This window comes from Azospirillum picis (assembly GCF_017876115.1).
GTDB classification, from domain to species: Bacteria; Pseudomonadota; Alphaproteobacteria; order Azospirillales; family Azospirillaceae; genus Azospirillum; species Azospirillum picis.
Window position 1 is genome coordinate 1 of the sequence record NZ_JAGINO010000012.1, and the last position, 112946, is coordinate 112946.

Consider the following 112946-nt stretch of genomic DNA (forward strand, 5'->3'; position numbering starts at 1 on the left):
ACCGGTGCATCGGCAACCGCTGCTTCCGGAGCGACGGTGACGGTCAGCGCTTCGGTGTGGCTGGCCTGGGTGCCGTTCACCGAGGAGGTGGCGGTCACCGACAGGTTCAGCGTACCGGAGAAGTCGGCCGGCGGCGTGATGGTCAGGCCGGAGAGCTGGGCGGCGGAGAGCGTCCAGGTACCGTCACCGTTGTCGGTACCAGCAGACAGCGTCGCACCGGCAGGCACGCCGCTGATCACCACGCTGAGCGTCTCGCCAGCGGCCGGATTGCTCAGGCTGCTGGAGAGGGTCAGAGCGATGGCTTGGTCTTCAAGACCGGCAGCATCAACCACGGTCAGCGCCGGAGCGTCGGCTTCCGGAGCGACGGTGACAGTCAGCGCCTCGGTGTGGCTGGCCTGAGTGCCGTTCACCGAGGAGGTGGCGGTCACCGACAGGTTCAGCGTGCCGGAGAAGTCAGCCGGCGGCGTGATGGTCAGGCCGGAGAGCTGGGCGGCGGAGAGCGTCCAGGTGCCGTCGCCGTTGTCCGTGCCGGCCGAGAGGACTGCACCGGCAGGCACGCCGCTGATCACCACGCTGAGCGTCTCGCCGGCCGCAGGGCTGGTTATCTGGGCGTTGATGGCCAAGGCGATGGCGTGGCCTTCGCTGCCGGTTGCGCTGCCGAGGCTCAATGTCGGGGCGTCAGCCGTTGCGGCGATCGAAACGGCCAGAGAGCCCGATGACGTTGCCTGATGGCCGGTGGTGTCCGTGGTGACGGCCGTGACGGCCAGGTTGATAGTGCCGTTGTAGTCCTGCGGCGGCAAAAGCGTCAGACCCGGCAGATCGGACGGGGAGAGGGTCCAGCGTCCGTTGCCAAGATCGACACCGGCCGACAACGAGGCTCCGGCCGGGAGGCCTTCGACCGTCAGGATGGTTGTCGATCCGTTGGTTGCCGCCGGTAGCGTGATCGTCAGAGCCAAGGGCGTATCCTCGGCACCGACGCCGGCACTGACGTCCAGAACCGATGGCGTCGATGACGGGGTCGTGCCGCTGGAGCCGCCGTTCGAACCTCCAGTGGAACCGGTGTTCGAGGATCCGCTTCCCGTCGATCCGCTGCCGGTGGAGGAGCCCCCGCTGGACGGATCACTCCCGGAAGAGCCGCTGCTCGACCCGTTCCCCGTCGATCCACTACCCGCCGAACCGGTGGCTGAACCGCTGCCTGTTGATCCTCCGTCCGTCGGAGTGGTGCTGGTCGGGGCGGGCGTCGGTGCTCCTGTCGTGCCGCCGACCGTGTTTCCCGGTGCCGTGCCGTCGTTGGTCGAAGACGGAACCGAGGGCGTGGAGGTCGGCGTGGAAGGCGAGGTGGAGGTCGGCGGCGCTCCGATGACCGTACTCGTATCCTGGCCCGTGCCCGTCGAGATGGAGGTGGAGGGCGTGCCCTGGCTCGTCGGGTCGCCGGTTGTCGGTGTACCGGTGGAGGGCGTGGAAACCCCTCCTTCGGTAGCCGTGGTGGTTCCGGTTCCAGTTCCGGTGCCCCCACCGGTGGCGCTGTTGCCCTGGTTGGCCGCTTCCGCCATGAGCGTCGACATAACGTCAGGCTCGGCCTCGGTCCGCGCGGTGACGGTCGAAGCGCGTGCATCCGCGTTGCCCGCGGCGACGGCAGATTGCGTGGCCGGTGGGGTGGCCGGCTCCGGCACGGCAGGAACCGCTCCGGCTCCAGGCAGGGCCGCAGCAGTGGGAATCGCCGCCAGCGGCTCCTGTGCGAAGGTCGCACCAGGCGCTCCATCCGCCAACACGATGCCGCTGGACCCGTCCGAAATCGGCTGGCCCACCTCCCCGGCGGCTTCCGATCCACCGCCCGGTGCCGCCGCGGCCGCAAATGCCCAGGGCCGTGCCCCGCCTGCGATGGAGCCCCCCGACTCCGCCATCCCGCCGCCCGCCGCAGTGCCCGTCATCCGCTCGACCTCGCTGGCTGCAGTCGGCATGCCTGTGGCCGAGGGATCGGTCGTCACCACCGTCGGATCGCTCCGGCTGCCGCTGTGCAGGTTGGTCAGGGCATCGGGAATGTCGCGGCGAGGCTCGGTTGGAAGGATGTTGGGGCGCTCCAGCGCTCCCAGGCGTTGGGGGGCGAGTGCCTCGGCCGCGGTGCTTTCGGCCGCCGCGCGCGCACCGTCCGTCCGGGGCGTGCCCGCGGTCTGTGTGGCGGAGGAGGAGGCCTTGTCGGTGTTGGTCTCAGCCATGGCGGTTCCTGTAGGGCGGAAGGGCGGAAGGGCAGGGCGGTGCGATGGGAGGGGTAGGCCGGTGGCGGATCGGAGCTGGGCCGAAGCCAGGCCGTATCCGGGGGCCGGCGGGCAGGGCGCCGTCGGATCAGCGCTCGCGCAGGGCGCCGTCCAGCGTGGTGTAGATGGGCTTCAGCAGGTATTGCAGGACGGTCTTCTCACCGGTGCTGATGTCGGCCTCGACCGTCATGCCCGGCAGGATCAGGTGGTTGCGCGCGCCATCACCCACATGGTTGGCCGCAAGCGTGACCCGCCCCTGATAATAGGGGTTCTTGTCCTTGTCGAAGAAGGTGGTCGGCGAAACCGACTTCAGCGTCCCGTCCAGCCGCCCGTACCGGGCATAGTCGAAAGCGGCGACCTTCACCTTGACCGGCAGGCCGGGGCTGACGAAGCCGATGTCGCGGGGGGAAATCCGCACGTCGGCGACCAGCTCGTCGTCGATCGGCACGATCTTGGCGACCATGCCGCCGGGCACGATCACGCCACCTTCGTTCTTGACCGGCAGTTCCTGGACGATGCCACGGACCGGTGCGGTCGAAACCAGCCGGTCGACCCGGTCGCTCTGCGCGACCAGTTGCTTGTCCAGTTCCGCCAGTTCGGCGGTCACGGAGCCCTGCTTGTCCAGGGCTTCCTGCCGCAGGCGGCCATCCAGCTCACGGATGCGGGCCTCGGTTTCGGCGATCCCGTCCTTGGTGCTGGCGATGACGCCGTCCAACCGGTGCAGCTCGGCACGGGCCGCCGCCAGTTCGCGCTGGGCCTCGACCACCATCAGCTTGGAGTTGAAGCCCTTGCTGGTCAGGTCGTTGCGCATGTCGACCTTCCATTCCAGCAGGGGCACGTTGCCGGCAACCTGGGTCCGCTGGCTCTTGGCTGCGGCGAGTTGGGAGCGCTGTTCGGCGATCTGCCCGTTCAGCACGCGGCGCTGGTTTTCGCGGGCGTCGAACTGCGCCGACAGCACGCTGGCCTGATCGGCGATCAGTGCCGGATAGTTGCCGAAGGGCTTGAAGTCGGCGGAGCGGTTGCCGGCGAAGGCGGCGAGGCGCTCGGCCTGGATCGACAGGGCGGCGCGGCGGGCGAGGAGCTGGTCGTGGCCCGACTGGGTGCTGACGCTGTTGAAGCGGATCAGCGGCTGCCCGGCCTCGACGACCTGCCCCTCGCGTATCAGGATCTCCTGGACGATGCCGCCCTCCAGGTGCTGCACCGTCTGCACGGCGCTGACCGGCACGATCTCGCCGAAGGTGACCGCCATCTCCTGCACCGGTGTCACCGCGCTCCAGGCGACGGCACCGACGACGAGGCAGCCGACGATCAGGGCCGTCGCCTGCATCAGCGGGCTGACACCGGGATCGCCGGCCAGTTCCTCGGTCGCGAAGTCCGCTGCGGAGATGCCGCCGCCGAACAGGGTGCGCAGGCTGCGGCGGCCGACGGACGCGCCGGTGATCATGTCGGTCATCAGATCATCCCCTTCGGAATGCGGTCGCGGACCTTTTCCGCCGGACCGAAATAGCGGGAGGTGCCGTTCTCGATGATGAGCACCTTGTCGGCCATGGCCAGATGGCTGCGGCGGTGGGTGACGAAGAACACGGTGGAGTGGCCGCGAAAGGCATGCACCGTCGAGGTGAAGGCGAACTCGCCCTCGAAGTCGACGCTGGCCGCCGGTTCGTCGAGCAGGACGATCGGGGCGTCGCGCAGGTAGGTACGGGCCAGCGACAGCCGGGCCAGCAGACCGGCCGGAAGGGCGGCATCGCGCGTGTCGAACCGGGTTTCGAGGCCCTCTGGCAGGTCGTCGACCGCGTCGAGGACGCCGGCACGATCCAGGGCGGCCCGCAAATCGGCATCGCTGGCGCCCGGGGCGACCAGGCGCAGGTTTTCCGCCAGCGTGCCGTCGAAGAACTGCGGCACCTGCGGCACGAAGGCGATCGACCGGCGCAGCGCCATCGGATCGAACTGGCGGATATCGCGTCCGTCGATGCGCACCGAACCGCCCTGCGGGCTGTAGAGGCCGGAAACGAGCTTCAGCAGCGTGGATTTGCCGCCGCCGTTGCGGCCGACGATGGCGACCACCTCGCCCGGAGCCACGTCGAAGCCGAGGTTCGCGAGCACGGGCTCGGCCTCTCTGCCGTAGCGGAAGGTGACGTGGGAGAAGGTGACTTGACCACGGATGTCGGCGGCCCGCTCGGCACGCACCGACTCGCTGCGTTCGGGCGGCGTCGCCATGAGCGTCTCGACCTGCCTCAGCGAGGCGCGGAGCTGGCCGAGCCGGGTGCTGGCCATGAAGGCGCTCTGCACCGGCGACAAAGTGCGCCACACCAGCATCATCGTGCCGATCAGCCCGCCGGTGCTCAGCGAACCGGCCAGAACCTGGTCGATGCCGAACCCGAGCGTCGCAAGGCCGGTGAGGGTGGTCAGCGTCTGACTGAAGGTGGCGATCAGGGTCGTGGTCTGGGCGCTGCGGAAATTGGCTTCCGCCATCCGGCCGGCGACCGCGTCGTAGCGGTTGCTCCATATCTTCGCGGCGCCGAGCGCCCGGATCGCCGGCATCCGCTCGACGATCTCCAGCAGCAGCTCCTGGCGACGGGCACCCGCACCGGCGGCAGCGGCGACGTGCGTGCGCGTCATCGCGTTCCCGAGCCATGCCGCGGCGACATAGAGCCCGATGGCGCACAGCGGCACCAGCACAAGCCAGCCGGACAGGATGCCGATGGCGACCAGGAAGATGACGGCGAAGGGCAGGTCGAGGCAGGCCTGCGCCAGCGGTCCGGTCAGCAGGTCGCGGACACGGTCCAGGTCCTTGACGCGGGCGACCTGGGCGGCAACGGCCACACGCTCCGTCAGCGGGCTCGGCAGGTGCAGCAGGCGGGCCAGCACGGCGTTGCCGACGACATAGCCGAGGCGGGCGCCGCCATGGGCCATGATTCGGCTGCGCAGGCGGCGCATGGCCAACTCGATCAGCAGGGCGCCCGCGGCACCGATGCCCAGCGCCACCAGCAGGTGGATCGACCCGGCGGCGACGACCTTGTCGTAGATCGTCATGACGAAGAGAGGGCTGGACAGCGACAGCAGGTTGGCGGCCAGGGTCAGCGCCAGGGCGGCGCCGATCAACGGGCCGGCGGCGGCAAGGCGGCTGCGGATCCAGGATCGGCGTTCGCCGGCAGGCGCCGGGACCACGCCATCCGGCTCCGCGGCGGCGGCGACGACGAGGGTGCCTGCCGCCAGCGCATCGCCTACCGGCTCCGCCGGCCCCTCGGGCCGCTGCAGGCGCAACCCGTCCTCCGATGACTCCAGGAGGCCGGCTTCGCCGGTGCCGGCATGGCTCGGGACATAAAGGACCGCGCCACCGCGGTAGCCGGCTTCCGCCAGGATGCGGCGCAGTTCGCCGCCCGGGAAGCGTCGGCCCTGGTGGATGGTGCTGCCGAAGCCGAGGCGCGCGGCGACGTCGCGCAGATCGGTCACCGCATCGCTGCCGGACCCCCAGGGCAGTGCCCCGGTGATGTCCTGGGGGCTGCCGACCCAGCCCAACCGGCGCAGCAGGAGGAGCAGCGCAGCGGTGAGATCGGGACCATGTCGGAAGGGCGTGTCGAGCGCGGTCGGGAGGGAGAGCGCCGGGACAGGCGGCATGATCCGCCCGGTCACGTCTGGGTCGAGGATTTGGGTCATGCGGCAAGCTCCGGCGTGCGGTCGAGATGGCCGTCCGACAGGCGGAAGATCGAGGTGGCGTGCTTCAGCATCAGGGGGCGGTGGCTGACGAACAGCGTGGCGCAACTGGTGCGCAGGTCGGCAAGCAGCGCCAGCAGGACGCGGTCACCCTCGTCGTCGGCGGCGGCGTTGGCATCGTCGAACAGGATCAGCCTGGGCTTCTGCACCAGGGCACGGGCTATGGCGATGCGCTGGGCGAGGCCGCGCGGCATCGGCTCGGTCGCTCCGTCGCCCACGATGGTGGCGAAGCCGTGCGGCATGGCGTTGATCGCGGTGACGATGCCGACCTGTTCCGCCGCAGCCATCGCCGCCGGCAGCACGTCGGGCTGGAACATCGTGATGTTGTCGATCACCGTGCCGCGGAACAGGGTTTCCCGGTGCGACAGCAGGGCGATGCTGCGTCGCAGGGTGGCGGGGTCGTAGACATCCAGCGGGAGGCCGTCGAGCAGCACCCTGCCGGTCGCGGGACGGTAGAGGCCGGCGGCCAGCGCCAGCAGCGTCGACTTGCCGCCTCCGGTCGGCCCGACGAGGGCGACGGCTTCGCCCTGGCTCACCCTCAGGTCGACGTCGCGCAGCACCGGGCGCCCGGAGAAGGCGAAGCCAACCGAGTCGAAATGCAGGTCCGGCCGGGCGGTGGCGGCGTCGAGAATGCCGGTGGCGGGTGGCTCCTTGGGCAGGGCGAAGAGGTCGTCCAGCTTCTTCGAAGCGACCTTCATCGGCTGGCGGCGCGACCACAGGGCCATCAGCCCCTGCGCCGGTGCCAGGGTGCGGCCGACCAGGAGCGTGCAGGCCGATAGGCCGCCGACGGTCAACACGCCGTCCAGGACCAGCAGGCTGCCGAAAGCCACCGTGGCGAGGCTGCTGAGCTGCGCGACGAACTGTCCGGCCTCGGTCAGGTGCTGCGCATGCAGCTCCGCGGTAGCGTGGGCCGCCAGTCGGCGCGCCTGCAGGGCCTCGTAGCGGCGCAGCAACGGCAGCTCCAGCGCCATCGCCTTGACCGACTGGATGCCGGAAAAGATGCTGATGATGAAGCCCGACCGTTCGTCTTCCGCGCGTGCGACCTCCGCCTGTGCCGACTGCGCCGACCGACCGACCGCGACCGCCAACAGCGCCATCGTCAGCAGGCCGCAGCAGGCCACCGCGACCAGCACCCCGCCGAAGAAGGCGATCAGGGCCAGCGAGGCGACAGCGAACGGGATGTCGTAGAGCGCCAGCAGGGTCTGGCCGGAGGCGTGATCCCGCAAGGTCGCGATGGCGCCCAGGCGCTCCAGATGGGTGCCGGTCGATTGCGACTGGAAGGTCTTGAGGTCGGTGGCGAACAGGTGGGCCACCGCCCGGCGGTTCATCACACGCTCGAACCGGGTGGCGACCCGGCCCATGATGTGGGAGCGGGCGATGCGGAGTATAGCCTCCGCAAGGACGGCGAGCGTCACCCCCACCACCATCACCACCGCCGTCTGCTCCGAGTGGTTCGGGATGATGCGGTCGTAGACCTGCAGCACCGCCACCGGCATGCCGAGCGCGGCCAGGTTCACGACGGCGGACATGACGATCACTTGGGCATGGAGCGAGGCCTCATGGCCTCGGGCGGCCGGCGCGGTGTCCTTTGCGGTCATCGGGAGGACTATCCTCTTCAAGCGGAGGGAAGTGACGGAGCCATGGCCTTCACGGCAAGCCTCGGGCGGTCGAGCCGGGGGGACGGGCCCCGGCACGGTGTGGGAACGCAGGATGATGTGGCGGTCAGGTCGAAATTACCGGGCTTGCGCCGGCAGGAGTGGGAGCGACGATCGATTGGAAGCCAATGTGATTTGGTGTCCAATCAATACCTCTTTCGGGAGGTCCGCGTCGTTGCTGGCAGGGGATAGTGGCGCGGGTAAAACGGATAGGGGGTGGATAGTCATACGTTACCCCGCACCCCGCTCCACACCCTGGTCAGGCGGGTCAGGACCGCTGGAGTTCGCGCCGGATGACCTTGCGCAGTTCGTGCAGCGACACCGGCTTCCCGAGCAGCGTGGCTCCCACCTCGCGTGCCGCTGCCATGGCGGAGGGGGAGAGGTCGGCGCTGATGATCACCGCCGGAAGATCGAGGCCGTATTGAGCCCGTACCGCGGAGATGGCGGCGTTGCCGCTCTCGCCGTCGCTCAGCCGCTGGTCGACGATGACCAGGGTTGGTCTCCTGCCGCCGAGCGAGCGAACCGCCTCCTGGTGGGAGGCGGCCTCGACCACTTCGAAGCCCCATTCCACCAGCACGGTGCACATGGCCGTCCGGACATAGAGCTCGTCCACGATCACCAGCAGAGGGTTGAGCGGTCCGGCCGGATCGGGGAGGGGACCCGGGGAGAATTCTATGCCTTGCTTCCTGGCGGCCGGGGATTGCGGTGCGACCTCCATGACTCCCACCGAGAAACGGGAGCCGCGACCCGGGCGGGAAGAAACCTCGATCGGATGCTCGAGCGCGACGGCGAGGCGGCGGACGATGGCCAGCCCCAGCCCGGTGCCGCGTTTGCGGTCGCGGTTGGGATTCTCGATCTGGAAAAACTCCTCGAAGATCGACTCGAGATGTTCTTCCGCAATGCCGTGCCCGGTATCGACGACATCGATCCTGATCAGTTGGCCGCGGCGGCGGCACCCGACGAGCACCCCGCCCTTGTCGGTGAATTTCAGCGCATTCTCGACGAGATGCCGCAGGATGCGAGTCATCAGCAGGACGTCGGTGCGGATGGTGACGTCGCAGTCCAGGACGCGCAGCGAGAGGCCACGGGCTGCCGCCTGTTCCTCGAACTCCGTCTTGATGTCTTGGAGGATCGAGGCCAGCTCGACCGACGTCAGGTCCGTGCGGACGAAGCTCGCATCGATCTTCGAGATGTCGAGGATGCCGCTCAGGAGAACGTTCAGGGAATCGGCCGTCTGCTGCAGGGACTCGACAATCGGAGCAGCCGGGTGCCCCCGCAGCTTCATCTTCAGGAGCTCGACGAACAGGAGCATCGACTGCGCCGGCTGCCGCAGGTCGTGGCTGGCTGCGGCAAGGAAAGCGGTCTTCGTGCGTCCTGCCCGCGCCGCCTCGCGCCGGGCGGATTCCGCCTCGCTCCAGGCCTTGCGGAGCTGCTGTTCGGTGCCGCGCTGCTGCTCCGCCAGCTCCCGCAGGAGGCGTTCGGAATCGAGCAGGGCCGAACGCGCCGTTGCCAGCTCGTCGACGGCGAAGAGCTCATGCCGGGCCGTGGCGCTCCTGTCGGGTGAGCCGGCGAAGGCCGCGAGCGCCCGCGCTTCGATGACCAGCCGCCGCATCGGCGGCAGCGCCAATCCCAGTGACGCCGCGAGTGCCGCCAGCATCCAGGCGAAGGCGATGAGGTAAGAATTGCGCAGTATCGGATCGAGTCCCGCGGCCGGCGCCATGCAATAGATCCGCCATTCCGGCATCGACAAGATCTTGGATGCCGCGACGCCCTGGCCGATGCCGGGGAAATCGCCGATCCTGATATCGTCCTCGCCGCCGGCGGCGGCGTCTATCCGCTGGTTGGCTGCGGCGGCGTCGTCGGACCGCGCAATGACGGCGCCGCGACGGTCGGTGACCGCGATGACCCATCCCTCCGGCAGATCCTGCGCTCGCAGCAGGGCCGATAACTTCCAGACTGGAATGGTGGCGGACAGCGAGCCGGCCAGTTGGCCGTTCGCCAGGAGCGGCATCGCCACCGCGAGGATGCGCTCATCCTGAACCAAGCCGACGAAGGGCTCGGAAACCAGGGGGCGGGGATTGTTGCGAAGGTCTTCGTACAGGGAAAGCGAGCGGTTGAAGGGCAAGGCGCGTTGGTCGGAAACCAACGTGTGCATCAGCACCTTCCCGAACGGGTCCGCCATCACGATCGCCGACGCCAGCCTCTGCCCTTTGATCAGAAGTCCGGCGACATGGCGGAACGCGTCCTGATTGTCGAGTGAAAATGTTTGGTCCACCCGCAAATAATCCAGTAGCGACAGAGTATCGTCGACCTCCTGCGCAATTGTGGTCGTGGCCGCGCTCGCGGCGCCGCGCAACTGCTCTTCGAAATTTCTTCTCTTTTCTACAATCAATGAGTTGCAAAGATATATGGCAAGAGCGAGAAACGGCAGGACCGATCCAAGGAATGCCAGAGTTAGTCTGGACCGTATTCTCATTTCTACGTAACATCCTTGCAGAATATCGGATTGTTTCTCGGCTCACGCCGTTCGCAGTCAGGCAGGCATCACTGGAGAAGACCCTGGACCGTTAAAATTTCCTTCATATATGCCTCCTTGATACTCCTAGGCAGACGCATGCTGATGTAATGCTCAGCAATCATTAAACGCTTGCAAAGCTTTTATCCACCGTCAGAATCTCATATCACTGAGGAAGATAAGTTACGAACTTGAAACATGGAACCGTCGGCAGCAGTGGTGAAGATTGGGGCGATCGCAGCGAGTATGCAGCCCCGCTGCTGCTTGCGTGTACAGGGAGGGAGCATCATCGTCGCATGCCATAGTATGCAAGCATGGCTGCTCCCCATCCGGGCTCTTCTTCGGGGTGCTGCATTTGGCTGGAGTGTCCTATGTTTGTTCTTGTATGATGGTGTGGCGTTATCCTGCATGAGGACGAAAGGTTGGCTGGTGGATGAGAGCGGCCGATGATTGATCGCGATCCATATGTTGCCTACAACATCCGCATCTATGGGTCAGGACCAGAAACCATAATCTTCGCGCATGGATTGGGACTTGACCAAAGATGCTGGGATGAAATTAAAAGAAATTTCGTGGATCGCTACCGAGTTGTCGTCTATGACTTGGTCGGATTCACCAAGGAATCCGTCGAACATTTTGACCATCACAAATATCGGTCGATGACGCGGTATGTTGAAGACCTTCTTCTGGTCATAAAGCACACAAATTCAAAGAGCTGTTATTATGTCGGTCATTCCGTCAGCGGCATGATCGGCCTCCTGGCATCCATGGGTCATCCGGGATTGTTCAAGAAGATCGTGACCATCGGTCTGTCACCCAGTTACGTGAACAGCGACGATTACAATGGTGGATTCGACAAGGAAGACATCGACCAACTGATCGACAACATTTCTTCCAACTATGTGGAATGGGCCAAGGAATTTTCCAAGGTGGTGGTGGCGAAGCCGGCAGGCCACCCCGCGGTGCTGAAGTTTGCCGACGGGCTGATCGGGATGCGGCCCGATATCGCCTTATCGCTGGCGTTGATGATCTTTTCGTCCGATTTCCGCGACGTGCTCGGAAAGGTGACCGTACCGTGCCACTTGATCCAGACGGTGGGCGATCCCGCCGTTCCCGTCAGCGTCGGCCGGTACGTCCAGTCCCGGATACCGGGGAGTTCGTTGGAGATCATCGATGCGGAGGGGCATATTCCGCAGTTCACCCACGCAGAGGTTCTTTCCGACGCCATCCTGCGGGCGCTGGAAGAGTAGGAGAGGGCGCCGCGCACAAGCGCGGCACCAGAGCCGGCAGTTCGAATGGGCTCTCGCGATCATGCGCCGCCGCCGGGCTCCTGGCGCAGGGAATCCGATGCCGGGCCAAGCCGCTGCGGCGGTCAGGGGCGTTCAGATGACCATGCCGGCGAGGGTCGGCGACTGGTCGAGCGCGGTGGCCACCGTGTCCAGCACGCGCCGGCAGTCCGCGCGCGTGACCGGCGCACCCAGGCACAGCCGCAGGGCTTCCGGAGGGGTCCCTGCCGTGGCGAAGGTGTCGCTGACCACCGCGGCGATGCCATGGGCCCGCAGATGAGTGGCGAACTCGCCCCTGGTCCAATCCGGCGGCAGTTTGAGCCACAGATGGAAACTGTTGGGATGGGTGGCCATCGCCGAGGCCGGCAACACCTCTCCCGCCATGCGCTGGCGGGCAATCGCCTCGGATCGGATCGCCGTCACCAGGGCGTCGGCGGTGCCGTCCTCGATCCAGCGCGCAGCCACCTTGGCAGCCACCGGCGACGTGCCGAGCACCGTCGCACGTTGCGCGGCCGCGACCCGCATGGCCTGCCGTCCATCGGGGGCGGCGACATAGGCGACGCGCAGGCCAGGGGCGACGCATTTCGCCAAGCCCGAGACATAGAAGGTGAGATCGGGCGCAAACGCGGCAATGGGGGGAGGGGCGTCGGGCGGCAGGACGCCATAGATGTCGTCCTCGATGATCGCTATTCCGCGGTCGCGTGCAATATCGGCGATGGCGCGCCGCCGCTCCGCCGGAAGCGTGGCGGTCGTAGGGTTATGCAGGGTCGGCGTGCAGTACAGCACCTTCGGGGCATGGGCGTCGATGGCGGCGCGCAGCGCGTCCGGGTCCAGTCCCTGCGCGTCCATGGCCACGCCCGCCACCCGAAGCCCGAGTTGCCGGGCGATCGCCCTGAAACCCGGGTAGGTCAGCGCCTCCGTGCAGACGGCATCGCCAGGCTCGGTGAGCATGCAGAGCAAGGCCAGCAAAGCGCTCTGGGTGCCCGGACAGGTGATCACGCGCCCGCTGCCGTCCCCCGCCTCGGCCTCCAGGCCGGGAAGCCGCCTCGCCAGCCAAAGGGCGCCGGCGGTCAGGTCCTCGTCTCCGGAGCCGATTTCGGGATAGCGCAGGACCGTCAGCGGGTCGACCCGCATCATCGCGTCCACCAGCCCCTGCCGCGCCCGCGACATCAGGTCGGGATCATTCGGCAGCGGGGGCTGGTTCATGGTCATGTCGACCAGCGTGGCCGGCCTCCCCGCCCGTGCCGGTACGTCGTCGCCCGGTCTGCCGCCTGCGTTCCCGGCCCTGTCGCGGGAGCGGACGAAGGTGCCCTGGCCGACGCGGGCATCCAGCAACCCCCGCTGGCGCGCTTCCGTGTAGGCGCGGCTGACCGTCGTCAGATCCAGCCCAAGCCGATCGGCCAGCGTGCGCTGCGGCGGCAGCCGTTGTCCGTCGGTTAGCCGGCCGCTGTGGATGTCGTCGGCGATGGCATCGGCGATCGCAAGGTAAACCGGCTTGTTCCGGTTCGACAGATCGGGCTGCCAGACAGCGTCGTCGGATTGCATGGAAGAGTCGACCATTCCTTTACCGATGCCGCCGGCGCGGTTCCGGTATCATATGCACACGGCACAGTGTTCGTCGCAAGTCGCCAGCGGCAGGCCGGAAGCGGCTTGCGACGAGTCACGCTGCGAGGAGCCGATCGTCCTGCCGGTCCCCGCCTGCGCCGTCATGCAAAAGCTAGGCGACGCGGACAGGGCTGGGATCGTCTGGCTGGACGGCAGCAGACCAGGGGTCAGTGGTCAGCGGGCGAGGGCGCCAGGAAGACGGTGGCCTGGTTGACCGGCGAACCGGAGGTGTCCGGTGCCATGGTCAGGGTGAGTGGTGTCGAGGGCTCGGACAGCGCGTCCCGCGGAATGCGGACCTGGATGCGATAGGTTTCCACAGCGTCGGCACGGGCCGACAGCAAGACCTCCGTCGCCTCCCCGTCCTGACCGGCCACGGCGATGCGGGCTCCGGCAGGCCCGGCAAGCGTCAGGCGGTAGGTCCGTTCGGCCAGCGTCATGTTGGAGATCTTGATGGTGTAGGCGTTCTGGACCCGCCCATCGCTGAGCGTCACGAACAACGGCGCGCGGTCGCGCAGGATGGAGATGTCCGAGTTCGGCCTCAGGGCGAGCCCAATCGCCATGGCCCCGCCCACCACAACCAGCATCAGGCCGTAGACGATGGTCCGCGGCCGGAGCAGGCGGTAGCGCGGCGCCGGAGTGCCCGTCGCCTTCGCCGCCTGCGCGGTCAGGGTATCGAAGCGGATCAGGTCGCCGGGACGGCCGATCCGCGCCATCACGTCGTTGCAGGCATCCACGCACAGGCCGCAGCTAATGCATTCCATCTGGATGCCGTTGCGGATGTCGATGCCGGTCGGGCAGACCTGGACGCATTGGCCGCAGTCGATGCAGTCGCCCAACCCCTGGTCGCGGCGGGTGTCCCAGCTCTCGCTCTTGCGCAGCGGTGCACGGCCTTCGCCGCGCCATTCCTGATAGGTGACCACCACGCTGTCCTCGTCGAGCATCGCAGCCTGGATGCGCGGCCAGGGGCAGACGTAGAAGCACATCTGCTCCCGCATGAAGCCGGCCATCAGGTAGGTGGAGACGGCGACGAACAGCACGGAACCGGTGGCGAGGGCGGATGCCCGGAAGCCCAGCAGGTCGGCGGCGAGCGTGGGCGCATCGGTCAGGTAGGTGATGCCGACGAAGCCGGTGAGCAGGGAAATCCCCAGCCAGAAGGCATGCTTGACGGCCTTCTTCGCCACCCATCCCGCCGTCCATGGCCGCTGGTCGAGCCGGATGCGGGCGCCCCGGTCGCCCTCGACCTTCCGTTCGACCCACACGAACAGATCGGTCCACACCGTCTGTGGGCAACTGAAGCCGCACCAGACCCGCCCGCCCAGGGCGGTCGCCAGGAAGAGGCCGATGGCGGCAAGGATCATGACGCCGGTCATGTAATAAATCTGCTGCGGCCACAGCTCCACCGCGAAGATGTAGAAGCGCTGGCTGCCGAGATCGAACAGCACGGCCTGATCCGGCACGCCCTGGCCCCGATCCCACCTCAACCAGGGCAGCAGCGCGAACAGCGCCAGCAGGGCCCAGCCCAGCCCGGTTTTCAGGTGACGGTAACGGCCGCGGACCGATTTCGGATGGATCTTGCGATGGCTCGCATAGGCCGCCGCCGGTTCAGGGGCCGCTTGCGGGGATGGTGGGCGGGCGAGCTGATCCGGACGGCGGGTAATATGGGGCACATCGCTTTGCATCGGGGCACCTGCTGCATTGATCGACTGTCCACCGGTCGAGGACCGGCGGCATGGCATGATCGGGGACGGTTGGGCACATTGCCGCGGCGGCGTCACTCGCCAGCACCGGACAGCCGGCCCCGCCGCTTTTACCGGCCGGAGGATGCCTACAATAAGCCCGACCACGCAAGCGCATTGTATGGATATAGCGCGAGCAATCCCCGTCTGCGACCGCGTGCCGCACTTGGTTCCAGCTAAATCTGTTCGTGGACGAGGACCGTGTCAGCCTGCAAGCAGGCCGATTCTTTATCCAAGCCGATTGATCGAAATGTTGGTCCGGGAAAGCGCTTCAATACCTACAATAATTTCATAGACAATATGATTGAATGGATTCCGCCTCCGGTTGCCGACCCGTTGCATCGACCGCCGGTTCCCGCTGCGGACATGGAAGCGGGAACCCGCGGCCGGTCCATCGGGTTGGCATTCCGTCGAAACGCATTGCTGGAGTCGGTTCCATGGAGTTGGCCGGGAAGGTTGCACTGATCACCGGAGCGGGGTCGGGCATTGGCAAGGCGACCGCCATCCTTATGGCCCAGGCCGGGGCGAGTGTCGGCGTCCTGAGCCATACGGAAGAGGAAATCCGCAAGACCGCGGACGAGATCGCCGCCGCGGGTGGCGAAGCATTGCCGCTGACCGCGGATGTCGGGGACGATGCGGCGATGCGAGCTGCGGTCGAGCAGGTGGTGAAGCGGTACGGCCGCCTCGACATCGTCTTCGCCAATGCCGGCATCAACGGGGTGTGGGCTCCCATCGACGACCTGAAGCCGGACGAGTGGGACCGCACCATCAACACCAACCTGCGCGGGACCTACCTGACCCTGCACCATGCCGTGCCCCATCTCAAGGCGGCGGGCGGCGGGGCGGTGATCGTGACGGCATCGATCAACGGGACCAGGGTGTTCAGCAACACCGGCGCGACCGCCTACTCCTGCACGAAAGCCGCACAGGTGGCGATGGTGAAGATGCTGGCCCTCGAGTTGGCGGCGCATCGGATCCGGGTCAATGCCATCTGCCCCGGCATCATCGATACGGACATCCCCGACAACACGCAGTCCCGGAATCTTGACGGGCTCAGGGTTCCGATCGAGTATCCCGAAGGCAAGGTGCCACTGACCGACGGGAAATCGGGCACCAGTGCCGACGTTGCCGAACTTGCCCTGTTCCTGGCCTCCAACCGGTCGAAGCACATCACCGGAACGCCGGTGTGGATCGACGGGGCGGAATCCCTGATGGTCGGCTGACGGCACGAACCAGGTCTGCAGGCACGATGGCGGAAAGGAAGACCATGGACGCCAAGGTACGAAACAACACCGCGCACAGCCGCTACGAGTTGACCGTCGACGATGCGACGGCGGTGGCCGTCTATGAGATCCGGGACGGGGCGATCGCCTTCACGCATACGGAGGTGCCCCGCAGCCTGTCAGGACAGGGAGTCGGATCGGCATTGGCCCGCGGCGCGCTCGACGATGCGCGTGCCGCGGGCAAGAAGGTCGTTCCGCTCTGCTCCTTCATTGCCGCCTACATCGAGCGTCATCCCGAGTATAAGGACCTTACCTGACGGACGGCGGCGAACCGGTGGACTGCAGATGGGTATGCCCTTCGACCTCCAGCGGTTCGTGACCGCACAGGAGCCGGTGTACGAGACGGCCCTCGCCGAGCTGCGGGCGGGACGGAAGCGAAGCCACTGGATGTGGTTCGTCTTTCCGCAGTTGCGCGGCCTGGGGCGTTCGGCCACCGCCACCCTCTACGGCATCGGCTCGATCGCGGAGGCGGAGGCCTACCTGCGGCATCCGGTGCTTGGAAGCAGGCTTGAACAGGCCACCTGCGCCGTGCTCGGCCTCCGGCAGGGCTCCCCCCACGCGATCTTCGGCTCCCCCGACGACATGAAGTTCCACTCGTCGATGACCCTGTTCGCGCTGGCTGCCGGCGACGGGGCTTCTCCTTACCGTGACGCGCTTGCCCGTTGGTGGGGCGGACGCATGGACGACGCGACGCTGGCGCTGCTCCGCCAAGGTGCTCGGAGCTGAACCTCAGAACCGGGATGCCTCGGCGGCGGGACAGGCAAGGAGATCGGGGCGGAACGCTCCCGCCGTCACCCACCCCTCGAAAGCCTGGGGAGCCAGCGGGCGCGAGAACAGGTAGCCCTGGCCGAAGTCGCAGCCGTGCTGGCGCAGCCAGTCGAAGACTTCCCGGGTTTCCACGCCTTCGGCAACGACCTGGTAGCCGAGCTCGTGGGCCATCTCGATCGTCGAACGCACCATGATCTGGTCGCTGCGCTCGCTGGCGAGCGAGCGGATGAAGCGCTGGTCGATCTTCACCGCAGTCGCGGGAATGTCCTTCAGGTAGGACAGCGCGCTCTGCCCGGTGCCGAAGTCATCGATCTCGACTTCGATGCCCAGGCTGCCAAGCTTGCCCAACTGACGATCGACCTCGGCGCGATCGGTCATCAGCGCACTCTCCGTGACCTCGAAATCGATCCAGTCAGCCTGTACGCCATGGCGCCGCAGCATGGCCTCGACCCGCTCGGCGAAGTCGCTGGCGGCAAGGTCCAGCATCGAGATGTTGATGGACACCGGCAGGTCGATGCCGCGATGGCGCCACTGCGCCACCTGGACCAGCACCGTGTCGATCACCCATTCCGTCAAGGACCGCACCAGAGCGGTGCGCTCCGCCAGGGGAACGAACTCCCCCGGCGAGATCGGCCCGAGTTCAGGATGGGTCCAGCGCAGAAGCGCCTCCGCACCGACGCAGGCATGCGTCCGCAGGTCCACCTTGGGCTGGAACACGACGTGGAGTTGCCCGCCGCTGTTGGCGCCGATGGCGTCGGTCAGGCTGCGGAGCAGGCTGAAGGCCCGAAGAGAGGCCCGGTCGCGGGCTGCGTCATAGGCGCACCAGGGCTTCTGCTCTTCCAGGGACTGGTACGCCGCGCTGGTGGCGGCCCGCAGCAATTCGACGCTCCCGGTTCCATCCCCGGGGTTGTCGACGATGCCGATGCCGCCCGATGTTCCGATCGGAACGCCGTCATAGTGAAACGGATGCCTGATCCCGACACCCAGCCGGTCGAGCATCCCGGCAGGCTCCGCCGCCCTGGTCAGGATGCAGGCGAAGCGGGCGGGTGACAGGTGATAGAGCTTGGTGTTGGCAGGCAGGCAATCGGCTATCCGGCGTGCTGCATCGATCTCGAACGCATCGGCACACACCTGACCCAGCACCCGCGTCAGTTCGGCGTATTGATGGGAAGCGGCGGCATCGACCACCACGATGGTCACGGGAGGTGCCGAATCCGCGGTCCGCTCCCTGCCGGCGCGATCACCGAGCAGGGCATCGAGATCGGCAAGGAACCGGAAGCGGTTGGACAGCGACGTGACGGGATGCAGGTAACCGACCGCACGGCGGGCCTCGATATGCGCCATGACCATGGCCGACAGGTCGCGTAGCGCCTCCTCCTCCTCGGGAGACAGTGGCGGACGCGGCTCGTTGTCGATCACGCAGATGGTGCCAAGCGCCATTCCATCGGCCGTGCGCAGCGGCGCGCCAGCGTAGAAGCGGATGTGAGGATCGCCGGTTACCAGAGGATTGGTGGCGAAGCGCGGATCGACCCGCGCGTCTCCGACCACGAACAGCGCGTCGGACTCCAGGGCGTGATGGCAGAAGGCATGCTCACGCGGCGTCTCCTGCACAGCCAACCCGATCCGCGACTTGAACCACTGGCGGTCATGGTCGATCAGCGAAATCAGCGCGATCGGCACCTTCAGCAGCTTGGCGGCGAGCCGGGTGATCCGATCGAACGCCGCCTCCGCCGGAGTGTCGAGCAATTCGTACCGCTGCAGGGCGGCAAGGCGGTCTCGTTCGCCAGGCGGAATCGGCGGGAACGGCTGCAAAGGCGTGGTCACGGACATTGATCCTTGCACGGACAGGGGCAGGTTCGGCAGCGACGTGCTGCGCGGCGCATGGGGTCCCGCCCGTGGCCGGCCGGGTCGGAGATCAGCGCTGCCGGCTTTCGATTGCCGCGAGTGCCGTGACGGTAAGCTGAGCCAGCACCATGCGATCGACCATGCTGAAGCTGCGGGGCGTGCTGTCGATCACGCAAACCGATCCAAGCGCCCGCCGGTCGCGGTTGATGATCGGCGCACCCGCATAGAAGCGGATGTAGGGAGGCCCCGACACCAGCGGGTTCTCCTTGAACCGGGCGTCGCTCACGGCATCCTCGACCACCATGGGCAGGCTGTGCTGGATGGTGAAATGGCAGAAGGCGATATCGCGCGGCGTCTCCTGAACCGCCAGCCCGCGCCGGGCCTTGAACCATTGCCGGTCGGCGTCCAGCAACGACACGAGTGCGATCGGCACACGGAAATGGTCGCAGGCCCAGGACACGAGATTCTCGAAGGCCGGCTCCTGCGCCGTATCGAGCAACCCCAGGCCTCGCAGGGCATCGAGACGGGCGGCTTCATCATTGATCGGGTCCCGCCCCCAGGCCGGGGGAGCGGATGGATCGCCTCCGTCCAAGCTCGCGCCGATTTCGGTGATCTCCTTCAATATGGGCACAGGCACAACTCCGCGAACTCATGCGAAAAGGGCAGGGTGGGTGCCGCCTCAAACCTGACATGCCGGGACCGGAAGGTTTGGGAACGACGTATCGGACCGCAGCGGCCTCGACAATATACCCTCCAAACATGAAAAATAGGTTGCGTGAGCAAGAGTGCCGTTCCCCGGTATTGGATGGCTCCGTCGCACTTTCTACGCAATGGATACGGATTGGATCTATCGGATCGGCGAGATTTTGCTCTTGTGAGCAGGATATGTCAGGAGCAGGTGAATTCTACAGCAAAAGATGCGTGAGATATACTGGTCTATCCATCGCCTTTTCAAGTAATGCGGATGGTTCGGTGAACGAACCGGCTTGCCGGCAGAGCGCCCCCGGCATTTGCCTTGACACCTGCGATCGATGGATTTCTTGGCGAGGTTGCGGGCGCCAGGAGCAGGCCGCAATTGCACGTCGTGGATAGGATGACGGTTGTGCTGACGAACACATCGCGCGCTACCCGCACGCCACATATGCGACGTCGCATTAAAAATGACTCTAATTTCCATAACGGCACTTACGCGCTTTTCTGATGTAAGCGCAAAGCTAAAATGTCAGTCCAGTGCAACATAGAACTGTCAGTCTCCGGTCAGGTTCGCGACGGCTGGGAGGCTGGCGATGGGCCGGATCACGATAGTGAACGGGACTTGCAGCGTGTTGAGGTTCTCGGCGAGGTGCTGAGCGGTCGCCGCGGGATCGGATCGGCGGCTTGGTGATGACGGGCGGGAGCGGGCGCTGGAACTTGTCCGCAGCCGCTGTGGCGATTTCGGCCCGCCCCTGTCGGCGGAACTGCTGCGGGACAAGCATGAGCTGGCGGTTTCGCGCGAGACGTTGCGCCAGTGGATGGCGGCGGCGGGCCTTTGGCTGTCGCGCCGGCAGTTCCACCCTCCCCCGCTGCGGCGCGAACGGTTCGGCGAGTTGATCCAGATCGACGGCAGCGAGCACCGCTGGCTCAAGGATCGCGCCAAACCTCTTAAAACTGCCAGAATCATATCGATACCAACGGATATCTACTCCGCGGATCACGCCCGTAGCTGAGTGAGGAAGAAGGCCACGCGATCCTGCAGCCCGTCGGACTGGGCCAACAACGCTTCGGTGGCGCAGCCCACCTCTGCCGTCGCCCTGCCTGCTGCATCCGCCGCTATCGTCACCTGCCCAATCGTCTGCGACACTGCTCGCGTTCCATCGGCTGCCTGTAGCACGTGCCGCGTGATGCTGGCCGTCGCTGTCGACTGCTCCTCCACCGCCGCTGCGATTGATGCCGAGATCACATTCACCTCCTTTATGATCTCGGCGATCGTCTGAATTGCCTCGGCCGCCCGCACTGTCTCGCCTTGGATCGCCTTGATCTGGCTGGCGATCTCCTCCGTCGCCCGCGCCGTCTGGCTGGCCAGGCTCTTTACCTCGCTCGCCACCACTGCGAAGCCTTTGCCAGCTTCGCCGGCCCGGCTCGCCTCGATCGTCGCGTTCAACGCAAGCAGGTTGGTCTGACGGGCGATCGCCTGGATCATGTCGACCACCGTACCGACCTTGCCCGCCGCCTCGCGCAGGCCCGCCACTCCCTCGTTGGTCTGCTGCGCCATCGCGGCCGCACGGCCGGTTACGCCGGATGATTGCAGCACCTGCAGGCTAATCTCCCGGATCGACATCGACAGCTCCTCTGCCGCGGCCGCTACCGCCTGTACGTTGGCGCTGGCTTGGCCTGCCGCCCGGTCAGCGGAGCCAGACTGCTCGCTGACCTGACCGGCCGCACCGGCGAGCTTCAGGGCGGCGCCGCTCATCCGTCCGACCTCGCCGGCCACCAGTTCGACCACGCTGCCGACATCGGCGGCGAAGCGGTCGGCCATCTCCGACAACGCGCCGCGCTTGTCGGCCTCGGCCCTGCGGCCAGCCTCCTGCTTCTCCTCCTCTAAGCGGCGCACCGCCAGGGCGTGCTCGCGGAACAGGCGGACCGCCTGGGTTATCCGACCGATCTCGTCGCGCCGGGGTGCAGTATCGATCGCGACCTCTAGCCGCCCGGCCTCCAGCGCCTGCATAGCTTTGATCAGGCGCCCCAAGGGTCCGGTGATCTGCATGCGGACCAGCAGCAGAGCGGCTGCGGTGGCCAGGATCAGGCCGGCAACCGATACCAGCAGCAACGTCAGCAGGGTGGCGTCGTAGTCGGATTGGGAGGCGGCGGCCTTAGCTGTCAGGTTCTCCTGCCGGCCGATCACCACGCCACGCAACGCCTCGTCAACCCGGGCGAAAGCGGTGGAGGCGTCCGTCAGCAGCTTATAGGCGTCGCGGCTTTGGTAGGTCATCAGGGCGTCGCGCACCTTGTCGATCAGGGCAATGTAGCCGCCGAGCTCGGCCTCGATCACCTGATAGCTTGCGGCGTCCACGGCGGCGAAGAAGCTACTGTTGTCCTGGAGCTGCTGTGCGAGCACGTGCAGGCTGGCTTCCGCCTCCCGGTTCAGGCGCTTGATCTCTTCAGGCTCCTCGGAGGCGTAGTAGGCCAGGATGGTGCGGTGGGTGCGGCTCATCGCCTCTGCCATCTGCATGGTGAGGAACAGACCGCGGGCGTCGGTGCCGACGATCGACTGGGTGCGCTGGTTCAAGGTCTCCAGCGCGTTGATTGCGCGTACTGTGATGCCCACGCTGAACAACGCCAGAAGGCCCAGCGACAGCAGAATCTTCGCCGATAGGCTGATGTTCGTGAGCCAGCGCATCGCACGCTCCATTGTTGCGGATTGATATCTCAAAGTACAGACGGCGGCGCCAGGAGGCATTATCAAGACAAACAAACGGGGGAAATGCGAAGCTTCCACCCAAATAAAATAACAATTTAAGGATACTCGAAAACCAATGCTATTTTAAAAATGGCATGCCCCATCGAGTTTTTTTCACTTTTCGATTGTACCTTGCGGAGATCATTGATCAGGCATTATTTGATCACAATTACCGGCTCCATTGTCGATGTCAAATCATATCGCGAAGGGTTTTTATGTGAAAATGTTATGAGCCAGCGCCCACCGGACACAGGCTACAGAAGGAGCGAAACGGATGATCAATCTACGGCAGATCGAGGCTTTCCGGGCTATCATGCTAACTGGCGGCATCACCTCAGCGGCGGAGTTGATGAACGTCTCTCAGCCGGCAGTGAGCCGTCTGATTAGCGACCTGCAGCATGCCTTGAAGCTAAAACTGTTCGAACGGCGCGGTCCGCGGGTCACCCCGACCAGCGAGGCGATGTCCCTGTTCCGGGTCGTCGACCGGTCCTTCGTCGGGCTCGACCTGATCGAACAGACCGCCCGCGATCTCACCGCCCGGCGCACCGGCACGCTGCGCATTGCCTCCATGCCGGCATTGGGTGCCGGCTTCCTTCCCCGCTATCTGGCCAGCTTCCTGGCGGAAAGGCCGCTGGTCGACATCAATTTGCGCGGTAGTACCTCGCCCACCATCTTGGAATGGGTGGCGACGGGGCAATGCGAACTCGGCTTCGCCAACGCCACCACCAATCACATCGCCGTGACCGTCAAGAGGATCCCGGGCGGCCTGCCGTCCGTCGCGATCCTTCCGCCCGACCACCCGCTAACCGCCAAGCAGGTGCTGGTTCCCGGCGATTTCGCTGGGGAGCGTTTCATTTCCAACACGACGGGGACGCTGTTCCGCCACCGCGTCGATGCTGTCTTCGCGGCTCATGAGGTGTCCCGGATCATGTATGCGGAGGTGCAACTGACCATGACCAACTGTGCCATGGTCGCCGCTGGCTATGGGGTCTCGATCGTCGATCCCTTTTCCGCTTACGAGTATGCCCATCACGGTCTGGTCGTTCGACCCTTTGCGCCGCGCGTTGATTTCGACGTCACCATCTTACATTCCGCCCAGAACCCGTTATCGATGATCGCGGAAGAGTTTCTGGCTGGATTCCTGGAGCAAACCAAGCGCTTCCGCGCCGAGATCGGCGACCCGGACGAGACGGCGAAGCGGTTGGGAATCTTCGATTATAATATCGGTGGATAATGATGTGCCGGAATTCGATTTGACCCTTATGTGATGGTGCTGCCAACCTTTGCCGGCGTCAGACAAGACGAGGGACGTTGTCCACAAGAAGGCGCATCGACCAACGGACAGGGATGATCAGGAGATTCGGCAATGAAATCAGTGGCTCACAGCCTCTTGGTGACAACAGCCCTGTGGTGCAGCGCGGCGGCGGCCCAGGATAGAACGATCTATGTCGCGGCCTATGGCGCGTCCTTTGAGCATACAATGCGCAAGGAGGTTATCCCGCCGTTCGAGAAGGCAACCGGCGTCAAGGTCGAGTATGTCGCCGGCAACTCTGCCGATACGCTGGCTAAACTCCAGGCACAAAAGGGCAACCAGCAGATCGACGTCGCTTTCCTTGACGACGGGCCGATGTATCAGGCGGTGGCACTGGGATTCTGCGCCGACCTGCAAAAGGCGCCAGTCTACGATCAACTCTACGATCTGGCGCAGATACCGTCGGGCAAAGCGGTGAATTTCGGCCTGACTGGCACCGGCCTTACCTACAACAAGGCGTGGTTCGCGGAGAACAACATTCCGGCCCCAAGCTCTTGGAAGGACATCGAAAATCCGGTATTCCGCAAGAAGCTGGTGATGACGCCGATCAAGGGCACCTACGGCATGCATGCTCTCGTCATGACAGCGCGGTTGAACGGCGGTGGGGAAAAGAACATCGACCCTGGATTCAGGGTCTTCAAGGAAAAGATCAACCCGAACGTATTGGCTTACGAACCCTCTCACGGCAAGATCAGCGAGATGTTCCAGAGCAATCAGGCGGTGATCGCTGTCTGGGGCTCGGGACGCGCCAAGGCGCTGACCGACACCGGCTTCCCGGCTGGCTTCGTATATCCCAAGGAGGGCGGAGTGGCGCTCGGATCCGCCGCCTGCCCGATCGCAGGCAGCCGGCACGCCAAGGAGGCGCAAGCCTTCATCCAATACGTGCTAAGTCCGGATGCGCAGAAAGCGCTGGCGATCGGTGCCGGCTTCGGTCCGGTTAACAAAACGGTCAAGCTGGATGAGAAAGAGCGGGTGGGCCTGCCCTACGGCTCCGACGAGATCGACAAGCTGGTGGTGATGGATTGGGCCACCATCAACGAAAACCGCGAAGCCTGGAACAAGCGCTGGTCTCGCGAGATCGAGCGCTGATGGTTGGAATCCCCCCTTTCCCACGCCAGGAAGGGATCCCGGCCGTCGACTCATAAACCTGTGCACCAGATCCAAGTGACGACGCCTTGGAACTGTTTGACTTGGCCAAAGAAACATTCGATAAAGCTCCGCTGCCGGTAGACCAAAATCGAAAAGGCGAAGGTTATTTCGCGTTTTGACTTGGGTCGGATGTTGGCGAAAGCTTTCCAGGCAGTGGCTTTCGTCTGTAGCGCGTTGCTATCGTAGCCCGTCTCCGCCAATAGGATATCTCCTTTGCCACCCCCTCGGCCGAGGCGTTCACTTCGGTGCAGCCTGCGACCTGACCGCCTGTCAAACGGAGGGCGATGGGACCCTTGGGCGTCGACGAGCGGGTAGATCTTGCTGGTCAGCCCGTCGCGCGAGCGTCTCAAGCGGCCATTGTCCAGATCCCCATTGTTGCCGTGGTGGCGGGTTGATGCACGCGCGCATCGGTGGGTCGATTATGACAATGTCCCCTGAGCCAGGGGAACCGCGTCGAGAAGCCGATCCCATACCCGGCTCGGCCGGCGAAAAAAGCAGTTGTAGCAGGTCGTTGAAGGAACATGACGCTCCGGGATTTCCGCCCATGGTGCGCCTGTTCGGAAACGCCAGACAATGCCGTTGAGCACCCGACGGTCATCCACACGCGGCACCTCATGGGGCTTTTTGGGCAAGAGCGGCGACGGGATCGACCATTCGCAGCCGGCCAATTCGTAGCGACTGAGCGTCGTGTCAGTCTCCCTCTTTTGAAAGCCTTGAATCATGCCGCCGCTCAAACCCCAAGCCTTGAATGAGTTTACAGCCTAGGTCCGGAGAAGTGAGTATGCCGTATCTGATTCTCGACCAGTTAACGAAACGGTTCGCTAGCTGGACCGCCGTGGACGCCCTGTCTCTGACGGTGGAAAAGGGGGAGTTGATCTCACTGCTGGGGCCGTCCGGCTGCGGCAAGACGACGACCCTGCAGATGATCGCCGGGTTCCTCGACCCGACTGTCGGTCGCATCGTCCTCGACGGCCAGGATCTGCTGGCGAGGAAGCCGAACAAGCGCGGCCTGGGCGTCGTGTTCCAGAGCTATGCCCTGTTCCCGCACATGACCGTCGCCGAGAACGTCGCCTTCGGGCTTGAGATGCGCGGCACCAACCGGGCTGATCGCGACCGCATGGTCGCCGACGCGTTGCGTCTGGTCGGGCTGGAACAGCATGGCGACCGCCATCCCCGCCGCATGTCCGGTGGCCAGCAGCAGCGCGTGGCGTTGGCCCGCGCCCTGGTGATCCGGCCGAACCTGTTGCTGCTCGACGAGCCGCTGTCGAACCTCGACGCCAAGATGCGCGAGGAGATGCAGATCGAGCTGCGCCGCATCCAGCGTGTGATCGGCACCACCATGATCCTGGTCACCCACGACCAGTCGGAGGCGATGGCGCTGTCCGACCGCGTGGTGGTGATGAACAAGGGCCGCATCCAGCAGGTCGCCTCCCCGCAGGACGCCTACGACCGCCCGGCCAACGCCTTCGTCGCCAACTTCCTCGGCCGCACCAACCTGCTGCCGGGAACCGTGTACGGCGCCAGCATTGCCGTTGCCGACACCCATTGGCCGGTCAGCGGGGAGGTTCCGCCGGGACCGGGGGCGCTGGCCGTCCGCCCGGAGAAGATCGGTTTCGTCGATGTTGGCGGCCTAAGCGGTACCGTGATGGCTCGCGTCTTCCAGGGCACCCAGTGGCTGTTCGAGGTGGAAACCGCTGCGGGCCGCCTGATGGTGATCCGTCAGCATGACGGCAGCATACTGCCGAAAGAGTCCGAACGGGTAATGGTCGGCTGGCGGCCGGAGGACATGGCGGTGATGCCCGCGCGGGAGGCGGCATGAAGGGCAAGATGACCGTGACTTCCCCGGCCCACGTCGCCTCGAACAAAACCACCGTCGTCGGCGCGGAACAGGCCAAAGGCGGGACCAGGGGGGCGAAGCCGTCCCCGGCATCCCCGCCGATCCGTCCCAGCCGGCAATGGTCGTGGATCCCCTACCTCCTCAGCCTCCCCGGCATCGCGGTCTGCGCGGCGTTCCTGCTGGTGCCGCTGGCGGCAACGGCACTTCTGTCGCTCAACAGCTTCAGCTTCTACGGCGGCATCGCCGACGTATGGAAGCTGGACAACTACATAGACACGCTGACCGACAGCTATTTCCATGAGATTTTCCTGCGCACTTTCCGCATCGCGGCCCTGGTCACTCTGTCCTGCGCCGCGCTGGGCACCCCGCAGGCTTACATCCTGCGCCGCATGGGAGCGCCCTGGCGCAGCCTGTGCCTGCTGATCGTGCTGGGGCCGCTGCTGATCTCGGTGGTGTCGCGCACGCTGGGTTGGGCGCTGCTGCTGGGGCCGACCGGGCTGGTGAATCAGGGGTTGCTGGCGCTGGGTTTGGTGTCGCAGCCGGTGGAATTCATGTACACGGAAACCGGCGTCGTCATCGCGCTGGTCCATGTCCTGGTGCCTTTCATGGTGCTATCGGTCTGGGCCTCGCTCCAACGCCTCGACCCGCAGGTCGAGAATGCCGCGCTGTCGCTCGGCGCCAGTCCAACCACCGTCCTGCGCCGCATCGTGTTCCCCCAAATCATGCCAGGCATCCTGTCGGGTTCGATCATCGTTTTCGCGCTGGCGGCCAGCGCTTTCGCCACCCCGGCCATCATCGGGGGGCGGCGGCTGAAGGTAGCGGCGACGCTGACTTACGACGAATTCCTCAACACACTGAACTGGCCGCTGGGAGCTGCGGTGGCGATGCTTCTGTTGGTCGCCAACATCGTGATTATCGTCGGCTGCAACCGTTTGGTCGAACGGCGCTACAAGCAGGTGTTTGAATGAACCGCAACGGTCCCCTGGCGCTGATCTTCACCGCGCTGTTCCTCATGTTCCTGCTTGCGCCGCTGCTGGTAGTCTGCGCAGTCGCTTTCACGTCGCAGGGCTATCTGTCGCTGCCGACCGAAGGACTGTCGCTGCGCTGGTTCCGCGCCATCGGCGACAACCCGGAATTCGTCCGCGCCTTCAAGGACAGCTTGCTGCTGGGCACGGTGTCGTCGACCTTCGCGGTCCTGGTGGCGGTACCAGCGGCCCTTGCCATCGCACGCCACCGGTTCTTCGGGCGCGAGGCGATGCAGGCGCTGTTCCTGTCGCCGCTGATGGTGCCGCACATCGTGCTCGGCATCGCCTTCCTGCGCTTCTTCACCATGATCGGCTTGGGCGGCACCTTCGCCGGGCTGGTGCTGAGCCATGTCATCATCATCCTGCCCTTCGCGCTGCGGCTGATCCTGGCGGCATCGACCGGCATGGACCGGGCGGTGGAGAATGCCGCCGCCTCTCTCGGCGCCTCGTCCTGGACCTGCTTCCGCCGGGTGACGCTGCCGCTGATCCTGCCCGGCGTCGCCAGCGGCTGGGTGCTTGCCTTCATCAACAGCTTCGACGAGGTGACGATGACCGTCTTCATCGCATCACCGGAGACCACCACCCTGCCCGTCCGCCTGTTCCTCTACATCCAGGACAACATCGATCCGCTGGTCGCCGCGGTGTCGACGGTACTGATCTTCCTGACGGTGGCCGCCATGCTGGTGCTCGACCGCCTCTATGGCCTGGAACGGCTTCTGGTCGGGCGCGGAAGAGAGTAGGCCGCGCTGGCGGTTCGGCCAGGGCGCGCATCGATAAGGATTGATTGCCAGGCAGGCAGGTTTTCCGGCGCCACCCCACGGGCGAATGCGACCAACCGAGCCTTGCCTTCCGACAGACGTGGACTGGAGTAGTAGATGGACAACCAAGGTATGACCGTGATCGGAGGCGGCCTCGTCGGAGCGGCCATCGCCTACGGAGCGGTGCGGGCAGGCGTGAAGGTCCGCGTCCTCGATCAAGGGGACAACGCCTTCCGCGCCTCGCGGGGGAATTTCGGACTGGTCTGGCTGTCCAGCAAGGGCGGCAAGCTACCCCGCTATGCTCGCTGGACCCGCGACGCCATCAAGCTGTGGCCCGCTCTGCATAAGGAACTACTGGAACTCACCGGCGTCGATAGCGGCCTGCAGCAACCGGGTGGTTTCTGGCTGGGCTTCAGCGAGGCCGAGATCACCGCGCGCGCCTCGCTGCTGGAGAAGATCGACCGCGAGGCGGGAGATATTCCCTATAAGATGATGGAGCCCCGCGAGTTGCGGGAATACCTGCCCGGCATCGGACCGGCGGTGGTTGGTGGCAGCTTCGGTCCGCTCGACGGCCATGCCAACCCGCTGATGTTGCTCCATGCGCTGCATGCCGGGCTGAGGGAGAGGGGGGCGGACGTCATCTCCGGGGTTAGCGTCGGGGAAATCCGCCACGATTCTGACAAAGGCCGGTTTGAGATCGTCGCCACCGACGGGCAGAGCTGGAAGAGCGGACGGCTGGTGCTGGCCGCCGGGCTGGGGAACGCCAAGCTGGCACCGCAGGTCGGACTGCAGACCCCGATCACCACCACGCGGGGGCAGGTGCTGATTACCGAACGGTTGAAGCCGTTCCTGAAATATCCGACCAACAAAGCGCGACAGACGGCCGAGGGCAGCGTCCAGATCGGCTCCACCACCGAGGATGTCGGGCTGGACGACGGCACCACCACCGAGAAGATCGAGTGGCTGGCCCGCCGTGCGGTAGCCACCTTTCCAGCGCTGGCGCAGGCGCGGCTGGTGCGGGCCTGGGGAGCGCTGCGGCCGCTGACGCCAGACGGCTACCCTGTCTATCAGGCCTCGACCTCCTGCCCTGGCGCCTTCATCGCGATCTGCCACAGCGGCGTTACCCTGGCCTCCGCCCACAGCATGGTGATCGGACCTTGGATGGGCGGACTGACCGCCGCCCCGCCCGACTTCGATGTATTCCTGAGCGATCGCTTCGCCGACCCGAACAAGAGCTTCTCTCATGACCACTGAGGCACTGTTTTCAATTCCCCATACGGCGGTCGTGAAGACCGTCACGATCATAATCGACGGGAAATCCCTGACGGTGCCGGACGGCATCAGCGTGGCGGCGGCCCTGCTGGCAGGCGGGGTGCGCGATTTCCGCTCTACCGTGGTGGGTAAGGCGCCGCGGGCGCCCTACTGCATGATGGGCGTCTGCTTCGAGTGCCTGATCGAGATCGACGGCGTGCCGGCCCGGCAGAGCTGCCTCGTCCCGGTGCGCGACGGTATGCGGATCCGCCGACAGGACGGCGCGGCCGATCTCGTGACTGCCAACCTCGGAGACGTGGCATGAGTGAAGTCGTAGCGGATTTCGTGGTAATCGGCGCCGGCCCCGCCGGCATGGCGGCAGCGTGCGAGGCCAGATCGCACGGGCTGTCCGTCGTGCTACTGGACGAGCAGGCAGCCATCGGCGGACAGATCTACCGCGGCGTGGAGACCGCCCCCTCCGACCGGCTGGAGGTGCTGGGAAAGGATTATGCGGTTGGCCGCGACTTGACATCGGCGTTTTGCAGCAGCGGGGCTCGGCACGTCGGCGGCGCCACCGTCTGGAACGTGTCGACCGACGGCACCGTCGATTACGTGACCAATGGGTCGTCGGGCAAAGCGGTGGGCAAATATGTCCTGATCGCCAGCGGCGCCATGGAGCGGCCTTTCCCGATCCGCGGCTGGACGCTGCCTGGCGTCATGGGAGCGGGGGCGGCGCAAATCCTGCTTAAGGGGGCGGGAGCGCTGCCGAGCGGTCCGGTTGTCCTGGCCGGCTGCGGCCCGCTGCTCTATTTGCTCGCTTGGCAATATCTGCGGGCCGGGGCGTCGATCCGTGCGCTGGTCGATACGACCGACCGGTCTGCGCATCTGCACGCCGCCCGCTATGTCACAGGCGCCCTGCTAGGATGGCGCGACCTCGCCAAGGGGATCAAGCTGCTGGCAGCCCTGCGGCGTCACCGCGTGCCGGTCTATTCCGGCTGCACCGACTTGGCGGTCGAGGGCGAGTCGCGGGTCGAGGGGCTGTCGTTCCGCCATGGCGGCAAGCTGGTCCAGGTTCCGGCGTCACTGCTGCTGCTGCACCAAGGTGTCGTTCCCAATACGCAAATCAGTTGGTCGACCGGTTCCGCCCACCGTTGGAATGCGGAGCAGCTTTGCTGGCAGCCGGTTACCGACGTCTGGGGCCGGTTGGGCGAGACGTCCCTTTATGTCGCTGGCGACAGCCGCGCCATTGTCGGCGCACAGGCTTCAGCCGTGCAGGGCCGGCTGGCAGCGCTGGCCATCGCTGCCCGATTGGGTGCGGTGACCGACCTCGACCGCCGGGCCGCCCCCTTGCAGCGGGACTTCCGGCGCCACACCTCCATCCGCCCCTTCCTCGATTCCCTTTACCGGCCGCGGGACGAGAACCGCATCCCGCAGGATGGCGGCGTGCTGGTCTGCCGCTGCGAGGAGGTGACCGCCGCCCAAATCCGCCGCTACGTCGAGTTGGGCTGTCAGGGTCCCAACCAGACCAAGGCGTTTGGCCGCTGCGGGATGGGTCCGTGCCAAGGCCGGTTCTGCGGCCTGACGGTCACCGAACTGATCGCCGGGACCCGCGGCGTGCCGCCCGACGAGGTCGGCTATTACCGCATCCGGCCACCGATCAAGCCGGTCACGCTGGGCGAACTGACCCGGTAGATCGGTCCAGCTCCTGCCATTCTTCACTTAGCCGGACAGAACCCCATGCGCAACATCGTCTACATTCAGCCGAAGGAAAGAACCGTGAGCGATATCGTCCGTATTGAGACTGACAAGCGCCGCAGCCGTGCCGTCATTTACAACGGGATGGTCTTCATCGGCGGCCAGACCGCCGACGACCGCAGTCAGGACATCCGCGGCCAGACGCAACAGACCCTGGCCAAGATTGAGAAATTCCTCGCCCAAGCCGACACCGACAAGAGCCGCCTGTTGACCGCGCAAATCTGGATCAAGAACCTTGCCCGCGATTTCGATGCGATGAACGAGGTGTGGAACGCGTGGACCGCACCGAACGCGGCCCCGACCCGAGCCACCGCGCAGTGCGAGATGGGAGCTCCCGACGTGCTGGTGGAAATCATCGTCACGGCGGCAATAGCGCCTCCGACAGCCTGACCGGAGACAGGGCGTTTCAAAACCACTCCTCTCTCAGTGAGAAGAGCGCGATAGGTGTTAGGTATTCAAACCCGTTGAAAGCGGATGTTTCAGGACAATCGCCGAAGCGACCATTGAAATCTGTCTGGTGCTTATTGAAGCGCCAGACAGATTTTAGGTGTTTGGTCCCGGCGTTTAATGGTGCATCCCAACTGCAGGAATGGAAGGATGCACTATGGGCTAGGTCGAGCCCATGAACCGAACCCTCAAGGACACCACGGTCAAGCGCTTCTACCATGAAAGCCACGACCAGCTCCGGCAACATCTCACCGGCTTCGTGGCTGCTTACAACTTCGCACGCAGGCTCAAGACCCTGAAGGGGCTGACACCATACGAGTTCGTCTGCAGAGCTTGGCAGAAAGAACCCTCCAGCTTTACCCAAAACCCGCACCATCAAATACCGGGACTGAACACCTAGGGTCTGTCTGCTTGTGTCTGAATCGGGGTAGGGGCTCCCCAGGCAACGGGTTGGCTGAGTAGGAGGTCAACCATCATGGCACGTTCGTTCGAAGCCTATGGCGACGCATCGGAACCCTGCTGGAGCACTTCCACCCATGCAAGTGCGCCCGCATACATTGGACATGCGGGGTGCGCTTCTCCTTAAAATCAGACAGACTCTGAGCCTCCATGCCCGGTGCTGCGCGCCTCAAATCTGTGTTCGAGCAGCCCATATCGGGAATCGCCGCTTGACTCCTTACCGACCGGTCGGTAAGGTTGTGGTCACGGAGGTGGAAGGATGGTTCGCAAGAACGTTGCCATCAAATCGGTACCGCGCAGCGGCGATCCCGGCCGTGCGGACAACGTCCGCCAGATCATCTTCGAACGCGCCATAGAGCTGTTCGATGCCAAGGGTTTCCGCGGCACGTCCATGAACGACATCGCAGAAGCCTGCGGCGTCAGCAAGCCGGCGATCTATCACTACTTCCGCAGCAAGTCGCATCTGCTCGAGATGCTTTACGACAGCATAACCGCGGACTTCTTCCTGTCGATGGAGAAGCTCGCCCACTCGACCGAAGGCGCACGGGCAAGGCTGCGCCGTCTCGTCAGGCTCCAGACGCTTCACAACATCGAGAACCAGCGGTTCCTGACGATCTTCTGGCGCGAACGCCATGAGTTCGACGAACTGTCGCGCAAGGCCCTGGCCGCGCGCGAACGCGAGTTCGAAGCCTGGGTCACGCGCATCATCGAAGAAGGCAAGGCGTCGGGCGAGTTCCGCGACGTCGACGCCAGGACCGCCATGTTCGGCGTCCTCGGCCTTCTTTCCACGGTCCATCGCTGGGCCGCCTACGCGGGTCGCAACGCGGAAGACGTTGCGACCGACGTCGCCGACCTGCTGCTGGTCGGCATCATAAAAGAAAATGCGCCGAACGTGCGCTTCGAGGGAGAAGAGACGTGCAACTTCCAGAACTGCTCAAGGGGAAACGGATCCTAGTCACTGGCGCGGCCAGCGGGATAGGCGCCGGCGTCGCAAGAATCTGCGCCGGTGCCGGCGCCCGGGTGGCGATCTGCGACATCAACGGCGACGCCGCCAACGCACTGGCCGACGCGCTGTCTTCCGATGGCCCGTCCCACACCGCCCGGGTCTGCGACGTCTCGTCTGCGGCCTCGGTCGACGGCGCCTTCGCATCGACGGCCGAGGAATTCGGCGGGCTGGATGCGGTCGTCAACTGCGCCGGCATCTGGCACCCGACCAAGGACGGCCCCATCGCCCGCGTCGAGGATGAGCTCTGGGACCGGATGATCGCGGTCAATCTCACCGGTACCTTCTATGTCTGCCGCGCCGCCGTCCGGCTGATGGAAAGCCAGGGCGCCGGCAGCATCGTCACCATCGCCTCCGTGGCCGCCATCACCGGCTGGGAGAAGCTGAACGCCTATTCCGCCTCCAAGGGCGGCGTGCTGTCCTTCAGCCGGGCGCTGGCCGTGGAATGCGGCCCCAAGAACATCCGGGTCAACTGCATCTGCCCCGGCGTCATCGAAACGCCGATGACCGAGAAGGTGCTGGCCTATTCGAAACCCACGGTGCTGCCGATCGGCCGCATCGGCAGGCCGGACGACATCGCCAACACCGCCGCCTTCCTCTGCTCCGATTTCGCCAGCTTCACGACCGCCTCCACGGTCGTCGTCGACGGAGGGTTCAGTGCAGCATGACGGCGCGCAACCCGAAACCACCGGACTTCCCTACCTGCTGTCCGACATCGTCGCCGACAATGCCCGATGGGCCCCGGACCGCCCGGCACTGATCTTCAACGACCGGACCCTGACCTGGGCGGCCTTCGCCGATGCCGTCGCCACCCTTCAGCACGGGCTGGCGGAACAGGGGGTAACGCGCGGAAGCCGCGTCGCCGTGCTGGACCGGAACTCCGGCGACTATGTCCTGCTCGGCTACGCCCTGGCAGGAATGGGAGCGGTGCTGGTGCCGGTCAACATGTGGCTGCGCCCGGCGGAAATCTCCTACATCCTCAACAACTGCCAGCCGCTGCTGCTGGTCGTCGGCAGCGAATTCCTCGCCGCCGCCGCGCAGGCGATCGATCCCCTGCCGGAAAAACCGCGGCTGGTCCTGCGCGGCACCGCCACGGACGGCCAGCCGGGGAGCGCGCCCGGTGGCATCTCCTGGCATGACCTGCTCGACGGGCCGTGGCGCAAGCAGGTGTCGCGGGCGAAGAGCTGGGACGATCCTCACCTGGTGCTCTACACCTCCGGCACCACCGGGCGGCCGAAGGGCGCCATCATTTCGCACCGCAGATCCGTCCTCGATGCGCTGAACGCGTTGCCGGTCTTCGGTATCAGGCGGTTCGAACGCTTCTTCTGCTACATGCCGCTGTTCCATACCGGCGCCTGGGATTACCTGAAGCTCTATTTCATGCAGCGCGGTGCCGCCGTGATCGCCGAACGGTTCGAGGCGGAGAGCGCAGTCGCACAGATCGAGCGGCACCGCTGCAACGGCATGTTCGGGGTTCCCCTGGTGCTGCGTCAGATGGTCGAGAGCCGGGCATGGGAGCGCGCCGACCTCTCGTCGATGCGGCTGATCGCCTACGCCAACTACGATCCCTCCACGCTGATCCTGCGGATCGTCGAGGCCTTCCGCGAGCGGGGGGCCGTCGATCTCGGCATCGCCAACGCCTACGGGCTGACGGAAGGCGGCCCCTACATCTGCATCAACCGGCCCGAAGACGCGCTGAAACGGCCGTTGTCGATCGGCGTCCCGGTTCCCGGCCTGCAGGTGGCGCTGCTCGACGAGCGGATGGCGGAGGTGCCTCAGGGTGAACTGGGCGAGATCTGCGTGCGCGGCCCGGCGCTGATGAGCGGCTACCTGAACCGGCCGGAAGCGACGGCCGACGCCTTCGCCGGCGGCTGGCTCCACACCGGCGACCTGGGGCGCGTCGACGAGGACGGTTTCGTCTATCTGGTGGACCGCAAGAAGGACATGATCCGCTCCGCCGGCGAGAACGTCTTCGCCAAGGAGGTCGAACTGGTGCTGATCGGCCATCCCGACGTGCGGGAATGCGCGGTCTTCGGCATGCCCGACGACGATTACGGCGAACGCGTCGTCGCCGCGGTGGTCAGGAACGACGCCAGCGACGTTTCCGCCGAAACGCTCATCGCCCATGTCCGCCAGACCATCGCCGGGTTCAAGGCGCCCCGGCAGGTGATCTTCCTGGACGATCTGCCGAAGACGCCGGCGGGGAAGATCAAGAAGCACGAGATCAAGAAGAGCCTGGCCCAGCCGGCCACCTGAGGAAAATCAGGATAGCGCCTCGAGCACTCGCCTCAAGCAATGTCATGGGGAGGAACCGCAATGGAAAAATTGCGTTCAGGTCGCGCGACATGCCTGATCCTGGGCCTGATCCTGGGTTTGGGCACCCTGCCTGCAGGTGCCGGCCGCGCGTCGGCGGCCGACGAAATCGTCATCGGCGAAATCCATCCGATCACCGGCCCCGCCACCTTCTACGGGCTGCCGGAAAGCCGCGGCATCCAGCTTGCCGCGGACCGGATCAACAAGGCCGGCGGCGTCACGCTCGGCGGCAAGTCCTACCAGATCCGCATCGCGACCGAGGACGACCAGGCCAGCCCGACCACGGGGGTCGCCGCATTGCGCAAGCTGGTATCGGCCGATGTCCGCTTCATCATCGGTCCGCTGGCCAGCGGCGTCGCCCCGGCCCTGAAGCCGATCATCGAGCGCAACGACAAGCTGACCCAACTGATCGACGGCACGATTGCCGACGACATGACGAACGGCAAGAACATCTTCCGCAACCAGGCCACGGCGAGCGGGTACAACGTCGCGGTCGTGAAGCTGTTCTCCGCCAGGAAATACAAGTCGGTCGCCATGATGACCGACAGGTTCCATGCCGGTTTCATGAACTCGCAGAAGACCCTGGCGGCAGACCTGAAGGGCCTCGGCGTGACCACCGCCAGCGAGGATTTCTACAAGCTCGGCGATACCGACTTCTCGGCGACCCTGACCAACCTGCGCGGCCGGAACGTCGACGTGCTGCTGATCCGCGGCTACCCGGCGGAGGGTGCGCTCATCACCAAGCAGGCCCGGCAGCTCGGCTTTTCCGGGCAGGTGGTCTGGGAAATGGTCTCGCCGCCCTCGACCGTCCTGAAGAACATCCCGGCAGCGGAGATGGAGGGCGTGTTCAACTGCATCCCGCTGACCACCGAGGACTACGTCAAGCTCGGAGACGAGAAGGCGAAGGCGCTCGACCAAGCCTATCGCGGGCGCTTCAACGAGGGGCCGGGGGAATTGACGGCGTTGAGCTATGACGCCGTGTACATCTTCAAGGCCGCCTTCGAGAAGGCCGGTTCGCTGGACAATGCCGCCGTCAACAAGGCGATGGCGGCCCTCAAGGTTGCCGACATCCCCGAACTCGTGACCCGCTATACGCCGCAACCCGACGGGCGGCTGTTCGCATCGGACGGCCAAGTCGACCTGCGCGGCGAGGTCAGCGTCTGGCGCGGCGAAGGCTGGGAGCCAGCCTCGCTCAAGGATTGAGGATCGGCGGTCGTTGCCGGCGCCCTTCCCCGGGCACCTCCCGGGGATCGCCGTCGCGACGCGACCGCCCGCGTTCCGCGACCTTCAAAAATTCAAACCGTTCGGAGGCGAGCCAAGATGCTTGAGCTCCTGCCACAGCAACTGGCCAACGGGCTGGCCCTCGGCAGCACCTACGCCCTCGTGGCGATGGGGCTGACGCTGATCTTCGGGGTGCTTCTCATCCCCAACTTCGCGCACGGCGAATTCTACATGCTGGGCGCCTTCATCACCTACGCGCTGGTGGCGTCGGGACTGAACTTCTGGCTTGCCATGGCGGCCGCCGTGGTCCTGGTGACGGGGATCGGCTGGATCGTCGATCGGGTCGTCTTCCAGCCGATCGGCTCGGCCCCCGGACACAGTGCGGCCCAGGGTTCGGGCCTGAGCATGATGATCTCCGCGCTGGCCGGATCGATCATCCTGCAGCAGGTCGCCACGATCATTTGGGGGACCGAGGCGCGGACGATCCCCGCGCCCATGACCGGCGTGATCCAGACCCCGTATTTCACCATCACCGCCCTTCAGCTCACCGTCATCGGGACGCTGACCGCCGCCTGGATCGCGGTGTGGCTGGTGCTGCACCGGTCTCGCCTGGGTCTGGCGATCCGGGCGACGTCGCAGAACCGGGATGCCGCCCTGCTGATGGGCATCAGCATGACGCAGGTCCGGCTCGCCACCTTCGGCATCGGCGCCGCCCTGGGGGCCGTCGCCGGCGCCCTGCTCGGGGCCACCTTCCCCATCTACCCGTCGATGGGAGTGACGCCGGTCCTGAAGGCGTTCGTCGTCCTGGTCATCGGCGGCATCGGCAGCCTGCCGGGGGCGATCGCCGGAGGGCTCGTGCTCGGGATGGTCGAAGTGATGGTCGCCGGCTACGGCGCCAGCCAGTTCCAGGACATCGGCACCTTCGTGATCCTGGTCGCGGTCCTGCTGATCAGGCCGCAGGGGCTCTTCGGACGCGCGCAGGTGGAACGATGATGGACCCCCTCGCCTCCTCCCGCCATGGCTTCATCCGCACGGTCGCCGCCGCCTCCGCCATGCTCGTCGCGGCCTGCGCCGTATCGCTCCAACTCAACGACTATTATCTCTACGTCGTCACCATCGGCGCCATCTTCGCCGTGCTCGCCGTTTCCTTCGACGTGCTGCTCGGCTACACGGGCTACCTGTCGCTGGCGCATGGGGCGCTCTACGGGCTCGGGGCCTACATCTGTGCCGTGCTGACGGCGCGGCATGGACTGCCCTTCTGGGCGGCCCTGCCCGTGGCAGGCCTGGCCACCGGAGCGGCCGGCGCCTTGGTCGCCCTGCTCTCGTTCCGGACGCGGGGCCTCTACTTCGCGGTACTGACCCTCGGCATCGGGCTCGTCGGGCACCAGCTCTTCCTGGTCTTCGACCAGGTCACCGGCGGTGTCGGCGGCTTCGTCGGCATCCCGGGGCCGGAACAGCCGGCATGGCTGCCGGTGTCGCCGGTGGCCTATGCCGCGCTGCTGGCGCTCGCGCTGTTGTGGGTGACCTTCGTCGCCGCCTCGCTGTTCGTCCGCTCCAAGCTCGGCGCGGCCTGCCTGGCGGTCCGCGAGGACATCACGCTGGCGCGGGCGCTCGGCATCCGCGTCGCGGCGGCGCGCCTGTCGGCCTTCGCCTTCAGCGCGACCTTCGCAGGTCTGGCGGGGGCGCTGTTCGCCGCCATCTCCAGCTTCATCGCCCCGGAGAGCTTCACCGTGCTCGGCACCGGCTTCCAACTGGTGGCGCTGGTGGTGGTCGGCGGCATGGGGACGCTGTGGGGACCCGTCGTCGGCGCCATTCTGCTGACGGCCCTGCCCGAGGCGCTGCGCGTCGCGTCGACCTACAGCCTGCTGGCCTATGGTGTGCTGCTGCTGGTCTGCGTGATCTTCGCACCGAAGGGCATCGCCAGCCTGATCTCGGCGGCGGTCCGGCGGTTCCGCGGAAAGTCCAAGCCGGCGCCCGACCCCGCGCGCCTCCGCCGGGAGGCCACGCCATGAGCCTGCTTCGCATCAACGGCGTGGAAGCACGCTTCGGCGGCGTCGTCGCCCTGGCGGGCGTCACCCTCGACATCCCGGAAGGCGTCATCTTCGGCCTGATCGGCCCGAACGGCGCCGGGAAGACGACGCTGATCAACGTCGTCTCGGGCTTGGTCAAGCCGACCGCCGGCTCGATCACCTTCGGGGCGGAAGCCGGCGGCCCCTGGCCGATCGCAAGCGCGGTGTCGCGCGGCATCGTCCGCACCTTCCAGCAGACGAGGGCGTTCCTCGGCCTGACGGTACGGGAGAACCTGCGCATCGCCGCCGTTTCCTCCCCGGATCCGGCCTGCATCGAGGAGCTGGTCGACGCCTGCGGGCTGGCTCCGGTCCTCGACCGCGTCGCCGGGGACTTGCCCTATGCGACGCTCCGCCATCTGGGCATCGCGCTGGCCCTGGCCCTGAAGCCCAGGCTGCTGCTGCTGGACGAACCGGCGGTCGGCTTGGCCGAGGAGGAGGTCGAGCGGCTCGGCGCCCTGGTGCGGCGCTGGCACGCCGGGGGCATCACCGTCCTGCTGGTCGAGCACAACGTCCGCTTCCTGATGGAGATGTCGGACCGTGTCGCCGTTCTCGACCGCGGCGCCGTGCTCTTCGTCGGAACGCCGGCCGAATGCCAGGACCGGCAGGAAGTCATCGACGTCTATCTGGGCAGGAGGCAGGCCGATGCTGCGGATTGACGGACTGAGCGCCGGATATGGCCGCCTGGAGGTTCTCCACGCCGTCAGCTTCACGGTTGAGCGCGACCTGCCGACGGTCATGCTCGGGGCGAACGGCGCGGGCAAGACGACGCTCTGCCGCGTGATCTCCGGCCTGATCCCGGCACGGGCCGGCGGCATCGTCCTCGACGGCGCCGACATAACGAGGCTCAGCCCGGCGGAACGGGTCCGGGCCGGCATCGCCCTGGTGCCGGAAGGCCGGCAGGTCTTTCCCGACATGACGGTGCGGGAGAATCTCAGGCTCGGCGCCTATGTTCACGGGGAACCCGGCCGCACCGGCTTCGACGCGGTGTTCGCCATGTTCCCCATCCTGGCCCAACGCCAGAACCAGCGCGCCGGGCTGCTGTCCGGCGGCGAGCAGCAGATGCTGGCGCTGGCGCGGGCGCTGATGTCGCGCCCCCGCCTGCTGCTCCTGGACGAGCCGAGCCAGGGCCTCGCCCCCAAGGCGGTCGCGCTGATCGCCGAAACCGTCAACCGGATCGCGGCCACGGGCGTCGGCGTCCTGCTGGTCGAACAAAATCTCATCCTCGCCCAGGCCATAGCCCGCCACGCGGTGGTGCTGGAGACAGGGACCTGCGTCGCCGACGGCCCCGCCGGCGACCTTTTGGCCGGCGGGGCCGTCGCGGACAGCTATCTCGGAAAAACACGGAGGCACCGACATGTCGTTTGAGAACCGTTTCGTCAAAGTGGAAGTCGATCGCGGGCTTGCCGTCGTCACGCTCGACCGGCCGTCGGCAAACGCCGTCAGCCTGGAGGTCTATGACGAGCTCCGCCGCACCTTCCATCGCCTGCACGAGGATTCGTCGATGCGCGTGGCGGTCTTCACCGGTGCCGGCAAGGTCTTTTGCGGCGGCAACGACGTCAACGACTTCGTCGACCTCGATTTCGACCAGGCGACCGAATATCTGGCCCATGTCCGCCTGACCTTCAACGCCATGTACGACTGCGGCATCCCGATCATCGGCTCGATCAACGGCGCCGCGGTCGGCACCGGCATCGTGCTGTCGACGCTGTGCGACGTCAGGATCGCATCGGAGCGCGCGGTGTTCGCCTTGCCGGAGATCGACGTCGGCGTGCTCGGCGGCTCGCGCCACGTCATGCGGCTGGCCGGACAGGGCATGACGCGGCTGATGATGTACACCGGACGCCGCATCAAGGCCCAGGAGGCGCTGCGCGCCAATCTCGTCGACCAGGTGGTCAGCCCCGACGAGCTCATGCCGACCGCGATGCGGCTGGCCGAGGAAATCGCCGAGAAGAGCCCGCCGGCAATCCGGCTCGCCAAGCAGGGGCTGAACAGGACCGAGATGATGAACCTCAAGGAAGGGTACGAATTCGAATGCACCCTGACCGCCGCCGTCCGCCGCACGCCGGAGGCCAAGGAGGGCGCGCTGGCGTTCCTTGAGAAGCGGCGCCCAGCCTATGCCGACCGGGGGTGACGCGATGTTCAGGGTCGAACGCGACGCGGACATCGCCATTGTCCGGCTCGACAATCCACCGGTGAACGCCGTCCGCTTCGATCGCTGGCGGGACCTGCCGCCGCTGATCGAGGGGCTGGAACGCGACGGCATCGCGGCCATGGTGTTCACCGGGCTTCCGCACCGGCATTTCTGCGGCGGCAACGACTTCCGGGAGTTCGCCTCCCTGACGCCGGACCAGACCCTGGCGGGGACGGCCGCCGTGCGCGATGCGTTGCGGGCCGTCCACGACAGCCCGGTGCTCGCCATCGCCGCCCTTCACGGGGCGGCGGTCGGCAGCGGGTTCATGCTGGCCTGCGCCTGCGACCTGCGCCTGGCCACGGCGGATGCCAAGCTTGGACTGCCCGAGGTCAAGGTCGACGCCTTCGGCGGCTACCGCATCGTGCGCGAGGTGCTTGCCAAGGGCGAGGCCCGCATGCTTGCGCTCACCGGCAATTCGATGAGCGGGACGCGCGCCCACCAGATCGGCCTCGTCCAGGAACTGGGACCCGGTCCGGAGGGCGTGTTGGATCGGGCGGTCGAGGTCGCCCATGAACTGGCGGGCACGCTGAAAGGAAAGATGCGCGCCGGGATCAAGGCCACCCTCAACCGCGAGGACGAGCTGGATCTCTGGACCGCCTACGACCTGGAGCGCGACTTCGCCTCGGCCGTCATGGGACAGGCAATGAGCGAGGCGGCGGCTCCGGGCGGCTGACGGAACCTGGCGAAGGGTCCGGCGCCGAATGCCGAACCCTCCGCCGCCCGCCTGCGAACGCACCGGGCCGATGCAAGCCTGCGGCGGCCGCGGTCAAGCCCCCTGCCGGTTCTCGGGTTTGCGCGGATGACCGCTCACCAGGGCGTGGGCGGCTCGACCGGCGTCCTCGAACCAACTTGCATCGCGATGCACCAGCGACGCGGAAAAGGCGCCGTCGAGCAGGAGCAGGATCTGACGCGCGAGGGCTTGCGGGGTCTCGAAGCCGGCCTGGTCCATTTCGCCCGCAAGCCATGAGGCGAAGGCGCTCTTGTGACGCGCGCCGATCCTCACCGCCGGGTGGCCCGGCATGGCGGCGAGTTCTGCGGTCGTCCGCAGGAAACCGCAGCCCTTCCATTTCGGATGGCGCGCGCTCCGGGCAAGACCGGCAAAGATGGCCGAGACCTTCTCCGCCGCCCCGCCCTCCGCGGCGGCGAACCAGCCTGCCATCAGCTTCAGGTTGGGCTGGTCGCGCGCCTCCAGGTAGGCCGCGACGAGTTCGTCCTTACTCTCGAAGTGATAGTAGAGCGTGCGCTTGGTGATGCCGGCCTTCTCGGCGACCGCATCGACGCTGACGCGCCCGATCCCCTCCGAATAGAAGAGCTTGGAGGCGGCCATGTCGGAGTGTGTCCTGAAGGAGATCGACGGAGCGGTCGCGACGCTGACCCTCAACCGCCCGGAGAAGCTGAACGCCCTCAATTACGAAACCATCGACGCCCTGCTCCTCCGCCTCGACGAGATCGAGAGCGATCACCGGGTGCGCGGGGTGATCCTCACCGGAGCCGGGCGCGCCTTCTCCGCCGGCGGCGACATTCCCGAATTCTCGCAGTCCGTGGCGGAAAGCCCGGAAACGGCGCTCCGCGACTTCGTGGCGCGCGGCCAGCGGCTCACCGCCCGCATCGAGGCATTCCGCAAGCCCATCGTGGCCGCGGTCAACGGCCTCGCCTACGGCGGCGGCTGCGAGGTGACGGAAGCCGCTCCACTCGCCATCGCCAGCGACCGTGCGGTCTTCGCCAAGCCCGAGATCCGCCTCGGAATGCCCCCTACGTTCGGCGGCACCCAGCGCCTGCCGCGGTTGGCCGGACGCAAGCGGGCCATGCAGTTGCTGCTCACCGGCGAGGCCTTCCCGGCCGTCCGGGCACTGGAACTGGGCCTCGTCAATGCGATCGCTCCCCACGAGGATCTGCTGCCGGCGGCGCGGACCTTGCTGGACCGCATTTTCGTCCATTCGCCGCTCGCGATCGCCACCATCCTCACGGCGGTGACGCGCGGCATCAATTTGCCCATCGCCGAAGGACTGCTGGTGGAAGCGGAGCAATTTGCCCGCATAGCGCCGACCGCCGACCTGCGCGAAGGTCTCGACGCGTGGGTGTCCAGGCGCGATCCCCACTACCCCGGCCTCTGGTCCGCCACGCCGGAACGCCGAGCCTGACCGTCTATGCCGTGTGGTCCGATCGTCCATTCCCATGCTTGTAGGTTGCACCTCGTGCCGTGTCGTATGGTTGAGGTCGCCACGAAGCCGGGAGCGGTGTCATGACCGAGAGCAACCTTTCAGCCATCTACCATGGATACATTTCCTGCCTGAACGCCCGGGATTGGCCAAACCTGGGCAAATTTGTCGATGAGGGCGTTCACTACAACGGCAGCCGCATAGGGTTGGCCGGATATTGTGAGATGCTCGAAGCGGATTGCCGCGCCATCCCCGACCTTGCATTCAACATCGATCTGCTGGTTTGCGAACCGCCCCGCATCGCGAGCCGCCTGGCGTTCGACTGCACGCCGACGGGCATGCTGTTCGGCATGCCCGTCAACGGCAGGAGGGTCCGGTTTGCCGAGAATGTCTTCTACGAGTTCTTCGGCGATCGCATCAAGACCGTCTGGTCGATCATCGACAAGTCCGCCGTGGCATCTCAGATCTGAGGTCCCGGCGAACGTCCCCACACGGCCCCGGACGCCGTTCGGGCCGCGGTGGTAACGGATGTCCTCGGGATGGCGCAGCCGGCATCGCCGCCGGCTGCCATTCAGGTGGCATCGGGAAGGCGGGCGATGACCTTGATTTCGAAATCGAAGCCCGCCAGCCAATTCACCCCGACGGCGGTCCAGTTCGGATAGGGCGGACCGCCGATGACCTTGTCGCGCACGGCCATGATGGTCTCGAACTGGTTGGCCGGATCGGTGTGGAAGGTGGTGACGTCGATCACGTCGTCGAGGGTGCAGCCGGCGGCCTTGAGCACGGTCACCAGGTTTTCAAACGCCAACTGAACCTGCCGCTCGAAGACGGGCTCCGGGGATCCGTCGGCACGGCTGCCGACCTGACCCGAGACGAACAGCAGGTCGCCAGAGCGAATTGCCGCCGAATAACGGTGCTTTTCATAAAGTGCATGCCGGCTTTCCGGCACGATGGCCTCGCGTTTCGCCATTACCCTCTCCTTCGTTGCGAAATTGCGGCTGGTCGGTGACGGAGCCATCCGACGCCGTCGATTGCTGTCGTCGGCGCCATGGCGCGCCGCCCGCTTTCAGCTTCACAGTTCGGGCGCGTATTGATATACGCCTCGTATGTGGAGTGAAGCACGCATACGCATCGTATGTCAACTCACATGCGATGCGTATGTTCGAAGGAAGGAGTGGCGATGATGGCTGGCAAGCGGCGCTCGGAGATGATGGAGGAAACCCGCGCCAAGCTGATCGCGTCCGCGCGCAGGGCCTTTGCCGAAAAGGGCTATGCGGCCGCCTCGATGGACGAATTGACGGCCGAGGCCGGGCTGACGCGTGGAGCGCTCTATCACAATTTCGGTGACAAGCGAGGGCTGCTGCAGGCGGTGGTCGAGCAGATCGACGCGGAGATGGCGTCCCGGGCGCGCATGATCGGCAATCAGGCCGAGAATGATTGGGAAGGGCTGCTGGCGGAGGGCATCGCCTACATCGAGATGGCGTTGGAGCCCGAGGTTCAACGCATCGTTCTTCTCGACGGGCCGGCGTTCCTGGGCGATCCGTCGCGGTGGCCCAGCCAGAACAGTTGCCTGCAGACGACCCAGCAAAAGGTGGGGGACTTGATCGCACAAGGCGTCGTCAGGCCCGTCGATGGCGAGGCGGCCGCCCGGCTTCTCAACGGGGCGGCGCTGAACGCCGCGCTATGGGTGGCGGCCAGCGACCATCCGCAGGACGTCCTTGCCAAGGCGGTCGAGGCGTTTCGTGCCTTGGCCGGAGGGCTGCTGGCGCCGCCGGCTTGATGCCCGCATCCGCCATGGAATGGAGGCGCCTCTCGGCCTGGGAGGCCGGAAGCCTACGATAAAGTAAACAGGCCCGGAAGCCGGACCGAAGCCCTCTGGAGGCTCCTCTTCGCCTCAGGCGACCCTGTAGATTACTGTTCCCTCATGATCGACGGCCTTCGGCCGGAACCCTAATACCTAGGGATAGCTTTGGTTGGCCGGCAAATGCGGTAGGTTTTCGCTGCCTGCGCGAACCGACCGGGCATGCCCGCCCTGTGCGTCCGCAGCCGGCCATCCGGTGTCCAAGACCATCGGGTCCGAGGTGCGACCATCGGATCCGGAGGCCTCTTCCGATGCCAGACTTGAAGAGGATCATGACGATGCCCTCCCCTGCCTCCACTCCCGCGATCCGGCCGACCCTGGGCGTATCCCGCCGCACCATGCTTGCCGGGACGGCGGGCGCCATGGTGGCGGTTGCGGCATCCGGTGCAGCCGCCGCGGAACGCACGGCCAACGGCGCTGGATCACCGGCCCACAAACGCGAAGGGAAAAGAGACATGACGACCAAGACCGACGATGGATTCGTGAAGACCAAGGACGGCGTGTCGATCTACTACAAGGACTGGGGACCGAAGGATGCCCGGACCATCATGTTCCATCACGGCTGGCCGCTCTCGGCCGACGACTGGGATGCACAGATGCTGTTCTTCCTCGACCACGGTTTCCGGGTCGTCGCCCATGACCGCCGGGGACACGGCCGTTCCACCTCCACCGCCACCGGCAACGAGATGGACACCTATGCCGACGACGTCCTTGCCGTGGTCACCACGCTCGGCCTGAAGGACGTTATGCATGTCGGCCATTCCACCGGCGGCGGCGAGGTCGCCCGCTATCTCGGCCGCCACGGGACGTCGAGGGCCTCCAAGGCGGCGCTGCTTGGTGCCGTTCCGCCGATCATGGTCAAGACGGCCGCCAATCCCGGCGGGCTGCCGATCGAGGTGTTCGACGGCTTCCGCACGCAGGTCGCCACGAACCGCGCCCAGTTCTACAAGGACGTCCCGGCCGGCCCCTTCTACGGCTTCAACCATGACGGCGCCAAGGTATCCCAGGGCATCATCGACAATTGGTGGCGCCAGGGCATGATGGGCGGCTCGAAGGCGCAGTACGACTGCATCAAGGCGTTCTCGGAAACCGACTTCACCGACGACCTGAAGAAGATCGCCGTTCCGGTGCTGGTCATGCACGGCGACGACGACCAGATCGTGCCGATCGCCGATTCCGCGCTGCTCTCCTCCAAGCTGCTGCCCAACGCGACGCTGAAAGTCTACAAGGGCTTCCCGCACGGCATGGCGACCACCCATTCCGACGTCATCAACGCCGACCTGCTTGCGTTCTTCAATAGCTGACGCTGCGTTCCGAGGGGCTCCGGCCGGCGGCCGGAGCCCCTCGGGCTTCAACTCGCCGCTATTCCGCATGGCCTTCAGGAAGCCGCCGGACCGGCGGCAGCATGAAGGACGTGGCGCTTCCTCTGCGTGATCAGCCGTGACCAGCCACGGCGGTGAGGGAAGCGGCGAGGGAGTCGAGAAGGATATAGCCGTCGACGGGCTTGCCGAGGACCGCGCGCGCGCCGGCCGCCAGCGCCCGCGACCGGGTCGCTTCGTCGGCGTAGGACGTCATGAAGACGATGGGCGGGTGGCCGCCCGCCAGATTCAGGCAGTCCAGCAGGTCGAGGCCGGACAGGCCGGGCATCTGGACGTCCAGGACGATGCAGGCGATCCCGCCCAGATCGGCATGGGCGAGGAAATCCTCGGCCGAAGCGAAAGGCAGGCAACGGAAACCGGCGGACTGCAGCAGGTCGTCGAGCGCTTCGCGGATCGCCTGGTCGTCGTCGACGATAGCGATGAGCGGCGCCGGAGGCGCCCTTGTGACGGGGATGTGGGACACGGTGGCGTTGCCTCGACCGGATGATGGCGCCCGACCATGGCGCCGGACTGATCCTATCGGGAACCGCGCGAAAGGAACTACCACACCAACGTCTAGCCGGACATCCAGCCTGGACGCCGCCCTATTCCGGTCCCTCCGCCAGAAGTTCGGCCTTGCGCACGAGGTCGGCGAGCGTCCTCACCTGCATCTTCCGCATCACCTTGCCGCGATGAAGCTTGACCGTGACCTCGCTGATCCCGAGGTCCCCGGCGATCTGCTTGTTCATCCGTCCCCTCACCACCTCGACCATCACCTCGCGTTCGCGCGGCGTGAGCGTGGCGGCAAGGGTCTCGGCGCCGGCAGCCGTGGCGCGGTCGCGCCGATGCGCACGGTCGCGGTCGAGCGCGGTCGCCACGGCATCGAGCATATCCTGCTCGCGGAAGGGTTTGACCAGGAAATCCATGGCACCCGCCTTCATGGCGCGGACCGTCATCGGGACGTCGGCATAGCCCGTCATGAAGACCACGGGCAGCGTGATGCCAAGGGCGGCAAGGCGATCCTGGAACTCCAGCCCGCCCAGTCCGGGTAGGCGGACGTCGAGCACCAGGCAGCCCGGGCGGTCGGGCAGGTCGGCGACCGTCAATTCGGCGGCGGAACCGAAACCGCGGCTTTCGATTCCCACGCTCCGCAGGAGGTCGATCAACGCTTCGCGCATGCCCTCGTCATCATCGACGACGAGCACCAGCGGGTCGTCGGCCTTCCCGGCCATGGCGGATGCCGGTGTCGGGCATTCGGCTGTCGCGGCGGATATCGGCATGACGGTCAGTCCCCCTTTGCTGCGGCTGGCAATGTGAATTCGAAAATCGCCCCACCACCTGCGGCACCGCCGGCCTCGTCCAGGTTCCTTGCGGTCAACGCTCCCCCGAAGGATTCGATGGTCGACCGGCAGATGGCAAGCCCCATTCCCATGCCGTCGGGCTTGGTGGTGAAGAAGGGATCGAAGAGCCGGCCACGATCCTGGTCGTCGATGCCCGTCCCGCGATCGCCGACAGCCACCCGCACCTTGCCCGGTCCGGGCCTGTCGATGGTGACGGTCAGCTCGCGCGCCGCGGGCGCCGTGGCGGCCATGGCGTGCATCCCGTTGGTGAACAGGTTGATCAGCACCTGCTGCAGCCCGACGCGGTACGCCTTCACCGGGGGCAGGTCGGCAGCGAAGTCGGTGATCAGGGTGGCCGACGAGGCCGACAGCTCGCGCTCCAGCAACAGGATCACCTCCTCCACGAGCTGCGGCAGCTCTATCAGTTCGTCCCGCGCGGCCTCCTTCACCAGCACGCTCCGTGTCCGCTGCACGATCTCGCCGGCGCGCTTGCCGTCGCGGACCATGCGCTCGACAGTCTTCTCGGCGGCTTCGAGATCGGGCGGGTCGCGGCGCAGCCAGCGCAGGCACGTCTGGGCATTGAGGACGATGGCGCCCAGCGGCTGGTTCAGCTCGTGGGCGATGGAGGCCGACAGGGCGCCCATGGTGGCGGCCCGAGCGGCCCGGGCCAGTTCGGCCTGCGCCGCCAGCAGCGCCTCCTGCGTGCGCTCCCGCTGGGTGATGTCGACGACGCCGACCACCACCTGATCGAAGCCGAGGCCGTCGTCGGGGAAACTGATGCCCAGCAGCACGGCCAGCGGACGGCCGTCGAGGCCCGTCAGCTCAGCCCGACCCTCGAAGCGGTCCCGACCCTCGAACAGGGCATGCAGCACCTGGAGCAGGGCCGTGTCGCCGACCGGCAGGAAACGGTCGACCGGCCCCAGCACCTCGGTCCGGTCGGAGGCGCCCAGCAGTTCCACCGTCGCCTCGTTCACGTTGGTGGTGACGATATGCGCCGCCATCGCGCGGGCGAGGCCGGGGTTTGCCTGGGCATGGGCAAGGAAATCCGTCACGCCCCCCGCCCGCAACTCGTCCAGCGCCTGCTTGACGCCGGTGTAATCCTGCTCCCACAGGGAAACGCGCGCCTGCTCGAACATCGTGCGGTAGCGCTTCTCGCTGCGGGAAAGGGCGCCATAGGCGCTCACCAGCAACGCGCGGGCCTCGTGGTCGCGGCGCAGCAGCACGCTGGTGATGGCGATCGCCGCCAGCGAAACACCGCACCGCAGGATCGAGGACAGATCCATGCCGGTCCAGTGCGACGCAAGGAAGGACAGCACGGCCAGGAGGGCGCACCCCCCACCCGCCAGAAGGATCCCGGCCCGCGGCAGCGCGTTGGCCGCGAGCAGCAGGACCAGCACGTAGAGGACGGCGATGGCGCTTTCGATGTCGGTGAAGGTGTCGACGACGAAGACCAGCAGGGCGAGCGGCAGCGCCAGCAGCCCGAGCCGACGCTCGCTCTTCCGCCGGGCCGCCTGCGCCTGGCCAAAGCCTGCCACCATTCCCACGCTCCGAACTCTGCAAGATGCTCCACTTTACGGACATGCTATGCGTCGGCCCGGAGCGGTTCTTGAACAATCCGACGCCCGATTGAAAGATCGGATGCTCCGCTAAGCCAGACATACCTTGGTTTGATTGAGGAACGCACGGCCTCCTTGCTACCCTCGGCGCTGTTGATCCCGGCGGCGTCAAGCCCGCCCCCAAATCCGCCCGATTCCGCCCGCGACCAGCCAATCCATCCGGCATCAGGAGCCCAGCCCATGGCCGCCTCGACCGACGCCATCATCATAGGAGCCGGTCAAGCCGGTCCCGCCCTCGCGCAGCGCCTGACCGCCGCCGGCATGACCGTCACGATCGTGGAGCGCAAGCTGTTCGGCGGCACCTGCGTCAACACCGGCTGCACGCCGACCAAGACGCTGGTCGCCAGTGCCCGCGTCGCCCACATGGCCCGGCGCGCCGCCGAATACGGCGTGGTGCTGGACGGTCCCGTCGGCATCGACATGGCGCGTGTGAAGGAGCGCAAGGACGCCGTGTCCGGCCGGTCGCGCGGCAACATCGAACGCTGGCTGCGCGGCATGCCCGGCTGCCGCGTGATCCAGGGACACGCCCGCTTCGAATCCCCCGACAGCGTACGGGTCGGCGACGAATTGCTGACCGCCAAGCGGATTTTCCTCAATGTCGGCGGCCGCGCCGCCGTCCCCGACCTGCCGGGCCTCGCCGATGTGGAGGTGATGACCAGCGGTGGCATCCTGGAGTTGGACCATGTCCCGCGCCACCTCGTGGTGGTGGGCGGCAGCTACATCGGGCTGGAGTTCGCCCAGATGTACCGCCGCTTCGGCGCCGAAGTCACCATCGTCGAGAAAGGCGCGCGCCTGATCCCCCGGGAAGACCCCGACGTCTCGGACGGCGTGCGGGAGATCCTGGAGAAGGAGGGGATCGCCCTTCGCCTGTCGGCCGAATGCATCCGCTTTGCCCGCCATCCCGACGGCATCGCCGTGGGTGTCGACTGCACCTCGGGCGCGCCGCAACTGGTCGGCAGCCATGTGCTGCTGGCGGTCGGGCGCCGGCCCAACACCGACGACCTCGGGCTGGAGCGGGCCGGCGTCTCCACCGATGCCCGCGGCTACATCGCAGTCGACGATCGCCTGCGCACGAGCACGCCCGGCATCTGGGCGATGGGCGATTGCAACGGCCGCGGCGCCTTCACCCATACCGCCTACAACGATTTCGAGATCATCGCCGCCAATCTGCTCGACGATGAACCGCGCAGCGTCGACGACCGCATCCCGGCCTATGCGCTCTACACCGACCCGCCGCTCGCCCGCGTCGGCATGACCGACGACGCGGTGCGCCGCTCCGGCAGACGGTCTCTCGTCGGCATGCGCCCGATGACCCGCGTCGGCCGGGCGGTGGAAAAGGGCGAGGCCCAGGGCTTCATGAAGATCGTCGTCGATGCCGACAGCCAGGAGATCCTGGGTGCCGCGATCCTCGGCCCGGACGGCGACGAGGCGATCCACAGCGTGCTGGACATGATGTACGCCAAGGCGCCCTACACCACGCTGCAGCGCGCCGTCCACATCCACCCGACGGTGGCCGAGCTGATCCCGACCCTGCTGTGGGAACTGAAGCCGCTGGCGTGAGGCGGGGGAGGAGTGCTGGCAATCCCCTCCCCCGACCGCGTGGCGACACCGCGCCGCCGACTGCCCGCGGGGCGTCAGCGCAGAAGGTTGGTGCGGGCGAGGTCGATCAGTTCGTCGCCCCGGCCGTTCATCACGGCCTGCAGGGCCCACAGGCCGAAGCCCTTGACCTGGGATGCCTCGATGGTCGGCGGCAGCGCCAGTTCCTGGGCCGCCGTGACCACGTCCAGCAGGGCCGGCCCGGGATGGTCGAGAACCTCGCGGATCGCGGCGTCGAGTTCGCCCGGATCCTCGACGCGGACCGCATGGACGCCGGCGGCCCGCGCCATGGCGGCGAAGTCGGGGTTCTGAAGATCTGTGCCGGTTTCCAGGAACCCCGCCCCCTTCATCTCCAGCGCGACGAACCCGAGACTGCCGTTGTTGTAGATCACCACCTTGACCGGGAGCTTCTGCTGGTTGAGGGTCAGGAAGTCCCCCATCAGCATCGAGAAGCCGCCGTCGCCGGACAGGCTGATGATCTGCCGACCGGGAAACGCCGCCTGGGCGCCGATCGCCTGCGGCATCGCGTTGGCCATCGACCCGTGCGACAGCGAGCCGATCATCCGGCGCCGGCCGTTCATCTTGAGATAGCGTGCCGCCCATACCGTCGGCGTGCCGACGTCGAAGGTGAACACGGCGTCGTCCGTTGCGTGCTCGCTGAGCAGCCGGGTGAGGTATTGCGGATGGATCGGCTTGTGCCCCGGCTTGCCGGTGGCGAGATCGTCGAGCCCCTCGCGCGCCGCGCGGTAGTTGACGAGGCTGCCGGCGAGATGGCTGTCGTCGGTTTTCGCGGTCAGCCGAGGCAACAGCGCCTGGATGGTCGCGTTCACGTCGCCGACCAGCGCAAGGTCGAGCGGCGTGCGATGCCCGAGATTCTCGGCGCGCAGGTCGACCTGCGCGATCTTGGCGCCGGTCGGATAGAACTGCCGATACGGGAAGTCCGTGCCGAGCATCAGCAGCGTGTCGCACTCCTTCATCGCCCGGTAGCCCGAGGAGAAGCCCAGCATGCCGGTGAGCCCGACGTCGAAGGGGTTGTCCCACTCGACATGCTCCTTGCCGCCGAGCGCATGGACGATGGGCGCCTTCAGCGTCTCCGCAAGCTTGATCAGCGGGTCATGCGCGCCCTGGCAGCCGCGGCCGCAGAACAGCGTGATGCGGCTCCCGCCGTTGAGGAGGTCGGCGAGCGCATCGAGTTCGTCGGGGGCGGGAGCCGTGACCGGCTGGCGGATCGCCAGCGCGGCCGGGGCGGAGAAGGGCGCCTCGAAATCCTCCAGCGCGATGTCTCCCGGAATGACGATGACGGAAACGCTCCGCCGTCCGATGGCGCTGCGGATCGCCGCCTCCAGGACCCCCGGAAGCTGCGAGGGATGCGAGACCAGTTCGCAGAAGTCGCTGCAGCCGCGGAAGAGTTCCTCCGGCTTCGTCTCCTGGAAATAGTTGCGGCCGATCTCGGCCGACGGGATCTGCGCGGCGATGGCCAGCACCGGCACGCGAGTCCGGTGGCAATCATAGAGACCGTTGATGAGATGGAGGTTGCCCGGTCCGCAGGAACCGGCGCAGACGGCCAGCCCGCCGGTCAGGGCGGCCTCCGCGCCCGCGGCGAAGGCAGCGACCTCCTCGTGGCGGACGTGCACCCAGTCGATGCTGCGCTTGCGGCGGAGCGAGTCCGTCAGCCCGTTCAGACTGTCGCCGACGACGCCGTAGATGCGGCGCACGCCGGTCGCTTGGAGAATGTCCGTGATCAGGTCGGCGACCTTCTGCGTCATGATCGGATGCTCCCGGAATTGGCCTGCTGGCGTGGCAAGGCCCAAGGTCAGACGAAGTCGAGCTTGAGGGTTCCGGCGGTGCTAGCGCGGATGGCGCGGCAGGCGGCTGCGTCCTGCTTGAGATCGATTCCGTAGGTTGGAATCATCGTTTTCAATCCTTCCAGCCATCCGTCCGGCGTCAGCCGGTCGGCGAAACACCTCTCCAGCACCTCGATGGCGATGAAGGCGGCCGTCGAGGCACCCGGCGAGGCACCCAACAGCGCAACGAAGGATTTGTCGGCACTCGCCACCAGCTCGGTGCCGAATTCGAGGACGCCGGCGTGCTGCTGGTCCGGCTTGATGATCTGGACGCGCTGGCCGGCGACGGCCTGCTGCCAATCCTCGCGCTGTGCACGGGGGAAGAATGCCTGGAGTGCGGCGAACTGGTGCTCGGCCGTCTGAAGCACCTGGCCGATCAGGTATTCGCTGAGCTGCCAGTTGTCGCGGGCGACCGCCAGCATGGGAAGGATGTTCCCCGGCTCGATCGAGCGGAAGAGGTCGGAATAGGAGCCGTGTTTCAGAAACTTGCTGGAGAACCCGGCGTAGGGGCCGAACAGCAGCGAACGCTTGCCCCCGACGATGCGGGTGTCGAGATGGGGGACCGACATCGGCGGCGAGCCGTGCGCGGCCTTGCCGTAGACCTTGGCGTGATGCCGTGCGCTGACCGTATCCACGTCGCAGCGCAGCCAGATGCCGCTGACCGGGAACCCGCCGTAGCCGTGCCCTTCCGGGATGCCGGACTTTTGCAGGATGGCGAGCGCGCCACCGCCGGCCCCGGCGAAGACGAAGCGTGCGGAGATGGCCTTGCGTTCGCCGGTCGCGACCTCCTCGACGGTCACGAGCCAGCGGCCGCCCCCGTCGCGCGCCAGATCGACCACACGGTGCTTGTAGTGGACCGCGAAGCCGGCCTGCGCGCGGAGCTGCGCCACCAGCAGATGGGTGAGCGCACCGTAGTCGACATCCGCCCCGCTCACGATCCGCGTCGCCGCGACCGTCTGGCCGGCGTCGCGCCCCTCCATGACCAGAGGCGCCCAGTCGGCGATCCGCCGATGGTCGTCACTGAACTCCATGCCATGGTAGCAGTGATGAGCGGCCATCTCACGGTAGCGCCGCCGCAGGAAGTCGACATTCTCGTCGCCCCAGACGAAGCTCATGTGCGGGCAGGGATGAAGGAAGGCCCGCGGATCCGGAATCGCCCCCTTGGCGACGAGATGTGACCAGAGCTGGCGCGAGAGGTCGAACTCCGTGTTGACTTCCAGTGCCTTCGCGATGTCGATCGTGCCGTCGGCACGCTGCGGCGTGTAGTTCAGCTCGCAGTTGGCCGCATGGCCGGTGCCGGCGTTGTTCCATGCCTGCGAGCTTTCCTGGCCGCAGTCGTGCAGCGTCTCGAGCATCACGACGTCCAGCGACGGTTCGAGCTCCTTGAGGATCGTGCCGAGCGTCGCGCTCATGATGCCGGCGCCGATCAGCACTACGTCGGCGGATTTCGAGACATCCGCGGTCATGCGCGCAGCTCCTTTGCCGGCACGAAGGGCAGCGCAGCGCCGTCGCGGTAGACGACATAGGCGCGGCGCCAGGGCTCGTTGCCGATCAGGCGCCATGTGTGCCCGGTGCCGCTGTTGTCCTGTGCGAGCAGAATGTCGCCGGGCCTGATCGTGAAGGTCGCGCCGGACTTCATCTCGAACTCGAGCGTGCCCGACAGGGTGATCACGAAGCGCGGCACCGGGTCCTGGTGCCAGCCATAGGAGCCACCGGACCGCGTCTCCTGGAAAGAGATCTCGGCGGCCGGAACGGCCTTGCCGACGGCGTCGCCGCGCATGCCCTCCGCAAGGTCGATCCAGCCCTCCTCGAACAGCGAGTTTCCGTCCTCGCCGGTCCACATGCGAACGCAGCGTATCATCGTGAGGCTCCCTTGGAAGCGGTGGATGGAGCGACGCCGCCGGGACGCGGCGCGGCAAGCGCAAGGCAGAGGCCGATGGCGATGGACGCCGTCACCACCACGGCCGTCACGGCGAGACCGATCGTTTCCCCGACCAGTGCCGACGGCGCCGCACCGCCGCTGGCCATGATCGACAGGCCGCCGATCCCGGCGCGGAACGCGTAGGAACCGGGGATCATCGCCACGACGCCTGGAAAGGCGAAGGTGACGGCGGGGGCATGCAGCCTGCCCGCCAGCTTGCGGGCAACCAGGGCAGCAGCGAAAGCCCCAAGAAGGCTGGCGGCACCGAGCGCGAGGCCGAGATGCTCGGCCACCGTCCTCAAGCCGTGGCCGGCCATGCCGCAGATCACGCAGATCCAGGCGGCGCGGGCCGGCACATTGAACAGCAGCGCATAGCCGCCTCCCGCCAGACCGGCGAACAGGACGTCCTCGGCCGAAGGAAGCAGGGGTAAGGTGCCGCCGACCGGCAGCGTGTCGCCCGCGAGGCCGGCGGCGCGGAACAGGCCGACCGTGATCGCCAATACGGTGACGGCGCCCAGCATGAGACGCCCGATGCCGGTCCCGACATGTTTTCCCAACAGGTCGCGCACGCCGTTGAGGAGCGGGACGCCGGGCACCAGGATCATGCCGGCCACGACGAGGCACAATGTCGGTGGAATGTCCGGAAATGCCTTCATGGCGAGCGCGCCCACGAGGCCGCCCGCGAATGCGGCAAGGCCCGCCGCCGCGACCGGGTTCACGGTGGCCGCCGCCAGAAGCTGTCGCACGAGCTGCGTGGCGACGCCGACGAGGCAGGACACGCCGACGACCGCCCAGAGAGCCCCGAAGAGGCGCGCCAGCGAGGCGGCGGTGACGCCCATGGCGACGGCCACCAGCCAGGGCGGAAAGCGGTTGCCGCCGTGCTCCACGCGATCGAGGGACCGGTCGATCCCGGAGAGGTCGGAGGATAGCGGAATGTCACCGTTCCGGATCCCGTCCAGTGCCGCCAGCGCACCCATGTTCACGGTGATGGCGGTGATGGCCGGGCCGAGGCGCGTGTGGAACCCCTCGCCATCCTCGATCGTCAGGAGCAGCCCTTCCAGCCCGACGAGCAGATGCACCCGATGGCCGAGCCGCGCCGCGAACGCTGTAACGGCGTCCTGCACATGGGCCGTGTCGGCCCCGTTGACCAGCATGAGCCGGCCGAGCCGCAGGGTGACATGCGCCACGTCATGCGCCGGGGCGGCCTGGGGGACCATCAGGCACCCGCGAGGCCATGGCCGACCATCTCGATCGGCTTGACGATCCTGTCGAACGTCGCCTCATCGACCTTCCCGGAGGCCAGCGCCGCCTGCCTGAGGGTCAGATTGCCGGCGATCGCCGTCTCGGCGATGTGCGCCGCGTTCTGGTAGCCGATGACCGGCGACAGCGCGGTGACCAGCATGACGCTGCCTTCGACATACTGCTCGATCCGGTCGCGGTTGAGAGCGGTGCCTTCCACCGAGAAGATGCGGAACTTCTCACAGCCGTCGGCGAGGATGCGGGCCGAATGCAGGAAATTGCTGATGATGACCGGGCGCATCGCATTCAGCTCGAAATTGCCCTGGCTTCCCGCGAAGGCAACGGCGCTGTCGTTGCCCATCACCTGGATGCAGATCATCACCATCGCCTCGCACTGGGTCGGGTTGACCTTGCCGGGCATGATGGACGACCCCGGCTCGTTGCTCGGCAGCAGCAGCTCGCCGAAACCGCAGCGCGGCCCGGAGGCGAGCCAGCGCATGTCGTTGGCGATCTTCATCAGCGCCACCGCGAGATCGCGCAGCGCGCCATGGGCACGAACCATGGTGTCGAGCGACCCCTGGGCCGTGAACTTGTTCGGTGCCGTGACGAAGGGCCTGCCGGTCAGTTCCGCGATCTTCGCCGCGACATCCGCCGCAAAACCCTTTGGGGCGTTGAGGCCGGTTCCAACCGCGGTGCCGCCGACCGCAAGCTGGTAGAGGCCGGACCGGCTGGCCTCGATCGCCGCGAGCGCGTCGCGAATCTGGCCTGCCCAGCCGTGCCATTCCTGGCCGACGGTGAGTGGAACCGCATCCTCCAGGTGGGTGCGGCCGATCTTGACCACGTCCATCCAGTCGTCCGCCTTGCATTCGATGGTTTCGACGAGCGCCGTGACCTGCGGAATGACTTGGTCGTCGATCGCCGCCACGGCGGCGATGTGCATGGCGGTCGGAAAGGTATCGTTCGAGGACTGGCCCATATTGACGTCATCGTTCGGGCCGACCGGCATCTGCGAGCCGGGTACGCCGCCGAGGAGCTGGATCGCCCGGTTGGAGATGACCTCGTTGACGTTCATGTTGCTCTGCGTGCCGGAGCCGGTCTGCCAGACGAAGAGGGGGAAGTGCCCGTCCAATTCGCCGTCGATGGTCTCGTCGGCTGCCCGCAGGATCGCGTCCGCCTTCCAGGCCGGCAAGCGTCCTGCCGCCTGGTTCACCAGCGCGCACGCCTTCTTCACATAGCCATACGCATGATAGACGGCTTTCGGCATGCGGTCGCTGCCGATCGAGAAATGCTCGAGCGAACGCTGTGTCTGTGCGCCCCAATACCGGTCGGCAGGCACATCGACGGTGCCCATGCTGTCGAATTCCCGTCGCATGCCTTTGTCAGGGAGGCCAATCGGCAGATCCAGCAAATTTGGAGTAGTCGCCTCGTGCGGCATCGCTGTCGGCTCCTTGTTTCCAAAGAGAAGCGGTACATTGCGGTCATGCCCATGCTCAGCGGCATCAAAAGAACGTTGCACTGCATCGGTCTTATCGGATTCAATCTGACACTCGATGACGCACCCATCAACTATACCTACAGATGGCTAGCGTTCCTTCGAGCAGACGCATACAAGCCACCGCACATATTCAGCTCCTCTTGCTCGCGAACGCCGGCCGCCAGCCGTCCCCGCACTCCCGCCGGCTGCGGTTCGACCGGCAGGACGATTCAGTCCTGAGGGCTGGCGCGGCCTGGGGCATGTGCGCTCCGGCCACCGGACGGCGGCTGCGCCATCGTTCCGCTGACCATCGGGACGGCGCCCACACCGATCCGCCCGCCACATGCGAGGGGCAGGGTAGCAGCGCTTTTCCGGCCCTGATGCCAAAGATGAAGAGAATGGGGGCGCAAATTCATACCATGACAACTCAACCCGACAACCAGGAGTCATCCGCAGGAATTATTTTGAACTGCCTCACAATAGCGGCGCCAGGTTGAAAAAAGGGTCTGGCGGCAAAAATATTCGCATCCGATTACAAAGCTGAAACCAGATCACTCAATTGCTTCATCGACAGATGCCGATAACCTTGAGCACAATTCGCCGCGATGGATTTTCACTCCCTATGACATCGCGCCGGAAAAGGTTTTCTCATGGTGATCCGTGTTTTCAGGAGTGAGATGAAGTTTATCATGCCCTACCCCGACATTCAGGATTTATGCATTTCGGCTGCCCGCTACAACAGGGATGCCGACGTGACAGGCTTCATGATCGAATGCGGCGGCGTCTTCCTCCAGGCCGTGGAAGGTCGGGAGGAGGCGGTTGATACAGTCCTGCACAGAACGCGGCGCGACAGCCGGCACCACCACATCGACCATCTGCTCTCCATCGATGGAGCGGCGCGACGGCAGTTCGGTGCCTGGGCCATGAACCTGATGTTCCTGGATGACGCGCGTCTCTGGCGACGGGCGGTCGGTCCCCTGAAGGAGTATGACGACTTCCTTCTCCGCTCGCGGGACCCCGTGTTTTCGCTGGGCCTGCTGTCGCTCGCCTACCGGTTCGCGTGCTCCGCGATGGAGGTTGATCCTGCTGCGGTCGGGCTGAAACGCGGACGCGTGCCGAGTGCCGCTCAAATGCTGAAAAGCTGAGGACAAGCAGCGCAGGCGCAGGCTTGGCCTGGATGGGCGTGATTTCACCCAAGACACACTTGACCCAGGTCAACCATACTTTCGGACCAAAGCCTTAGCGTGATCCTCATTGCAACAGCAGACTGATCGAGCCTCAAGGAGGCTGCAATGAACGTCACCGTGATTTTCCAGCAGCCTGAAGACCCCTATATGCTCGGACGCATCTCGATGCCCGACTACAGCAGTGCTGCCTGCTACATCATGCAGCATCTGCCGACCTCCGCCCGATCCAGCGCCATCATTGAAGATCAGGCTGGGCACCGCTCCACGCAGCCTCATATCCAGATGCATTACGAACTCCTGGCGGCCCGGCACGCCAGACGGGCCGGGCATTGAGAGTGCCAGCCGATCCCACCCGGGAGGTGCCGGACGCACGGCTGGCCGGCCATGTGTCCGGGGGTGGCTTCATGGTCATGATCCGAGCCCTCCCCTGCTTCAGCGGGCGGCCAATCTGGTTCGGCCGGTCGTCCGGGGTCTTGATCGCCTTGCCGACCCGGCGATGACGGCGCGCGAGACCACTCCAGCGAATCAAATAGACACCACGTTCTAAAATAACTATTCTAATTGGCATGGTCAGAACCGCACGCTTCACCGAGCACGACTTCATCGATGCCACGATCGCGCTCGTCGCCGAGGGCGGTCCCGCTGCCGCCACCATGCAGGCGATCGCCCGGCGGGTGGGTGCGCCCACGGGCTCGATCTATCACCGGTTCGACTCCCGCGCCGCCGTCCTCGGCATGGCCTGGAATACGGCCTACGCATCCCTTGTCAGGACCCTGGCCCCGCTGCTTCGCGACGGCCGCCCCCGCGAGGCGGCGCTGGCCATCCTGCCATGGTCCCGGGAGGACGGGTACCGTGCCCGCTTCCTGCTCCTGAACGAGCCGGTCTCCCTGTTCGAGGACAGCCCGCCCCCGGCACCGCTGAGGCAGGCGCTCGAGCAGCTGGAAGGCGAGCTGGACGCCGCCTTTCAGGCTTGCGTCGCGGCGTGCGGGGACGGAACGGCCTGCGACGAACAACTGGCACGGGCCAAGTTCCTGATCTTCGACGCGCCGATCGCCATTCTCCGGCCCTACCTCTCGCGGGGCGCTCCGCCGCCGTCCTTTGCGGAGCGGATGATCGCCGAACTCCATTGCGGGATGCCGATCGCCGGCATGCGGGGCGGCGGACGGTTGCCGCCGAACGCCGATGCACGTCTCCCCTGATACAGGACCGCTGATGACCGAACTCCCCGCCCCCAGAAGCATCAAGCTCCACGCACCGGAGGATTTCGCCGGAATGCGCGCGGCAGGCCGCCTCGCCGCGGCGACTCTGGACATGATCACTCCCCATGTCAGGGCGGGCATCACCACGGCGGAGCTTGACCGCCTCTGCCACGACCACATCGTCGGGCATGGGGCCACGCCGGCGTCGCTGGGTTACCGTGGCTATGCCCATGCGACCTGCATCTCGGTCAACCATGTCGTCTGCCACGGCATCCCCGGCGACCGGAGGCTGGTGGACGGCGACATCCTCAACATCGATCTGGCGGTGATCGTCGACGGCTGGCACGGCGACAGCAGCCGCATGTATGGAGTGGGCAAGCTCGGCCTGCGCGCGAGGCGCCTCATCGACGTGACCTATGAGGCCATGATGCGCGGCATCGAGGCCATCCGGCCCGGTGCGACCGTCGGCGACATCGGCTTCGCCATGCAGCGCTGGGTGGAGGCGGAACGCTTCACCGTCGTCCGCGACTTCTGTGGCCACGGCCTGGGCCGCATCTACCACGATGCACCGGACGTGCTGAATTACGGCCGGCCCGGCGAGGGCCAGGAGCTGTTGCCGGGAATGTTCCTGACGGTCGAGCCGATGGTCAACGCCGGGCGTCCCGACGTCAAGATTCTCGGCGACGGATGGACCGCCGTCAGCCGGGACCGGAGCCTCTCGGCGCAGTTCGAACACAGCGTCGGCGTGACCGAGACCGGCTACGAGATCTTCACCCTGTCGCCTGCGCACTTCACCAAGCCCCCCTACCCGCCCGTCGGATGAAGAGAATCGGGGAAACCGGACAGGATCGCCGCATGCTCGTCATCTTCGGAGGGCTGCCGGGCACCGGCAAGAGCACCATCGCCAGACAGGTGGCGGACAAAATTGGCGCGTCTTACCTGCGGATCGATTCCATCGAGCAGGCCATCCGGTCGTCCGGCGCTCTGCCGCCGGGAAGCGACGTCGGACCGGCGGGATACATGGCGGCCCAGCGGATCGCCGCCGACAACCTGCGTCTTGGCCGCAGCGTCGTGGTGGACTCGGTCAATCCGCTGACGATCACGCGTGACGCCTACCGCGATGTCGCCGTGAGGTCGGATGCACCGTTCATCGAGATCGAACTCGTCTGTTCCGACCCTGCCCTGCACCGCCACCGGTTGGAAAGCCGCGCGTGCGACATCGAGGGACTGGTGCCGCCGACCTGGGATCAGGTCGTCACCCGCCCCTACGACCCCTGGCACCGGCCATGCCTGCAACTCGACACCGCACGTCTGCCGGCCGGCCGATGCGTGGAGTTGATCCTGCAGGCTGTTTCGGCCCACGGCCTTCGCCGACCCGCTCCCGCGGCATCGGATGCCTGAGCGGGCGCTAGAGTGTGATCGGTTCAAGCGGTATCGCTTGAAACGTGAATCACACGGAAAACCAAAAGCTTAGAGTCTGTCCGATCCTTCAATAAGCATCGGACAGACTCTAAGGCTTCGCCGGATCGAGCAGCACCCAGAGCTGTGCGATCCTTCCGCCGACGATCTCGGCGGCGTCGGTGCCGGTGACCATGGCAGGCCCGCCGGCTGGGCCGGCCTGCCATCGCAACGTCGCCAATCCATGATGCCCGACGACGTCGCCGTCGGGTCTGAAGCGGAAATCGGGTCCGAACCGGTCAAGAAGTCCGCCGGCGATTTCCGAGATCGCGGCACGGCCTCTCACGATGTCCGCCGGTTCGTACAGGATCGGCTCCGCCACGAAGAGGTCGGCGATGGCGGACGCACGTCTCGCCGGATCGGGCTCGTTGAAGACGCGCTCAAGGTTCGAACGCAGGAGATGGCCGTAGTCGGGCTCGTCAGCCGCCTGTGCGGCGCTGATGGGTTCAGGCATGGGTTTCTTCCTTCTTCCGGGGTGACCGCACCGCGCGGTCAGCCGACCTTCACCAGGTTGAGGGCGGGAAGCGGGCCGCCCGGGAACTGCACCAGACGGCTGCCGACGGCGAGGGAACCGAGATCGATCCCGTAGAACCCGAGCCTGTCGATCAGCGCACCGACCTGTGCCTTCGCCCCGGCATCGTCGCCGGAGTAGAACAGCACGCGCCGGCCGCCGTCGCTGGCCGGGTCGCCGGCAACGAGATGCGGCTGAAGGTGGTTGAACGCCTTCACCACCCTTGCACCGGTCACCAGCCCGGCGAACACCTCCGACGACGACCGCGCCCCGAGCTGCACGGGCTTGAACAGCGGCGCTTCGATCGGGTTGTTGGCGTCCAGGACGATCCGCCCCGCCCAGTCGGGCAGCCCGGCGAGTGCGCCCGGCAGCTTGGACCAGGTGACCGCGACGAGCACGATGTCCTGCGCTGCGGCCTCCTCCCTCGTACCCGGCCTGATGCCGGGGCCAAGATCGGCCGCGAGCGCCGCCAGCGTTTCCGGGCCGCGGCTGTTGGCGATGACGGCCGGGATGTTCCGTGCGGCAAGCGCCGTCGCGAAGGCCCGGCCGATCTGGCCGGCACCGATGATGCCGATGGTGGTCATGGAACGGACTCCTGCTTGCAGAAGGGTGTCGGATCAGGCGGTCTGGCCGCCGTCGACGGTCAGCGTGGCGCCGGTGACGTAGCCGCCATCCGGACCCACCAGGAATGCGACGGCACCGGCGATGTCGTCGGGTTGGCCATATCGCCCGAGCGAGGTCAGCGCACGCAGGACATCCGACCCGGCCCCGGTCTCCGGGTTCATGTCGGTGTTGATCGCACCCGGCTGGATCACGTTGACGGTGATGTTGCGGGGACCGAGATCGCGGGACCAGCCGCGGGTATAGGCCGCGACCGCGGCCTTGGTCGCGATGTAGTCGGCCACGCCGGAAAAAGCGATGCGGTCGGCGCCAGTCGTCCCGATGGAGACGATCCGTCCACCGTCGGCGAGCAGCGGCGCCGCCGTGCGCACCGCCGCCGCGACGCCCTTGATGTTGATATCGATCTGCCGGTCGAACGCGGCCATGTCCGCCGCGGGATCCCCGACAAGCCCGGTCACGAAGACCCCTGCCGAGTTGACCAGAATGTCCAGCCGCCCGAACGCCTCGTGAGCCTGCCTCACCAGCCCCTCGACCTCGGCCGTCACCGCCTGGTCGGCGCGGATGGCGAGCGCACGGCGGCCGAGCCCCTGGATGAATGCCGCCACCGCATCGGCCTGATCCTTTGCGTGCGAGTAGCTGAACGCGACGTCCGCCCCGTCCCGGGCGAGACGCTTGACGATGGCCGCGCCGATCCCACGCGAGCCACCGGTTACCAGGGCGACCTTGCCGGCCAGGGGAAGAGGACTGTTCATCGGGGACACTCCATTGGGTTTCGACAGGAGGAGTGTCGCCGTTTCGGCTTCCGCCGATTAGCCGGTAATGGCTTGGTTCATTCTCAAGCATTCGTTTAAGGTCTGAGCATGGAAACGCTTGCCAACCTGGAATCCTTCGTCCGCAGCGCCGAGATGGGCAGCTTCTCCGCCGCCGCCCGTCGGCTCGCCCTGACACCGGCCGCGGTCAGCCGCAACGTCGCCATGCTGGAACGCAACATCGGCGTGCGGCTGTTCCACCGCTCCACCCGCAAGCTCACGCTGACCGAGGCCGGCGAGCGGTTCCTGCTGTCGATCGGCGGCAATCTCGATGCCCTGCAGGCGGCGATCGCCGAGGTTGCGACGGCTGCGGAGGAACCGGCGGGCGTGCTGAAGGTGAGCATGCCGCCGACCCTCGGCATGGCCCATATCCTGCCGCTGCTGCCCGGCTTCCTTGCACGCTATCCGCGCGTCAGGCCGGAATGGCATTTTGAGAACCGCAAGGTCGACCTGATCGCCGAAGGCTACGATGCCGCCATCGGCGGCGGCTTCGACCTCGCGCCGGGCGTGGTGGCACGCCCGCTGGCGCCCGCGCACATCATCGCGGTGGCATCGCCTTCATACATGGCCGGCCGCACCCAGCCCTCCGATCCCTCCGGCCTCGCGTCCTTCGCCGGGATCCTCATGCGCTCGTCGGGCACCGGCCGGGTGCGCCAGTGGATGATGCGCGACGCGGCAGGCACCGAAATGCCGGTGCCGCTGCGGGAGTGCATCGTCGTCAACGACCCCGCTGCCATGCGGGAGGCGGCGCTGCTCGGGCTCGGTGTCGCCATGCTGGCCGTCCCGGACGCGCTGCCGCAGCTTGAAAGGGGCGATCTGCTGCGCCTTCTGCCGAACTGGTATGCCGATGCGGGGGCGATTTCCCTATACTATGCGAACCGCGCCCTGCTGCCCGCCAAGACCCGCGCCTTCGTGAACACCATGATCGAGGCGTTCCGCCACGACCGTCTCGCCGAGCGCTTCGCCGGAAGCCTGGGTCAGTTGGTGAGCAGCCGCTCTGCTGACCGCTGACGACGCACGCCCCTCATCCAACATCAATCATATTCCCTCATGATTGAAATCAAAACTATGCGTTTCTGTTGTTGATCGCAGCCAGCTATTCCTGGTGCAGGAACATCGGCGGGACCGGCAGGGTCGAGAGGGCCACCGCCCCAACGAACTCGGTGCCCCAGGAGTGCGGATGCAGAGCCGGCGCACTCCACCCACGAGGATCAGGTCGGCTGCACAGAGAAGGAGAAGCATCGTGAAGGCAATCGGATACCATAATCCCGGCACCATCGACCGGGAGGATGCCCTGGTCGACCTGCAGGTCGCGGCGCCGACCCCGGGGCCGCGCGACCTCGTCGTCCGCGTTCACGCCATCTCGGTCAATCCGGTGGACGTCAAGGTGCGCGCCAGCGCCCGGCCGGCGGACGGCGAGCCCAAGATCCTGGGCTGGGACGCCGCCGGCGTGGTCGAGGCGGTGGGCAGCGACGTTTCGCTGTTCAGGGTCGGCGACGAGGTGTTCTACGCCGGCGACATCACGCGCCCCGGCACCAACGCCGAGCTGCACGCCGTCGACGAGCGGATCGTCGGTCACAAGCCGAAGTCGCTGAACTGGGCGCAGGCGGCGGCGCTGCCGCTGACATCCATCACCGCCTGGGAGCTGCTGTTCGACCGTCTGCGCGTTCCCTACGGCCGCAAGGCGGGCACCGGATCGCTGCTGGTCATCAACGGCGCCGGCGGCGTCGGCTCCATCCTGATCCAGTTGGCGCGGCGCCTGACCGGCCTGACCGTCATCGCCACCGCCTCGCGTCCCGAGACCACGGCATGGGTGACCGAAATGGGCGCCCATCACGTGATCGACCATCACAAGCCGCTGGACGAGGAGCTGGCACGGATCGGCATTCCGGAGGTCGAATATGTCGCCGGCCTGACCGCCACCGACAGGCAGTTGCCGCACTTCCCCAAGATCGTGGCGCCCCAGGGGCACATCGCCCTGATCGACGACCCGAAGAGCTTCGACATCGTGCCGCTGAAGCGCAAGGCGATCAGCGTTTCCTGGGAACTCATGTTCACCCGGCCGATGTTCAAGACCGCCGACATGATCGAACAGCACAAGCTGCTGGAGGAGATCGCCCACCTCGTCGACGCCGGCGTCTTGAAGACCACCCTGACCGAGACCCTGTCGCCGATCAACGCCGCCAACCTGAAGGCCGTCCACACCACCGTCGAGAGCGGCCGGGCGATCGGCAAGACGGTGATCGCCGGCTTCTGACCCGCGAACCCGGCCCCCGGCGTCGAAGCACTGGAGACGATCGTGCCCGGCGGGCGTATCCTCTCCGGCGGGTCGACGCCCTGCCGACCGGAGCCGGAGAGCCGGACCGCGCCGACAGGACCCGTTCCGCTGCAACAATCGAGAGGAAACATCACGATGACCGTTCCGCCTGCCGACCAGGTCCAGCTCGTCGCCTATCTGGTCGCCAAGCCCGGACAGGAACAGGCCCTGGCCGACGCCATCACCGCCATCGTACCGGCCGTCCTGCAGGAGCCGGGCTGCCTCGCCTACAACGCCCATGTCAGCCGGGAGGCTCCCGGCACCATCGTGATGTACGAGGTCTGGCAGGACAAGGCCGCCCTCGACGCGCACGCCGCGGCGGCGAACTTCAAGGGACTGGCCGCCCAGTTCGATACGCTTCTGAACGAGCCGCTGCGGATCGACACCCTGCGTCGCATCGCCTGACGGACGGCCCCTCTGCCTTGGGGGAGAGGGGCCGCCACGGCTCACAACCGGCGGCCCTGCCGCCGGACCGCCCATGTCGCCGGTCTATGCCGCCGGCCGATGCCACAGGACCGCATCGCGCACCGCCGCCAGGGCCGGCGACGGATCGCCCCTGCGCCAAGCCATGCCGAAGGACAGCAGGGCGGCGGCCTCCGGCAGCGGGCGGAAGGCGACCCCGGGCATCGCGAATCGCGCCAGCCAGCGCGGGACCAGGGCGATGCCGATTCCCTGCCCCACGAGCTGCAGCATCGTCAGTTTCTCCGTCACCTCCTGCACCGGTTGCGGCCGGCAGCCCCGCGCAGCGAACTGGCGCATGGTCAGGTCGTGCAGCAGGGGGCGGCTGTGCCTGGGGTAGCCGATCAGCGGCTGCCCGGCCAGCCAGCTCCAGGACGGCAGGGAACCGGCTTCCGCCGCCAACCCCTCGGGCACCGCCGCGACGAAGGGTTCGTCGAACAGCCGGGTGCAGGCGAGACCGTCATCGGACACCGGCGGACGGAGGAAGGCGAGGTCGATGCGGTGGCGCACCAGATCGGCCTCCTGCTCGGACGAGCTGCCCTCGGTCAGGGTGATGCGAAGCTCCGGGGTTTCGGCGTGCAGCCGGGCGAGGACCGGCGGCAGCACCGCCACCAGCGCCTGGTCGATGCCGCCGATGCGCAGGCTGCCGCCGGCACCGGCCGCGGCCCGCGTCACCCGGAGCACCTGCTCCGCCTGTTCCAGCAGGCGGCGCCCCTCGGCCAGGAAGGCGATGCCGGCCGCGGTCAGGCTGACCTGCCGCGTGGTGCGGAACAGCAGGGCGCAGCCCATTTCCTCCTCCAGCAGCCGCACCTGATGCGACAGCGCCGCCTGGGCCATGGCGAGCCGTTCAGCGGCGCGGCGGAAATGCAGCTCCTCGGCGACGGCGACGAAACAGCGGACCTGACGAAGTTCCAAGCGAGACCCATCCGGTTGGGGGACTGACAGCCGCCGCCATTCTAAGCAGGATTCTCCGGATCGGGCCACCGGCCCGGCCCATTGCACCGGTTCGATTGTTCAATGGAACGATGTCGCCCCGGTGCCGCGTTCCGGACGAGGATGGGTCGTTTCACCGGCTTGAAAGGTCCGCCCGCCATGATGTTCGACGGTTTCGAGGATTTGGAGTTGCCAACCGACGGCGCGCGGATCCGGTTGCGGCGTGGCGGCAACGGCCCGCCCCTGCTGCTGCTGCACGGCTATCCCCAGACCGGCGCCATGTGGCACAAGGTGGCGGAGCGGCTGCGCGACCGCTTCACCCTGCTGGTGCCCGACCTGCGCGGCTATGGCCGTTCCTCCAAACCGGCCAGCGCGCCCGATCACGCCCCCTATTCCAAGCGCGCGATGGCGGCCGACATGGTCCAGGTGATGGGCGTGCTGGGCCACGAGACTTTCCTCATCGCCGCCCACGACCGCGGCGCCCGCGTCGCCCATCGCCTGATGCTCGACCATCCGGCCCGCGCACCGGGTGCCGTGCTGCTGGACATCGCGCCAACGCGGGAGATGTATGCCGGCACGACCGACGCCTTCGCCCGCGCCTACTGGCACTGGTTCTTCCTGTGCCTGCCCGAGCCTTTTCCCGAGCGGATGATCGCCGGCGATCCGGAATTCTACTGGCGGAAGAAATGCGGGTCCGGCAGCGCCGGGCTGTCGCCCTTCACCCCCGAGGCGCTGGCCGAGTATCTTGCCGCCTGGACGCCGGAGACCATCCACGCCTCCTGCGAGGACTACCGCGCCGCCGCCGGCATCGACCTGCGCCATGACGACGAGGACGGCGGCCGCAAGGTCGAGGCGCCGTTGCGCATCCTGTGGGGCGAGTACGGCGTGATCGGCCGCTGCTTCGATCCACTGGGCGAATGGCGCAAGCGCGCCGCCGACGTCTCCGGCCGTGCCCTGCCCGGCTGCCATTACCTGGCGGAGGAACTGCCCGACCTCGTGGCCGATGAGATCGCGGCGTTCTTCGCCGGCGCCCGACCAGGATGACGGTCCGCCGGTCAGGCGGCCGGCACCACCCACGGCCGCGCGCCCGCGTCGGCACGGTCGAAGGCGTCGATGGCGTCCTGATGGCGCAGCGTCAGCGCCACGTCGTCCAGGCCGGCGATCAGGCACTCCTTCTTGAACGGGTCGATGGCGAAGGACAGCGGCCGTCCGTCGGGGCCGGTCAGGGTCTGCGCCGGCAGGTCGACGGTGACGGCGGCGCCCGGCGCCTCCTGAAGCTGGCGGCGCAGCGCCGCCACCGTCTCCTCCGGCAGGGTGACGGTGAGCAAGCCGTTCTTGGCGGCGTTGGCGGCGAAGATGTCGCCGAAGCTGGGGGCGACGACGCAGCGGAAGCCGCCATCCACCAGCGCATAGACCGCCCCCTCGCGCGACGATCCGCAGCCGAAGTTGCGGTCCGTCACCAGCACCCGGGCGCCGGCATAGGCCGGATCGTCCAGCGGGAAGCCGGGCTTGCGCTCGTCGCGGAACAGGAAGTTGCCGTAGCCGGCACTGCGCGGCTTCTTCAGGAAGCGTGCGGGCAGCAACTGGTCGGTGTCGATGTTGGCGATGTCGAGCGGCACCGCCGGCGCGGTCAGCGTGACGAAGGCGTCCATCTTCAGGAAGCTCCCAGCTTGCGGACATCCAGCGCCCGGACATCCAGCGTCCGGACATCGGTGAGGCGCCCCGTCGCGGCGGCGGCGGCGGCCATCGCCGGGCTCATCAGGTGCGTGCGCGCGTTCGGCCCCTGGCGGCCGGGGAAGTTGCGGTTGGTGGTGGAGGCACAGCGCTCCCCCGCCGGAACGAGGTCGCCGTTGATGCCGACGCACATGGAGCAGCCGGGCTCGCCCCACTCCAGCCCGGCGTCGGTGAAGACGCGGTCGAGCCCCTCCGCCTCCGCCTGCCGCCGGACCGGGACCGACCCCGGAACCACCAGCCCCGGCACCACGGCGCGCCGGCCGCGCAGCACCGCCGCGGCGGCGCGCAGATCCTCCAGCCGCGCGTTGGTGCAGGAACCGATGAAGACGCGGTCGATCGCCACCTCCTCCAGCTTCATCCCCGGAGCGAGACCCATGTAGTCGAGCATCTTGCGCATCTGGCCCGCGCGGACCGGATCGGCCTCCGCCCCCGGATCGGGCACCGCCGCCGTCACCGGCACCGCCGTTTCCGGGCTGGTACCCCAGGTCACCGCCGGTGCGAGGTCGGCGGCATCCAGCCGCACCTCGTGGTCGAAGGTCGCCTCCGCATCGCTTGCCAGGGTCCGCCAATGGGCGACGGCACGGTCGAACAGCGCCCCCTTCGGCGCATACCGCCGCCCTTCGATCCAGGCGAAGGTGGTGTCGTCGGGAGCGATCATGCCGGCCCGCGCCCCGGCCTCGATCGACATGTTGCAGACGGTCAGGCGCCCTTCCATCGAGAGGGCGCGGATGGCGCTGCCGGCATACTCGACGACATGGCCGGCGGCCCCGTCGGCGCCGATGGCGGCGATCACCGCCAGGATCAGGTCCTTGGCGGTCACATGCGGTCCCGGCGTCCCGTCCACGGTGATGCGCATGGTCTTCGGCCGGCGCTGCCACAGGGTCTGGGTCGCCAGCACATGCGAAACCTCGGTGGCGCCGATGCCGAAGGCCAGCGCCCCGAAGGCGCCGTGGGTGGAGGTGTGGCTGTCGCCGCAGACGATGGTCAGCCCGGGCAGCGTCAGCCCCTGTTCCGGCGCCAAGACATGGACGATGCCCTGCGCCGGGTCGTGCAGGCCGAAATGGCGCAGGCCGTGGCGGCCGGCGTTCGCCTCCAGCATCGTCACCATGTTGGCGATCTCGGGATCGGCGATCGGCCTGGCCCGGCTGTGCGAGGGCACGTAATGGTCGGCGACGGCGAAGGTCAGTTCCGGCCGGCGCACCTTGCGGCCGGCATGGTCGATCATGCCGAAGGCGTGGAAGGAGCCCTCATGCAGGAAGTGCCGGTCGATGGCGAGCAGGGCCTGGCCGTCGGGACGGGTCGCGACGACATGGGCGTCCCAGACCTTCTCGAACAGGCTGCGTGGCTGTGCGGTCATTGGCTGCGCTCCTCCTTCATGACGCCCGCGGCGGCCGTCCCGGCGATGCGGCCCAGCGCCACCGCGGTCAGCAGGCCATTGCCGGACAGGTAGCCTGACGCCTTGGCGCCGGACACGCCGCAGGCTGCCCCGCCGGCGGCATAGAGGTTGGGCAGCGGCGCGCCTCGGGCATCCAGAACGCGGGCCGCATCGTCGACGACCAGCCCGCCCTGGGTATGGAACAGGGCGCCGGTGACGCGGACCGCCCGGTAGGGCGGGGCCAGCAGCGCCGAGCCGGCGAAGTCTCGGCCGAAGCCGTCCGTTCCGCCCGCCGCCTTCAGCCGGTCGACCTCCGCCAGCGTAGCGGACAGAATTCCCGGATCGATCTTCATCAGACCGGCCAGTTCGACGGGGCTGTCGGCGGTCAGGACCGCCCCCATCGCCTCGGCCTGCCGGAAATCCTCGAACTGGCGGGCGATGCCGGCGATGCGCTCGTCGAAGACCGTCCAGGCGATGCCGTCCGGCTGGCGCAGCACGACCGCGGCCTGCTCCGAATAGCCCTGCGCCTCGTTGGAGAAGCGCCGGCCCTCGGCATTCACCTGCACGCCGCCCTCGGTGATCGTCGCCCAGGTGACGAGGATGCCGGCGGGATGCGCGACCGAGCCGTGCCCCTGGTGGCCCGACAGGTGACGGGTCGCCGCCCCCAGCGCCTCTCCCCACAGCAGCGCGTCGCCCTGGTTGCCGGGGTGGCCGAAATAGAGCGCCTCGGCCAGTTCCGGCACATGATGCCGCACCAGCGCCCTGTTGCCGCCATAGCCGTTGCAGGCGAGGACGAGCGCACCGCAGCCGACCCGCTCCAGGCTGCCGTCGGGCCGGGTGATCTCCACGCCGCGGACGAGCGGTCCATCGGCGTAGAGCGCGGTGACGTGCGCCTCGCACAGCACGTCGATGCCGGCAGCCTCGACGGCCCCGCGCAGCCGGTCGATCAGTTCCGCCCCCGACCGGCTGGGCAGGCCGTGCATGCGCCGGGCGCTGTGGCCGGGGTAGCTGAAATTGTCCACCACCGAGAAGGGCAGGCCATAGCGGTCGGCCAGCCATTCCAGCGCCGGCCCGACCGCCTGTGCGACGCGGGCGACCGCCGCCGGGTCGGGCTCGCCCTTCGCCTTGGCGATGACGTCGGCGGCAAAGCGCTGCGGACTGTCCTCGATGCCTGCGGCGCGCTGCCAGCGGGTGCCCGGTGCCGGGATCAGCCCGGCCGACAGGGCGGTGGAGCCCTGGGGAAGCGCATCGCGCTCCAGCACCAGCACGCCGGCACCGCGCTCATGGGCGGCGAGTGCTGCGACCATGCCGGCCGCCCCGCCGCCGATCACCACCACGGGAACGGTGAACTCGAACTCCACGCCACCGGCGGGCAGGATGCGGCTCATGGGTTTGCCACCTCCTCCATCATCGTGGCGATGTCCGCCACGCGGCAGACCGGACGCAGCGCGGCGATGGAAACGTCATGGACCTGCGGCGTGAAGGCGGCGGTGCCGTCCTCCAGCACGATTGTCTCGAAGTCGCGGACATGGGCCTCGCGGACGGTGGAGGCGACGCCGCCGTTGGTGACGATGCCGCAGACCAGCAGCCGCTCCACCCCGCATTTCGCCAGGACCCACTCCAGCCGCGACATGTAGAAGGCGGAATAGGCGATCTTTTCCACCTCGACGTCCACGGGCTGGAGCGCGTCCACCGAGCGGTGCCCCCAGCTTCCGGGCTTGAAGTCGCCCTTGGCGAGGAAGGGGCGCAGCGCCTTCAGGTGAGGGGAGATCATCGGCTCGCCGCCGCGTCCCGGCACCAGGGTGAAGTTGGTGGAGATCACCCAGCCGCCGCGCGACCGCAGCAGGTCGGCCAGCGGCTTTACCCGCTCCGGCAGCGCCAGGATTTCCGGCGCCGTCTGGCCGGCCCGGCCATAGGCGCCGTCGGGATGCAGGAAGTCGTTCTGCAGGTCGCAGACCAGCAGCGCCGTCCGCTCGACCGGAATGGCGGAAGGGCTCATGCGGCGCTCCTTTCGACGATGACGTTGCCGAACCCGTCGACGCGGGCACGCAGGTCGGGATCGATGACGGTGGTGGCGTCCGGCTGCTCCAGGATCGCCGGCCCCTGGATCACCGCACCGGTCGGCAGGTCCAGGCGGTTGTAGATCGCGGTATCGTGCCAGGCCCCGTCGAACCAGACCGGCCGCCGGCCGGCATAGGCGCCTTCGACGGTCGCACCGGCCTCCGGTGCCAGGGCCGCGAGGTCGAAATGCGGACGCCGGCCGATGGCGGCGGTGCGCAGGTTGACGATCTTGGCGCCGACGCCCGGCAGCAGCCTGCTGAAGGAAGCCTGGTAGGCCCGCTCGAAGGCGGCACGGATGGTGGCCTCGGCGATCCCCGTCGTGCCGTGTTCCACCGACACCGGCAACGGCACGGCGACCGTGTGGGTCTGGCCGATGTAGTGCATGTCGAGTTCGAAGACGAGGTCGATGCGCTCGACGCTGAGCCCGGCCGCCTCCACCACCGCGCGGGCCGCACCCGCCTCCTCCACCATGCGGCGGTCGAGCGCATCCGCGTCGATGCCCGCCAACGGCAGGTTGACCGTCTGCACCTGGTCGTGGCGGATGTCGGCGATGACGCAGCCGAGTGCGGAGGTCACGCCGGGGAAGCGCGGCACCAGCGCCGCCTTCAGCCCGACCTCCTTGATGAGCGCTCCGACATGCAGCGCCCCGCCGCCCCCGAACGGCACGGCGGCGAACTTGGCCGGGTCATGGCCGCGCTCGATGGAGACGAGGCGGATGGCGCCGGCCATCTTGCTGTTGGCGATGCGCACCACCGCCTCGGCCGCCGCCATGACGTCGAGGCCCAGCGGCTCGGCCACATGGGTGGCGACGGCGGTCCGCGCGGCATCGACGTCCAGCCGGGCGAGCTTGCCGCCGATCGGCCTTTCGGCATTGATGCGGCCGAGCAGCACGTTGGCGTCGGTCAGCGTCGGGCGGGTGTTGCCCTGGCCGTAGCAGACCGGCCCCGGCCGCGAGCCGGCGCTTTCCGGCCCGACCTGCAGCATGCCGCCGGGATCGACCCCGGCGATGGAACCGCCGCCGGCGCCGATGGTGGTGATCTCGATCATCGGCGTGCGGACGACCAGGCCGAAGTCGATGGTGGTCTGAGCGGCCAGCATGGTCTGCCCCTCGACCACCAGCGACACGTCGAAGCTGGTGCCGCCGAGGTCGCCGGTGATGACGTTGGGGAAGCCCGCCGCCTTGGAGATCGCCGCCGCGGCGATGACGCCTGCCGCCGGACCGGAGAGCGCGGTGCGCACCGGCAGCCGGCGTGCGGTGTCGGTGGACATCACGCCGCCGTTGGACTGCACGATGTGGAAGCGTCCGCCGAACCCCTCCCCCGCCAGCGCGTTGTCGAGCTTGGCGAGATAGCTGCCGACCACCGGCTGGAGATAGGCGTTCAGCGCGGTGGTGGAGGTGCGCTCGAACTCGCGGATTTCCGGCAGGATGCGGGACGAGCATTCGAGGTTGGCGTTCGGCCAGACCCCGCGCGCCGCCTCCAGCGCCGCCAGCTCGTTGGCCGGATTGGCGTAGGCGTTGATGAAGACAATGGCGAGCGCCTCGGCGCCCTGCGCGGCCAGCCGGCGGGCGCAAGCGCGGACCTCCTCCGGATCAATCCCGGTGCGGATGGTGCCATCGGCGAGCGTGCGCTCCGCCACCTCCAGCCGCATGTCGCGGTCGACGACGGGGACGAAATCGCCCCACAGGCCCCAGGTGTGGCGGCGGTCGCGGCGGCGCATCTCCAGCACGTCGCGGAAGCCGGCGGTGGTGATCAGGCCGACCTTGGCGCCCTTGCGTTCCAGCAGCGCGTTGGTGCCGACGGTGGTGCCGTGGACGATGGACCCTAGATCGGCGACCGACCCGAAGCTCTGCAATCCGGCCAGGAAGCCGACCGCCTCGTCACCGCGGTTGGAGGGCACCTTGGCGGTGCGGAAGCTGCCACGCGCCTCGTCGTAATGGAACAGGTCGGTGAAGGTGCCGCCGACATCGACGCCGACGATGGCGCCCTTCGCAGCGCCCTTGGAAATACCGTTGCTCATGGTCTTGATCCCGGACTCGTCAGGCGGCGGAGGTTTCGCGCAAGGCTGCGGTGGCGGAGACGTCGAGCGTGCCGTCGTCGCGCAGCGCCACGCCATAGACGCTGCGTGCCGCATCGCGGCCCAGGTAGCCGAGCCGCACGTCGCGGGCCACATCCTCCGCATGGCGCCGCCTCGGGTCGCCCCAGCCGCCGCCGCCCGGCGTCTCCAGCCGCACGCGCTGGCCATCGCGGATCTTCACGTCGGTGACCTTGGAGGCGAGCGGCGGCGACCTCTCGCCCTCGTCGCTCTGCCAGGTGAAACGGTTCAACGCCGCGGGCGTGCCGCCGGCCACGCCGAAGGGCGCGAAGACGCCGCGCTCGCCCAGCAGGAAGACATCGGCGTCGGTCAGCGCCTCGATCTCATAGACGGCGCCGAGCCCGCCCCGATGCAGGCCGGCACCGGCGGAGTCCGGCCGCAGAGCCCATTGGGTGAACATCACAGGATAGGCGGCTTCCAGGATTTCCACCGGCGGAATGGTGGCGGTGGAGATCGGGTTGTTGGCGTGGTTCAGCCCGTCCGTCTCGGGATTGCCGCCCAGGCCCCCGCCGAAGAAGGAGAACATCACCCAGCGCGAGCCGTCCTTGCGATGGCCGGCCAGCGACAGCGCGTTGATGGTGCCGAAGGGGGCGGCGGTGGCGCGCGCCGGGTCGGCCAGCGCCAGCGCGCCGAACACCACGCCGATGACGCGGAGAATGGTCTCGGTATAACCGCCGACCGGCTTGGGCGGCTTCACCGCCAGCAGCGTGCTTTCCGGGATGACGAAGGTGATCGGGTTGAGGCAGCCGGCATTGGCCGGCACGTCGGTGAAGACATGCTTCAGCGCGACGTAGCAGCAGGCGACCGCGGTGGAATAGGCGATGTTCAGCGGCCCGGCGCAGGGAGCTGAGGACCGCGAAAAGTCGAGCGTCATCCGGTCGCCGGCGATGGTCAGGTCCAGCGCAATGCGCAGCCGGTCGGCCGTGATGCCGTCGTTGTCGAGATAATCCTCGAAGCTGTAGGTGCCGTCCGGCAGCTTGGACACGGCGCTGCGCATCAGCGCATCGGCGCGCGCGGTGAAGGCGTCGAAGGCGGCGTAAACCGTCCCGTCGCCATGCTCGTCGAGCAGATCGCTCAGCCGGCGCACGCCCAGATCCAGCGCGTTCAACTGGCCGTTCAGGTCGCCGTAGTTGGAGACCGGCACGCGGGAGTTGGCGGCGAGGATCGCCAGCAGGTCGTGGTCCATCACGCCGGCCCTGACCAGCTTCACCGGCGGGATGCGCACCCCCTCCTGGAAGCTGTCGGTCGCCCGCGCGTTGAAGTTGCCCGGCACGTTGCCACCGATGTCGAGCCAGTGGCCGACCGACGCCATCCAGCAGAAGAGGCGCCCGTCGCGGAAGATCGGCCGCACCAGCCGGAAATCGTTCAGGTGGGTGCCGCCGTCATAGGGATCGTTGAACAGGAAGATGTCGTCCGGATGGAGGTCGCCCTCCTGCGCCACCTTGTCGATCACCGCCTTGACCGCGAAGGCCATGGCCCCGACGAAGATCGGCAGGCCGTTGGTGCCCTGCACCAGCGTGGCGCCGGTCTCGGCATGGTAGAGGCCATGGCAGGCGTCGCGGGCCTCGGCGATGATCGGGTTGAAGGCGGAGCGGTAGAGCGTCGCGTCCATCTCGTCCGCGATCTGCTCCAGCCGCCCCTTGAGCACGGCGAGCGTGACCGGGTCGATGGGTGTGGAAGCCGTCATGGTCATACCGCGTCCTCCTGCTTGGTCCGCTTGACCGGCGCGAAATCCTTGTAGGTTTCGCCGAGCGCCAGCATCTCCGGCGTGCCGATCAGCTCGTTCAGCGCGTTGAAATCGAACATGCGGTCGCGGAAGGGCTGGGTTGTGCCATGCTCGGCCAGCGAGGCGTAATAGTCCTGCGCCTGCCGGGCGAGCGCCCGGACGATGCCGCCGGGAAAGATCACCAGCCGGTAGCCCAGCACGCCCAGGTCGGCGGCCGAGCTGATCGGCGTCTGCCCGCCCTCCACCATGTTGGCCAGCAGCGGACGGACGCCGCCAAGCTGGTCGGCGATCGCGGCGAGCTGCTCGCGGCTCTTCGGCGCCTCGACGAACAGCACGTCGGCGCCGGCCTCGACATACAGGCGCGCACGGTCGAGCGCCGCCGGCACGCCCTCCACCGCCACCGCGTCGGTGCGGGCGACGATCAGGGTGCCCTCGCTGCTGCGGGCGTCGACCGCCGCCTTGATCTTGCCGGCCATCTCGCCCGCCGGGATCACCGCCTTGTCGGTCAGGTGGCCGCAGCGCTTGGGAAAGCTCTGGTCCTCGAGTTGCAGCGCGGTGGCGCCGGCCCGCTCGAACATCCGCACCGTGCGCTGGACGTTCAGCGCATTGCCGTAGCCGGTGTCGGCGTCGACCACCAGCGGCGTCGGCACCCGGTCGCGCACCAGCGCGATGGTGTCCGCCACCTCGCTGACCGACACCAGCCCGATGTCGGGCCGGCCGAGCCGGGTATAGGCGATGGCGGCGCCGGACAGGTAGAGCGCCTCGAACCCGGCCGCCGCGGCCAGCGAGGCGGTGAAGGCGTCATAGACGCCGGGCGCGAGCACGACGCGGTTCTCGGCGAGCCGCTGCTTGAAGCTGAGGTCGGGATGGGTCATCTCAGGCGTTCCCCCCGGCGGCGGCGGGCGCCGACAGCAACCGGGTCAGGGTTGAAAGATCGGCCGCGCGGTCGATGGCGTCGACACAGTCGGCGATGGCGTCGGCGTGGGCAGCACCCCAGACCGGCCCGGCGAGGTCGGCGAACTTGGCGCGCACCTCGTGCGGCCCGTAGGGGTCCTCGGTGTCGCCCTTGTTGGTGAGCGCCTCGGCGGCGAAGCGCCGCCCGTCCATCAGGGTCAGGCGGACGCGGGCGGGACGCAGTCCGGGCAGGCGGGCGGTCAGGTCCCGGTCCTCGCGCACCGTCACCCGGCGGGCGAGGGCACGGGTCGCCCCATCCTCCCGCGCGCCGTCCCGGAAGGCGTCGGGGGTGGTGGCGCCGTTGGCGAGGTAGGTCGCCAGCGCGAAAGGCAGCGAGAATTTCGCCGCCAGCATGTTCTTCGGCTCGGCCCCGTCGAGCTGGGCGGCCCAGACATAGGTGTCGACCTCGATGGCCGCCACGTCGCCCGGCGCGATCGGGCCGCCGGCCTGCGCCACGATGTCGCCCAACGCGTCGAGCGCGCCGTGGGTGTAGCGGCAGGCGGCGTGGCGCTTGAAGTAGTTGCGGGCGATCTCCCAGCGTCCGCCCAACTCCTCGACCATCAGGTCCGGCCGGAAGTCGCGGGCGATGACGCCGCCGAACACGCTGCCCACCCCGTCGGCCTCGCCTATGATGCCGCTGGCCGCCAGATCCCATGCGGTCAGGCCGAGCTGGTTCGACACGCCGGCATAGGCGTTGCGGACAGTCCCGCCCTCCAGCATCGTCCGGCGGCTGGTGGCGAGCCCCAGGGTCGAGGCGATGTTGAGCGTCTCTATCATCGCCGCCGCATCGGCCCGGTTCAGGTGCGCCACCGCCAGCGCCGCGCCGGCGGTGCCCCAGGTACCGTGCGGATGGGTGGTGACCAGCAGCTTGGCGGCGATGCCGATGCGCGACCCGATCTCGTAGCCGAGCGCCAGCGCCGTCAGCAGGTCGGCGCCGGAGGATTTCAGACCCGCTCCGGCCGCAAGGGCGGACGGCAGGACATGGATCGCCGGATGGCCGCGCGCATACTGGTTGCCCTCGTCCAACTCCAGCATGGTTCCGGCGACACCGTTGAGGAAGGCCGCCTGACCGGGGGCGAAGCCGCTCCCGCTGCCGATGGCCGGGCAGGTGCCGCCCCCACCCGTGCCGGCCATGCGGCCGGCCAGGGCGCGGCATTCCGGCTCCTGCATGCCGGCGGCGATGACGCCGATGCAGTCGAGCAGCACCAGCTTCGCCCGCTCCACCACCGGAGCCGGCAGGTCGGCGAAGGTCAGGCCGGCGGCGAAGGCGCCCCAGCGGTCGAGCCAGGACGGCCGGGCGGCGGCGAGCAGCTCGCTCGCCGGCTTCACGTCGAAGGACAGGCTTGTCATGTCACCGCTCCCGAGCAGACGGCCCCTAGAGGCCGAGATAGGTGCGTTTCAGTTCGGGGTCGCGCGCGATGTCGTCGGATGCTCCCGACAGCGCGAAGACGCCGTTTTCGAGGATGTAGGCCCGGCGGGCGACCTCCAGCGACTGGACGACGTTCTGCTCCACCAGCAGGATCGCCAGCCCTTCGCCGTTCAGCCTGCGGATCAGCCCGAACATCTCCTCCACCACCAGAGGCGAGAGGCCGAGCGAGGGTTCGTCGAGGATCAGCAGCAGCGGCTCCGCCATCATGCCGCGGCCGATCGCCAGCATCTGCTGCTCGCCGCCCGACAGGGTGCCGGCGAACTGCGCCTCGCGCTCCTTCAGGCGTGGGAAGGTGGCGAAGATGCGCTCCAGGTTCCGTGCCCGGTTCGGCTTGCCGCGGCGGTAGCTGCCCAGCTCCAGATTCTCGCGGATCGACAGGTTGGGGAAGATCTTGCGGCCTTCCGGTACCTGGATCAGCCCCTCCTCGACGATCTGCGCGGCCGACCGGCCGTCGATGCGGCGGCCGCCGAACCGGATCTCGCCGGTCCAGGCCGGCAGCACGCCCGACAGCACCTTGTTCAGCGTGGTCTTGCCGACGCCGTTGGACCCCAGCACGGTGACGATCTCGCCCGCATGCACCGCCATGTCGATGCCGCGCAGCACCTCAGTCGCGCCATAGCCGGTCTTCAGGCCGTGGATTTCCAGAAGCTGCTCAGCCATGGGTAGCCCCCTCCGCCTGCAGCCGGGCGGCGGCGCCGTGGCCGAGATAGGCCTCGATCACCCGGGCATCGGCGCAGACGACGGCGGGCGGCCCTTCGGCGATCATGCGGCCCTGTGCCAGCACATAGACGCGCTCGCACAGGTTCATCACCGCCTGCATGACGTGTTCGATCATCAGGATCGTCACCCCCTCGTCGCGGATGCCCCGGATCACCGGGATGATGTCGCGGATCTCCGACGGGTTCAGGCCGGCCAGCACCTCGTCCAGTAGCAGCAGCTTCGGCTCGGTGGCGAGCGCGCGGGCCAGTTCCAGCCGCTTGCGCCCGGCCACCGTCAGCCCGCCGGCCGGCCGGTCGAGTTCCGCGCCCAGCCCGACCCGGCGCGCCACCTCGCGTGCCTTTGCGGTGGCGTCGGCGCGCCTGGCGTGGCGCAGGTAGGCGCCGACGGCGATGTTCTCGCACACCGTGAGCCCGGCGAAGGGCTGGACGATCTGGAAGGTCCGCCCGATGCCGCGTTCGGCCCGGCGATGCGGCTCCTCCCGCGTGATGTCGGTGCCCTGGAACAGGATGCGCCCATCGCTCGGCTCGACGAAGCCGGAGATCATCGAGAACAGCGTGGTCTTGCCGGCGCCGTTCGGACCGATCAGCCCGACGATGCCGCCGGGTTCCAGCGCCAGGGAAGCGCCGTCCACCGCCATCAGCCCGCCGAACCGCTTGGAAACGCCGTCAACGGCCAGCATGGGACACCTCCTTGCCGCCCCGCGCCACCATCCCGCGGCCACGGCCGAGCAACCGCTCCAGCAGGCCCAGGATGCCGCCACGGGCGAAGGCGACGGCCAGCACCAGCACGCCGCCGAAGACGATCAGGTCGATGCCGGGGATGCGCCCGGCGAACTGCTTGGCCAGCTCTCCCAGCCCGTGGAGGGTCAGGGCTCCCACCACCGGGCCGAAGACGGTGCCGACGCCGCCGATGATCGGGGCGAGCAGAAGCTCGACCGAGATCCAGCTCCCGTAGGCGATGTTGGCGTCGATGTAGAGGAAATACTGGGCGTAGAGGCAGCCCGACAGCGCGGTCACCGCCCCGGACAGGGCGATCGCGCGCAGCTTGAGCTTCAGGGAGTCGACACCCAGCGCCTTGGCCGCGTCCTCGTTCTCGCGCACCGCGACGAGCTGCGCCCCGAAGCGCGAGCGCTGGATCCAGCGCGTCAGCAGCAGCACCGCGGCGACGAAGGCCAGCACCAGCCAGTAGAAGACGGCGCGGTCGTCGAACTGCAGGTTGGCCGGGCGCACATCCAGCTTGATCAGCAGGCCGGCGGCGCCCCCGGTGATCGGGGCGGCGTTGGCAAGGATGCGGAACACTTCGGCGAAAGCCAGCGTCACCAGCGCGAAGTATGAGCCGCGCAGGCCCGAGCGGAAGCTGAGGAAGCCAATCGCCCAGCCCACCGCCGCCCCGGCCGCCGTCGCCAGGACCAGCCCGGCCCAGGCGTTGATGCCCCAGCGGAGCTGCAGGATCGCCGTCACATAGGCGCCGGTGCCGAAGAAGGCGGCATGGCCGAAGCTGAACTGGCCGCCGAAGCCGCCCAGGATGTTCCAACCCTGGGCTCCCAGCGCCACGATCAGCATGAAGACCAGGAAGTTCAGCACCGGGCTCGCCGTCACCACCAGCGGCAGCAGGGCCGCCAGGATGGCCAGGACGGCGATCGGGATCAGGTCGCGCGCGGTCATGCCTTCGCTCCGAACAGGCCGGTCGGCCGCACCAGCAGCACGGCGATGAAGATCAGGAAGATGCCGATCTGCCCCAGGCTGTCGCCCAGGAACAGGCCGCACAGGCTCTCGACCACGCCGATGAACAGGCCGCCCAGCAGCGCGCCGGGGATCGACCCCATGCCGCCCAGCACGACCACGGTGAAGGCGACCAGGACGAAGGCGCCGCCGATGCGGGGATTGACGTAGAAGGTCGGCATCAGCAGCCCCGCCGCGACGGCAAGGCAGGCGCAGCCCAGGCCGAAGGTGACGGCGTAGATGTGCGGCACGTCGATGCCGACCAGGTTGGCCCCCAGCTTCTCCTTGGCGACGGCACGGATCGCCTTGCCGGTGTCGGTGCGGTTCAGCACCAGCCACAGCAGCCCGGTCACAACCACCGCCCCCCCCAGCCCGATCAGCCGCGGATAGCTCAGCAGCAGCGGCCCCAGCGCCACCACCTGGAAGGAATAGTCGGTGTCGAGCGTGCGGGTGTCCGACTGGAACAGCGCGAGCAGCACGTTCTCCAGCACGATCGACAGGCCGAGCGTCACCAGCAGGATGTTGCCGTCATCGCCATGGCTGGCCGGGCCGACGACGAAGCGCTGCAGGCCGTAGCCGAGCGCGAACATCAGCGGCACCAGCGGCAGGATGGCAAGATAGGGATCCATCCCGAGCCAGGCCCAGGCGATCCACACCGCGAACATCGCGCAGGTCAGCAGCGCGCCATGGGCGAAGTTGATGATGTGGAGCACGCCGTAGATCAGCGTCAGGCCAAGCGCGATCAGGGCATAGACCGCACCGGTCATCAGCCCGTTCAACGCCGCTTCCAGGATGATCTGAGGTGAGTACATGGCTGTCCGTGCGTGGAAAACGGAAGCGCCCGGCCACTCCGCCGCATCCCCCCTTCCCTGGCATGGGCGGGCAGGAGCTCGGCGGCGGGGAGCCGCTGGCGCGGGAACGGCCCCTAGACCGCCGGGAAGTTGGGCTTGGCCTCGGCGAAGGACTCCGGGAAGATCGCCTTGATGTCGCTGCCCTGGATCTGGGTGTTGATCGGGGCGGCGCCCTCGTTCTGGCCGTTGACGAACTTCGTCGGGCCATAGGGCATGATGTGGCCGGCGAAGGTGGAGGCGTTCAGCGCCTCGATGATCTTCTTGCGGTCGGTCGAGGCCGCACGCTCGATGGCGTCGGCCAGCAGCAGGACGTTGGAGTAGTTCAGCGAGACGTTGTAGGCGAAGGACTTGCCCTGCCCTTCCACCGCCTTGCGCAGGGCCAGCGCCTTTGGATTGCGGGGATCGTGCCAGTGATTGCAGTCGATGACGTTCTGGGCCGCCTGCGGGAATTCCTTGACGAAGCGGCCGTTCGACGCCGCCCCGCCCAGGATCGCATAGACGCCCTTCGGCTTGATGCGCTGCTGCTGCATGGTGCGGGCGAGCAGCACGAACTCGCCGTAGTAGTTGGAGGGGATGACGAGGTCCGGATTCAGCGAGCGGATGCGCAGCGCCACGTTGGACATGTCGCGCGCCGGCGTCGGATGGGCGATCGTCTCCAGGATCTCGAAGCCGCGCTTGGGCAGTTCGGTCTGCAGCAGCTTGGCGAGGCCGGAGCCGAACAGGCCGTCCTCATGCACCAGGACGACGGTCCTGGCCGGCTTGCCCGCCTGCTCGTTGATCGCGGTCAGGTTGTCGAGCGCCACCTGCGTGACCTTGCCGAAGCCCGGGCTGAAGCGGAAGGTGTTGGCGAGGCCGCGCGACATGATCTGGTCCGACACGCCGACATCCACCAGATAGGGGAGGTCGTAGCGTGCCGCCGCCTGCGAGGCGGCAAGGCAGATCGGGCTGGCGAAGCCGCCGACGATGGCCGAGACGCCGTCGGCCTGCATTCGCTCGACCTCCTGCGTGCCGGCTTCGGGCATCGAGCGGGCGTCGCCGAACACCATCTCGATCTTGGCGCCTCCCAGCGCCTTGATGCCGCCGGCGGCATTGATTTCGTTGATCGCCATCTCCGCGCCCAGCCGGCCGAGGTCGCCGTCATAGGCGAGCGCACCGGTCACCGGCTGGAGGATGCCGATCTTGACGGCCGCGGTCTGCGCCCGCAGCACCGTCGGAGCGGCCATGGGCACCGTCGCGAAGACGGCCGCAGCGGCGCCCGCCTTCAGAACCGTACGCCGGGAAATGCCGGAAAGGGCGGCGTCCTGAACCGAACGTCCCATCACGCTCAACTCCTCTGTTTGATTGCCCGCGGGACGCGGGTGGGCTTTTCGCCCGATTTGACCTTCTCGGGCTTGGCCTTCTCGGGCGCGCGCGGCCAGCCCAGCGCCGGGCTCCAGCGCCGCTCGCCGTCGCCGCCGGTGCGCACGAGGTCCATGTGGAAGCTGTAGCGGTCGGGCCGGTACAGCGCATGCAGATGCTCGACGCCGCGCCCGGACGGCTCGTAGACGATGCGGGTCAGCGTCAGCAGCGGGGAACCGATCTCCAGGTCGAGCGCCGCCGCCGCTTCCGGCCCGGCCAGCGTGGCGTTGATCGCCTGGGTCGCGCGTTCCGTCGTGACCCCCGACCGCTCGATCAATTCCAGCAGCGGCCGCGCCGCCAGTTCCGCCTCCGAATAGGTCAGGCCGAGCCATTCCGGCACATGGGTCGTCAGGTAGGAAAAGGGCTCCCCGTCGATCAGGCGCACGCGCACCGACCGCTGGACCCGCTCGCCCGGCTTCAGCCCAAGGCTTTCGGCGATCGCCTCGGACGGCGCCCCGTAGCCGAAGGACAGCAGCTTCACGTCGGTGCTGCGCCCCATGTCGATCAGGTGCGACAGCACGTTGGACAGGTCGGCGACGATCGGGCGGACGCTGCGCGTGTCGTGGACGAAGGTCCCGGAACCGGCCTTGCGCTGCACCAGACCTTCCTTCTCCAGAAGGTCGAGCGCCCGGCGCACGGTGACCCGCGACACCGCATGCTCCGCCGCGAGCGCCGGCTCGCCCGGCAGCCGCGCGCCCGCCGGCATGTCGCCGGCGACGATGCGGTCGCGCAGCAGCAGGTAGATCCTGCGCGCCTTCAGGGGTTCGACCGCCGACTTCACAGTGCCCCGCCTCCCCTCTCGCCGGAAATCGGTTCCTGTCCGTACACCAGACAGGAACCTGTATGATCGATAATACAGCTTTGGTCAACAGTGACGTTGGGGACGCGGACGGTCAGCAGCCGAAGCAGAGGGCGGAAATTCCGCAACCAATTCGCCCCCGTGCGGTTCTGTCGGTGACGCTCACCCACAGGTACACTCATGGACGGGGTTCAGAACATGGCATCATCCCAGCAAGACGACGGCCGGGGCGCCGGCCAGGGCCCGGCGCTCCGCGACCCGCGCTCCAAATACCCGCGCCCGCCCTACAAGGGCCAGTCACAGCCCTGGCCCGGCATTGCCGGCCAGATGGATCCCCGCCCCGACCATGGCGAGACCAGCTACCGTGGTTCCGGACGCCTGGCCGGGCGCAAGGCGCTGATCACCGGCGGCGATTCCGGCATGGGCCGCGCCGCGGCCATCGCCTATGCCCGCGAGGGCGCCGATGTCGCGATCAACTATTACCCGAGCGAGGAACCCGACGCCCGCGAGGTGGTCGAACTGATCGAGGCCGAGGGCCGCAAGGCCGTCGCCCTTCCCGGCGACCTGCGTGACGAGGCGTTCTGCCGCAAGCTGGTCGCCGACGCGATCGCCGGCCTCGGCGGCCTCGACATCGTGGTCTGCAACGCCGCCCGGCAGCAGGCGTGCGAGTCGATCCTCGACCTGAGCAGCGAGGAATTCGACGCGACGATGAAGACCAACATCTACGCGCCCTTCTGGATCATCAAGGCGGCGGTGCCGCACCTGCCGCCCGGCTCGTCGATCATCGGCACCACGTCGGAACAGGCCTACGACCCGACGCCGGAGCTTTACCACTATGCCCAGACCAAGGCGGCGACGATGAACTACGTCAAGTCGCTGGCCAAGCAGCTCGCCTCGCGCGGCATCCGCGTCAACGGCGTGGCGCCCGGTCCGATCTGGACGCCGCTTCAGGTCAGCGGCGGCGCCTCGCAGGAGAAGCTGAAGCAGTTCGGCAGCCAGACGCCACTCGGCCGGGCCGGCCAGCCAGCCGAACTCGCCGGCCTCTATGTCCAGCTCGCCGCCGACGACGGCAGCTTCGCCACCGGGCAGGTCTACGGCTCGGCCGGCGGCAGCGGCCAGCCCTGAGGGTCGCCGGGGACGGGCGCAGGGGCTTCGGCCCCCGCCTGCCCGCTCGCGACCGGGCCAGGCGTGATCTCGATCAAGGTGCCGTCTGTCCGGATGGGATAGACAGATCACCGCGACGCAGCCATCAGCCGTCCCGCGAAGGCCGCATGCACAAGGAGCCAGCGATGCCCGTGAAATCCCGGAAACTCATCCTGTCGGCCGCCGCCGGCGCCCTCCTCGCCGGTGGCGCATGGCTCGGCGCCCTCGCCGTCGCCAGCAGCCCGGCCGCCGCCGGCACCGTCGTCGAGGTGTGGAAGGCGGTGACCTGCGAATGCTGCGCCGGATGGGTGAAGCACATGACCGCGGCCGGCTTCACCGTGAAGGTTCACGAGGTCGAGGATGTCGGACCGGTCAAGGCGGCCAACGGCGTGCCCGACCAGCTCCAGTCCTGCCATACCGCCCTGGTCGACGGCTACGCGGTCGAAGGGCATGTCCCGGCCGCCGACGTGAAGCGCCTGCTGGCCGAGCGGCCGGCCGCCAAGGGCCTTTCGGTCCCCGGGATGCCCCAGGACGCGCCGGGCATGGACATGAAGACCGGCGAGCCCTATCAGACCGTCCTCTTCGGGGCGCCGGACGGCAAGCCGCGCGTCTTCGCCACGCACTGACGGCGGTCAGCCCGCCGCCTCCCGCCGGTCCGCGAGCCGGCCGCGCAGATGCTCGGCCACCTGGCGGGCACGGGCCGGCAGCGGCCATTCGGCGCGGTGGATCAGCCACAGCGTATCGACCACCGGCGCCCCGCACTCCACCACCCGGATCGCCTCGGCCCTGGCGAACGCCTGGCGGGCGTAGCGGGGGATCACCGTGAAGCCGAGGCCGCGCGCCACCGGCTCCAGGATCAGCCCGATCTGGTTGCTGAAGCCATGATAGGGCAGGCTGCGGACGCCGGGGTTGCGGGGAAAGCGCCGGCCGAGCAGGCGCGCCGCCATGGCCTGACCGTCGGGATGGTCGATGTAGCCGATCCGCTCCAGGTCGCTCCAGTCATGGACCTCCTCCCCGGCCGGAACCACCAGTTCCAGAGGCTCCTCGGTGAAGGGACCGGTGGCCAGACGGTGGTCGTCCGGCCGCGCGGTGGTGAGACCCAGCTCGAACCGGTTGCCGAGCACGGCCTCCAGCACCTCTCCATCGGGAGCGAAGCGGTGGCGGATGATCAGGCCGCGATGGGCCGCCTGGAAATCCAGCAGCAGCGGATAGAGCAGAAGCCCGACGCTGCCGGGGGTGATCAGCCCGACCTCGCCATGGTCGGTGTCGCAGCCGGCGATCCGCGTCTTCAGCCGTCGGTCGGCTCGCTCCAGTTCCCGCCCATAGTCCAGCAGCGCGGCACCCGCCGGAGTCAGCTCGACGCCCCGCGGATGGCGGATGAGCAGCGGCCCCAGCCGGTCCTCCAGATGGCGGACATGCTGGCTGACCGCCGCCTGCGTCAGCCCCAGCCGGCCCGCGGCGCGGGTGAAGCTGCCGACCTCCGCCAGCATGGTGAAGCTCTGCACCCATTGCGGATTCAGCATAAGGATCTTTTATCCGTCCAATAAGGGATGCTGCCTTCCACTTATAGCACACCGTTGCTACCTCTGTCAGGCTCCGCCCCATCCCCCGGCGAACGGCAGCCGGCGGCAGACGCCCTGCCGCACCGTCATCCAGGAAACGAGACGAGAAATACGATGTCCGCTTTGTTCACGCCCTTTACGCTGAAGGACGTCACGCTGCGCAACCGCATCGCGGTCCCGCCGATGTGCCAGTACAGCGCCGTCGACGGCGTCACCAACGACTGGCACCTCGCCCACTACAGCGGCCTCGCGCGCGGCGGTGCCGGGCTGGTGATCGTGGAGGCGACGGCGGTCTCGCCGGAAGGCCGCATCACCCCCGGCTGCACCGGCTTGTGGAACGACGCCCAGGCCGAGGGCATGGCGCGGATCGCCGCCGCCATCGCGGCGGCGGGCGCCGTGCCGGGCATCCAGATCGGCCATGCCGGCCGCAAGGCCAGCGCCAACCGTCCCTGGGAGGGTGACGACCATATTCCCGACGGCGATCCGCGCGGTTGGGACACGCTGTCGCCGTCGGCCGTCGCGTTCGGCGCCACCCTGCCGAAGGTCCCGAAGGCGATGACGCAGGATGACATCGCCCGCATCCGGGCCGATTTCGTCGCCGCCGCGGTGCGCGCCCGTGACGCCGGCTTCAAATGGCTGGAACTGCACTTCGCCCACGGCTATCTGGGCCAGAGCTTCTTCTCCGTGCATGCCAACACCCGCACCGACCAGTATGGCGGCGACCTTGCCGGCCGCAGCCGCTTCCTGCTGGAGACGCTGGCGGCGGTGCGCGCGGTGTGGCCGGAGCACCTGCCCCTGACCGCCCGCTTCGGCGTGATCGAATTCGACGGCCGCGACGAGGAGACGCTGGCCGAGTCCATCGAGCTCGCCCGGAACTTCCGTGCCGGCGGTCTCGACATGCTCAGCGTCAGCATCGGCTTCTCCACCCCCGCCGCCCATATCCCCTGGGGGCCGGCCTTCCTGGCGCCGATCGCCGGCCGGGTGCGCCGCGAGGCCGAGTTGCCGGTCTCGTCGGCCTGGGGCATCGACGCGCCGAAGATCGCCGACCGCGCGGTCGCCGACGGCCAGCTCGACCTCGTGATGGTCGGCCGCGCGCACCTCGCCGACCCGCATTACCCGTACCGCGCAGCGCTGGCACTGGGCGAGCCGCGCCCATCCTGGGTCCTGCCGGCGCCCTATGCCCACTGGCTGGAACGCTACCGCGGGTTCGAGGGCGATACCGCCGCCTGATCCGGCCTGGAGCCCGGATCACCGGGCTCTTCAGCCGCGGTCCGGGTGATGCGTCTCGATCCGAGTGGCTGGAAGCCCATACGCCTGGAAATTCGATCACCGCAGCCGAATACTCCCGGGAGTTGCCGGGCGGATGTGCCGGCTTCCGCGTTATCATCGTGGCGCATCACTGGAGGAATACGGCATGGATACAGCCACCTACCACACCATCCGGCATGCCGATGGGCAGCCTTTCTACGACGGGGAGCCGATTACGCTTGCCGATGCCCAGGTCATGATCAACGAGGCCATCGCGCGCGGCGACGTGGAAGTCGGCTCCTACCTGCACATTGATGCCGACGGCCTGATCATCGAGCGTGAGGCCGTGCTGTAGACAGGCGCCGCCGCCCAAGGCCGCCACTACCGGCGGCCGAAGCGCGTGACCGCATAGGGGGCCGCGTCGATGGCCGGCGCCCGTCCGGCCAGCATCGCGGCAACGAGGTCCGCGGTCGCCGCCGCCTGCGTCAGACCATAGTGCCCGTGCCCGAAGGCATGAATGATCCTCGGCTCCCGCACCGCCGGACCGATCACCGGCAGGCTGTCGGGGATGGAGGGGCGGAATCCCATCCAGCGGGTGCCCTCCCCCACGGCCAGACCGGGCAGGACACGCGCCAGACGTCCGAGCATCGCATCCACGCGCGCCCAGTTCGGCGGCGCATCGAGCCCGGCGAACTCGACGCTGCCGCCGATCCGGTCGCCGCTGTCGAGAGGCGTGGTGACGAAGCCGTGGCCCTCGTACATCACCGGCCGCGTCAATCCCAGCGTTCCCCGTGCGACGGTGATGTTGTAGCCGCGCTCGGTATCCAGCGGCACATGGTCGCCGACGGAGGCGGCAAGCCGCTTCGCCCAGGCGCCGCAGGCAATCACCGCGCGGTCGGCGGTGGCCAGCCCGCCGCCGGACAGCCGCAGGCCGATCCCCCCCTCGCCCGGCTCCAGCGCCGTCACCGTCGCGGTCGTCAGCCGCAGGCCGCGGCCACGCGCGGCGTCGGCCAGCGCCTCGGTCAGGGCACGGGGGTCGCCGACATGGGCGCCGGTCGGATAGAGGGCACCGCCTGCGAGCCCCCCTGTCCCAGTTGTTGCCCCCGTTGCCGCCCGCGATGCGAAGACCGGCTCCAAGGCCCGGACACCGGCGGCGTCGAGCCGCTCCACGGCGATGCCCAGCTCCGACTGCCGGCGCAGCAACCCGTCGGCGGCGGCGAAGGCGGATCGGTCGGTCCAGACCGACAGGATGCCGGTGCGGCGCAGGTGGTGCGACAGGCCGAGCCCGTCCAGCCGCCGCTCCCAGGCGGGAAGCGACAGCGCGTTCAGCGCGTGGATGGCGCGCGACCCGGCGGCGATGCGGTCCGGCCGGCTGGCGGCGACGAAGCGCAGCAGCCAGGGCGCCAGCCGCGGCAGGTGGCGTGGCGAGATGCTCAGCGGCCCCAGGGGATCCACCACCCAGCGCGGCATGTGCGCCCAGGCCTTGGGCGAGGCCAGGGGCAGTATGTCCATGTGGGCGATCCAGCCGGCATTGCCGGCCGATGCCCCGGCCGCCGGCCCCTCGCGGTCGTACAGGTCGACCTCATGGCCTTCGTCGAGAAGCGCATGGGCGAGCGCCACCCCGATGATCCCCGCCCCAACCACCGCGATCCGCATGGCTCCCGCATCCCTTTCACAGGCTCCGCCCGCCACGGCGCGCGGCAGACCGCCATCCTAGCCGACCCGCAATCATACACAATATACAATCTGCGGTGTGTCGGCGCGCGACCGGGTGGACGTTTTCCACCTTCCTCGCCGTTTTGCCGCAAGGCCGCGCCCTTTCCATTTGCATATTTTATACAATCTTCTCATCATGCGCCATCCTGACCGTCCCCCTGCCCGAAGCGAGGACCACGATGACCAAGCGCATCTCCTGGGAAGGCGTCTTCCCCGCCGTGACCACCCAGTTCCACGACGACCTGTCGCTCGATCTCGACGCCACCGCCCGGGTGATCGACGGTCTGGTCCGCGACGGCGTGTCGGGTCTGGTGGTCTGCGGAACGGTGGGCGAGAACACCTCGCTCACCCGCACGGAGAAGGTCGCGGTCATGGAGACCGCCAAGGCGGCCGCCGGCGGGCGGGTGCCGGTGATCTGCGGCATCGCGGAGTTCACCACCCCCTTCGCGGTCGAGACCGCGCGCGAGGCCGCCCGCGTCGGGGTGGACGGGATCATGCTGATGCCGGCGCTGGTCTATTCCTCCAAGCCGCACGAGACCGCGGCGCATTTCCGCACCGTCGCCAAGGCGACCGACCTGCCGGTGATGGTCTACAACAACCCGCCGGTCTACAAGAACGACGTGACGCCCGACATCCTGGCGATGCTGGCCGACTGCGACACCGTGGTCTGCTTCAAGGACAGCTCCGGCGACACCCGGCGCTTCATCGACACCCGCAACATGGTCGGCGACCGCTTCGTCCTGTTCGCCGGGCTCGACGACGTGATCGTCGAAAGCGTGGCGATGGGGGCGGCCGGCTGGGTGTCGGGCATGTCGAACGCCTTCCCGCGCGAGGGCGAGACGCTGTTCCGCCTTGCCAAGGCCGGGCGCTTCGCCGAGGCGATGCCGCTTTACGAGTGGTTCATGCCGCTGCTCCACCTCGACGCCCGCCCCGATCTGGTGCAGTGTATCAAGCTGTGCGAGCACATCATGGGTCGCGGCACCTGGCGGACCCGCCCGCCGCGGCTGGAACTGCTGCCCGGGGAACGCGCCGCGGTCGAGGCCCTGATGGCGAAGGCGATCGAGACCCGGCCGGCGCTGCCGGACGTCGGGCTGGCCGCCTGAGGCGCCCCGCGCCGATCCTCCCGCCAGCCCGTCCCCGCAATCCAGAGGTCGCCCGATGGCGCGTCACAGCTTCTTCTGCATCGACGGTCACACCTGCGGCAATCCCGTCCGCCTCGTCACCGGCGGGTCGATCCCGACCCTGGCGGGAGCGACGATGTTCGAGCGGCGCCAGCATTTCCTGGCCGAGCACGACTGGATCCGCAAGAGCCTGATGTTCGAGCCGCGCGGGCACGACATGATGTCCGGCTCGATCCTCTATCCGCCGACGCGACCCGACTGCGACGTCGCCATCCTGTTCATCGAGACCTCTGGCTGCCTACCGATGTGCGGCCACGGCACCATCGGCACCGTCACGATGATGCTGGAGCATGGGCTGGTCACCCCGCGGGAGCCGGGCCGCCTGCTGCTCGACACCCCGGCCGGCGTGGTCGAGGCGCGCTATGTCCAGAACGGCCCCTATGTGGACAGCGTCACGCTGACCAACGTCCCGTCCTTCCTGCTCGGCCGCGGCTACGAGGTCGAGGTGGAGGGGTTCGGCACGCTGTCGGTCGATGTCGCGTTCGGCGGCAACTTCTACGCCATCGTCGAGCCGCAGCCGGGCTACGAGGATCTCTCGGCCCTCCAGCCGTCGGACGTCCTGCGCCTCAGCCCGCGGCTGCGCACCGCCTTCAACGCCCGGCACCGCATCGTCCACCCCGCCAACCCGGCGCTCGACCGCCTGACCCACGTGATGTGGACCGGCCGGCCGATGACGGCGGGCGGTACGGCGCGCAACGCGGTGTTCTACGGCGACAAGGCCATCGACCGCTCGCCCTGCGGCACCGGCACCTCGGCGCGGATGGCGCAGCTCCACGCCACCGGCCGGCTGGCGGCGGGGACGGACTTCATCCACGAGAGCATCATCGGCTCGACCTTCACCGGCCGCGTCGTGGGCGAGACCATGGTGGGCGACCTGCCGGCGATCATCCCGTCGATCGGCGGATGGGCGCGCACCACCGGCTTCAACACCATCTTCGTCGACGACCGCGACCCCTTCTGGCAGGGATTCCAGGTCGCCGAAGCCACCTGACCGCCCTCGCCAGCCGCGTCCAGGCCGCCTCCGGAGCCGGCCGGCCTACTGCCCCAGCGTCTGCAGCAGGCCGGCCCGCACCTCCTCGATGTGGCTGTGCAGGAAGCGGCAGGCTTCGAAGATGGCACCGCGCAGGCACAGCGCGATCAGATCCGCGTGCTCGCTCTCGGCACGCCGCATCGCCGCCTCGTTGTTGTTGAGCTGCATCCGGGTGTAGCGGTCGCTGGTCTGCAGCAGCGAGGTCACGATGGCGAGGCTGCGCGGCTGGCGCGCCTTCGCATAGAGTGCCAGATGGAACTCCGCGTTCAGCGCACCCCAGCGGCCGATGTCGTTGGCGGCGATCGCCTCGGCGAAGCGGGCCTGGAGGGCGTCGAGCTGCGCGAAAACCTCCGGGGTGAAGGATTGGGCCGACTGCGCCAGCATGCGCGGCTCCAGGATGCCGCGGAGGTCGAACACGTCGTTGATCTCGTCGAGCGACAGGTCCGACACGATGGCGCCCTTGTGCGGCACGATGCGGACGAGCCCCTCCGCCTCCAGCTGGAACAGCGCCTCCCGCACCGGAATGCGGCTGGTGCCGTACAGCTCCGCCAGCGCGTCCTGGCGAAGCTGCGTGCCGGCCGGGTGGCTGCCGTTCAGGATGCCCTGACGGACCTGTTCGGTGATCGCCGCCGACAGCGTGCGGTGTTTCAGGGCATCCTTCATGATGGCGGCATTTAACCGGAGACCGTGACCGGGCGCCAGTTCCATCGCCCGATGCCGTCGATTGTATAAAATCAGCCGGCCCGGTCCGCCGCCGCCTCCCCGTCCCCCCGGTCGTCGTCGGCGACCACAACGCCGGAATTCGGCTCCACCCAGGTGAGGTGATCGACGACGCCGCGCACGCCGGGGATCGACTCCGCCGCCACCCGCAGGGCGCGGCGCTGGCGGTCGTCGAAGACGACGCCGCGCAGGTCGACCACCCCGTCCTGCACGGTGACCACCAGGGTCGAGGCCGGTGTCCAGCGTTGCGTCTTCAGCTCGGCCAGCAGCCCGTCGCGGATCCGGGCGTCCGCTTCCGCCCCCGACAGGACGTCGGCGGCCTTGCGGGTGACGGTGCGCAGCAGGTCGGACCGGCTGACGATGCCGACCACCATGCCGTCGCGCAGCACCGGCAGCCGCTTGATCCGGCGGTCCATCAGCAGGGCCGCGACCTCTTTCAGAGGCGTCTCCTCCGTGACGCTCACCACTTGCCGGGTCATCACGTCGGCGACATGCCGCCCATGCACCAGGACATAGTCGTCGGCCAGCCGGCCGGCGCCGAGCACGAACTCCAGCCAGCGCGGGCGCTGCGGCCCGGCGGCCGGCTCGACGCGGCGCAGGAAGTCGCCCTCGGTGACGATGCCGGTCAGCCGGCCCTGCGCATCGACCACCGGCAGTCCGCTGATCCGGTGGGTGAGCATCAGATCCACGGCGCGGTCGACGGATTCCTCCGCGGCGATGGTGATCACCGGGCGGGTCATAACCTCAACTGCCTTCATGGCGCCATCCTCTTGTTTTCCTTCCCATAGCAGGTCCCCGGCAACCGACCGGCGCGTTTTGCGAAGGCCGGCCATGCCGAGGACGCGGTTCGCGCCACTCTTGCGACCGGCAGTGGCAGCCGCATATAGTAAGCAAGCTTATTATATGCTTGCAATGGACGACTCATCCCCGATGAACACCCCCTCCCAGGCCCCGCTCGGTTTCCTGCTGCATGATGCCGCCCGCCTGCTGCGCAAGCGGTTCGAGCAGCAGGCCCGCCATCTCGGCCTGACGCGGTCGCAATGGCAGGTCCTGGCCTACCTGTCGAGCAACGAGGGGATCCACCAGGGCGGCCTGGCGGAACTGCTGGACATCGAGCCGATCACGCTGGTGCGCCTGCTGGACAAGCTGGAAGCCATCGGCCTGATCGAGCGGCGCCCGCACCCGACCGACCGCCGGGTCCGCCTGCTCCACCTGACGGACAAGGCGCGCCCGCTCCTGGGGTCCGCCCGCAAGCTGGGGGACGCCACCCGTGCCGAAGCCCTGCAGGGGGTATCGGCTGCCGACCGCGAAACCCTGGTCCGCGTGCTCGGCCTCATCAAATGCAATCTGGTCGAGGCGTGCGAGCGCCCGGCCGCTTTCCATGACAGTCAACGGGACTCCGCTGAAAATGGCTGATGGACAGGTCTTGAAATCCACGGACGCGCCGGCTTCGAGCCGGGAGGCCGGGAACCAGTCGCCGAAGCGTCCCCGCCGCAGCCGGGTGCGGATGCTGCTGTTCGCCCTGCTGCCGGTCGCCCTGGTCGCCGGCGGCTACGAATACGTCACCGGCGGACAGGTGATGTCGACCGAGAACGCCTATGTGCAGGGCGACATGGTCGGCATCGCCACCGACGTGTCGGGCATCGTCAAGCAGATCGCGGTCCGCGAGAACCAGGCCGTCAAGGCCGGCGACGTCCTGTTCCGCCTGGACGACCTTCCCTTCCGGCTGGCCGTCGACCGGGCGGAGGCCCAGATCGGCATCGTCCGCAACGACCTGGCGGCGCTCCAGGCCAGCTACCGCGACATGCAGGCCCAGATCGCCCAGGCCCAGGCCGACATCGACTTCTACACCACCGACCTGGAGCGGCAGAAGCAGCTCGCCAACAGCAACTTCGCCTCGCGGGCGACCTACGACCAGTCGCGCCACAATGTCGAGACGGCACGGCAGAAGCAGGCGTCGCTCACCCAGCAGCTCGCCGCCATCGCCGCCAACCTCAACGGCCATCCCGACGGCCGGATCGAGGACCATCCGCGCTACCGCGACGCGGTGGCGGCGCGTGACGAGGTCGCGCGCCAGCTCTCCCACACCGTGGTGCGGGCACCGGCGGACGGCGTGGTGACCAAGGTGCCGTCGTTGCAGGTCGGGCAGTATCTGCCGGCGGCAACCGCGGCGTTCAGCCTGGTGGCCACCGACCATGTCTGGGTCGAGGCGTCGCCCAAGGAAACCGAACTGACCTATGTCCGTCCGGGCCAACCGGCGACCGTCACCGTCGACAGCTATCCCGGCGCCGAATGGACCGGGACGGTGGACAGCATCAGCCCGGCGTCGGGCGCCAGCTTCTCGCTGCTGCCGGCGCAGAACAGCTCGGGCAACTGGGTGAAGGTGGTGCAGCGCATCCCGATGCGCGTGCGCATCGACACGCCGGCCGGCAAGCCGCCGCTGCGCGTCGGCATGAGCGTGGTCGTCGACGTCGACACCGGCCACGCCCGCGGCCTGCCGGACTTCGTCACCTCGCTGTTCGGCGGCTCGAAGGCGCAGGCCCACGGGATGCAGGCCCATGAGCAGGCCCATGAGTAGCACGGCTGGGGCGGCGGCCGGCACGCCGCCGGTCGCCAACCGCGGCGCCATCACCGTCTGCGTGATCCTCGCCGTCATCATGCAGGCGCTGGACACGACCATCGCCAACGTCGCCCTGCCCTACATCCAGGGCAGCGTGGCCGCCAGCGCCGACCAGGTCAACTGGGTGCTGACCTCCTACATCGTGGCGGCGGCGATCATGACGCCGCCGTCGGGCTATCTGGCGCTGCGCTTCGGGCGCAAGCGCATCCTGAACATCTCCATCATCGGCTTCGTCGTCGCCTCGGTGCTCTGCGGCCTGTCGCAGTCGCTGGTGGAGATCGTGCTGTTCCGCCTGCTGCAGGGCTTCTTCGGCGCCGCCCTGGTGCCGCTGTCGCAGTCGATCCTGCTCGACATCTACACGCCGGAGGAACGCGGTTCCGCCATGGCGCTGTTCGGGGTGTCGGTGATGGTCGGGCCGGTGCTGGGGCCGGTGATCGGCGGCTGGCTCACCGACCATGCGAGCTGGCGCTGGGTCTTCTACATCAACGTCCCGATCGGCGTGCTCGCCTTCTTCGGCGTGTCGGCCTTCGTGACGGAAAGCCAAACCCAGGCGTCGGCGAAACTGGACTGGACCGGCTTCGGCCTGCTCAGCCTGTCGATCGCCGCGCTCCAGCTCTTCCTCGACCGCGGCGAGCAGCTCGACTGGTTCTCCTCCAAGGAGATCATGGTCGAGGCGCTGGTGGCGGCTTCCGCCTTCTACCTGTTCCTGGTCCACACCTTCACCGCCAGGGACGGCTTCGTCAAACCGGGCCTGTTCCTCGACCGCAACTTCTCGATGGGCATGCTGTTCATCTTCATCGTCGGCGTCACCTACCTGGCCTCGCTGGCGCTGATGACGCCCTACCTGCAGACGCTGATGGGCTATCCGGTGGTGACCGCCGGCATCGTGATGGGCCCGCGCGGCCTGGGCACCATGGTCTGCATGTTCATCGTCGGCAAGCTGGTCGGGCGGGTCGACACCCGCCTGCTGCTGCTGACCGGCCTGGCGATGACCGCCTGGGCGATGTACGAGATGACCGGCTGGACGCCCGACGTGTCGCAATGGACCATCATCGAGATCGGCTTCGTCCAGGGCGCCGGGCTGGGTTTCCTGTTCGTGCCGCTGACCACGGTGACCTTCTCCACCCTGGCGCCGGAGCGGCGCGGCGACGGCACCGGCCTCTACAACCTGTCGCGCAACATCGGGTCGGCGGTCGGCATCTCGATCGTCGCGGCGCTGCTGACGCGCAACACCCAGGTCAACCATGCCGAGATCGTCACCCATGTGACGCCCTTCAACCGGCTGTTCGACGCGCCGTCCGCCAGGGCGATCTTCGATCCGCTGACCGCCGTCGGCCGCGCCGCCCTGGACCAGGAGATCACCCGCCAGGCAACCATCATCTCCTATGTGAACGACTTCAAGCTGTTGATGATCCTGTCGCTTGCCGTCATGCCGCTGCTCCTTCTGCTGCGCAAGCCGCCCAAGCCGCCCGAGATGGACCACAGCGTCGCGATGGAGTGAGGCCGGGCGGACAGTGATCCGGCGGGGTCAGCGCGTGATCATCGGCGCCATCCAGGGCGAGGCCGCCAGGACCTCCGTGAAGTACCCGCGCCGGATCACCGTCCGCCCGGCCTTGTGGATGTCCGCGGGCAACGATCCCAGTTCGCCCTTGCGGGTCACCACATGGATGGAACGGCGGAAGCCGGGCGTCGGCAGCGGCAGGACGCGGATATGGCTCAGGTGCTGGCGGCTCTTCACCAGGGCCGTCGGCGGCAGCAGGCTCCACCCCATCTCCTCCGCCACCATGGCCATCACGGTGTCGGTGGCGTCGAAGGCGAAGCTGCGCGGCACCTCCATGCCCAGCCGGCGCAGGTGCTGGTCCACCAGCTTGCCGAGCGCGCTGTCCGTGGTGCTGCGGATCAGCGGAACGGTGCGCGACAGGGCGCGCAGCCCGGCCTCGTCGGTGACCTCGTCGGCGTTGCGCGGCAGCAGCAGCACGAACGGCTCGGTGAGCAGCCGCTGGCTTTCCACCTGATCGAGATCGTCGAAGGAGTCGTTGGTGAACAGGACGTCCAGCCGCCGGGCGAGGAACTGTTCCCGCAACTGGCCGCACAGGCCCGACGCGATGGTGAAGGACGGGACCCGGTCGCGCAGCCCCTGCAGCAGCCGCGGGATGAAGGGGGCCGCAAGCGTGTCGATGCAGCCGATGCGCAGCTCCGGCATGAAGGACGCGTCGGCTCCGCCGATGACCGCAGGCAACTGGCGGGCATCGATGAGGATCCGGTTGCTCCAGTGCCAGAGCCGCTGTCCGGCGGCGGTCAGCGCCAGCGGCCGGATGGTCCGGTCGAGAAGCTGTGCGGCAAAGGCGGTTTCGAGCTGCCGCACCACGTGGGAAACGGCCGACTGGGTCAATCCCAGGCGGGCCGCCGCCCTGGTCATGCTGCCCAGCTCGGCGACCGCGACAAACACTTCGAGAGAGGCCAGATCATAGTCTCGATGCTGCATTGGCTGTCGGCACGCTTCCGGGCAAGGGGCTGGGCTGCATACGCTAATATGAATGCTCCTCATCCCGATCATGAAAGTTTTTTCTTGAACCGACCGGTGCGGCCCGTTCCCGGCAGGCTCGCGGAGCGCAACCGGAACCGCAAGCCGCAGAGGGAACCCGACGCCATGCCGCCACTTTCGACCGCCGCGACCCCGCCACCCGCCCTGCGGCAAATCGGGGCCTGGATTGCCGGGCTGCGGCGCGCCGACATTCCCGAACCGGTCGCGACGGTCGTCTCCGGCTGCATCGCCGACACGCTGGGCGTGGCGCTCGCCGGCGCCAGGGCATCGGCCGGCCGGCTGGTGGCGGCCGATGCCCGCGACACCTACGCCGACGGGCCGGCGACCCTGCTGGCCGGCGGCCGGCTCTGCCCGGAAGGCGCGGCCTTCGCCAACGTGGCCGCCGCCCATGCTCTGGATTTCGACGACAACTGCTATGCCGGCTTCGTCCACGGCTCCGCGGTCGTCGTGCCGGCGGCCCTGGCGGCGGTGGAGGCCGCCGGTGGGTCGGGCAGCGACCTCCTCACCGCCGTGACCGCCGGGACCGAGGCCCAGTACGTGCTGGCCGACGCGGTCGGCAACGGCGTCTATCATGCCGGCTGGTGGACCACCGCGCTGTTCGGCGCGGTCGGCGCCGCGGCAGCGGCGGCCAAGGCGGGGGGGCTGACGGAAGCCGCGACGGCCGACGCGCTCGCCTTCGCCCTGTGCGGCACGGGCGGGCTGCGCGCCTGCTTCGGCACCGACGCGAAGCCGCTGCTCGCGGCCCAGGCCGCGGCCGGCGGGGTGCGCGCCACCCGTTTGGCCGCGCGCGGCCTGGAGGTGCCACATGGGGTGATCGAGGATCCGCGCGGCTTCGCCCGGCTGATGGCGGCCGGCGCCTTCGACGGGCAAGTGCCGGCGACGCTCGGGCGGTACTGGCGCCTGCTCGATCCGGGGATCGACACCAAGGCCTATCCGGTCTGCCTGTCCGCCCACGCCGCGCTTGACGCCGTGCGCGATCTGATGGCGGAGGAAAGGCTTTCGGAAGCCGACATCGCCACGGTGCGCTGCCGCGTCCCGCCGGTGGTCGCGGCGAACCTGACCTACGACCGGCCCGTGACACCAGCGGAGGCCCGCTTCAGCCTGCCCTTCGCCGTCGCCTGCGCCATGCGCTACGGCACGCTGGGGCTGGAGCATCTCGACGAAGCGGTGCTTGCGGACCCGAGCTTGGGGGCGGCGATGGGCCGTGTCGCCATGGCCGCCGATCCCGGCTGGAACGACGATCCCGAACGGGCACGCCGTGCGCCCGAAGGCGCCGAGGTGACCGTCGTGACCTTGCGGGGGGACTCCTTCACACGGTTCTGCGCCATGCCGCGCGGCAGTGCCGCCCGGCCGTTGGCGGCGGCCGAGCATGCCGCGAAGTTCCGGGCCTGCGCCGTCCTTGCCGCCGACAGGGTCCCCGGCCCCGCCGAGGCCGATCGCCTTTATGGAAGGTTGCGGTCGCTGGACCGCCTGCCGACCCTCGATGGCCTGCTGACCCCGTGATGGCCGGCCGAACATGCCGGCATCATGCCGTTTCCTTCATGATGTCGATAAAAAATCGTCATGATGCCCCCCGAGCCGGCCGGCGGCGGCCCGTTTTTCCGGCAAGCCCGTCACCGGCGGCCATGGGAAAATTTGCAAGCAACACCAAGCTTTTCGCCGGCCCAGTCTCGGCACCTGCAGCCGCTTTCGCAACGCTTGGCTGGATATTGGGCAATTTTCTGCACAATCCTCCGGCATTTCCGCACTCTTCCCACCGGTGGAAGCCCTATGACACCGTTGCTCCAAGCGCAAACGAAGGTCCGCCGCAAGGACCGGAAAACAAGAGGGGCTTTCATGATCATGCGACGTTTGGTGGCCCGGGCCGTTCTCTCGGCGATGCTGCTGACCGGTACCGCGCTGTCGGCGCAGGCGGCCGGCACGCTCAAGCTTTCGGTGGATTCCAACCTCAACACGCTGGACCCCGCCAAGATGAAGGGCGGGCAGGAGTATGTCGCCGCCTACCTGATCTTCAACGGCCTGACCGTCATCGGCCATGACATGAAGGTGAAGCCCGATCTGGCGGAACGCTGGGAGCACAGCGACGACCTGAAGAGCTGGACCTTCCACCTGCGCAAGGGCGTGAAGTTCCACAACGGCCGCGACCTTGACGCCGAGGACGTGGTCGCCAGCATCGCCCGCATCCAGGACAAGGCGACCGGGTCCACCGCCCGCGTGAACTTCGAGATCGTCGAGTCCATGAAGGCGCTGGACCCGCTGACCGTCCAGTTCCAGTTGAAGACGCCCTATGCCGGCTTCGCCGAGCTGTTCGGCGAGCGCCAGGCCCGCATCGTGCCGCGCGACGCGGTCGACAGCCTGGCCTCCAAGCCTGTCGGCACCGGTCCGTTCGAGTTCGTGTCCTTCGCGCCCGGCGACCGCGTCGTCCTGAAGCGCAATCCCAACTACTTCGAACCCGGCCTGCCCAAGCTGGACGAGGTGGTGATGCGCATCCTGCCCGAGGCGGCGGCCCAGGTGGCGGCGCTGACCACCGGCGAGCTCGACCTGGTGTGGAACCTGCCGCTGGAGGCCATCGACAAGGTCAAGGCCGACACCAAGCTGAAGGTCGACTCCGTTCCCACATCGACCTGGGACGGCGTCATCATGAACAACACGGTGAAGCCCTTCGACGACGCCCGCGTGCGCAAGGCGGTGGCGATGGCGCTCGACAAGCAGGCGATCACCCAGATCGCGCTGTTCGGCAACGGCACGCCGACCCACTCGCCGATCCCGCCCAGCCATCCCTACTACAACAAGGACCTGAAGATCGCCAAGGGCGACCCGGCGGGCGCGAAGAAGCTGCTGGCCGAGGCCGGCTATCCGAGCGGCTTCGAGGTGACGCTCTACACCCCGGCCGGCCGCGCCACCCGCGAGCGGCTGGGCCTGGCGGTGCGCGAACTGCTGAAGCCGGCGGGCATCACGGTCAACGTCCAGCGCGTGCCCTTCGACGTCTTCCTGAAGGACATCGAGGGCAAGGCCGGCTTCTACATCGACGGCTTCTTCAGCCGCCCGACCATCGATACGTCCTTCTATCCCTGGTACCACTCCAAGGGCTCGTGGAACACCGCGCTGTGGAGCTATTCCAACCCGAAGATGGACCAGTTGCTGGACGGCGCCCGCCAGGCGAAGAGCGAGGATGAGGCGCGGACGCTCTACGGCCAGGCCCAGGCTCTGGCGGTGGAGGACTCGCCGGGCGTCATCCCCTACGTCATCAACCACATCAACGGGCTGAGCGCCCGGGTGCACGGCTTCCATTCGCACCCGATGATGTTCCTCGACCTGCGCGACGTGTCGGTCGACTGAGTCCCCGCTCCTTCGGCGCCTGCCGCCCCTTTCCCCGCGCCGCGCCTCCGGCCGCCGCGGGTCGGAAAGGGACGGCGGGTGCCTGCGGGAACCGCAGCCTTTTCCAAGGATGCCGCCATGCTTGCCTACACGCTCACCCGCCTCCTCTATCTGGCGCTGGTCCTGGTCGTGATGTCCGTCCTGATCTTCCTGGTGACCCAGGCGATGCCGGGTGACGTCGCCTCGATGATCGCCGGGCAGTTCGCCTCGCCCGAGGTGGTTCAGGCCATCTCGGTCAAGCTCGGGCTCGACCAGCCGCTGATCGTCCAGTACGGGCGCTGGGCCGCCGGCATCCTGCATGGCGACCTCGGGCGCTCGCTGGTGCTGGAGCAGCCGATCGCCCCCATCCTGATGGAGGCGCTGGCCCGCTCGCTGGTGCTGGCCGTGGTGGCGCTCACGGTGGTCGCGGTGGCCGGAATCGGCCTCGGCGTTCTGGCGGCGGTGCGGCGGGGCAAGCTGACCGACCAGATGGTGTCGGGCATCTCCTATCTCGGCATCGCCGTTCCCGACTTCTTCTGGGCCATCGTGCTGGTGCTGGTGTTCGGCAGCTACATGAAGCTGCTGCCGACCGGCGGCTACACGCCGGTGGCCGAGGGCGTGCTGCCCTGGGCGGCGCATCTGGTGCTGCCGGTGGTGACGCTGGTTCTGATGCTGCTGGCGCGCATCGCCCGGCTGACGCGGTCCAGCATGATCGACGTGCTGCAGACCAACTACGTGAAGTTCGCCCGTGCCAAGGGCATGCCGGAATCGGTGGTGATCCTGCGCCATGCGCTGAAGAACGCGTTGCTGCCGACCATCACCGTGCTGGCCATCGACTTCGGCCTCATCCTCGGCGGCGTGGTGGTGATCGAGACGATCTTCTCCTATCCCGGCATGGGGCGGCTGCTGCTGTTCGCCATCCAGCGCCACGACCTGCCGTTGATCCAGGCGACGATCCTGGTGGTCTCCGCCGCCTACTGCCTCGCCAACCTCGTCGCCGACCTGCTCTACGCCTTCGTCAATCCCAAGATCCGCCACGGCATGAGGACCGCCTGAGATGACCGCCGCGTCCCCCGCCCCGCGGCGCCTGTCGTCGCGCCGGTCCGCCCTGCCCGTCTCCCTCGTCGTCGGGCTGGTCCTCCTGGCCCCGCTGCTGGTCGCCGCCTTTGCCGGCTCCTGGATCGCGCCCTATCCCTACGACGAGATGAACATCATGAGCCGGCTGCAGCCGCCGGGGCCGGAGTTCTGGTTCGGCACCGACGAGTTCGGCCGCGACGTCTTCAGCCGCACCCTGGTCGGCACCGGCAGCTCGCTGCTGATGGGTGTCGCCGCCACCGCGCTGAGCCTGATGGCCGGCGTGCCGCTGGGCCTGATCGCCGGCTACAAGGGCGGACGGGCCGGCGAGGCGATCATGCGGGCGATGGACGTGCTGATGTCCTTCCCGCCGATCCTGCTGGGCATCCTGGTGCTCGCCGTCACCCCGCCGGCGCAGTGGAAGGCGATCGTCGCCATCGGCATCGTCTATGTGCCGCAGGTGGTGCGGCTGGCCCGCGCCATCACGCTGGAGCTGATGCAGGAGGAGTTCATCACCGCCGCCCGCCTGCGCGGCGAGAGCGCCGCCTACATCCTGTTCCACGAAATCCTGCCCAACATCTGGCCGCCTCTGGCGGTGGAGGCCAGCCTCCGCGTGGTGTTCGCCATCCTGCTCGGCGCCTCGCTCAGCTTCATCGGCATGGGGGCGCAGCCGCCCTCCTCCGACTGGGGCCTGATGATCGCCGAGGCGCGCCCCTTCGTCGAACAGGCGCCTTGGATCGCGCTCTGCCCCGGCTTCGCCCTCGCCATCGCCGTGATCGGCATCAACCTGCTGGGCGACGGGCTGCGCGCCCTGCTCGACCCCCGCAACACGGGATCGCACTGAGATGACGACCGCTCCGCACACCCGCTCCGCCGTGCCGCCGGTGGCGGTCCCGGCGCCGGCCTCGCGCCCGGCCGCACCGCTGCTTGACGTGCGCGGCCTGACCATCAGCTACGGCACCGGACGCGGCACGCTGCGCGCCGTCAGCGACGTCGGCTTCTCGATCCTCCCCGGCGAGGTGATGGGGCTGGTCGGCGAATCCGGCTCGGGCAAGAGCACCGTCGCCATGGCCGTCCTCGACCTGCTGGGCGAGGGGGGGCGGGTGGAATCGGGCGAGATCCTGTTCCGTGGCACCGACCTGCGCCGGCTCGCCCCGGCCGAGCGGCGGGCGCTGCGCGGCGACAGCATCGCTGCGGTGTTCCAGGACCCCTTCACCTCGCTGAATCCGGCCCTGACCGTCGGCCGCCAGATCGCCGAGCCCCTGATCCGCCACAAGCGCCTCACCCCGCGCCAGGCGGCGGTCCGGGTGGAGGAACTGCTGGGCGAAGTCGGCATCCGCGATCCCCGACGGGTCGCCGCCGCCTACCCGCACGAGCTGTCGGGCGGCATGCAGCAGCGGGCGCTGATCGCCACCGCGCTGGGCTGCGAACCGGGGCTGCTGATCCTGGACGAGCCGACCACGGCGCTGGACGTGACGGTCGAGGCGCGGATCATCGACCTGCTGGCGAAGCTGTGCGACAGCCACCATCTGAGCGCGCTCTTCGTCTCGCACAACCTCGGCATCGTCAACCGCATCTGCCAGTCGGTCACCGTGCTCTATGGCGGCGTGGTGGTGGAGACCGGGCCGACCGGCCGCGTGCTGTCCCGCCCGGCCCACCCCTACACCAAGGGGCTGATCGCGGCATTGCCCCGCATCACCGCCGAGCGGCGGGCACGGCTCCCCTCCATCCCCGGCACCGTCGCCAAGCTGTCCGGCCCGCCCGCCGCCTGCGTCTTCGCCCCGCGCTGCCCCTTCGCCGAGGAGACCTGCCGCAGCCATCCGCAGGAGATGCGGGCGGAGGGGGACGGCACCGGCGTGCGCTGCTGGAAGGCCGACGCGCTGGCGACGACCTCCTGGCCGGACGAGGGCGGCACGGCGCCCCGGCGCGGAGCGCTGCCGGCACGGTCCGCCCCCCTGGTGGAGGTGGAGCATCTGCGCAAGATCTACGGCGCCAGCACGTCGATCCTGCCCTGGCTGCGCCGTGCCGGCACGGTCGCGGTGGACGACGTTTCCTTCACCATCGACCGCGGGGAAGTGCTGGGGGTGGTCGGCGAGAGCGGCAGCGGCAAGAGCACCATCGGCCGCGCCCTGCTGGCGCTGACCGAGCCCAGCGCCGGCACCGTGCTGTTCGACGGCGCCGACTTCCCGCAACAGGTGCGGCGCGGCGACCAGACGCTGCGCCGGCGCGCCCAGCTCGTCTTCCAGAACTCCGCCGCCTCGCTCAACCCGCGCAAGACGGTGGGACAGGCGATGGAGCGGCCTCTGGTCCTGGCCGGCCGCGGCGACGCCGAGGAGCGGCGGCGCACCGTCGCCGGCCTGCTGACCCGCGTCGGACTGCCCGCCGCCTATGCCGACCGCTATCCGCACGAACTCAGCGGCGGCGAACGCCAGCGCGTCAACATCGCCCGCGCGCTGGCCACCGATCCGGAATTCGTCGTCTGCGACGAGGCGGTGTCGGCGCTCGACGTCTCGGTCCAGGCCAACATCCTGAACCTGCTGGCCGGCCTGCGCGACGAGATGGGGCTGTCCTACCTCTTCATCACCCACGACATCGCCGTGGTGGCGCACATCGCCGACCGCGTGCTGGTGGTCTATGGCGGCACCATCTGCGAGGAGGGGCCGGTCGGCCGCGTTCTGCGCCCGCCCTACCACCCCTACACCGAGGCGCTGCTGTCCGCCGTCCCCCGTCTGGCGGAGGACGGATCGGAACCGCCGCGCATCCTGCTGGAGGACTCCGCCCTGCCGCCGGGCGGCCGCGGCGGCTGCGCCTTCGCCGGCCGCTGCCCGCGCAAGCTGGGAGCGGTCTGCGACGAGCAGGCCCCGCCGGTCCGCGAGACCGACCAGGGACACCGCATCGCCTGCCACATCCCGCTGGCGACCCTGGCCGAGCGCGCCCCGGTCTTTCCGAAACTGGCCGGCGGCGACGCCGCCGCCCGCTGACCGGCCCGGTCGGCCGCCCCGACCAGCCGGCACCGTTCAACCGCAACCGGCCCCCGCGAAGGGCCGGACGGCCCCGCCTGCCCCAACGATCCCTGAACCACAATCCCTGAACCACAATCAACGACAGGAACCGACCATGACCGTCCACACCCGCATCCGCCAGTTCAACACCAAGAAGACCTATCCGGAACAGTCGCTGGACAACGATCTCTGCCAGACCGTGGTCGCCCGCGGCACCATGGTGTTCGTGCGCGGTCAGATCGGCCAGAACCTCGACACCAGCGAGAGCGTGGCGGTCGGCGACGCCGCGGGCCAGACCGAGCAGGCGATGGCCAACATCAAGATGCTGCTGGCCGAGGCCGGGGCCGAGCTGGAGCACATCTGCAAGATCACCGTCTACATCACCGACCCGCGCTACCGCGAGCCGGTCTACCGCACCATTGGCAAGTGGCTGAAGGGCGTCTACCCGGTGTCGACCGGCTTGGTCATCAGCGCGCTCGCCCGTCCGGAATGGGTGGTCGAGGTCGACGCCATCGCCGTGATCCCCGACGCGAACTGATCCCCCACCAGCGCGAAGAACCGACCATCATGACCACGACCCTGACCAACCCGCCACGCCGCGAGCTGCAGAGCTTCCTCGACTTCCCGATCTGCACCGACCTCGACCAGCTTGACGGCCACATCGGCATCCTCGGCATCCCCTACGGCGATCCCTACTCGATCGACGAGGTGACCAACGACCAGTCGAACGCCCCGACCTGGGTGCGCCGCTACACCGAGCGCGCGCTGCGCAAGCTGGAGCGCTGGGACTTCGACATCGGCGGGCCGCTGCTGGGCGGCAAGGACATCAAGGTGGTGGACTGCGGCGACGTGCAGGCCGACCCGCGGGACCTCGACCTGCATTACCGCAACGCCGAGGCGGTGGTCCGCCGGATGCTGGCCAAGGGCATGCTGCCGATCGTCATCGGCGGCGACCACGGCATCCCGATCCCGGTGCTGCGCGCCTACGACGACCAGGGTCCGGTCACGCTGGTCCACATCGACGCGCACCTGGACTGGCGCGACGACGTCAACGGCGCCCGCAACGGCTATTCCAGCCCGATCCGCCGCGCCTCGGAGATGGAGCATATCGGCCAGATCTTCCAGATCGGCCTGCGCTCGGCCGGCAGCGCCCGGCCGGAAGAGGTCGAGGCGGCCATCGCCTACGGCGCCGTGCTGGTGCCCGACGTCGAGCTGCAGGAGGCCGGCATGAAGGCGGTGCTCGACCGCATCCCCGATGGCGGCCGCTACTACATCACCATCGATGCCGACGGCATGGACCCGACCATCATGCCGGCGGTCAACGGCCCGGCGCCGGGCGGCGTCACCTACCCGCAAATCCGCACGCTGATCCACGGCCTGGTGAAGAAGGGCCGCGTCGTCGGCATGGACATCGTGGAGATCACGCCGAAGAAGGACGTCAACGGCATCACCGCGATCACCGCCGGCCGCATCATCTGCAACCTGATCGGCAAGACCATCCAGGCCGGCTATTTCGACTGAGGATGGGCTTGGGCACGGGCATGGGCTTGGCGCGGAGCGGAGGGCGACCCGATGGGTGAAGCGAAACGGCTGGACGGGCTGTTCTGCGACCAGGTGCTGCTGGCTGGCGGCTGGGCATCGGGCGTGCTGCTCCGCTTCGATGGCCAGGGGCTGGTCACCGGGGTGGAGGCGGGGCTCCCCGCTCCGCCGCCGGGGGTGGAGCGTGCCGCGGGGCCGGTCGTCCCCGGCATGCCCAACCTGCACAGCCACGCCTTCCAGCGGGCGATGGCCGGCCTGACCGAGCGGGCCGGCCCGGCGGAGGACAGCTTCTGGACCTGGCGGGAGGTGATGTACGGCTTCGTCCGCCGCATCGACCCCGACACGCTCCAGGCCGTCGCCGCGATGGCCTATGCCGAGATGCTGGAACAGGGCTACACCGCGGTGGCGGAGTTCCACTACCTGCACCATGCGCCGGACGGCCGCCCCTACGCCGACCCCGCCGAGATGTCCAAACGCATCCTGGCGGCGGCGGAGGCGGCGGCGATCGGGGTGACCCACCTGCCGGTGCTCTACAACCATGGCGGCTTCGGCGGCCGGCCGGCCGGCGACGGGCAGCGGCGCTTCCTCAACGACCCCGACCGCCTGCTGGCGATCGCCGAGGCCTGCCGCGCCGTCCCCGGCGGGCACCGCGTCGGGCTGGCCCTCCACTCCCTGCGGGCGGTCACGGCGGCGGAGGCCGAGGCGGCGCTCGCCGGCCTCGCCGCCGCCGATCCGTCCGCCCCCGTCCACATCCACGTCGCCGAGCAGGTGGCGGAGGTCGACGCCTGCCTCGACTGGTCGGGGCGGCGACCGGTGGAGTGGCTGCTCGACCGCGGCTGGCCGGCGACGTCCTGGTGCCTGGTCCATGCCACCCACGTCACGCCGGACGAGGTGGCGGGGCTCGCCGCCTCCGGCGCGGTCGCCGGCCTCTGCCCGACGACCGAGGCCGACCTCGGCGACGGCCTGTTCCCGGCACGGGACTTCCTGGCGCAGGGCGGACGGTTCGGCGTCGGCTCCGACAGCCAGGTCGTCATCTCGGCGGCCGAGGAACTGCGGCTGCTGGAGTTCGGCCAGCGGCTGGCGGCACGGCGGCGCAACCTGCTGGCGCCGGGACCCGGTGCCTCGACCGGGGCGGCGCTCTACCGCGCGGCGGTGGCGGGCGGCCAGCAGGCGCTGGGATTGCCGGCACCGGCGCCCGGCATCACGGTCGGACAGCGTGCCGACCTCGTCGTCCTCGATGCCGACGACCCGCGCCTCTACGGCCGCTCCGGCGACGACCTGCTCGATTCCTATGTCTTCGCCGGCAATGGCCGGGCGGTGCGCGACGTGGTGGCCGCCGGCCGGCTGGTGGTGCGGGATGGACGGCATGTCGGGGCGGAGGCCATCCGCCGCGGCTGGCGCCATGCCGTGGACCGGCTGGCGGCCTGAAGAACTCTGAAGGGGAAGGACAAGGCCATGACGGCGACCATCGACATCCTGGAACGGCTGATCGCCTTCCGCACCGTCAGCCGCGACAGCAACCTGGAGCTGATCCGCTGGGCGCAGGAACGGCTGGAGGCGGCCGGCGCCGTCACCCGCCTGGTGCCGAGCGACGATGGCCGCAAGGCCAACCTGTTCGCCACCCTCGGTCCGCCGCAGGTGCCGGGCGTGCTGCTGTCGGGCCACAGCGACGTGGTGCCGGTGGAGGGGCAGGCCTGGACCTCCGATCCCTTCCGGCTGACCCGCCGTGACGGGCGCCTGTACGGCCGCGGCAGCGCCGACATGAAGGGGTTCATCGCCTCGGCCCTGGCCTTGGTCGAGCGCGCCGCCGGGCGGCCTTTGGCCCGCCCGCTTCACCTCGCGCTGTCCTACGACGAGGAGGTCGGCTGCCTCGGCGTGCGCCGGCTGATCGAGATGATGGCGGCCCTGCCGGTGCGCCCCCGCTTCTGCATCGTCGGCGAGCCGACGATGATGCAGGTGGTGACGGCCCACAAGGGCAAGACGGCGCTCAGCGTCGAATGCCATGGGGTGGAGTGCCACTCCAGCCTCGCCCCGCAGGGGCTGAACGCCATCCACATGGCCGCCGACCTGCTGACCGGCTTGCGCCGCATCCAGGACCGCGTGCGCCGCGACGGCGTCCGCGACGAGGGCTATGCCGTGCCCTGGACCACCGTCCACGCCGGCGTCATCCACGGCGGCGAAGCGCTCAACATCGTCCCCAACCGCTGCCGCCTGGACCTGGAAATCCGCCACCTGCCCCAGGACCCGGTGGAGCCGCTGCTGGAGGAGGTCCACGCCGAGGCCGAGGCGATCGTCGGCCGCCTGCGCCCCGACTTCCCGTCGGGCGCGATGACGATCTCCGAGCTGTCGAGCTACCCGGCGCTCGACACCGATACCGACGCCGAGGTGGTGGCCTTCGTCAAGGGCCTGACCGGCGGCAACAGCACCGGCAAGGTGTCCTTCGGCACCGAAGGCGGGCTGTTCCAGCGGAGCCTGTCGATGCCGACCGTGGTCTGCGGCCCCGGCAGCATCGGCGAGGCCCACAAGCCGGACGAGTTCGTCGCCGAGGACCAGCTCGCCGCCTGCGACCGCATGCTGGAATCCCTGCTGGAGACCCTGCGCTAAACGGCGGCAGCCCGCTCTCCCGCATCAGTGGGGAAAGGTCGGGGAACGTCGATCAGGCAACTGCCGGGGAGGGGTTGGCATGAAACCCGCCGTAGAACGCGCTGCGGCGGAGTGGGGCGGCAAGAGAACCTGAACGAACGCCCCGCATCCTGCGGCGTTCCGGACAAGCCCCGCCTACCGCCGGATCGCCACCGCCACCGCGCGGCTGACCGCGGCCGGGATGACCGAGCCGTGGGTCTCGCCGGGGAAGGACACGAAGGTCACCGCCGGGCCACGTGGGGCCAGTGCCCTCAGCCGCTCGGCCAGGTCACGGGCATTCTCCACCATCCGCGCCTTGCGCCGCCGCTCGTCGCGTGCCGGGTCGGCGGGTTCGCCGGGAGGTGCCGACAACTCGTTCTCGCCCACCGTCACCAGAAGGCTGCGGGTGGCCGCTTCAGGCGGCAGGGCCTCGGTGAAGCGGCGCTCGAAGGACAGCACTGCCCTGTCCTGCCACCAGACCGACGGGCTGGCGGCGACGTAGCGCTGGAACGCGCCGCAGCGCGAGAACAGCGCATACAGCACGAACAGGCCGCCGAAGGAATGGCCGAACAACGTCTGCCGGCTGCGGTCGATACGGAACCGCCGCTCCACCTCGGGCTTCACCTGGTCCTCGAGAAAGGCGAGGAACGCATCGGCTCCGCCGGTTCCGGGGGGCGCCCCCTCAGCCGGCGGCGTGTAATCCCGCGCGCGCCGGGTCTGCTCGAAGGCCCGTTCGGTGGGATAGCCGACGGCAACCACCACGGCGGGGGCGATCCCAACCGCGGCGCCGTGCCCGCCGACCACCCGCATCGCCTCCGTCGCCGTGCCGAAGACGCTGTTGCCGTCCAGCAGGTACAGCACGGGATAGCCGTCCGGCGGCGGTGGCGTCTCCGGCCAGGCGGCGAAGACGCTGTACGGCCGCGCCGGGTCGCCACCGGCCGTCATCTGCCATTGCACCGTGCGTGGCAGCGTCACCCCCGCCGTCTCCGCCGCGGCAGCCGGGCCGGTCAAGGACAGGTCGGCGACGGCGGCCGCAAGCGGCACGCCCAGCAGGGCACGGCGCGTCATCATCGATCGGCTCACCATTTGTAGCGCACCCCCGCCAGCACCAGCCGGCGGTCGCCGAAATAGCAGGCCGTGGCGCTGGAGCAGCTCGACACATACTCCTTGTCGAACAGGTTGCTGACGTTCAGTGTCAGCTCCGCCCCGGCCAGGGCCGGCTTCAGCGCCCCGAGGTCGTAGCGGACCGCCGCATCCGCCAGCGTGTAGCCGGGCACCTCGAAGCTGTTCACGTCGTTGCCGGCGGTCGGGCCGATATAGCGGACGCCGCCGCCCAGTTCCAGGCCGGCCAGCGGGCCGCTCTGGAACCGGTAATTGACCCAGCCGCTGACCATGTGGCGCGGCACCTGCGGCACGCGGTTGCCGGCGACCCCTGCGGTGTTGGACCTGGTCACCTCAGCGTCGATGAAGCTGTAGGCGCCGATCAGGTCGAGGCTGCTGGTCAGGCTCGCGCGCCCCTCCACCTCGATGCCGCGCGAGCGGATCTCGCCGGTCTGGACGCTGTAGAGGGTGTTGAGCGGATCGGCGGTGAGCACGTCGCGCTGGCGGATCGAGTAGCCGGCGACCTGGACGAAGCTGTTCATGCCCGGCGGCTGGTACTTGATGCCGGCCTCATACTGCTCGCCTTCCGTCGGCTTGAAGGCGTCGCCGCCGCGCGCCGGCGAATAGCTGCCGGAGTTCGGCAGGAAGCTGGTCGAATAGTTGACGTAGGGCGTGATGCCGTTGTCGAACAGGTAGAGCAGCCCGGCCCGCCAGGTGAAGGCGTCGTCCGACTGGCTGGTCCGGCTGTTGCCGGTCAGTTGCACCGTCTCGCTGTCGGCGCGGTCGTGGCGCAAGCCGACGGTCATGCGCCAGTTCTCATAGGCAAGCTGGTCCTGCGCATAGAAGCCGAGCTGCGTCTGGATCTGCCGGGTGGTCTGCACGCCGCGCGCGACGGGATAGCGATAGCCGTAGACCGGGTTGAAGATGTCCAGCGTCGGCACGGTCACGCCGGTGAACTGGCCAAGGTCGCGGCGGGCGAAGCCGCGCGACCAGTCGGCGCCGAACAGCAGCGTATGGTCGACCGGCCCGGTCATCACGGTGGCCTGCGCCTGATTGTCGACCGCCACCGTATTGGCCATGTCGTTGACGTCGCTGATCGACCGGTTCGCCGTCCGCTGGTTTGCCTGCAGCGACGAGAGCGAGATGGCCTTGAAGGACGAGTCGAGATGGTTGTAGCGGGCGTTCTGCCGCAGCGTCCAGACATCGCTCAGCCGGTGCTCGAACTGGTAGCCGATCGAGGCCGAGTTCCGCGAGTAATTGTCGTAGGCCGGATCGCCGGCATAGAAGCCGGAGCCGATCTTGCCGTTGCGGTTCGGCAGCACCGAGCCCAACGCCGGGGCGAAATTGTAGAAGCCGCCCTCCGGATCGCGCTGGTAGCTGGAGAGCACGGTCAGGCTGGTGTCGGACGACGGCTTCCAGGTGAAGGCCGGGGCAATGGCGATGCGATCGTCGTCGACGTCATCGTACTGCGTGCCCGATTTGCGCCCGATGCCGGTGAGGCGGTAGAGGAACTGCCCGTCCTCCGTCAGCGCGCCGCCGGTGTCGAACATGGTCTGGACCCGGCCGTTGCTGCCCGCCTCCACCCGGACTTCATGGCTGTCGGCGTCGGTCGGACGGCGGCTGACCAGATTGACGACGCCGCCGGACCCCGCCTGCCCGTACAGCACCGAAGCGGGGCCGCGCAGGATCTCGATGCGTTCGAGCAGCCAGGGATCGACGGTCGGGATGGCGTAGGAGATGCTGCGCTGCTGCCGCAGCCCGTCGAGGAAGTTGACGTAGGCGGCGCCGGCACCCTGCCCGCCGAAGCCGCGCACGAACACGCTGTCGTAGCGGGCGCTCGGCCGCACCTCGGCCAGGACGCCCGGCGTGTAGCGCAGGGTCTGCGACACCGTCTGCGACCCCTGATCGTCCATCTGGTCGCGCGTCACCACGCTGACCGACTGCGGCGATTCGATCAGCGGCGTGTCGGTCTTGGTGCCGGTGGTGGTCACGCCGGCGACATAGCCCTCGACCGGCTGCCAACTGCGCCAGGCCGTCGCCTGGACGGTCACCTCGGGAAGCAGGACGGTGCCGGCGGCATCGGCCGACTTCCCGGGCGCCGGCATCAGCGTCACGGTCACGGCGTCGGTGTAGCGCCAGCCCAGGCCGGTTCCCGCCAGCAACTGCGGCAGCGCCTGGTCAACCGACAGCCTGCCGCTGACGCCGGGCGAACGCAGGTTGGCGGTCATGTCGGAGCTGTAGAGTAGCTGGATGCCGGCACGGCTGGCGAAATCGGTCAGGGCCGAGGACAGCGGCTGCGGCCGGATATCGTACTGGCGCAGTTCCGTCACGGCGGCCGGCTGGGCCTGAGCGGCCGCGGTCCCGAGGGCCACGGCCGCCATGCTGGCCAACAGGAGCATGCGCAGCGGCAAGCGGGTGGCGCGGAGCCGCGGCGCATGCGGCTGGGTGCCCCGCTGTTGCTTGCCCTTCTGCCGTCGGAAAAGCCGCCGCGGGGACTCTGCGGCTGGATCCGCCGTGCGGATGTCGGTCGCCATTCTCGTCTCTTCGATCCTCGATCGATCCCGACGCCCGTTGCCAAGGCCAAGCCGGGATCCTCCTGATCAATGAGACCGCGCGTGCCGCCAAACCCCTGACGTCGGATTCGCCGGTATCCGCGATTTTTCTCCAAGGTGTCGCGAAGACCGCCGCTCAACCCTCGCGTCTTGTGACGATGGCGACGTACCCGGCGATCCGGCGGATGCGCACCGGCAGCACCTGCTCGATCGCCGACAGCGCCCGTTCGGGATCGCGGATGTCGAAAACCCCGGTGATCCGCCGCAGCCCCAGATCCTCGC

Annotated in this window: 101 protein-coding genes and 2 pseudogenes (1 of these 103 running past the window's edge); 56 read left to right on the top strand and 47 right to left on the bottom strand. The window is 68.1% G+C overall.

Features of this window, described 5'->3' with window-relative positions; genetic code table 11:
• From J2850_RS16675 to J2850_RS16695, 5 genes and pseudogenes are all read right to left on the bottom strand, one after another.
• Positions 1-2216 (bottom strand): annotated as a pseudogene (locus J2850_RS16675) (cadherin-like domain-containing protein); the annotation flags it as partial.
• 127 nt (positions 2217-2343) lie between these two features.
• Positions 2344-3708 (bottom strand): HlyD family type I secretion periplasmic adaptor subunit, encoded by a 1365-nt coding sequence (locus J2850_RS16680; protein ID WP_209983660.1) that lies wholly within the window; start codon positions 3706-3708, stop codon positions 2344-2346.
• Entirely contained in the window at positions 3708-5912 is a 2205-nt protein-coding gene (locus tag J2850_RS16685) for a peptidase domain-containing ABC transporter (RefSeq protein WP_209983661.1), read from the bottom strand. Before J2850_RS16685 ends, J2850_RS16680 begins: the two co-directional genes overlap by 1 nt.
• The gene (locus J2850_RS16690) at positions 5909-7567 is read right to left on the bottom strand and encodes a peptidase domain-containing ABC transporter (protein ID WP_209983662.1); all 1659 of its coding nucleotides are present in this window, start codon (positions 7565-7567) and stop codon (positions 5909-5911) included. The genes J2850_RS16685 and J2850_RS16690 overlap by 4 nt, the downstream gene beginning before the upstream one ends.
• Before the next feature lie 325 nt (positions 7568-7892).
• Positions 7893-9980: an ATP-binding protein gene (locus J2850_RS16695; RefSeq protein WP_209983663.1), complete on the bottom strand. Its 2088-nt coding sequence runs from the start codon at positions 9978-9980 to the stop codon at positions 7893-7895.
• 605 nt (positions 9981-10585) lie between these two features.
• Here J2850_RS16695 and J2850_RS16700 point away from each other — a divergent pair.
• Positions 10586-11389, top strand: coding sequence for an alpha/beta fold hydrolase (locus tag J2850_RS16700; protein WP_209983664.1), 804 nt, complete (start codon positions 10586-10588; stop codon positions 11387-11389).
• Positions 11390-11521: 132 nt separating this feature from the next.
• On the opposite strand, the gene J2850_RS16705 is transcribed toward J2850_RS16700, so the two are convergent.
• A complete protein-coding gene (locus tag J2850_RS16705; protein WP_209983665.1) occupies positions 11522-12970 on the bottom strand; it encodes an aminotransferase-like domain-containing protein in 1449 nt (482 codons plus the stop codon).
• A gap of 227 nt (positions 12971-13197) precedes the next feature.
• Positions 13198-14709, bottom strand: a complete 1512-nt coding sequence (gene ccoG, locus J2850_RS16710) for a cytochrome c oxidase accessory protein CcoG (RefSeq protein WP_209983666.1) — start codon at positions 14707-14709, stop codon at positions 13198-13200.
• A gap of 494 nt (positions 14710-15203) precedes the next feature.
• Here ccoG and J2850_RS16715 point away from each other — a divergent pair, with 494 nt between their 5' ends.
• Genes J2850_RS16715 through J2850_RS16725 form a run of 3 tightly spaced genes read left to right on the top strand, consistent with a single transcriptional unit; the run spans position 15204 to position 16775 of the window.
• Positions 15204-15989 carry an SDR family oxidoreductase gene (locus J2850_RS16715; protein WP_209983667.1) on the top strand — a complete coding sequence of 262 codons (786 nt, stop codon included), beginning with the start codon at positions 15204-15206 and terminating at the stop codon, positions 15987-15989.
• A gap of 44 nt (positions 15990-16033) precedes the next feature.
• Positions 16034-16306, top strand: coding sequence for a GNAT family N-acetyltransferase (locus J2850_RS16720; protein ID WP_209983668.1), 273 nt, complete (start codon positions 16034-16036; stop codon positions 16304-16306).
• A gap of 28 nt (positions 16307-16334) precedes the next feature.
• Positions 16335-16775 (top strand): DUF1810 domain-containing protein, encoded by a 441-nt coding sequence (locus J2850_RS16725; protein ID WP_209983669.1) that lies wholly within the window; start codon positions 16335-16337, stop codon positions 16773-16775.
• 3 nt (positions 16776-16778) lie between these two features.
• Here J2850_RS16725 and J2850_RS16730 read toward each other — a convergent pair whose 3' ends face one another.
• From J2850_RS16730 to J2850_RS16740, 3 genes are all read right to left on the bottom strand, one after another.
• On the bottom strand, positions 16779-18647 hold the full coding sequence (locus J2850_RS16730; RefSeq protein WP_209983670.1) for a putative bifunctional diguanylate cyclase/phosphodiesterase: 1869 nt from the start codon (positions 18645-18647) through the stop codon (positions 16779-16781).
• 85 nt (positions 18648-18732) lie between these two features.
• A complete protein-coding gene (locus J2850_RS31790) occupies positions 18733-19293 on the bottom strand; it encodes a GAF domain-containing protein (RefSeq protein WP_307354447.1) in 561 nt (186 codons plus the stop codon).
• Positions 19294-20352: 1059 nt separating this feature from the next.
• Positions 20353-22038, bottom strand: coding sequence for a methyl-accepting chemotaxis protein (locus J2850_RS16740; protein ID WP_209983671.1), 1686 nt, complete (start codon positions 22036-22038; stop codon positions 20353-20355).
• 334 nt (positions 22039-22372) lie between these two features.
• Here J2850_RS16740 and J2850_RS16745 point away from each other — a divergent pair, with 334 nt between their 5' ends.
• A complete protein-coding gene (locus tag J2850_RS16745; RefSeq protein ID WP_209983672.1) occupies positions 22373-23332 on the top strand; it encodes a LysR substrate-binding domain-containing protein in 960 nt (319 codons plus the stop codon).
• Between the two features lie 132 nt (positions 23333-23464).
• Entirely contained in the window at positions 23465-24499 is a 1035-nt protein-coding gene (locus J2850_RS16750) for an ABC transporter substrate-binding protein (RefSeq protein WP_209983673.1), read from the top strand.
• A 479-nt stretch (positions 24500-24978) separates the two neighbouring features.
• On the opposite strand, the gene J2850_RS32325 is transcribed toward J2850_RS16750, so the two are convergent.
• On the bottom strand, positions 24979-25281 hold the full coding sequence (locus J2850_RS32325) for a transposase (protein ID WP_370878944.1): 303 nt from the start codon (positions 25279-25281) through the stop codon (positions 24979-24981).
• Positions 25282-25340: 59 nt separating this feature from the next.
• On the opposite strand from J2850_RS32325, the gene J2850_RS16760 reads away from it, so the two are divergent.
• The 18 genes and pseudogenes from J2850_RS16760 (at position 25341) to J2850_RS16845 (ending at position 41561) form a co-directional block, all read left to right on the top strand.
• Positions 25341-26378, top strand: coding sequence for an ABC transporter ATP-binding protein (locus J2850_RS16760; protein WP_209983675.1), 1038 nt, complete (start codon positions 25341-25343; stop codon positions 26376-26378).
• Entirely contained in the window at positions 26375-27364 is a 990-nt protein-coding gene (locus J2850_RS16765) for an ABC transporter permease (RefSeq protein ID WP_246513143.1), read from the top strand. The genes J2850_RS16760 and J2850_RS16765 overlap by 4 nt, the downstream gene beginning before the upstream one ends.
• Positions 27361-28161 (top strand): ABC transporter permease, encoded by an 801-nt coding sequence (locus J2850_RS16770; protein WP_209983676.1) that lies wholly within the window; start codon positions 27361-27363, stop codon positions 28159-28161. Before J2850_RS16765 ends, J2850_RS16770 begins: the two co-directional genes overlap by 4 nt.
• Positions 28162-28311: 150 nt before the next feature.
• Positions 28312-29433 (top strand): NAD(P)/FAD-dependent oxidoreductase, encoded by a 1122-nt coding sequence (locus tag J2850_RS16775; RefSeq protein WP_209983678.1) that lies wholly within the window; start codon positions 28312-28314, stop codon positions 29431-29433.
• The gene (locus tag J2850_RS16780) at positions 29423-29755 is read left to right on the top strand and encodes a (2Fe-2S)-binding protein (protein ID WP_209983680.1); all 333 of its coding nucleotides are present in this window, start codon (positions 29423-29425) and stop codon (positions 29753-29755) included. The genes J2850_RS16775 and J2850_RS16780 overlap by 11 nt, the downstream gene beginning before the upstream one ends.
• Positions 29752-31122 carry an FAD/NAD(P)-dependent oxidoreductase gene (locus J2850_RS16785; protein WP_209983682.1) on the top strand — a complete coding sequence of 457 codons (1371 nt, stop codon included), beginning with the start codon at positions 29752-29754 and terminating at the stop codon, positions 31120-31122. Before J2850_RS16780 ends, J2850_RS16785 begins: the two co-directional genes overlap by 4 nt.
• Positions 31123-31167: 45 nt before the next feature.
• Positions 31168-31575, top strand: a complete 408-nt coding sequence (locus J2850_RS16790) for a RidA family protein (RefSeq protein ID WP_211113955.1) — start codon at positions 31168-31170, stop codon at positions 31573-31575.
• 223 nt (positions 31576-31798) lie between these two features.
• A pseudogene (locus tag J2850_RS16795) lies at positions 31799-32032 on the top strand (IS3 family transposase); the annotation flags it as partial.
• Between the two features lie 318 nt (positions 32033-32350).
• On the top strand, positions 32351-33046 hold the full coding sequence (locus tag J2850_RS16800; RefSeq protein WP_209983684.1) for a TetR/AcrR family transcriptional regulator: 696 nt from the start codon (positions 32351-32353) through the stop codon (positions 33044-33046).
• Complete coding sequence (locus tag J2850_RS16805; RefSeq protein ID WP_209983686.1) at positions 33007-33762, top strand: SDR family NAD(P)-dependent oxidoreductase; 756 nt, start codon at positions 33007-33009, stop codon at positions 33760-33762. The genes J2850_RS16800 and J2850_RS16805 overlap by 40 nt, the downstream gene beginning before the upstream one ends.
• Complete coding sequence (locus J2850_RS16810; RefSeq protein ID WP_209983687.1) at positions 33752-35350, top strand: class I adenylate-forming enzyme family protein; 1599 nt, start codon at positions 33752-33754, stop codon at positions 35348-35350. The genes J2850_RS16805 and J2850_RS16810 overlap by 11 nt, the downstream gene beginning before the upstream one ends.
• Positions 35351-35410: 60 nt before the next feature.
• A complete protein-coding gene (locus J2850_RS16815) occupies positions 35411-36610 on the top strand; it encodes an ABC transporter substrate-binding protein (RefSeq protein ID WP_209983689.1) in 1200 nt (399 codons plus the stop codon).
• Positions 36611-36727: 117 nt separating this feature from the next.
• The gene (locus J2850_RS16820; protein ID WP_209983691.1) at positions 36728-37621 is read left to right on the top strand and encodes a branched-chain amino acid ABC transporter permease; all 894 of its coding nucleotides are present in this window, start codon (positions 36728-36730) and stop codon (positions 37619-37621) included.
• A complete protein-coding gene (locus J2850_RS16825; protein WP_246513144.1) occupies positions 37618-38640 on the top strand; it encodes a branched-chain amino acid ABC transporter permease in 1023 nt (340 codons plus the stop codon). The genes J2850_RS16820 and J2850_RS16825 overlap by 4 nt, the downstream gene beginning before the upstream one ends.
• Positions 38637-39353, top strand: a complete 717-nt coding sequence (locus tag J2850_RS16830; protein WP_209983693.1) for an ABC transporter ATP-binding protein — start codon at positions 38637-38639, stop codon at positions 39351-39353. The genes J2850_RS16825 and J2850_RS16830 overlap by 4 nt, the downstream gene beginning before the upstream one ends.
• Positions 39340-40062 carry an ABC transporter ATP-binding protein gene (locus J2850_RS16835; RefSeq protein ID WP_209983696.1) on the top strand — a complete coding sequence of 241 codons (723 nt, stop codon included), beginning with the start codon at positions 39340-39342 and terminating at the stop codon, positions 40060-40062. Before J2850_RS16830 ends, J2850_RS16835 begins: the two co-directional genes overlap by 14 nt.
• Positions 40052-40828 (top strand): enoyl-CoA hydratase-related protein, encoded by a 777-nt coding sequence (locus tag J2850_RS16840; RefSeq protein WP_209983699.1) that lies wholly within the window; start codon positions 40052-40054, stop codon positions 40826-40828. The genes J2850_RS16835 and J2850_RS16840 overlap by 11 nt, the downstream gene beginning before the upstream one ends.
• 4 nt (positions 40829-40832) lie before the next feature.
• Entirely contained in the window at positions 40833-41561 is a 729-nt protein-coding gene (locus tag J2850_RS16845; RefSeq protein WP_209983700.1) for an enoyl-CoA hydratase/isomerase family protein, read from the top strand.
• Between the two features lie 93 nt (positions 41562-41654).
• Here J2850_RS16845 and J2850_RS16850 read toward each other — a convergent pair whose 3' ends face one another.
• Entirely contained in the window at positions 41655-42215 is a 561-nt protein-coding gene (locus J2850_RS16850) for a TetR/AcrR family transcriptional regulator (RefSeq protein ID WP_209983702.1), read from the bottom strand.
• Here J2850_RS16850 and J2850_RS16855 point away from each other — a divergent pair.
• Together J2850_RS16855 and J2850_RS16860 are read left to right on the top strand one after the other, a co-directional pair.
• Positions 42214-43029, top strand: coding sequence for a crotonase/enoyl-CoA hydratase family protein (locus tag J2850_RS16855; RefSeq protein ID WP_209983705.1), 816 nt, complete (start codon positions 42214-42216; stop codon positions 43027-43029). The two genes, J2850_RS16850 and J2850_RS16855, sit on opposite strands and share 2 nt — an antisense overlap.
• A 101-nt stretch (positions 43030-43130) precedes the next feature.
• The gene (locus J2850_RS16860) at positions 43131-43517 is read left to right on the top strand and encodes an ester cyclase (protein ID WP_209983707.1); all 387 of its coding nucleotides are present in this window, start codon (positions 43131-43133) and stop codon (positions 43515-43517) included.
• 101 nt (positions 43518-43618) lie between these two features.
• On the opposite strand, the gene J2850_RS16865 is transcribed toward J2850_RS16860, so the two are convergent.
• On the bottom strand, positions 43619-44017 hold the full coding sequence (locus J2850_RS16865) for a RidA family protein (protein WP_209983709.1): 399 nt from the start codon (positions 44015-44017) through the stop codon (positions 43619-43621).
• A 210-nt stretch (positions 44018-44227) separates the two neighbouring features.
• Between J2850_RS16865 and J2850_RS16870 the strand changes: the two genes are divergently transcribed.
• Both J2850_RS16870 and J2850_RS16875 read left to right on the top strand, forming a co-directional pair.
• Complete coding sequence (locus J2850_RS16870) at positions 44228-44827, top strand: TetR/AcrR family transcriptional regulator (protein ID WP_246513145.1); 600 nt, start codon at positions 44228-44230, stop codon at positions 44825-44827.
• 536 nt (positions 44828-45363) lie between these two features.
• The gene (locus J2850_RS16875) at positions 45364-46212 is read left to right on the top strand and encodes an alpha/beta fold hydrolase (protein ID WP_246513146.1); all 849 of its coding nucleotides are present in this window, start codon (positions 45364-45366) and stop codon (positions 46210-46212) included.
• Positions 46213-46342: 130 nt separating this feature from the next.
• On the opposite strand, the gene J2850_RS32105 is transcribed toward J2850_RS16875, so the two are convergent.
• The 3 genes from J2850_RS32105 to J2850_RS16890 all read right to left on the bottom strand — a co-directional run bounded on the left by J2850_RS32105 (position 46343) and on the right by J2850_RS16890 (position 49144).
• Positions 46343-46750, bottom strand: coding sequence for a response regulator transcription factor (locus tag J2850_RS32105; protein WP_307354449.1), 408 nt, complete (start codon positions 46748-46750; stop codon positions 46343-46345).
• A gap of 121 nt (positions 46751-46871) precedes the next feature.
• A complete protein-coding gene (locus J2850_RS16885) occupies positions 46872-47546 on the bottom strand; it encodes a response regulator transcription factor (RefSeq protein WP_246513147.1) in 675 nt (224 codons plus the stop codon).
• A gap of 5 nt (positions 47547-47551) precedes the next feature.
• Entirely contained in the window at positions 47552-49144 is a 1593-nt protein-coding gene (locus tag J2850_RS16890) for a sensor histidine kinase (RefSeq protein ID WP_209983711.1), read from the bottom strand.
• Between the two features lie 258 nt (positions 49145-49402).
• Here J2850_RS16890 and J2850_RS16895 point away from each other — a divergent pair, with 258 nt between their 5' ends.
• A complete protein-coding gene (locus tag J2850_RS16895) occupies positions 49403-50782 on the top strand; it encodes an FAD-containing oxidoreductase (RefSeq protein WP_209983712.1) in 1380 nt (459 codons plus the stop codon).
• 74 nt (positions 50783-50856) lie between these two features.
• On the opposite strand, the gene poxB is transcribed toward J2850_RS16895, so the two are convergent.
• Genes poxB through fumC form a run of 5 tightly spaced genes read right to left on the bottom strand, consistent with a single transcriptional unit; the run spans position 50857 to position 57257 of the window.
• Positions 50857-52584, bottom strand: a complete 1728-nt coding sequence (poxB, locus tag J2850_RS16900; RefSeq protein ID WP_209983713.1) for a ubiquinone-dependent pyruvate dehydrogenase — start codon at positions 52582-52584, stop codon at positions 50857-50859.
• Positions 52585-52631: 47 nt separating this feature from the next.
• Positions 52632-54128, bottom strand: a complete 1497-nt coding sequence (gene mqo / locus J2850_RS16905) for a malate dehydrogenase (quinone) (protein ID WP_246513148.1) — start codon at positions 54126-54128, stop codon at positions 52632-52634.
• On the bottom strand, positions 54125-54523 hold the full coding sequence (locus tag J2850_RS16910) for a cupin domain-containing protein (RefSeq protein WP_209983715.1): 399 nt from the start codon (positions 54521-54523) through the stop codon (positions 54125-54127). Before J2850_RS16910 ends, mqo begins: the two co-directional genes overlap by 4 nt.
• Positions 54520-55800, bottom strand: a complete 1281-nt coding sequence (locus J2850_RS16915; protein WP_209983716.1) for a threonine/serine exporter family protein — start codon at positions 55798-55800, stop codon at positions 54520-54522. Before J2850_RS16915 ends, J2850_RS16910 begins: the two co-directional genes overlap by 4 nt.
• The gene (gene fumC / locus J2850_RS16920; protein WP_209983717.1) at positions 55800-57257 is read right to left on the bottom strand and encodes a class II fumarate hydratase; all 1458 of its coding nucleotides are present in this window, start codon (positions 57255-57257) and stop codon (positions 55800-55802) included. Before fumC ends, J2850_RS16915 begins: the two co-directional genes overlap by 1 nt.
• A 689-nt stretch (positions 57258-57946) precedes the next feature.
• On the opposite strand from fumC, the gene J2850_RS16925 reads away from it, so the two are divergent.
• The 5 genes from J2850_RS16925 to J2850_RS16945 all read left to right on the top strand — a co-directional run bounded on the left by J2850_RS16925 (position 57947) and on the right by J2850_RS16945 (position 61083).
• A complete protein-coding gene (locus J2850_RS16925) occupies positions 57947-58441 on the top strand; it encodes a BLUF domain-containing protein (RefSeq protein WP_209983718.1) in 495 nt (164 codons plus the stop codon).
• A 147-nt stretch (positions 58442-58588) separates the two neighbouring features.
• Positions 58589-58816, top strand: a complete 228-nt coding sequence (locus J2850_RS16930; protein WP_209983719.1) for a hypothetical protein — start codon at positions 58589-58591, stop codon at positions 58814-58816.
• A 233-nt stretch (positions 58817-59049) separates the two neighbouring features.
• A complete protein-coding gene (locus J2850_RS16935) occupies positions 59050-59682 on the top strand; it encodes a TetR/AcrR family transcriptional regulator (protein ID WP_209983721.1) in 633 nt (210 codons plus the stop codon).
• A 13-nt stretch (positions 59683-59695) separates the two neighbouring features.
• Positions 59696-60505 (top strand): type I methionyl aminopeptidase, encoded by an 810-nt coding sequence (gene map, locus J2850_RS16940; protein WP_209983723.1) that lies wholly within the window; start codon positions 59696-59698, stop codon positions 60503-60505.
• A 32-nt stretch (positions 60506-60537) separates the two neighbouring features.
• The gene (locus tag J2850_RS16945; protein ID WP_209983725.1) at positions 60538-61083 is read left to right on the top strand and encodes a P-loop nucleotide/nucleoside kinase family protein; all 546 of its coding nucleotides are present in this window, start codon (positions 60538-60540) and stop codon (positions 61081-61083) included.
• Between the two features lie 109 nt (positions 61084-61192).
• Here the strand turns inward: J2850_RS16945 and J2850_RS16950 are convergent, their stop codons facing one another.
• Genes J2850_RS16950 through J2850_RS16960 form a run of 3 tightly spaced genes read right to left on the bottom strand, consistent with a single transcriptional unit; the run spans position 61193 to position 63024 of the window.
• Positions 61193-61594: a nuclear transport factor 2 family protein gene (locus tag J2850_RS16950; protein WP_209983727.1), complete on the bottom strand. Its 402-nt coding sequence runs from the start codon at positions 61592-61594 to the stop codon at positions 61193-61195.
• A 38-nt stretch (positions 61595-61632) separates the two neighbouring features.
• Entirely contained in the window at positions 61633-62235 is a 603-nt protein-coding gene (locus J2850_RS16955; protein ID WP_209983729.1) for an NADPH-dependent F420 reductase, read from the bottom strand.
• Between the two features lie 33 nt (positions 62236-62268).
• A complete protein-coding gene (locus tag J2850_RS16960) occupies positions 62269-63024 on the bottom strand; it encodes an SDR family NAD(P)-dependent oxidoreductase (protein WP_209983731.1) in 756 nt (251 codons plus the stop codon).
• A gap of 108 nt (positions 63025-63132) precedes the next feature.
• Between J2850_RS16960 and J2850_RS16965 the strand changes: the two genes are divergently transcribed.
• The 3 genes from J2850_RS16965 (at position 63133) to J2850_RS16975 (ending at position 65803) form a co-directional block, all read left to right on the top strand.
• The gene (locus J2850_RS16965; protein WP_209983733.1) at positions 63133-64092 is read left to right on the top strand and encodes a LysR family transcriptional regulator; all 960 of its coding nucleotides are present in this window, start codon (positions 63133-63135) and stop codon (positions 64090-64092) included.
• A gap of 232 nt (positions 64093-64324) precedes the next feature.
• Positions 64325-65338, top strand: coding sequence for a zinc-binding alcohol dehydrogenase family protein (locus J2850_RS16970; protein WP_209983735.1), 1014 nt, complete (start codon positions 64325-64327; stop codon positions 65336-65338).
• Between the two features lie 156 nt (positions 65339-65494).
• A complete protein-coding gene (locus tag J2850_RS16975; RefSeq protein WP_209983737.1) occupies positions 65495-65803 on the top strand; it encodes a putative quinol monooxygenase in 309 nt (102 codons plus the stop codon).
• An 84-nt stretch (positions 65804-65887) separates the two neighbouring features.
• Here J2850_RS16975 and J2850_RS16980 read toward each other — a convergent pair whose 3' ends face one another.
• Positions 65888-66772, bottom strand: a complete 885-nt coding sequence (locus tag J2850_RS16980) for a LysR family transcriptional regulator (RefSeq protein WP_209983739.1) — start codon at positions 66770-66772, stop codon at positions 65888-65890.
• Positions 66773-66949: 177 nt separating this feature from the next.
• On the opposite strand from J2850_RS16980, the gene J2850_RS16985 reads away from it, so the two are divergent.
• Positions 66950-67834 carry an alpha/beta fold hydrolase gene (locus tag J2850_RS16985; RefSeq protein WP_246513149.1) on the top strand — a complete coding sequence of 295 codons (885 nt, stop codon included), beginning with the start codon at positions 66950-66952 and terminating at the stop codon, positions 67832-67834.
• A gap of 11 nt (positions 67835-67845) precedes the next feature.
• On the opposite strand, the gene leuD is transcribed toward J2850_RS16985, so the two are convergent.
• From leuD to J2850_RS17055, 14 genes are all read right to left on the bottom strand, one after another.
• Positions 67846-68442 carry a 3-isopropylmalate dehydratase small subunit gene (gene leuD / locus J2850_RS16990; RefSeq protein ID WP_209983741.1) on the bottom strand — a complete coding sequence of 199 codons (597 nt, stop codon included), beginning with the start codon at positions 68440-68442 and terminating at the stop codon, positions 67846-67848.
• 2 nt (positions 68443-68444) lie between these two features.
• On the bottom strand, positions 68445-69881 hold the full coding sequence (leuC, locus tag J2850_RS16995) for a 3-isopropylmalate dehydratase large subunit (protein WP_209983743.1): 1437 nt from the start codon (positions 69879-69881) through the stop codon (positions 68445-68447).
• Positions 69878-71287 carry an FAD-dependent oxidoreductase gene (locus J2850_RS17000; protein WP_209983745.1) on the bottom strand — a complete coding sequence of 470 codons (1410 nt, stop codon included), beginning with the start codon at positions 71285-71287 and terminating at the stop codon, positions 69878-69880. The genes leuC and J2850_RS17000 overlap by 4 nt, the downstream gene beginning before the upstream one ends.
• The gene (locus tag J2850_RS17005) at positions 71284-71898 is read right to left on the bottom strand and encodes a cysteine hydrolase family protein (RefSeq protein WP_209983747.1); all 615 of its coding nucleotides are present in this window, start codon (positions 71896-71898) and stop codon (positions 71284-71286) included. The genes J2850_RS17000 and J2850_RS17005 overlap by 4 nt, the downstream gene beginning before the upstream one ends.
• The gene (locus J2850_RS17010) at positions 71895-73979 is read right to left on the bottom strand and encodes a hydantoinase/oxoprolinase family protein (protein WP_209983748.1); all 2085 of its coding nucleotides are present in this window, start codon (positions 73977-73979) and stop codon (positions 71895-71897) included. The genes J2850_RS17005 and J2850_RS17010 overlap by 4 nt, the downstream gene beginning before the upstream one ends.
• A gap of 19 nt (positions 73980-73998) precedes the next feature.
• The gene (locus J2850_RS17015; protein WP_209983750.1) at positions 73999-75747 is read right to left on the bottom strand and encodes a hydantoinase B/oxoprolinase family protein; all 1749 of its coding nucleotides are present in this window, start codon (positions 75745-75747) and stop codon (positions 73999-74001) included.
• Positions 75744-76655, bottom strand: a complete 912-nt coding sequence (locus J2850_RS17020; RefSeq protein ID WP_209983752.1) for an isocitrate lyase/PEP mutase family protein — start codon at positions 76653-76655, stop codon at positions 75744-75746. The genes J2850_RS17015 and J2850_RS17020 overlap by 4 nt, the downstream gene beginning before the upstream one ends.
• A gap of 1 nt (position 76656) precedes the next feature.
• Complete coding sequence (locus J2850_RS17025; protein ID WP_209983754.1) at positions 76657-78084, bottom strand: MmgE/PrpD family protein; 1428 nt, start codon at positions 78082-78084, stop codon at positions 76657-76659.
• Positions 78085-78109: 25 nt separating this feature from the next.
• A complete protein-coding gene (locus J2850_RS17030; RefSeq protein WP_209983757.1) occupies positions 78110-78823 on the bottom strand; it encodes an ABC transporter ATP-binding protein in 714 nt (237 codons plus the stop codon).
• On the bottom strand, positions 78816-79562 hold the full coding sequence (locus J2850_RS17035) for an ABC transporter ATP-binding protein (protein ID WP_209983759.1): 747 nt from the start codon (positions 79560-79562) through the stop codon (positions 78816-78818). The genes J2850_RS17030 and J2850_RS17035 overlap by 8 nt, the downstream gene beginning before the upstream one ends.
• Positions 79549-80547 carry a branched-chain amino acid ABC transporter permease gene (locus J2850_RS17040; RefSeq protein WP_209983761.1) on the bottom strand — a complete coding sequence of 333 codons (999 nt, stop codon included), beginning with the start codon at positions 80545-80547 and terminating at the stop codon, positions 79549-79551. Before J2850_RS17040 ends, J2850_RS17035 begins: the two co-directional genes overlap by 14 nt.
• Positions 80544-81416 (bottom strand): branched-chain amino acid ABC transporter permease, encoded by an 873-nt coding sequence (locus tag J2850_RS17045; RefSeq protein ID WP_209983763.1) that lies wholly within the window; start codon positions 81414-81416, stop codon positions 80544-80546. The genes J2850_RS17040 and J2850_RS17045 overlap by 4 nt, the downstream gene beginning before the upstream one ends.
• Before the next feature lie 113 nt (positions 81417-81529).
• Complete coding sequence (locus J2850_RS17050) at positions 81530-82774, bottom strand: ABC transporter substrate-binding protein (protein ID WP_209983765.1); 1245 nt, start codon at positions 82772-82774, stop codon at positions 81530-81532.
• Positions 82775-82779: 5 nt separating this feature from the next.
• Positions 82780-83634: a GntR family transcriptional regulator gene (locus tag J2850_RS17055; RefSeq protein WP_209983767.1), complete on the bottom strand. Its 855-nt coding sequence runs from the start codon at positions 83632-83634 to the stop codon at positions 82780-82782.
• A gap of 216 nt (positions 83635-83850) precedes the next feature.
• Here J2850_RS17055 and J2850_RS17060 point away from each other — a divergent pair, with 216 nt between their 5' ends.
• Together J2850_RS17060 and J2850_RS17065 are read left to right on the top strand one after the other, a co-directional pair.
• Positions 83851-84777: an SDR family oxidoreductase gene (locus tag J2850_RS17060; protein ID WP_209983769.1), complete on the top strand. Its 927-nt coding sequence runs from the start codon at positions 83851-83853 to the stop codon at positions 84775-84777.
• A gap of 164 nt (positions 84778-84941) precedes the next feature.
• Positions 84942-85421 (top strand): DUF411 domain-containing protein, encoded by a 480-nt coding sequence (locus J2850_RS17065; protein ID WP_209983771.1) that lies wholly within the window; start codon positions 84942-84944, stop codon positions 85419-85421.
• Positions 85422-85427: 6 nt separating this feature from the next.
• Here the strand turns inward: J2850_RS17065 and J2850_RS17070 are convergent, their stop codons facing one another.
• Positions 85428-86318: a LysR family transcriptional regulator gene (locus J2850_RS17070; protein WP_209983773.1), complete on the bottom strand. Its 891-nt coding sequence runs from the start codon at positions 86316-86318 to the stop codon at positions 85428-85430.
• A 153-nt stretch (positions 86319-86471) separates the two neighbouring features.
• On the opposite strand from J2850_RS17070, the gene J2850_RS17075 reads away from it, so the two are divergent.
• On the top strand, positions 86472-87587 hold the full coding sequence (locus tag J2850_RS17075; RefSeq protein WP_209983775.1) for an NADH:flavin oxidoreductase/NADH oxidase: 1116 nt from the start codon (positions 86472-86474) through the stop codon (positions 87585-87587).
• A 184-nt stretch (positions 87588-87771) separates the two neighbouring features.
• A complete protein-coding gene (locus J2850_RS17080) occupies positions 87772-87960 on the top strand; it encodes a hypothetical protein (RefSeq protein ID WP_209983778.1) in 189 nt (62 codons plus the stop codon).
• A gap of 26 nt (positions 87961-87986) precedes the next feature.
• Here J2850_RS17080 and J2850_RS17085 read toward each other — a convergent pair whose 3' ends face one another.
• Positions 87987-89261, bottom strand: coding sequence for an NAD(P)/FAD-dependent oxidoreductase (locus tag J2850_RS17085; RefSeq protein ID WP_209983780.1), 1275 nt, complete (start codon positions 89259-89261; stop codon positions 87987-87989).
• Positions 89262-89500: 239 nt separating this feature from the next.
• On the opposite strand from J2850_RS17085, the gene J2850_RS17090 reads away from it, so the two are divergent.
• Entirely contained in the window at positions 89501-90424 is a 924-nt protein-coding gene (locus J2850_RS17090) for a dihydrodipicolinate synthase family protein (protein WP_209983782.1), read from the top strand.
• 55 nt (positions 90425-90479) lie between these two features.
• Positions 90480-91493 (top strand): 4-hydroxyproline epimerase, encoded by a 1014-nt coding sequence (locus J2850_RS17095; protein WP_209983784.1) that lies wholly within the window; start codon positions 90480-90482, stop codon positions 91491-91493.
• Between the two features lie 45 nt (positions 91494-91538).
• Here the strand turns inward: J2850_RS17095 and J2850_RS17100 are convergent, their stop codons facing one another.
• Together J2850_RS17100 and J2850_RS17105 are read right to left on the bottom strand one after the other, a co-directional pair.
• Entirely contained in the window at positions 91539-92195 is a 657-nt protein-coding gene (locus J2850_RS17100; RefSeq protein WP_209983785.1) for a GntR family transcriptional regulator, read from the bottom strand.
• Between the two features lie 71 nt (positions 92196-92266).
• Positions 92267-93010 (bottom strand): CBS domain-containing protein, encoded by a 744-nt coding sequence (locus tag J2850_RS17105; protein WP_209983787.1) that lies wholly within the window; start codon positions 93008-93010, stop codon positions 92267-92269.
• Positions 93011-93182: 172 nt separating this feature from the next.
• Here J2850_RS17105 and J2850_RS17110 point away from each other — a divergent pair, with 172 nt between their 5' ends.
• The 3 genes from J2850_RS17110 to J2850_RS17120 are packed head-to-tail and all read left to right on the top strand — an operon-like array spanning position 93183 to position 96373.
• The gene (locus tag J2850_RS17110) at positions 93183-93668 is read left to right on the top strand and encodes a MarR family winged helix-turn-helix transcriptional regulator (RefSeq protein WP_209983790.1); all 486 of its coding nucleotides are present in this window, start codon (positions 93183-93185) and stop codon (positions 93666-93668) included.
• Positions 93669-93678: 10 nt separating this feature from the next.
• Positions 93679-94830, top strand: a complete 1152-nt coding sequence (locus J2850_RS17115; RefSeq protein WP_246513150.1) for an HlyD family secretion protein — start codon at positions 93679-93681, stop codon at positions 94828-94830.
• On the top strand, positions 94823-96373 hold the full coding sequence (locus J2850_RS17120; RefSeq protein ID WP_209983794.1) for a DHA2 family efflux MFS transporter permease subunit: 1551 nt from the start codon (positions 94823-94825) through the stop codon (positions 96371-96373). The genes J2850_RS17115 and J2850_RS17120 overlap by 8 nt, the downstream gene beginning before the upstream one ends.
• A 27-nt stretch (positions 96374-96400) precedes the next feature.
• Here the strand turns inward: J2850_RS17120 and J2850_RS17125 are convergent, their stop codons facing one another.
• A complete protein-coding gene (locus tag J2850_RS17125) occupies positions 96401-97357 on the bottom strand; it encodes a LysR family transcriptional regulator (protein WP_246513151.1) in 957 nt (318 codons plus the stop codon).
• A 165-nt stretch (positions 97358-97522) separates the two neighbouring features.
• Between J2850_RS17125 and J2850_RS17130 the strand changes: the two genes are divergently transcribed.
• From J2850_RS17130 to argE, 9 genes are all read left to right on the top strand, one after another.
• Entirely contained in the window at positions 97523-98920 is a 1398-nt protein-coding gene (locus J2850_RS17130; RefSeq protein WP_209983796.1) for an MmgE/PrpD family protein, read from the top strand.
• A gap of 333 nt (positions 98921-99253) precedes the next feature.
• Positions 99254-100756: an ABC transporter substrate-binding protein gene (locus J2850_RS17135; RefSeq protein WP_211113957.1), complete on the top strand. Its 1503-nt coding sequence runs from the start codon at positions 99254-99256 to the stop codon at positions 100754-100756.
• Positions 100757-100873: 117 nt separating this feature from the next.
• Positions 100874-101830, top strand: a complete 957-nt coding sequence (locus tag J2850_RS17140; protein WP_209983798.1) for an ABC transporter permease — start codon at positions 100874-100876, stop codon at positions 101828-101830.
• Position 101831: 1 nt separating this feature from the next.
• A complete protein-coding gene (locus J2850_RS17145) occupies positions 101832-102692 on the top strand; it encodes an ABC transporter permease (protein WP_209983799.1) in 861 nt (286 codons plus the stop codon).
• A 1-nt stretch (position 102693) separates the two neighbouring features.
• Positions 102694-104829: a dipeptide ABC transporter ATP-binding protein gene (locus tag J2850_RS17150; protein WP_209983801.1), complete on the top strand. Its 2136-nt coding sequence runs from the start codon at positions 102694-102696 to the stop codon at positions 104827-104829.
• Positions 104830-104965: 136 nt separating this feature from the next.
• Positions 104966-105388 (top strand): RidA family protein, encoded by a 423-nt coding sequence (locus tag J2850_RS17155; RefSeq protein WP_209983803.1) that lies wholly within the window; start codon positions 104966-104968, stop codon positions 105386-105388.
• Positions 105389-105417: 29 nt separating this feature from the next.
• A complete protein-coding gene (locus J2850_RS17160; RefSeq protein ID WP_209983805.1) occupies positions 105418-106371 on the top strand; it encodes an agmatinase in 954 nt (317 codons plus the stop codon).
• A 51-nt stretch (positions 106372-106422) separates the two neighbouring features.
• Positions 106423-107817 (top strand): formimidoylglutamate deiminase, encoded by a 1395-nt coding sequence (locus tag J2850_RS17165; RefSeq protein WP_209983807.1) that lies wholly within the window; start codon positions 106423-106425, stop codon positions 107815-107817.
• A gap of 27 nt (positions 107818-107844) precedes the next feature.
• On the top strand, positions 107845-108993 hold the full coding sequence (argE, locus tag J2850_RS17170; RefSeq protein WP_209983809.1) for an acetylornithine deacetylase: 1149 nt from the start codon (positions 107845-107847) through the stop codon (positions 108991-108993).
• Between the two features lie 174 nt (positions 108994-109167).
• Here the strand turns inward: argE and J2850_RS17175 are convergent, their stop codons facing one another.
• From J2850_RS17175 to J2850_RS17185, 3 genes are all read right to left on the bottom strand, one after another.
• Entirely contained in the window at positions 109168-110082 is a 915-nt protein-coding gene (locus J2850_RS17175) for an alpha/beta hydrolase (protein WP_246513152.1), read from the bottom strand.
• An 8-nt stretch (positions 110083-110090) separates the two neighbouring features.
• A complete protein-coding gene (locus J2850_RS17180; protein ID WP_209983811.1) occupies positions 110091-112646 on the bottom strand; it encodes a TonB-dependent siderophore receptor in 2556 nt (851 codons plus the stop codon).
• A 154-nt stretch (positions 112647-112800) separates the two neighbouring features.
• Positions 112801-112946: the 3' end of a FecR family protein gene (locus tag J2850_RS17185; protein ID WP_209983813.1), read on the bottom strand. Its footprint extends 865 nt past the window's final position; only the last 146 of its 1011 coding nucleotides appear in the window; its start codon lies beyond the right edge, outside the window — the gene reads right to left on this strand; it ends in the stop codon at positions 112801-112803.

Bases quoted from the DNA above. Each gene is read 5' to 3' on its own strand.
- J2850_RS16680 (WP_209983660.1), bottom strand. From the start codon at position 3,708: ATGACCGACATGATCACCGGCGCGTCCGTCGGCCGCCGCAGCCTGCGC.
- J2850_RS16685 (WP_209983661.1), bottom strand. From the start codon at position 5,912: ATGACCCAAATCCTCGACCCAGACGTGACCGGGCGGATCATGCCGCCT.
- J2850_RS16690 (WP_209983662.1), bottom strand. From the start codon at position 7,567: ATGACCGCAAAGGACACCGCGCCGGCCGCCCGAGGCCATGAGGCCTCG.
- J2850_RS16700 (WP_209983664.1), top strand. From the start codon at position 10,586: ATGATTGATCGCGATCCATATGTTGCCTACAACATCCGCATCTATGGG.
- J2850_RS16705 (WP_209983665.1), bottom strand. From the start codon at position 12,970: ATGCAATCCGACGACGCTGTCTGGCAGCCCGATCTGTCGAACCGGAAC.
- ccoG (WP_209983666.1), bottom strand. From the start codon at position 14,709: ATGCAAAGCGATGTGCCCCATATTACCCGCCGTCCGGATCAGCTCGCC.
- J2850_RS16715 (WP_209983667.1), top strand. From the start codon at position 15,204: ATGGAGTTGGCCGGGAAGGTTGCACTGATCACCGGAGCGGGGTCGGGC.
- J2850_RS16720 (WP_209983668.1), top strand. From the start codon at position 16,034: ATGGACGCCAAGGTACGAAACAACACCGCGCACAGCCGCTACGAGTTG.
- J2850_RS16725 (WP_209983669.1), top strand. From the start codon at position 16,335: ATGGGTATGCCCTTCGACCTCCAGCGGTTCGTGACCGCACAGGAGCCG.
- J2850_RS16730 (WP_209983670.1), bottom strand. From the start codon at position 18,647: ATGTCCGTGACCACGCCTTTGCAGCCGTTCCCGCCGATTCCGCCTGGC.
- J2850_RS16740 (WP_209983671.1), bottom strand. From the start codon at position 22,038: ATGCGCTGGCTCACGAACATCAGCCTATCGGCGAAGATTCTGCTGTCG.
- J2850_RS16745 (WP_209983672.1), top strand. From the start codon at position 22,373: ATGATCAATCTACGGCAGATCGAGGCTTTCCGGGCTATCATGCTAACT.
- J2850_RS16750 (WP_209983673.1), top strand. From the start codon at position 23,465: ATGAAATCAGTGGCTCACAGCCTCTTGGTGACAACAGCCCTGTGGTGC.
- J2850_RS32325 (WP_370878944.1), bottom strand. From the start codon at position 25,281: ATGATTCAAGGCTTTCAAAAGAGGGAGACTGACACGACGCTCAGTCGC.
- J2850_RS16760 (WP_209983675.1), top strand. From the start codon at position 25,341: ATGCCGTATCTGATTCTCGACCAGTTAACGAAACGGTTCGCTAGCTGG.
- J2850_RS16765 (WP_246513143.1), top strand. From the start codon at position 26,375: ATGAAGGGCAAGATGACCGTGACTTCCCCGGCCCACGTCGCCTCGAAC.
- J2850_RS16770 (WP_209983676.1), top strand. From the start codon at position 27,361: ATGAACCGCAACGGTCCCCTGGCGCTGATCTTCACCGCGCTGTTCCTC.
- J2850_RS16775 (WP_209983678.1), top strand. From the start codon at position 28,312: ATGACCGTGATCGGAGGCGGCCTCGTCGGAGCGGCCATCGCCTACGGA.
- J2850_RS16780 (WP_209983680.1), top strand. From the start codon at position 29,423: ATGACCACTGAGGCACTGTTTTCAATTCCCCATACGGCGGTCGTGAAG.
- J2850_RS16785 (WP_209983682.1), top strand. From the start codon at position 29,752: ATGAGTGAAGTCGTAGCGGATTTCGTGGTAATCGGCGCCGGCCCCGCC.
- J2850_RS16790 (WP_211113955.1), top strand. From the start codon at position 31,168: ATGCGCAACATCGTCTACATTCAGCCGAAGGAAAGAACCGTGAGCGAT.
- J2850_RS16800 (WP_209983684.1), top strand. From the start codon at position 32,351: ATGGTTCGCAAGAACGTTGCCATCAAATCGGTACCGCGCAGCGGCGAT.
- J2850_RS16815 (WP_209983689.1), top strand. From the start codon at position 35,411: ATGGAAAAATTGCGTTCAGGTCGCGCGACATGCCTGATCCTGGGCCTG.
- J2850_RS16820 (WP_209983691.1), top strand. From the start codon at position 36,728: ATGCTTGAGCTCCTGCCACAGCAACTGGCCAACGGGCTGGCCCTCGGC.
- J2850_RS16825 (WP_246513144.1), top strand. From the start codon at position 37,618: ATGATGGACCCCCTCGCCTCCTCCCGCCATGGCTTCATCCGCACGGTC.
- J2850_RS16830 (WP_209983693.1), top strand. From the start codon at position 38,637: ATGAGCCTGCTTCGCATCAACGGCGTGGAAGCACGCTTCGGCGGCGTC.
- J2850_RS16835 (WP_209983696.1), top strand. From the start codon at position 39,340: ATGCTGCGGATTGACGGACTGAGCGCCGGATATGGCCGCCTGGAGGTT.
- J2850_RS16840 (WP_209983699.1), top strand. From the start codon at position 40,052: ATGTCGTTTGAGAACCGTTTCGTCAAAGTGGAAGTCGATCGCGGGCTT.
- J2850_RS16845 (WP_209983700.1), top strand. From the start codon at position 40,833: ATGTTCAGGGTCGAACGCGACGCGGACATCGCCATTGTCCGGCTCGAC.
- J2850_RS16855 (WP_209983705.1), top strand. From the start codon at position 42,214: ATGTCGGAGTGTGTCCTGAAGGAGATCGACGGAGCGGTCGCGACGCTG.
- J2850_RS16850 (WP_209983702.1), bottom strand. From the start codon at position 42,215: ATGGCCGCCTCCAAGCTCTTCTATTCGGAGGGGATCGGGCGCGTCAGC.
- J2850_RS16860 (WP_209983707.1), top strand. From the start codon at position 43,131: ATGACCGAGAGCAACCTTTCAGCCATCTACCATGGATACATTTCCTGC.
- J2850_RS16865 (WP_209983709.1), bottom strand. From the start codon at position 44,017: ATGGCGAAACGCGAGGCCATCGTGCCGGAAAGCCGGCATGCACTTTAT.
- J2850_RS16870 (WP_246513145.1), top strand. From the start codon at position 44,228: ATGATGGCTGGCAAGCGGCGCTCGGAGATGATGGAGGAAACCCGCGCC.
- J2850_RS16875 (WP_246513146.1), top strand. From the start codon at position 45,364: ATGACGACCAAGACCGACGATGGATTCGTGAAGACCAAGGACGGCGTG.
- J2850_RS16885 (WP_246513147.1), bottom strand. From the start codon at position 47,546: ATGCCGATATCCGCCGCGACAGCCGAATGCCCGACACCGGCATCCGCC.
- J2850_RS16890 (WP_209983711.1), bottom strand. From the start codon at position 49,144: ATGGTGGCAGGCTTTGGCCAGGCGCAGGCGGCCCGGCGGAAGAGCGAG.
- J2850_RS16895 (WP_209983712.1), top strand. From the start codon at position 49,403: ATGGCCGCCTCGACCGACGCCATCATCATAGGAGCCGGTCAAGCCGGT.
- poxB (WP_209983713.1), bottom strand. From the start codon at position 52,584: ATGACGCAGAAGGTCGCCGACCTGATCACGGACATTCTCCAAGCGACC.
- mqo (WP_246513148.1), bottom strand. From the start codon at position 54,128: ATGACCGCGGATGTCTCGAAATCCGCCGACGTAGTGCTGATCGGCGCC.
- J2850_RS16910 (WP_209983715.1), bottom strand. From the start codon at position 54,523: ATGATACGCTGCGTTCGCATGTGGACCGGCGAGGACGGAAACTCGCTG.
- J2850_RS16915 (WP_209983716.1), bottom strand. From the start codon at position 55,800: ATGGTCCCCCAGGCCGCCCCGGCGCATGACGTGGCGCATGTCACCCTG.
- fumC (WP_209983717.1), bottom strand. From the start codon at position 57,257: ATGCCGCACGAGGCGACTACTCCAAATTTGCTGGATCTGCCGATTGGC.
- J2850_RS16925 (WP_209983718.1), top strand. From the start codon at position 57,947: ATGGTGATCCGTGTTTTCAGGAGTGAGATGAAGTTTATCATGCCCTAC.
- J2850_RS16930 (WP_209983719.1), top strand. From the start codon at position 58,589: ATGAACGTCACCGTGATTTTCCAGCAGCCTGAAGACCCCTATATGCTC.
- J2850_RS16935 (WP_209983721.1), top strand. From the start codon at position 59,050: ATGGTCAGAACCGCACGCTTCACCGAGCACGACTTCATCGATGCCACG.
- map (WP_209983723.1), top strand. From the start codon at position 59,696: ATGACCGAACTCCCCGCCCCCAGAAGCATCAAGCTCCACGCACCGGAG.
- J2850_RS16945 (WP_209983725.1), top strand. From the start codon at position 60,538: ATGCTCGTCATCTTCGGAGGGCTGCCGGGCACCGGCAAGAGCACCATC.
- J2850_RS16950 (WP_209983727.1), bottom strand. From the start codon at position 61,594: ATGCCTGAACCCATCAGCGCCGCACAGGCGGCTGACGAGCCCGACTAC.
- J2850_RS16955 (WP_209983729.1), bottom strand. From the start codon at position 62,235: ATGACCACCATCGGCATCATCGGTGCCGGCCAGATCGGCCGGGCCTTC.
- J2850_RS16960 (WP_209983731.1), bottom strand. From the start codon at position 63,024: ATGAACAGTCCTCTTCCCCTGGCCGGCAAGGTCGCCCTGGTAACCGGT.
- J2850_RS16965 (WP_209983733.1), top strand. From the start codon at position 63,133: ATGGAAACGCTTGCCAACCTGGAATCCTTCGTCCGCAGCGCCGAGATG.
- J2850_RS16975 (WP_209983737.1), top strand. From the start codon at position 65,495: ATGACCGTTCCGCCTGCCGACCAGGTCCAGCTCGTCGCCTATCTGGTC.
- J2850_RS16985 (WP_246513149.1), top strand. From the start codon at position 66,950: ATGATGTTCGACGGTTTCGAGGATTTGGAGTTGCCAACCGACGGCGCG.
- leuD (WP_209983741.1), bottom strand. From the start codon at position 68,442: ATGGACGCCTTCGTCACGCTGACCGCGCCGGCGGTGCCGCTCGACATC.
- leuC (WP_209983743.1), bottom strand. From the start codon at position 69,881: ATGACCGCACAGCCACGCAGCCTGTTCGAGAAGGTCTGGGACGCCCAT.
- J2850_RS17000 (WP_209983745.1), bottom strand. From the start codon at position 71,287: ATGAGCCGCATCCTGCCCGCCGGTGGCGTGGAGTTCGAGTTCACCGTT.
- J2850_RS17005 (WP_209983747.1), bottom strand. From the start codon at position 71,898: ATGAGCCCTTCCGCCATTCCGGTCGAGCGGACGGCGCTGCTGGTCTGC.
- J2850_RS17010 (WP_209983748.1), bottom strand. From the start codon at position 73,979: ATGAGCAACGGTATTTCCAAGGGCGCTGCGAAGGGCGCCATCGTCGGC.
- J2850_RS17015 (WP_209983750.1), bottom strand. From the start codon at position 75,747: ATGACCATGACGGCTTCCACACCCATCGACCCGGTCACGCTCGCCGTG.
- J2850_RS17020 (WP_209983752.1), bottom strand. From the start codon at position 76,655: ATGACCCATCCCGACCTCAGCTTCAAGCAGCGGCTCGCCGAGAACCGC.
- J2850_RS17025 (WP_209983754.1), bottom strand. From the start codon at position 78,084: ATGACAAGCCTGTCCTTCGACGTGAAGCCGGCGAGCGAGCTGCTCGCC.
- J2850_RS17030 (WP_209983757.1), bottom strand. From the start codon at position 78,823: ATGGCTGAGCAGCTTCTGGAAATCCACGGCCTGAAGACCGGCTATGGC.
- J2850_RS17035 (WP_209983759.1), bottom strand. From the start codon at position 79,562: ATGCTGGCCGTTGACGGCGTTTCCAAGCGGTTCGGCGGGCTGATGGCG.
- J2850_RS17040 (WP_209983761.1), bottom strand. From the start codon at position 80,547: ATGACCGCGCGCGACCTGATCCCGATCGCCGTCCTGGCCATCCTGGCG.
- J2850_RS17045 (WP_209983763.1), bottom strand. From the start codon at position 81,416: ATGTACTCACCTCAGATCATCCTGGAAGCGGCGTTGAACGGGCTGATG.
- J2850_RS17050 (WP_209983765.1), bottom strand. From the start codon at position 82,774: ATGGGACGTTCGGTTCAGGACGCCGCCCTTTCCGGCATTTCCCGGCGT.
- J2850_RS17060 (WP_209983769.1), top strand. From the start codon at position 83,851: ATGGCATCATCCCAGCAAGACGACGGCCGGGGCGCCGGCCAGGGCCCG.
- J2850_RS17065 (WP_209983771.1), top strand. From the start codon at position 84,942: ATGCCCGTGAAATCCCGGAAACTCATCCTGTCGGCCGCCGCCGGCGCC.
- J2850_RS17070 (WP_209983773.1), bottom strand. From the start codon at position 86,318: ATGCTGAATCCGCAATGGGTGCAGAGCTTCACCATGCTGGCGGAGGTC.
- J2850_RS17075 (WP_209983775.1), top strand. From the start codon at position 86,472: ATGTCCGCTTTGTTCACGCCCTTTACGCTGAAGGACGTCACGCTGCGC.
- J2850_RS17080 (WP_209983778.1), top strand. From the start codon at position 87,772: ATGGATACAGCCACCTACCACACCATCCGGCATGCCGATGGGCAGCCT.
- J2850_RS17085 (WP_209983780.1), bottom strand. From the start codon at position 89,261: ATGCGGATCGCGGTGGTTGGGGCGGGGATCATCGGGGTGGCGCTCGCC.
- J2850_RS17090 (WP_209983782.1), top strand. From the start codon at position 89,501: ATGACCAAGCGCATCTCCTGGGAAGGCGTCTTCCCCGCCGTGACCACC.
- J2850_RS17095 (WP_209983784.1), top strand. From the start codon at position 90,480: ATGGCGCGTCACAGCTTCTTCTGCATCGACGGTCACACCTGCGGCAAT.
- J2850_RS17100 (WP_209983785.1), bottom strand. From the start codon at position 92,195: ATGAAGGATGCCCTGAAACACCGCACGCTGTCGGCGGCGATCACCGAA.
- J2850_RS17105 (WP_209983787.1), bottom strand. From the start codon at position 93,010: ATGAAGGCAGTTGAGGTTATGACCCGCCCGGTGATCACCATCGCCGCG.
- J2850_RS17110 (WP_209983790.1), top strand. From the start codon at position 93,183: ATGAACACCCCCTCCCAGGCCCCGCTCGGTTTCCTGCTGCATGATGCC.
- J2850_RS17120 (WP_209983794.1), top strand. From the start codon at position 94,823: ATGAGTAGCACGGCTGGGGCGGCGGCCGGCACGCCGCCGGTCGCCAAC.
- J2850_RS17125 (WP_246513151.1), bottom strand. From the start codon at position 97,357: ATGCAGCATCGAGACTATGATCTGGCCTCTCTCGAAGTGTTTGTCGCG.
- J2850_RS17130 (WP_209983796.1), top strand. From the start codon at position 97,523: ATGCCGCCACTTTCGACCGCCGCGACCCCGCCACCCGCCCTGCGGCAA.
- J2850_RS17135 (WP_211113957.1), top strand. From the start codon at position 99,254: ATGATCATGCGACGTTTGGTGGCCCGGGCCGTTCTCTCGGCGATGCTG.
- J2850_RS17140 (WP_209983798.1), top strand. From the start codon at position 100,874: ATGCTTGCCTACACGCTCACCCGCCTCCTCTATCTGGCGCTGGTCCTG.
- J2850_RS17145 (WP_209983799.1), top strand. From the start codon at position 101,832: ATGACCGCCGCGTCCCCCGCCCCGCGGCGCCTGTCGTCGCGCCGGTCC.
- J2850_RS17150 (WP_209983801.1), top strand. From the start codon at position 102,694: ATGACGACCGCTCCGCACACCCGCTCCGCCGTGCCGCCGGTGGCGGTC.
- J2850_RS17155 (WP_209983803.1), top strand. From the start codon at position 104,966: ATGACCGTCCACACCCGCATCCGCCAGTTCAACACCAAGAAGACCTAT.
- J2850_RS17160 (WP_209983805.1), top strand. From the start codon at position 105,418: ATGACCACGACCCTGACCAACCCGCCACGCCGCGAGCTGCAGAGCTTC.
- J2850_RS17165 (WP_209983807.1), top strand. From the start codon at position 106,423: ATGGGTGAAGCGAAACGGCTGGACGGGCTGTTCTGCGACCAGGTGCTG.
- argE (WP_209983809.1), top strand. From the start codon at position 107,845: ATGACGGCGACCATCGACATCCTGGAACGGCTGATCGCCTTCCGCACC.
- J2850_RS17175 (WP_246513152.1), bottom strand. From the start codon at position 110,082: ATGATGACGCGCCGTGCCCTGCTGGGCGTGCCGCTTGCGGCCGCCGTC.
- J2850_RS17180 (WP_209983811.1), bottom strand. From the start codon at position 112,646: ATGGCGACCGACATCCGCACGGCGGATCCAGCCGCAGAGTCCCCGCGG.